Origin of the sequence: Glutamicibacter sp. MNS18, from assembly GCF_026107515.2 — a bacterium.
Classification (GTDB): Bacteria; Actinomycetota; Actinomycetes; order Actinomycetales; family Micrococcaceae; genus Glutamicibacter.
This window is the reverse complement of the sequence record NZ_JAPCHW010000001.1, coordinates 114,760-228,404: the sequence shown is the minus strand read 5'-3', so window position 1 is coordinate 228,404 and position 113,645 is coordinate 114,760. Positions and strand designations below refer to the sequence as shown.

Annotated in this window: 108 protein-coding genes and 4 tRNA genes (1 of these 112 running past the window's edge); 45 read left to right on the top strand and 67 right to left on the bottom strand. The window is 63.7% G+C overall.

Annotation, left to right across the window (positions count from 1 at the left end):
• Window positions 1-621: 621 nt before the first annotated feature.
• Together OK351_RS01075 and OK351_RS01070 are read right to left on the bottom strand one after the other, a co-directional pair.
• A tRNA-Met gene (locus OK351_RS01075) sits at window positions 622-695 on the bottom strand.
• Window positions 696-742: 47 nt separating this feature from the next.
• Window positions 743-814, bottom strand: a tRNA-Thr gene (locus OK351_RS01070).
• Between the two features lie 407 nt (window positions 815-1,221).
• Here OK351_RS01070 and OK351_RS01065 point away from each other — a divergent pair.
• Window positions 1,222-1,296 (top strand) — tRNA-Thr (locus OK351_RS01065).
• Window positions 1,297-1,959: 663 nt separating this feature from the next.
• Here the strand turns inward: OK351_RS01065 and OK351_RS01060 are convergent.
• Window positions 1,960-3,849: a DEAD/DEAH box helicase gene (locus OK351_RS01060; RefSeq protein WP_265155784.1), complete on the bottom strand. Its 1,890-nt coding sequence runs from the start codon at window positions 3,847-3,849 to the stop codon at window positions 1,960-1,962.
• 312 nt (window positions 3,850-4,161) lie between these two features.
• Here OK351_RS01060 and OK351_RS01055 point away from each other — a divergent pair, with 312 nt between their 5' ends.
• Entirely contained in the window at window positions 4,162-4,578 is a 417-nt protein-coding gene (locus OK351_RS01055) for a hypothetical protein (RefSeq protein WP_265155482.1), read from the top strand.
• Window positions 4,579-4,627: 49 nt separating this feature from the next.
• Window positions 4,628-5,128, top strand: coding sequence for a GrpB family protein (locus OK351_RS01050; protein ID WP_265155480.1), 501 nt, complete (start codon window positions 4,628-4,630; stop codon window positions 5,126-5,128).
• Between the two features lie 306 nt (window positions 5,129-5,434).
• Here OK351_RS01050 and OK351_RS01045 read toward each other — a convergent pair whose 3' ends face one another.
• Both OK351_RS01045 and OK351_RS01040 read right to left on the bottom strand, forming a co-directional pair.
• A complete protein-coding gene (locus OK351_RS01045) occupies window positions 5,435-6,592 on the bottom strand; it encodes a cystathionine gamma-synthase (RefSeq protein WP_265155479.1) in 1,158 nt (385 codons plus the stop codon).
• Between the two features lie 27 nt (window positions 6,593-6,619).
• A complete protein-coding gene (locus OK351_RS01040) occupies window positions 6,620-7,990 on the bottom strand; it encodes a pyridoxal-phosphate dependent enzyme (RefSeq protein ID WP_265155478.1) in 1,371 nt (456 codons plus the stop codon).
• 118 nt (window positions 7,991-8,108) lie between these two features.
• On the opposite strand from OK351_RS01040, the gene OK351_RS01035 reads away from it, so the two are divergent.
• On the top strand, window positions 8,109-9,086 hold the full coding sequence (locus OK351_RS01035) for a DNA-3-methyladenine glycosylase family protein (protein WP_265155477.1): 978 nt from the start codon (window positions 8,109-8,111) through the stop codon (window positions 9,084-9,086).
• A 13-nt stretch (window positions 9,087-9,099) separates the two neighbouring features.
• Here the strand turns inward: OK351_RS01035 and trxA are convergent, their stop codons facing one another.
• Together trxA and OK351_RS01025 are read right to left on the bottom strand one after the other, a co-directional pair.
• A complete protein-coding gene (trxA, locus tag OK351_RS01030; protein WP_265155476.1) occupies window positions 9,100-9,477 on the bottom strand; it encodes a thioredoxin in 378 nt (125 codons plus the stop codon).
• A 116-nt stretch (window positions 9,478-9,593) separates the two neighbouring features.
• Window positions 9,594-9,675: transfer RNA gene (locus OK351_RS01025), tRNA-Tyr, on the bottom strand.
• A 164-nt stretch (window positions 9,676-9,839) separates the two neighbouring features.
• Here OK351_RS01025 and OK351_RS01020 point away from each other — a divergent pair.
• A complete protein-coding gene (locus OK351_RS01020) occupies window positions 9,840-10,328 on the top strand; it encodes a YajQ family cyclic di-GMP-binding protein (RefSeq protein ID WP_265155475.1) in 489 nt (162 codons plus the stop codon).
• Window positions 10,329-10,416: 88 nt separating this feature from the next.
• Here OK351_RS01020 and htpX read toward each other — a convergent pair whose 3' ends face one another.
• Complete coding sequence (htpX, locus tag OK351_RS01015; RefSeq protein ID WP_265155474.1) at window positions 10,417-11,283, bottom strand: zinc metalloprotease HtpX; 867 nt, start codon at window positions 11,281-11,283, stop codon at window positions 10,417-10,419.
• Window positions 11,284-11,479: 196 nt separating this feature from the next.
• On the opposite strand from htpX, the gene OK351_RS01010 reads away from it, so the two are divergent.
• Together OK351_RS01010 and rarD are read left to right on the top strand one after the other, a co-directional pair.
• Entirely contained in the window at window positions 11,480-11,914 is a 435-nt protein-coding gene (locus OK351_RS01010; RefSeq protein WP_265155473.1) for a Fur family transcriptional regulator, read from the top strand.
• A gap of 115 nt (window positions 11,915-12,029) precedes the next feature.
• Window positions 12,030-12,968, top strand: a complete 939-nt coding sequence (gene rarD / locus OK351_RS01005; protein ID WP_265155472.1) for an EamA family transporter RarD — start codon at window positions 12,030-12,032, stop codon at window positions 12,966-12,968.
• Between the two features lie 102 nt (window positions 12,969-13,070).
• Here the strand turns inward: rarD and gabT are convergent, their stop codons facing one another.
• The 3 genes from gabT to OK351_RS00990 form a co-directional block, all read right to left on the bottom strand.
• The gene (gene gabT, locus OK351_RS01000) at window positions 13,071-14,411 is read right to left on the bottom strand and encodes a 4-aminobutyrate--2-oxoglutarate transaminase (protein ID WP_265155470.1); all 1,341 of its coding nucleotides are present in this window, start codon (window positions 14,409-14,411) and stop codon (window positions 13,071-13,073) included.
• Window positions 14,412-14,639: 228 nt separating this feature from the next.
• Window positions 14,640-14,786 carry a methionine/alanine import family NSS transporter small subunit gene (locus OK351_RS00995; RefSeq protein ID WP_265155469.1) on the bottom strand — a complete coding sequence of 49 codons (147 nt, stop codon included), beginning with the start codon at window positions 14,784-14,786 and terminating at the stop codon, window positions 14,640-14,642.
• Window positions 14,787-14,788: 2 nt separating this feature from the next.
• Window positions 14,789-16,387: a sodium-dependent transporter gene (locus OK351_RS00990; RefSeq protein WP_265155468.1), complete on the bottom strand. Its 1,599-nt coding sequence runs from the start codon at window positions 16,385-16,387 to the stop codon at window positions 14,789-14,791.
• Between the two features lie 113 nt (window positions 16,388-16,500).
• On the opposite strand from OK351_RS00990, the gene OK351_RS00985 reads away from it, so the two are divergent.
• From OK351_RS00985 to OK351_RS00975, 3 genes are read left to right on the top strand one after another with little or no spacing between them, the layout of a single operon-like run.
• A complete protein-coding gene (locus tag OK351_RS00985) occupies window positions 16,501-17,904 on the top strand; it encodes a PucR family transcriptional regulator (protein WP_265155467.1) in 1,404 nt (467 codons plus the stop codon).
• A 19-nt stretch (window positions 17,905-17,923) separates the two neighbouring features.
• Complete coding sequence (locus OK351_RS00980; protein WP_265155466.1) at window positions 17,924-18,358, top strand: hypothetical protein; 435 nt, start codon at window positions 17,924-17,926, stop codon at window positions 18,356-18,358.
• The gene (locus OK351_RS00975; protein ID WP_265155465.1) at window positions 18,358-18,870 is read left to right on the top strand and encodes an HIT family protein; all 513 of its coding nucleotides are present in this window, start codon (window positions 18,358-18,360) and stop codon (window positions 18,868-18,870) included. The genes OK351_RS00980 and OK351_RS00975 overlap by 1 nt, the downstream gene beginning before the upstream one ends.
• A 111-nt stretch (window positions 18,871-18,981) precedes the next feature.
• Here the strand turns inward: OK351_RS00975 and OK351_RS00970 are convergent, their stop codons facing one another.
• The gene (locus OK351_RS00970) at window positions 18,982-20,079 is read right to left on the bottom strand and encodes a polyprenyl synthetase family protein (RefSeq protein ID WP_265155464.1); all 1,098 of its coding nucleotides are present in this window, start codon (window positions 20,077-20,079) and stop codon (window positions 18,982-18,984) included.
• A 247-nt stretch (window positions 20,080-20,326) separates the two neighbouring features.
• Between OK351_RS00970 and OK351_RS00965 the strand changes: the two genes are divergently transcribed.
• From OK351_RS00965 to OK351_RS00950, 4 genes are all read left to right on the top strand, one after another.
• Window positions 20,327-21,667: an isochorismate synthase gene (locus OK351_RS00965; RefSeq protein WP_265155462.1), complete on the top strand. Its 1,341-nt coding sequence runs from the start codon at window positions 20,327-20,329 to the stop codon at window positions 21,665-21,667.
• A 413-nt stretch (window positions 21,668-22,080) separates the two neighbouring features.
• A complete protein-coding gene (locus OK351_RS00960; RefSeq protein ID WP_265155461.1) occupies window positions 22,081-22,875 on the top strand; it encodes an ABC transporter substrate-binding protein in 795 nt (264 codons plus the stop codon).
• A 111-nt stretch (window positions 22,876-22,986) separates the two neighbouring features.
• Window positions 22,987-23,781, top strand: a complete 795-nt coding sequence (locus OK351_RS00955; protein ID WP_265155459.1) for an amino acid ABC transporter permease — start codon at window positions 22,987-22,989, stop codon at window positions 23,779-23,781.
• Between the two features lie 11 nt (window positions 23,782-23,792).
• Window positions 23,793-24,575, top strand: a complete 783-nt coding sequence (locus OK351_RS00950) for an amino acid ABC transporter ATP-binding protein (RefSeq protein WP_265155458.1) — start codon at window positions 23,793-23,795, stop codon at window positions 24,573-24,575.
• 101 nt (window positions 24,576-24,676) lie between these two features.
• Here OK351_RS00950 and menD read toward each other — a convergent pair whose 3' ends face one another.
• From menD to OK351_RS00935, 3 genes are all read right to left on the bottom strand, one after another.
• A complete protein-coding gene (gene menD, locus OK351_RS00945) occupies window positions 24,677-26,422 on the bottom strand; it encodes a 2-succinyl-5-enolpyruvyl-6-hydroxy-3-cyclohexene-1-carboxylic-acid synthase (protein WP_265155457.1) in 1,746 nt (581 codons plus the stop codon).
• Window positions 26,423-26,501: 79 nt separating this feature from the next.
• The gene (locus OK351_RS00940) at window positions 26,502-28,577 is read right to left on the bottom strand and encodes a PhoX family protein (protein ID WP_265155456.1); all 2,076 of its coding nucleotides are present in this window, start codon (window positions 28,575-28,577) and stop codon (window positions 26,502-26,504) included.
• A 95-nt stretch (window positions 28,578-28,672) separates the two neighbouring features.
• On the bottom strand, window positions 28,673-29,698 hold the full coding sequence (locus tag OK351_RS00935) for an o-succinylbenzoate synthase (protein WP_265155455.1): 1,026 nt from the start codon (window positions 29,696-29,698) through the stop codon (window positions 28,673-28,675).
• An 80-nt stretch (window positions 29,699-29,778) separates the two neighbouring features.
• Here OK351_RS00935 and OK351_RS00930 point away from each other — a divergent pair, with 80 nt between their 5' ends.
• Window positions 29,779-30,648, top strand: a complete 870-nt coding sequence (locus OK351_RS00930; protein WP_265155454.1) for a phosphatase PAP2 family protein — start codon at window positions 29,779-29,781, stop codon at window positions 30,646-30,648.
• A 252-nt stretch (window positions 30,649-30,900) separates the two neighbouring features.
• On the opposite strand, the gene OK351_RS00925 is transcribed toward OK351_RS00930, so the two are convergent.
• On the bottom strand, window positions 30,901-31,674 hold the full coding sequence (locus OK351_RS00925) for an SDR family NAD(P)-dependent oxidoreductase (RefSeq protein ID WP_265155453.1): 774 nt from the start codon (window positions 31,672-31,674) through the stop codon (window positions 30,901-30,903).
• Between the two features lie 221 nt (window positions 31,675-31,895).
• Between OK351_RS00925 and OK351_RS00920 the strand changes: the two genes are divergently transcribed.
• From OK351_RS00920 to OK351_RS00905, 4 genes are all read left to right on the top strand, one after another.
• Window positions 31,896-33,242, top strand: a complete 1,347-nt coding sequence (locus tag OK351_RS00920; RefSeq protein WP_265155452.1) for an MFS transporter — start codon at window positions 31,896-31,898, stop codon at window positions 33,240-33,242.
• A gap of 41 nt (window positions 33,243-33,283) precedes the next feature.
• Window positions 33,284-34,168, top strand: a complete 885-nt coding sequence (locus tag OK351_RS00915; RefSeq protein WP_265155451.1) for a transketolase — start codon at window positions 33,284-33,286, stop codon at window positions 34,166-34,168.
• Window positions 34,169-34,170: 2 nt separating this feature from the next.
• A complete protein-coding gene (locus tag OK351_RS00910; protein ID WP_265155449.1) occupies window positions 34,171-35,163 on the top strand; it encodes a transketolase family protein in 993 nt (330 codons plus the stop codon).
• Window positions 35,164-35,269: 106 nt separating this feature from the next.
• Entirely contained in the window at window positions 35,270-35,932 is a 663-nt protein-coding gene (locus tag OK351_RS00905) for a GntR family transcriptional regulator (RefSeq protein ID WP_265155448.1), read from the top strand.
• Between the two features lie 242 nt (window positions 35,933-36,174).
• Here the strand turns inward: OK351_RS00905 and OK351_RS00900 are convergent, their stop codons facing one another.
• The 5 genes from OK351_RS00900 to pdhA all read right to left on the bottom strand — a co-directional run bounded on the left by OK351_RS00900 (window position 36,175) and on the right by pdhA (window position 42,266).
• The gene (locus OK351_RS00900; protein WP_265155447.1) at window positions 36,175-37,365 is read right to left on the bottom strand and encodes an MFS transporter; all 1,191 of its coding nucleotides are present in this window, start codon (window positions 37,363-37,365) and stop codon (window positions 36,175-36,177) included.
• Between the two features lie 60 nt (window positions 37,366-37,425).
• Window positions 37,426-38,445 carry a hypothetical protein gene (locus OK351_RS00895; protein ID WP_265155446.1) on the bottom strand — a complete coding sequence of 340 codons (1,020 nt, stop codon included), beginning with the start codon at window positions 38,443-38,445 and terminating at the stop codon, window positions 37,426-37,428.
• A 164-nt stretch (window positions 38,446-38,609) separates the two neighbouring features.
• Window positions 38,610-40,016 (bottom strand): dihydrolipoamide acetyltransferase family protein, encoded by a 1,407-nt coding sequence (locus OK351_RS00890; protein ID WP_265155445.1) that lies wholly within the window; start codon window positions 40,014-40,016, stop codon window positions 38,610-38,612.
• A gap of 2 nt (window positions 40,017-40,018) precedes the next feature.
• A complete protein-coding gene (locus tag OK351_RS00885; RefSeq protein WP_265155444.1) occupies window positions 40,019-41,101 on the bottom strand; it encodes an alpha-ketoacid dehydrogenase subunit beta in 1,083 nt (360 codons plus the stop codon).
• A gap of 1 nt (window position 41,102) precedes the next feature.
• A complete protein-coding gene (pdhA, locus tag OK351_RS00880; RefSeq protein WP_265155443.1) occupies window positions 41,103-42,266 on the bottom strand; it encodes a pyruvate dehydrogenase (acetyl-transferring) E1 component subunit alpha in 1,164 nt (387 codons plus the stop codon).
• A gap of 223 nt (window positions 42,267-42,489) precedes the next feature.
• On the opposite strand from pdhA, the gene OK351_RS00875 reads away from it, so the two are divergent.
• Window positions 42,490-42,942 carry an Lrp/AsnC family transcriptional regulator gene (locus OK351_RS00875; protein WP_265155442.1) on the top strand — a complete coding sequence of 151 codons (453 nt, stop codon included), beginning with the start codon at window positions 42,490-42,492 and terminating at the stop codon, window positions 42,940-42,942.
• Between the two features lie 240 nt (window positions 42,943-43,182).
• Window positions 43,183-44,076, top strand: coding sequence for a PhzF family phenazine biosynthesis protein (locus tag OK351_RS00870; RefSeq protein ID WP_265155441.1), 894 nt, complete (start codon window positions 43,183-43,185; stop codon window positions 44,074-44,076).
• Window positions 44,077-44,294: 218 nt separating this feature from the next.
• Here OK351_RS00870 and OK351_RS00865 read toward each other — a convergent pair whose 3' ends face one another.
• From OK351_RS00865 to OK351_RS00835, 7 genes are all read right to left on the bottom strand, one after another.
• On the bottom strand, window positions 44,295-45,080 hold the full coding sequence (locus OK351_RS00865; protein ID WP_265155440.1) for an enoyl-CoA hydratase/isomerase family protein: 786 nt from the start codon (window positions 45,078-45,080) through the stop codon (window positions 44,295-44,297).
• A 12-nt stretch (window positions 45,081-45,092) separates the two neighbouring features.
• Entirely contained in the window at window positions 45,093-46,253 is a 1,161-nt protein-coding gene (gene paaE, locus OK351_RS00860; RefSeq protein WP_265155439.1) for a 1,2-phenylacetyl-CoA epoxidase subunit PaaE, read from the bottom strand.
• Window positions 46,250-46,753 carry a 1,2-phenylacetyl-CoA epoxidase subunit PaaD gene (gene paaD, locus OK351_RS00855; RefSeq protein ID WP_265155438.1) on the bottom strand — a complete coding sequence of 168 codons (504 nt, stop codon included), beginning with the start codon at window positions 46,751-46,753 and terminating at the stop codon, window positions 46,250-46,252. The genes paaE and paaD overlap by 4 nt, the downstream gene beginning before the upstream one ends.
• A 32-nt stretch (window positions 46,754-46,785) precedes the next feature.
• The gene (paaC, locus tag OK351_RS00850; protein ID WP_265155437.1) at window positions 46,786-47,646 is read right to left on the bottom strand and encodes a 1,2-phenylacetyl-CoA epoxidase subunit PaaC; all 861 of its coding nucleotides are present in this window, start codon (window positions 47,644-47,646) and stop codon (window positions 46,786-46,788) included.
• Entirely contained in the window at window positions 47,643-47,933 is a 291-nt protein-coding gene (gene paaB, locus OK351_RS00845; RefSeq protein WP_265155435.1) for a 1,2-phenylacetyl-CoA epoxidase subunit PaaB, read from the bottom strand. Before paaB ends, paaC begins: the two co-directional genes overlap by 4 nt.
• Before the next feature lie 2 nt (window positions 47,934-47,935).
• Window positions 47,936-48,922: a 1,2-phenylacetyl-CoA epoxidase subunit PaaA gene (gene paaA, locus OK351_RS00840; RefSeq protein ID WP_265155434.1), complete on the bottom strand. Its 987-nt coding sequence runs from the start codon at window positions 48,920-48,922 to the stop codon at window positions 47,936-47,938.
• 185 nt (window positions 48,923-49,107) lie between these two features.
• A complete protein-coding gene (locus OK351_RS00835; RefSeq protein WP_265155433.1) occupies window positions 49,108-49,566 on the bottom strand; it encodes a DoxX family protein in 459 nt (152 codons plus the stop codon).
• A gap of 567 nt (window positions 49,567-50,133) precedes the next feature.
• Here OK351_RS00835 and OK351_RS00830 point away from each other — a divergent pair.
• Window positions 50,134-50,379 (top strand): hypothetical protein, encoded by a 246-nt coding sequence (locus OK351_RS00830; RefSeq protein ID WP_265155432.1) that lies wholly within the window; start codon window positions 50,134-50,136, stop codon window positions 50,377-50,379.
• Window positions 50,380-50,523: 144 nt separating this feature from the next.
• Here the strand turns inward: OK351_RS00830 and OK351_RS00825 are convergent, their stop codons facing one another.
• Window positions 50,524-51,282, bottom strand: a complete 759-nt coding sequence (locus tag OK351_RS00825) for an amino acid ABC transporter ATP-binding protein (RefSeq protein ID WP_306349461.1) — start codon at window positions 51,280-51,282, stop codon at window positions 50,524-50,526.
• Entirely contained in the window at window positions 51,279-52,676 is a 1,398-nt protein-coding gene (locus OK351_RS00820; protein WP_265155782.1) for an amino acid ABC transporter substrate-binding protein/permease, read from the bottom strand. The genes OK351_RS00825 and OK351_RS00820 overlap by 4 nt, the downstream gene beginning before the upstream one ends.
• Before the next feature lie 260 nt (window positions 52,677-52,936).
• Between OK351_RS00820 and OK351_RS00815 the strand changes: the two genes are divergently transcribed.
• From OK351_RS00815 to OK351_RS00795, 5 genes are all read left to right on the top strand, one after another.
• Complete coding sequence (locus OK351_RS00815; protein ID WP_265155431.1) at window positions 52,937-55,099, top strand: S9 family peptidase; 2,163 nt, start codon at window positions 52,937-52,939, stop codon at window positions 55,097-55,099.
• Window positions 55,100-55,403: 304 nt separating this feature from the next.
• Window positions 55,404-55,844: a hydroxyphenylacetyl-CoA thioesterase PaaI gene (gene paaI / locus OK351_RS00810; protein WP_265155430.1), complete on the top strand. Its 441-nt coding sequence runs from the start codon at window positions 55,404-55,406 to the stop codon at window positions 55,842-55,844.
• A gap of 38 nt (window positions 55,845-55,882) precedes the next feature.
• Window positions 55,883-57,202 carry a phenylacetate--CoA ligase family protein gene (locus OK351_RS00805; protein WP_265155429.1) on the top strand — a complete coding sequence of 440 codons (1,320 nt, stop codon included), beginning with the start codon at window positions 55,883-55,885 and terminating at the stop codon, window positions 57,200-57,202.
• A 107-nt stretch (window positions 57,203-57,309) separates the two neighbouring features.
• Window positions 57,310-57,909 (top strand): TetR/AcrR family transcriptional regulator, encoded by a 600-nt coding sequence (locus tag OK351_RS00800; protein ID WP_265155428.1) that lies wholly within the window; start codon window positions 57,310-57,312, stop codon window positions 57,907-57,909.
• Between the two features lie 85 nt (window positions 57,910-57,994).
• Window positions 57,995-58,678: a nicotinamide mononucleotide transporter gene (locus tag OK351_RS00795; protein ID WP_265155427.1), complete on the top strand. Its 684-nt coding sequence runs from the start codon at window positions 57,995-57,997 to the stop codon at window positions 58,676-58,678.
• Window positions 58,679-58,833: 155 nt separating this feature from the next.
• Here the strand turns inward: OK351_RS00795 and paaZ are convergent, their stop codons facing one another.
• Entirely contained in the window at window positions 58,834-60,957 is a 2,124-nt protein-coding gene (paaZ, locus tag OK351_RS00790) for a phenylacetic acid degradation bifunctional protein PaaZ (protein WP_265155425.1), read from the bottom strand.
• An 86-nt stretch (window positions 60,958-61,043) separates the two neighbouring features.
• Between paaZ and OK351_RS00785 the strand changes: the two genes are divergently transcribed.
• The gene (locus tag OK351_RS00785; RefSeq protein ID WP_265155424.1) at window positions 61,044-61,472 is read left to right on the top strand and encodes a hotdog fold thioesterase; all 429 of its coding nucleotides are present in this window, start codon (window positions 61,044-61,046) and stop codon (window positions 61,470-61,472) included.
• A gap of 13 nt (window positions 61,473-61,485) precedes the next feature.
• Here OK351_RS00785 and OK351_RS00780 read toward each other — a convergent pair whose 3' ends face one another.
• On the bottom strand, window positions 61,486-62,214 hold the full coding sequence (locus tag OK351_RS00780) for a tyrosine-protein phosphatase (protein ID WP_265155423.1): 729 nt from the start codon (window positions 62,212-62,214) through the stop codon (window positions 61,486-61,488).
• Window positions 62,215-62,353: 139 nt separating this feature from the next.
• On the opposite strand from OK351_RS00780, the gene OK351_RS00775 reads away from it, so the two are divergent.
• A complete protein-coding gene (locus OK351_RS00775; protein WP_265155422.1) occupies window positions 62,354-63,238 on the top strand; it encodes an RIO1 family regulatory kinase/ATPase domain-containing protein in 885 nt (294 codons plus the stop codon).
• A gap of 57 nt (window positions 63,239-63,295) precedes the next feature.
• Here OK351_RS00775 and OK351_RS00770 read toward each other — a convergent pair whose 3' ends face one another.
• From OK351_RS00770 to OK351_RS00760, 3 genes are read right to left on the bottom strand one after another with little or no spacing between them, the layout of a single operon-like run.
• Window positions 63,296-64,147 carry a 3-hydroxyacyl-CoA dehydrogenase family protein gene (locus OK351_RS00770; RefSeq protein ID WP_265155421.1) on the bottom strand — a complete coding sequence of 284 codons (852 nt, stop codon included), beginning with the start codon at window positions 64,145-64,147 and terminating at the stop codon, window positions 63,296-63,298.
• A gap of 5 nt (window positions 64,148-64,152) precedes the next feature.
• Window positions 64,153-64,947 (bottom strand): enoyl-CoA hydratase/isomerase family protein, encoded by a 795-nt coding sequence (locus tag OK351_RS00765; protein ID WP_265155420.1) that lies wholly within the window; start codon window positions 64,945-64,947, stop codon window positions 64,153-64,155.
• A gap of 3 nt (window positions 64,948-64,950) precedes the next feature.
• Window positions 64,951-66,174, bottom strand: a complete 1,224-nt coding sequence (locus tag OK351_RS00760; protein ID WP_265155419.1) for a thiolase family protein — start codon at window positions 66,172-66,174, stop codon at window positions 64,951-64,953.
• Between the two features lie 404 nt (window positions 66,175-66,578).
• Between OK351_RS00760 and OK351_RS00755 the strand changes: the two genes are divergently transcribed.
• From OK351_RS00755 to OK351_RS00740, 4 genes are all read left to right on the top strand, one after another.
• On the top strand, window positions 66,579-67,994 hold the full coding sequence (locus OK351_RS00755; RefSeq protein WP_265155418.1) for an MFS transporter: 1,416 nt from the start codon (window positions 66,579-66,581) through the stop codon (window positions 67,992-67,994).
• A gap of 157 nt (window positions 67,995-68,151) precedes the next feature.
• A complete protein-coding gene (locus tag OK351_RS00750) occupies window positions 68,152-69,123 on the top strand; it encodes a 1,4-dihydroxy-2-naphthoyl-CoA synthase (protein ID WP_265155417.1) in 972 nt (323 codons plus the stop codon).
• 14 nt (window positions 69,124-69,137) lie between these two features.
• The gene (locus OK351_RS00745; protein WP_265155416.1) at window positions 69,138-70,268 is read left to right on the top strand and encodes an AMP-binding protein; all 1,131 of its coding nucleotides are present in this window, start codon (window positions 69,138-69,140) and stop codon (window positions 70,266-70,268) included.
• A gap of 76 nt (window positions 70,269-70,344) precedes the next feature.
• Entirely contained in the window at window positions 70,345-71,229 is an 885-nt protein-coding gene (locus OK351_RS00740) for a 1,4-dihydroxy-2-naphthoate polyprenyltransferase (protein ID WP_265155414.1), read from the top strand.
• 6 nt (window positions 71,230-71,235) lie between these two features.
• On the opposite strand, the gene OK351_RS00735 is transcribed toward OK351_RS00740, so the two are convergent.
• Window positions 71,236-71,517, bottom strand: coding sequence for a DUF4229 domain-containing protein (locus OK351_RS00735; RefSeq protein ID WP_265155413.1), 282 nt, complete (start codon window positions 71,515-71,517; stop codon window positions 71,236-71,238).
• A 53-nt stretch (window positions 71,518-71,570) separates the two neighbouring features.
• Between OK351_RS00735 and OK351_RS00730 the strand changes: the two genes are divergently transcribed.
• A complete protein-coding gene (locus tag OK351_RS00730) occupies window positions 71,571-71,990 on the top strand; it encodes a PLDc N-terminal domain-containing protein (RefSeq protein ID WP_265155412.1) in 420 nt (139 codons plus the stop codon).
• Between the two features lie 150 nt (window positions 71,991-72,140).
• Here the strand turns inward: OK351_RS00730 and OK351_RS00725 are convergent, their stop codons facing one another.
• The 6 genes from OK351_RS00725 to OK351_RS00700 all read right to left on the bottom strand — a co-directional run bounded on the left by OK351_RS00725 (window position 72,141) and on the right by OK351_RS00700 (window position 77,505).
• A complete protein-coding gene (locus OK351_RS00725; RefSeq protein ID WP_265155411.1) occupies window positions 72,141-72,629 on the bottom strand; it encodes a hypothetical protein in 489 nt (162 codons plus the stop codon).
• Window positions 72,630-72,738: 109 nt separating this feature from the next.
• Window positions 72,739-73,776 carry a c-type cytochrome biogenesis protein CcsB gene (ccsB, locus tag OK351_RS00720; RefSeq protein ID WP_265155781.1) on the bottom strand — a complete coding sequence of 346 codons (1,038 nt, stop codon included), beginning with the start codon at window positions 73,774-73,776 and terminating at the stop codon, window positions 72,739-72,741.
• 25 nt (window positions 73,777-73,801) lie between these two features.
• Window positions 73,802-75,451, bottom strand: coding sequence for a cytochrome c biogenesis protein ResB (locus tag OK351_RS00715; protein ID WP_265155410.1), 1,650 nt, complete (start codon window positions 75,449-75,451; stop codon window positions 73,802-73,804).
• The gene (locus tag OK351_RS00710; RefSeq protein ID WP_265155409.1) at window positions 75,451-76,206 is read right to left on the bottom strand and encodes a cytochrome c biogenesis CcdA family protein; all 756 of its coding nucleotides are present in this window, start codon (window positions 76,204-76,206) and stop codon (window positions 75,451-75,453) included. Before OK351_RS00710 ends, OK351_RS00715 begins: the two co-directional genes overlap by 1 nt.
• A gap of 8 nt (window positions 76,207-76,214) precedes the next feature.
• A complete protein-coding gene (locus tag OK351_RS00705) occupies window positions 76,215-76,838 on the bottom strand; it encodes a TlpA family protein disulfide reductase (protein ID WP_265155408.1) in 624 nt (207 codons plus the stop codon).
• A 4-nt stretch (window positions 76,839-76,842) separates the two neighbouring features.
• Window positions 76,843-77,505 (bottom strand): histidine phosphatase family protein, encoded by a 663-nt coding sequence (locus tag OK351_RS00700; RefSeq protein ID WP_265155407.1) that lies wholly within the window; start codon window positions 77,503-77,505, stop codon window positions 76,843-76,845.
• A 177-nt stretch (window positions 77,506-77,682) separates the two neighbouring features.
• Between OK351_RS00700 and OK351_RS00695 the strand changes: the two genes are divergently transcribed.
• Window positions 77,683-78,444, top strand: coding sequence for a proline-rich domain-containing protein (locus tag OK351_RS00695; protein WP_265155405.1), 762 nt, complete (start codon window positions 77,683-77,685; stop codon window positions 78,442-78,444).
• A gap of 77 nt (window positions 78,445-78,521) precedes the next feature.
• On the opposite strand, the gene OK351_RS00690 is transcribed toward OK351_RS00695, so the two are convergent.
• Together OK351_RS00690 and OK351_RS00685 are read right to left on the bottom strand one after the other, a co-directional pair.
• Window positions 78,522-79,229, bottom strand: coding sequence for a redox-sensing transcriptional repressor Rex (locus OK351_RS00690; RefSeq protein ID WP_371931364.1), 708 nt, complete (start codon window positions 79,227-79,229; stop codon window positions 78,522-78,524).
• A 2-nt stretch (window positions 79,230-79,231) separates the two neighbouring features.
• Window positions 79,232-79,483, bottom strand: coding sequence for a glutaredoxin family protein (locus tag OK351_RS00685; protein ID WP_265155402.1), 252 nt, complete (start codon window positions 79,481-79,483; stop codon window positions 79,232-79,234).
• A 112-nt stretch (window positions 79,484-79,595) separates the two neighbouring features.
• Here OK351_RS00685 and OK351_RS00680 point away from each other — a divergent pair, with 112 nt between their 5' ends.
• A complete protein-coding gene (locus OK351_RS00680; protein WP_265155401.1) occupies window positions 79,596-80,414 on the top strand; it encodes an HAD family hydrolase in 819 nt (272 codons plus the stop codon).
• Window positions 80,415-80,492: 78 nt separating this feature from the next.
• On the opposite strand, the gene OK351_RS00675 is transcribed toward OK351_RS00680, so the two are convergent.
• The 5 genes from OK351_RS00675 to OK351_RS00655 all read right to left on the bottom strand — a co-directional run bounded on the left by OK351_RS00675 (window position 80,493) and on the right by OK351_RS00655 (window position 84,435).
• Window positions 80,493-80,591, bottom strand: coding sequence for a 30S ribosomal protein bS22 (locus OK351_RS00675; protein ID WP_019174583.1), 99 nt, complete (start codon window positions 80,589-80,591; stop codon window positions 80,493-80,495).
• Window positions 80,592-80,729: 138 nt separating this feature from the next.
• Window positions 80,730-80,954: a helix-turn-helix domain-containing protein gene (locus tag OK351_RS00670; protein WP_265155400.1), complete on the bottom strand. Its 225-nt coding sequence runs from the start codon at window positions 80,952-80,954 to the stop codon at window positions 80,730-80,732.
• Window positions 80,955-81,205: 251 nt separating this feature from the next.
• Window positions 81,206-82,549 (bottom strand): NADP-specific glutamate dehydrogenase, encoded by a 1,344-nt coding sequence (gdhA, locus tag OK351_RS00665; RefSeq protein ID WP_265155399.1) that lies wholly within the window; start codon window positions 82,547-82,549, stop codon window positions 81,206-81,208.
• Window positions 82,550-82,738: 189 nt separating this feature from the next.
• Window positions 82,739-83,203 carry an ArsR/SmtB family transcription factor gene (locus OK351_RS00660; RefSeq protein ID WP_371931358.1) on the bottom strand — a complete coding sequence of 155 codons (465 nt, stop codon included), beginning with the start codon at window positions 83,201-83,203 and terminating at the stop codon, window positions 82,739-82,741.
• 116 nt (window positions 83,204-83,319) lie between these two features.
• On the bottom strand, window positions 83,320-84,435 hold the full coding sequence (locus OK351_RS00655) for an acetoin utilization protein AcuC (RefSeq protein WP_265155780.1): 1,116 nt from the start codon (window positions 84,433-84,435) through the stop codon (window positions 83,320-83,322).
• Window positions 84,436-84,676: 241 nt separating this feature from the next.
• Here OK351_RS00655 and OK351_RS00650 point away from each other — a divergent pair, with 241 nt between their 5' ends.
• On the top strand, window positions 84,677-86,110 hold the full coding sequence (locus OK351_RS00650) for a TrkH family potassium uptake protein (RefSeq protein WP_265155397.1): 1,434 nt from the start codon (window positions 84,677-84,679) through the stop codon (window positions 86,108-86,110).
• Window positions 86,111-86,135: 25 nt separating this feature from the next.
• A complete protein-coding gene (locus OK351_RS00645) occupies window positions 86,136-86,774 on the top strand; it encodes a potassium channel family protein (protein WP_265155779.1) in 639 nt (212 codons plus the stop codon).
• 37 nt (window positions 86,775-86,811) lie between these two features.
• On the opposite strand, the gene OK351_RS00640 is transcribed toward OK351_RS00645, so the two are convergent.
• The 7 genes from OK351_RS00640 to OK351_RS00610 all read right to left on the bottom strand — a co-directional run bounded on the left by OK351_RS00640 (window position 86,812) and on the right by OK351_RS00610 (window position 96,550).
• Window positions 86,812-88,374: a GMC family oxidoreductase gene (locus OK351_RS00640; RefSeq protein ID WP_265155396.1), complete on the bottom strand. Its 1,563-nt coding sequence runs from the start codon at window positions 88,372-88,374 to the stop codon at window positions 86,812-86,814.
• A 239-nt stretch (window positions 88,375-88,613) separates the two neighbouring features.
• The gene (proC, locus tag OK351_RS00635) at window positions 88,614-89,456 is read right to left on the bottom strand and encodes a pyrroline-5-carboxylate reductase (protein ID WP_265155395.1); all 843 of its coding nucleotides are present in this window, start codon (window positions 89,454-89,456) and stop codon (window positions 88,614-88,616) included.
• 4 nt (window positions 89,457-89,460) lie between these two features.
• Window positions 89,461-90,282 carry a sugar phosphate isomerase/epimerase family protein gene (locus OK351_RS00630; protein WP_265155394.1) on the bottom strand — a complete coding sequence of 274 codons (822 nt, stop codon included), beginning with the start codon at window positions 90,280-90,282 and terminating at the stop codon, window positions 89,461-89,463.
• A gap of 51 nt (window positions 90,283-90,333) precedes the next feature.
• Window positions 90,334-91,356, bottom strand: a complete 1,023-nt coding sequence (locus OK351_RS00625; RefSeq protein WP_265155393.1) for a Ppx/GppA phosphatase family protein — start codon at window positions 91,354-91,356, stop codon at window positions 90,334-90,336.
• 30 nt (window positions 91,357-91,386) lie between these two features.
• The gene (gene topA / locus OK351_RS00620; RefSeq protein WP_265155392.1) at window positions 91,387-94,161 is read right to left on the bottom strand and encodes a type I DNA topoisomerase; all 2,775 of its coding nucleotides are present in this window, start codon (window positions 94,159-94,161) and stop codon (window positions 91,387-91,389) included.
• Between the two features lie 140 nt (window positions 94,162-94,301).
• Entirely contained in the window at window positions 94,302-94,883 is a 582-nt protein-coding gene (locus tag OK351_RS00615) for an ArsR/SmtB family transcription factor (protein WP_265155391.1), read from the bottom strand.
• A 92-nt stretch (window positions 94,884-94,975) separates the two neighbouring features.
• A complete protein-coding gene (locus tag OK351_RS00610; RefSeq protein ID WP_265155390.1) occupies window positions 94,976-96,550 on the bottom strand; it encodes a DUF7059 domain-containing protein in 1,575 nt (524 codons plus the stop codon).
• A 61-nt stretch (window positions 96,551-96,611) separates the two neighbouring features.
• Between OK351_RS00610 and OK351_RS00605 the strand changes: the two genes are divergently transcribed.
• Window positions 96,612-97,190 carry a GNAT family N-acetyltransferase gene (locus OK351_RS00605; protein WP_265155389.1) on the top strand — a complete coding sequence of 193 codons (579 nt, stop codon included), beginning with the start codon at window positions 96,612-96,614 and terminating at the stop codon, window positions 97,188-97,190.
• A 69-nt stretch (window positions 97,191-97,259) separates the two neighbouring features.
• Here OK351_RS00605 and OK351_RS00600 read toward each other — a convergent pair whose 3' ends face one another.
• The gene (locus OK351_RS00600; RefSeq protein ID WP_265155388.1) at window positions 97,260-98,165 is read right to left on the bottom strand and encodes an oxygen-dependent tRNA uridine(34) hydroxylase TrhO; all 906 of its coding nucleotides are present in this window, start codon (window positions 98,163-98,165) and stop codon (window positions 97,260-97,262) included.
• A 139-nt stretch (window positions 98,166-98,304) separates the two neighbouring features.
• Between OK351_RS00600 and OK351_RS00595 the strand changes: the two genes are divergently transcribed.
• Together OK351_RS00595 and OK351_RS00590 are read left to right on the top strand one after the other, a co-directional pair.
• Window positions 98,305-98,961 (top strand): GNAT family N-acetyltransferase, encoded by a 657-nt coding sequence (locus OK351_RS00595; protein ID WP_265155387.1) that lies wholly within the window; start codon window positions 98,305-98,307, stop codon window positions 98,959-98,961.
• Window positions 98,962-99,057: 96 nt separating this feature from the next.
• On the top strand, window positions 99,058-101,391 hold the full coding sequence (locus OK351_RS00590) for a Zn-binding domain-containing protein (protein WP_265155778.1): 2,334 nt from the start codon (window positions 99,058-99,060) through the stop codon (window positions 101,389-101,391).
• Here OK351_RS00590 and OK351_RS00585 read toward each other — a convergent pair.
• The 7 genes from OK351_RS00585 to OK351_RS00555 form a co-directional block, all read right to left on the bottom strand.
• Window positions 101,388-101,762, bottom strand: a complete 375-nt coding sequence (locus tag OK351_RS00585; RefSeq protein WP_265155386.1) for an Rv3654c family TadE-like protein — start codon at window positions 101,760-101,762, stop codon at window positions 101,388-101,390. The two genes, OK351_RS00590 and OK351_RS00585, sit on opposite strands and share 4 nt — an antisense overlap.
• Window positions 101,759-102,100 (bottom strand): TadE family type IV pilus minor pilin, encoded by a 342-nt coding sequence (locus OK351_RS00580; RefSeq protein ID WP_265155385.1) that lies wholly within the window; start codon window positions 102,098-102,100, stop codon window positions 101,759-101,761. Before OK351_RS00580 ends, OK351_RS00585 begins: the two co-directional genes overlap by 4 nt.
• 2 nt (window positions 102,101-102,102) lie before the next feature.
• Window positions 102,103-102,312, bottom strand: a complete 210-nt coding sequence (locus OK351_RS00575) for a DUF4244 domain-containing protein (RefSeq protein WP_265155384.1) — start codon at window positions 102,310-102,312, stop codon at window positions 102,103-102,105.
• Window positions 102,313-102,441: 129 nt separating this feature from the next.
• Window positions 102,442-102,969 (bottom strand): type II secretion system F family protein, encoded by a 528-nt coding sequence (locus tag OK351_RS00570; RefSeq protein ID WP_265155383.1) that lies wholly within the window; start codon window positions 102,967-102,969, stop codon window positions 102,442-102,444.
• Complete coding sequence (locus tag OK351_RS00565) at window positions 102,966-103,658, bottom strand: type II secretion system F family protein (RefSeq protein ID WP_265155382.1); 693 nt, start codon at window positions 103,656-103,658, stop codon at window positions 102,966-102,968. The genes OK351_RS00570 and OK351_RS00565 overlap by 4 nt, the downstream gene beginning before the upstream one ends.
• A gap of 2 nt (window positions 103,659-103,660) precedes the next feature.
• The gene (locus tag OK351_RS00560; protein WP_265155381.1) at window positions 103,661-104,899 is read right to left on the bottom strand and encodes a TadA family conjugal transfer-associated ATPase; all 1,239 of its coding nucleotides are present in this window, start codon (window positions 104,897-104,899) and stop codon (window positions 103,661-103,663) included.
• Window positions 104,896-106,062 (bottom strand): CpaE-like family protein, encoded by a 1,167-nt coding sequence (locus OK351_RS00555; RefSeq protein WP_265155380.1) that lies wholly within the window; start codon window positions 106,060-106,062, stop codon window positions 104,896-104,898. The genes OK351_RS00560 and OK351_RS00555 overlap by 4 nt, the downstream gene beginning before the upstream one ends.
• 87 nt (window positions 106,063-106,149) lie before the next feature.
• Here OK351_RS00555 and OK351_RS00550 point away from each other — a divergent pair, with 87 nt between their 5' ends.
• Complete coding sequence (locus tag OK351_RS00550) at window positions 106,150-107,805, top strand: bifunctional 3'-5' exonuclease/DNA polymerase (protein ID WP_265155379.1); 1,656 nt, start codon at window positions 106,150-106,152, stop codon at window positions 107,803-107,805.
• Window positions 107,806-107,821: 16 nt separating this feature from the next.
• Here OK351_RS00550 and OK351_RS00545 read toward each other — a convergent pair whose 3' ends face one another.
• On the bottom strand, window positions 107,822-108,499 hold the full coding sequence (locus OK351_RS00545; RefSeq protein WP_265155377.1) for an NUDIX hydrolase: 678 nt from the start codon (window positions 108,497-108,499) through the stop codon (window positions 107,822-107,824).
• Window positions 108,496-109,275, bottom strand: coding sequence for an endonuclease III (nth, locus tag OK351_RS00540; protein WP_265155777.1), 780 nt, complete (start codon window positions 109,273-109,275; stop codon window positions 108,496-108,498). The genes OK351_RS00545 and nth overlap by 4 nt, the downstream gene beginning before the upstream one ends.
• 206 nt (window positions 109,276-109,481) lie before the next feature.
• Between nth and acs the strand changes: the two genes are divergently transcribed.
• Window positions 109,482-111,461 (top strand): acetate--CoA ligase, encoded by a 1,980-nt coding sequence (gene acs / locus OK351_RS00535; protein ID WP_265155376.1) that lies wholly within the window; start codon window positions 109,482-109,484, stop codon window positions 111,459-111,461.
• 138 nt (window positions 111,462-111,599) lie between these two features.
• Entirely contained in the window at window positions 111,600-112,055 is a 456-nt protein-coding gene (gene aroQ / locus OK351_RS00530; RefSeq protein ID WP_265155375.1) for a type II 3-dehydroquinate dehydratase, read from the top strand.
• 88 nt (window positions 112,056-112,143) lie between these two features.
• On the opposite strand, the gene OK351_RS00525 is transcribed toward aroQ, so the two are convergent.
• A complete protein-coding gene (locus OK351_RS00525; RefSeq protein WP_265155374.1) occupies window positions 112,144-113,331 on the bottom strand; it encodes a MarP family serine protease in 1,188 nt (395 codons plus the stop codon).
• A gap of 206 nt (window positions 113,332-113,537) precedes the next feature.
• Here OK351_RS00525 and OK351_RS00520 point away from each other — a divergent pair, with 206 nt between their 5' ends.
• Window positions 113,538-113,645, top strand: the beginning of a protein-coding gene (locus OK351_RS00520; protein ID WP_265155373.1) for a Crp/Fnr family transcriptional regulator. It continues 570 nt past the right edge of the window; 108 of the gene's 678 nt are visible here — the first part of the coding sequence; it begins with the start codon at window positions 113,538-113,540; its stop codon lies beyond the right edge, outside the window.

Sequence of the window (113,645 nt, the reverse complement as noted above, 5' to 3'; positions counted from 1 at the left end):
AAAGATTCCATCGAGCACTCCTAAAGTTTTCTTCCCCCCCCACGAAAGGTGGGCGACTACGATTATCGTGATGAACACGAGTACCACTGCTTCAGATACTCGATTCCCAGCGTTCAGCCCTTCCCTACCCCCCCCCCGTCAACGACCCCCAAGGGTCTCAGGCTTGCCACAGGGCTCCTCACCCAAGGCGAATTCCCAGGCAGGTACTATGACCTCTGCTGACTTCTGCCCCATCAGTTGCTGACCTCACGGCCCCAACCGCTCCACAGACCTAAGCCCATGATGCACTGGGACAGACCTCCCCAGACAAGAACATCCACTTTCACCCTGCGCCTGCCACATATACACATCTGCCGTTTGTTGATGGAACAAAACTGGTGGAACGGGCTTCACCATCGCGTGCTGGCTCACCCCGGCAAACATGCCTCACATATGGTTCGTGTTCCTCGGTGCAAAGCTTCGCCTCCGGCTTCCTTCCCACCCCATCTCACGGTGACGCAGTTGCCTTCGGCTAGGAGTTAAACCACCTTCTCCTCCAAGGGACTTTCACCCTCAAGTGGACGCCCATGCTGGGCGTACACGAGAAAGACCCCCAGCATTTCGCTGAGGGTCTTGATTCGGTAGCGGTGCCGGGACTCGATCCCGGGACCTCACGATTATGAGTCGTGCGCTCTAACCAGCTGAGCTACACCGCCACAAGTGGGAAACCATCCAGTAGAAGCCAAGATGACTTCCCACTCAGAGCCCCCTGCCGGAATCGATCCGGCGACCTCGTTCTTACCAAGAACGCGCTCTACCACTGAGCTAAGGGGGCAACGAGTAAATACTCTACACGGATTCCGGCCCAAATAAAAATCGCAGTCCGGGTTGCGCGAAATCCCCTCGAAGGTAGGTAAACAATCACGTCAGACCGGGTTTTAACTGCCGGCCAGACGACCCTTCGGAACACCGTGCAACAAAGACTACTACAGTGACGATTCTCACCAGACCACCAGTGGGTTCCGAGCATCACACGGAACAGCATTCCCCCATGGATCCGCAAGCGCCGAAAAGCATGCCCGAGCACCACGACCCCCTGCCAGCGCTCGCTCCGGACAGCAGAACGCGGCCGACTATGTATACACGCAAAACCCTACGATGAGTAGGCTCGATGTGATACAGGGCACTCGGGCTAGCCGGATTTTGTAAACCTTGGAGATGTGTGTAAAGTATTTATCTGTTGCCCCCTTAGCTCAGTGGTAGAGCGCGTTCTTGGTAAGAACGAGGTCGCCGGATCGATTCCGGCAGGGGGCTCCATTCAACAGGGCCGATCTGCCAGTCAGATCGGCCCTGTTGCCGTAGCCAGTGTTTTCGGATTCCGACCCGTCTTCGGGCAGGCCCTTCAACCATTGTTCCGGTTCCACCATGCGCTCTCCCACGACCGGCATCCCTTCCGAATGCTGCCCCCTGGACGCGATGCGCCGTTCACAGTCCGGTCACGGCGCCGGTGCCGTCTCGGGGCCGGCTACCTCCCTGCAACACGGCCAGTGGGTAGGGATCCTCTCCCCCGTCCGGTGTTCTCCCCCGGGGCCTGAACCACGCAGCGGTAGCAACGGTGGCCGTACCGCTGGATGCCCACCGTCATGTGGTGATCAGCGATCCACCTCTTGCCCGGACCCGCATTCCCGTTGTCCTGGCCGGACGTTGTCCGCTGCCCTGAGAGCATGATCGTTCAGCTGGCAGGCCCTTACCCTCTTCTGGAGGCGGATTTCCGCCACCCTACACCCGGCCCAAGGGTCTGGCGGGATCTCAGCACCGCTTCCCGGTCAAAAGGCCAGTGCGCACTTCAACGGGTCGTACATCGTCCCACGGGTCTCACGGGTCTCATGGGTCTCACGGGTCTCACGGCCCACATAAACGAGTCGGCCCCACCCCCATGGAAGGGGATGGGGCCGACTCCTTGTCTTTTAGACGGTGATCCTAGTACTCGCGGCGAGCGCTACGACCGGCGTCGTTGAAGCGGGACTTGCTGCGACCGCCGAAACGCTTGTCGCCGCCACCACGACGCTCGTCACGGCCACCTTCGCGGGAACCACTCTGGCGCTTGCGGTCCTTGAAGCTGCCGCGGTCCGACCGGAAGCCGCCACGGTCATCATCGCGACGGCCGCGTGGGCCGCGGTCCAGTTCCAGGTTGATCGCTTCGCCACCGATACGGGTGTTGGACAGTGCACGCCACTGGTCCTTGCTCAGCTCGGCTGGCAGCTCGACCAGGGTGTGGTCCGAACGGATGTCAATGCCACCGATTTCCGAGGAGTTGAAACCACCTTCGTTGGCCAGTGCACCGACGATGGATCCGGGCTGGACACGGTTACGGCGTCCCACGGCCAGACGGTACATGGCGTTGCCCTCGGCAGCACTCTTGCCACGGCTGCGGGGACCTGACTCGCGGCCCTCACGGCCTTCACGGCCCATCCGGGCCTGCTTCGAGGCCGGAATGGACTGTTCGGTCAGCAGTAGCGGACGTCCGCCCTGGGCCATCAGGGCCAAGGCAGCGGCGATTTCCAGCTGATCCAGGTCCTCGTGCTCAGCGGCGAACTTCTCCACGATTTCACGGAAGATCGTCAGGTCCTGGCTGATGATGGTCTGGTCGATACGGTCGGTGAACTTCTGGATACGGCGGTTGTTCACCGACTCCACGGTCGGCAGCTGCATCAGAGTCACCGGCTGGCGGGTGGCCTTCTCGATTGCACGCAGCAGGTACTTCTCGCGTGGGGTCATGAACAGGATCGCGTCACCCGAACGACCGGCGCGGCCGGTACGGCCGATGCGGTGCACGTAGGACTCGGTGTCATGCGGGATGTCGTAGTTGATCACGTGGCTGATGCGTTCCACGTCCAGGCCACGTGCGGCCACATCGGTGGCGACCAGGATGTCGATCTTCCCCGAGCGCAGGTTCTCCACGGTGCGTTCACGCTGCTGCTGCGGGATGTCACCGTTGATGGCCGCAGCGGTGAATCCGCGGGCCTTGAGCTTGTCGGCCAGGTCCTCGGTGGCCATCTTGGTGCGCACGAAGGTGATCACACCGTCGAATTCCTCGGACTCCAGGATGCGGGTCATGGCGTCCAGCTTGTGGGCTCCCATGACCTGCAGGTAACGCTGGGTGATGTTGGTGCCGGTGGTCTGCTTGGACTTGACCGAAACCTCTTCGGGGTTACGCAGGTATTCGGCGGCGATGCGGCGAATGGTGCGTGGCATGGTGGCCGAGAACAGCGCCACCTGCTTGTCTTCAGGGGTTGCTTCCAGGATCTTGTCGACCTCTTCGGCGAAGCCCATGCGCAGCATTTCGTCGGCCTCGTCCAGTACCAGGTACTGCAGGTTGGACAGGTCCAGCGAGCCCTTGGAGATGTGGTCGATCACGCGACCTGGGGTTCCGACAACCACCTGGGCGCCGCGGCGCAGGCCGGCGAGCTGTGGACCGTATGGGGCGCCACCGTACACCGGAAGGACGGTGAAGTCATCCATGTGCTTTGCGTAGGAGGTGAAGGCCTCTGCGACCTGCAGGGCCAGTTCACGGGTTGGTGCCAGCACCAGGATCTGCGGGGTGCGTGCCGGACCGTTCAGGTCGGCAACCTCGGCCATGCGGGACAGGGCCGGCAGTGCGAAGGCTGCGGTCTTGCCGGTACCGGTCTGAGCCAGACCGACCACGTCGCGACCTTCGAGCAGCAGCGGGATGGTGGCTGCCTGGATCGGTGACGGCTTTTCGTAGCCGAGATCGGCCACGGCGGCCATGACGCGGGCATCAAGGCCCAGTTCGCTGAAGAGCACGGTCGGCTCTTCGGTGGTCTTTTCGTCGGTGGTGTTTGCGGGCATGTCAGTAGACACGAAGAATTACCTCAATCGTTGGGGAAGGCCTATACGTCCCCAAAACGACGAATAGGCAACACAGTCAAAAACAACTCACGCTCATCAAGCGTTCCCCTATGACATAAAGACCCGCACACACTTTGCGGATTCACAACACGAGATAAGGGCTCTGGCCTCAAAAATTGGGCAAGATGCGAGGGATGCCAGATGTTCGCGAACAATCCATTCTATCGCCCCTTCCTGGTAAAAAGCAGATCGAGGCCGTGTGAGTTCCGGCACCGCCCTGGTTGCACGCCGCGCTGGACTATGCTGATCGGTGTGAAGAACACTCCCCGCAGGACCAGCGACCACCACCTTCGTACGCCCGGTGAACTGCGTATCGCCCGGCTGTGCTGGGTCCTGGCTTCGGTGCTGTTCCTGGGATTCGCCGCCAACCTCTTCATCTCCGTAGCCCGTGCCGCCGAGCCATCCAGCGGGCCCTGGTTCCTGGGTAGCCTCCTGGCTGCCGCCGGGCTGCTGATCCTCTGGCTGTCTTTGCGTCTATGGCGTTCGGACCTGATGGCACGCACCCAGTTGACCTGGTTGGGGTTGATTACCGCGCTACCGCTCTTTCTGCGTTTCGGACGCTATTCGATCCTGGCCGGCATGGTGCTGGTGGCGGTGGCGCTGATGTGGACCCCTGCCAGTATCAAGTACTTCCGTACGCTGTACCCCAGGAAAACCCGGCGCAAATAGCCGGTGCCGCGTCACTGATAAGTCCCTTCGATCGCGGTAGATTACCTCCATGGCCTCTGATGACAAGGTGCAGCTGGTTGCCAGCAGGTACGACCAGTGGGCCGAGTTGGCTGCGGGGATGATCTCCCGGATCGGCGTAGCGCTCCCCCATTCCCGATGTGAGCACATCGGGTCGACCTCGGTCCCCGATCTTCCCGCGAAGGACGTGGTTGACATTCTGGTGGGTGTCAATGCCACGGAAATCCGTGATGCCGCCGCACGACTACGGTCCCTGGGTTTCGATCTGGAGGGGGACTTATCGCACCACTGCTGGCTGAGCTGGCCCTCTCGTAACGCACGCGACTATGTGATCCATGTCGTTGAGTCCGGCGGCCGGCCGTGGACCCGGCGGATCGTGTTCCGGGATCTGCTCCGCAGAGATCAGGACGCTCGCTCCGAGTACCTGGCGACCAAGATCAACTCGGCGGCAGTGTCCGGGAACTGGGATGACTACACGCAATCCAAGACCTCCGTGGTGGCCCGGCTGCTGGCCGGGATCGATGCCGGCTAATCCCGGAAAATCCGGAACGTCGCGGGTCTGGGATTCGCAGACAATTGCCCTGTTGGACCCGACGATCAGGGCGCGGAACACGTCGTTCGCATCCGCGGCTACACCACCGCTACAGCTCGCCTACTCCTGCTGGTTCCAGGGTGTCTGATTACCTCAGGGCTTAGTGGAAGTTCGGTGTTTTCTCCGCTGCCTGCCGTGGCTTTGCCGACCCGGGGCCCTGCCCTGTTCCGGGACAGGACCCCGGTTCAACAACAAATCCCCGCCTCACGACTCTTCATCGCGTGGCGGGGATAAGTTGACCGTGGTCTACAGCTTGGCGAAGGCTTGTTCCAGATCCCCGATCAGGTCCTGGACATCCTCGATGCCGACGGACAGGCGCAGCAAGTTGTCGGGAACCTCCAGTTCCGTGCCCTTCACCGAGGCGTGGGTCATTTCCGAGGGGTAGTTCATCAGCGACTCGATCCCGCCCAGGGATTCGGCCAGCTGGAACAACCTGGTGCTTTCGGCCACCTGGCGGGCGACTGCCGCTCCGCCGGTGAATTGCACCGAAACCATACCTCCGAATCCGCTCATCTGCTTCTTGGCGATCTCATGGCCCGGGTGGTCCTCGAAGCCCGGGTAGAGCACCGCGTCGACTTCCTTGCGCCCGCGCAACCACTGGGCCACCTGTGCGGCGTTCTCCTGGTGGGCACGCATTCGCACACCCAGGGTCTTCAGCCCGCGGGTGGTCAGGAAGGCATCCAACGGTCCGGAGACCGCGCCGACGGCAAACTGGAGAAAGCCGATCTTCTCGGCCAGGTCATCATCCTTGACGATGATCGCGCCACCGATCACATCCGAGTGCCCGCCGATGTACTTGGTGGTCGAGTGCACCACCACGTCGGCGCCGAGGGCCAGCGGCTGCTGCAGGAACGGGCTGGCGAAGGTGTTGTCCACCACCAGCAGTGCCCCGTGGGCATGGGTGAGCTCGGCTACCCGTGCGATATCCACGATCTTCATCAACGGGTTGGACGGGGTCTCTAGCCATACCATCTTGGCGTTGTTCTTCTCGATGGCTGCGGCCAGGGCCGTATCGTCGGACATGTCCACCGGGGTGTTGCCGATCCCCCAGGGGCCCAGCACCCGGTCGATCAGGCGGAAGGATCCGCCGTAGGCGTCATTGCCCAGCACGATGTGATCGCCAGGACGCAGCAGGGCGCGGATCATGGAGTCCTCACCGGCCAGTCCGGAGCTGAAGGAGAAGGCGTGGGTGCCGCCCTCGGCGGCGGCCAGCTGCACCTGGAGGGAATCACGGGTCGGGTTGGTGCCGCGGCCGTACTCGTAGCCGTTGCGCAGCTTGCCGATGCCCTCCTGGGCATAGGTGGTGGAGAAATGCACCGGAGGCACCACGGCACCGGTATGCGGTTCGAATTCCTGTCCGGCGTGGACAAATCGGGTGTTGAACCCGCTGGTGTTCTGGCTCATCGTAATCGTCCTTTGTGAGGGGAGGTCTTATTTGGTCAGGTAGGCGAGAAGTTCATCGTGGGTGAGCGGGCAGAGCACGTCACCATCCCGGGTCACCAGCAGTGCGTCCTGCTCGTCCAGCAGTGCGCGGGCACTGTCCAGTGATTGCCCAGCGCCTATCAGCGGGAGCTCAGCGGGCTGCAGATCAGCCAACCGGGTGTCGCGGGCCACGCCGTCGAGCAGGGCACGGGTCACCGACTGCTTGGTGAACACGCCGCGGATTTCACCGATCCGGGCCGGCAAGGGGGCGGTGGCTGACACCAGGGCCGAAGCACGGTTGGCTTCCAGCGCCGCCGCGGCTTCCCCGAGGGTGGCCTGCGGATCCAGGATTTCCAGGGTGGACGGATCCAGGCCCTCGACCAGGTCACCGACTACCGGGCCTTCCGCGGTCTGGGTGGTGAAGCCCTGGGTCTGCATCCACGAGTCGTTGAAGATCTTGGCCAGGTAGCCGCGTCCGCCATCGGGGGCGATCACCACCACGATGTCATCCTCGGACAGGTCCTTGGCTATACGCAGTGCCGCGGCCACGGCCATCCCGGAGGAACCGCCCAGCAGCAGCCCCTCCTCCAGTGCCAGGCGTCGGGTCATGGCGAAGGACTCTGCGTCGGTGACCGGTTCCACCTGGTCCGGCACCTGCGGATCGTAGTTGCCCGGCCACATGTCCTCGCCGACCCCCTCGACGAAGTAGGGGCGTCCGGTTCCACCGGAGTACACCGACCCGTCGGGGTCGGCGGCGACCACCCGGACCGGACCCGAGGAGCGATCCGCCGAAACCTGCTTGAGATAGCGTCCGGTGCCGGTGATGGTTCCACCGGTGCCGGCGCCGATGACCACATGGGTCAGTTTGCCTTCGGTGTCGTTCCAGATCTCCGGGCCAGTGCTTTCGAAGTGGCTGTCCGGGGCGCCCGGGTTGGAGAACTGGTCCGGTTTGTAGGCGCCCTCGACCTCGCGCACCAGCCGGTCGGAAACCCCGTAATAGGACTCCGGGGACTCGGGGGCCACCGCGGTCGGGGTCACCACGACCTGCGCACCGTAGGCGCGCAGCACGTCCCGCTTCTCCTCACCGACCTTGTCAGGGGTCACGAAAATGGTGTTGTATCCCTTGAGCTGACCGACCATCGCCAGACCCACACCGGTGTTTCCGCTGGTGGGCTCGACAATGGTGCCACCTGGCTTCAATTCACCGCTTTGTTCGGCACGCTCCACCATCTTCAGGGCGATACGGTCCTTGATGGAACCGCCCGGGTTCAGGTATTCGAGCTTGACCAATACGGTGGCCTTGATATCGTCGGTGACTCGGTTGAGTTTGACCAGTGGCGTGTTGCCAATCAGATCCAGGACTGTGGACGCATACTTCATGTCAAGAACTTTACCGTCGTCAGTCATACATGTCGTTCCGGGCCGTAGCTTATCGTCATCCACTTGACAGGCGGATCAGAGTCGCGGGATCCCGGACCCCGCTGGAGGAAAGGACACCGTGTCTCCCGAGGAACTTGAGCCAGGAATGCACCTGCAGTGGCGAGGGAGCGCACCGGTCAACCTGCGCCAGACCCTCTCGATCCTGCAGCGCGGGGTGGGTGATCCAACCATTCGCCTGCAACCTTCCGAGGCCTGGCTGGCATTTACCACCAGCCAGGGCGATGCCACCTTGCGTATTGTGCCAGCCGCGAACCGGCAGGATTTCCGGTTCTCAGCATGGGGCCCCGGCGCGGCCCGGGCCCTGCAGCACGGATCCGATCTGCTGGGGGCCAGGGATGACTGGACTGGTTTTGATGCCCCGGAGTTCGCCGGGACTCTGCCGGATCTGGTTAGGCGTTCGCGCGCCACCCACCGGCAGCTGCGTTTGCCGCGCACCGGCCGGGTATTCGATCATGCCGCCGGTGCCGTGTTGGAGCAGCGGGTCACCGGGATCGAGGCCAATTACGCCTGGCGCTGGCTGATCCGCTATTACGGGCGCCCGGCGCCGGGACCTGCCCCGGAAGGATTGCGGTTGTTCCCGTTGCCGGAGCACGTGGCGGGTATCCCGCGCTGGCAGTGGCAGCAGGCCCGGGTGGAACAGACCCGTGCCGCCACACTGATCAGGCTTTCCCAGGCCGCCAGCCGCCTGGAACGCTGGGCGGAACTGGAGTTGTCGCAGTCCCTGCCGGGTGTGGCGGCGCCCGGAACCCTTGAGGCGGCGCTGCTGTCCATCTCCGGCATCGGGCCCTGGACCGTTGCCGAGACCCTGCAACGGTCCCACGGCGCGACCGATCACGTGTCGGTCGGCGACTACCACCTGTCGGGGTTTGTGGGTCAGCTGCTGGTGGGACGGCGCATCGATGACGCGGACATGATACGTCTACTGGAACCCTATACCGGTCACAGGCAACGAGTGATCCGGTTATTACAGCTTTCCGGGCAGCGCAAACAGGCCTTTGGACCGCGCTACGCACCTGAAGATCACCGAAACCGATAGGCTCCGGTGAAGATCAGCCTTCCTTCTGCTGGGCGGCTTCCTCAGCGATCTGCGCATGGACCTCGGACATGTCGATCCCCTTGACCGCGGTCACCAGGTCCTCGAGCTGTGCGGCATTCAAGGCACCGGGCTGGGAAAAGACCAGTACCTTCTCGCGGAAAGCCATCAGCGTCGGGATCGAGGAAATATTCGCGGCACGGGCCAGACCCTGCTCCGCCTCGGTATCGACCTTGGCGAACACCACATCGGGGAACTTCGCCGAGATGTCCTCGTAGACCGGGCCGAATTGCTTGCACGGGCCGCACCATTCCGCCCAGAAGTCGACCAGAACAATGTTGTTCTCCTCGATTACCTGCGCGAACTCTGTTTCACTTACGTTTACTGTTGCCATAGCTCCACGTTAGCGGAATTCAATGACCAAAGCTCAGTTGACGCCCGCATACATAGACAGGAAGCACGTTGAAAACCAAAAAATCCTCCAGATCGCAATGATCTGGAGGATATTTGTGGCAGATACTGGATTCGAACCAGTGAAGGCGTTGCCAGCTGATTTACAGTCAGCCCCCTTTGGCCGCTCGGGTAATCTGCCCGGTTTGTTCCCGTGGGAACGAGAAATAACTCTACCGGAGATTCTCCCGGATGAAAAATCGGAAAGCGGATTTTTGCTGTAACGCTGATCACTTCAGGCTTTTGGCTGGGCAAACCGGTAGGCTATGAGTCAGATTTGACCCCGAACCACCAAGGAGAATATTCGTGGCCAGCGATTCATCGTTCGATGTCGTCAGCAAGGTTGACAGCCAGGAAGTGTCCAACGCACTGAACCAGGCAAGCAAGGAAATTGCCCAACGCTACGACTTCAAGGGTGTTGGTGCCGAGATCGATTTCAGTGGCGAGAAGATCCTGATGAAGGCGAATTCGGAAGAACGAGTCAACGCGGTACTGGACGTTTTCCAGTCCAAGCTAGTCAAGCGCAACATTTCCCTGAAGTCCCTGGATGCCGGGGAGCCTTTCGCCTCGGGCAAGGAATACCGTATCGAGGCCACCATCAAGGAGGGCATCGCCCAGGATGTGGCCAAGAAGATCAACAAGTTGATCCGTGACGAGGCACCCAAGGGCGTGAAGTCGGTGATCCAGGGTGACGAGTTGCGTGTGTCCTCGAAGTCCCGTGACGACCTGCAGGCAACCATGTCCCTGCTACGCGATTTCGAAGAGGTCGACCTCCAGTTCGTGAACCTGCGCTAGGCGCGCTGCCGGGCAATCCGTGTCCCGAAAAGCCTGTGGCCCCCACCAAGCTGGTGGGGGCCACAGGCGTTTTCAGGTTCCCGGTGTCCTAGTTGCCGCGGGCCATGGCTTCCAGGCGTGCCACGCGTTCATCCATCGGCGGGTGCGTGGAAAAGACCTTCTTGAGCCGTGATCCGAAGGGGTTGGCGATCATCAGATGCGAACTGTTGACCAGCTTCTGGTCTTGTTGGGCCAGTGGCGCCTGGTCGATCCCCTGTTCCAGACGGCGCAGGGCACTGGCCAACGCCAGCGGGTCGTTGGTCAGCCGTGCGCCGTCCTCATCGGCGTCGAACTCGCGGGTTCGGCTGACGGCCATCTGGATCACCGAGGCGGCCAGCGGTGCCAGCAGCGACAGGGCCAGGATCGCCAGCGGGTTCACGTTCCGGTTGTTGTTACCGGCGCCGAAGAACATCAGGAACTGGGCGATCGAGGTGATCACCCCGGCGATGGCGGCGGCGACCGAGGAGGTGAGGATGTCACGGTTGTACACGTGCATCAATTCGTGGCCCAGCACCCCACGCAATTCACGTTCGTTGAGCAGTTGCAGGATCCCCTCGGTACAGCACACCGCGGCGTTCTGCGGGTTGCGTCCGGTGGCGAACGCATTCGGCGAGGTTGTCGGGGAGACGTAGAGCCGCGGCATGGGCTGCTGCGCGGTCATCGACAGTTCCCGCACGATCCGGTACATTTCCGGCTGGTCCTGCTCGGTGACCGGATAGGCGTGCATGGAGCGCAGCGCGATCTTGTCGCTGTTCCAGTAGCCGTAGGCGGTGGTGGCCAAGCCGATCATCGCGAAGATCCAGATAAAGGAACCGTTCCCGGTTCCCGAGGCGATCAGTGAACCCAACGCCAGCAGCAGCGCAAACATCCCGCCCAGTAGCAGCGCGGTCTTCAAACCATTGTTATGTCCGTGCACCTTCGGTGATCACTTCCCATCATCGAGCCCAACCTGTTGTGGTTATTCTATTCAACGTGCGGCCGCACGCGGTTGTTCCGCCCCGCGGCTATCACCTGCATCACGACCCGCAAGGGCCCCGTGGGCGCCTCCGGCCTGTGCTCGGCGCCGTCACCGTGGTTGACATCGTGCCTGCGGACTACGTCCAATGGGAACCATGGACTTCGCCCAACTGTTGCACGACCACGAGCTCAAGGCCACCGGTGCGCGCGTCGCCCTGCTCCAGGCGCTGGCCCGTGAACCGCACCTGAGCGCCGAGCAACTCGAACAACAACTGGCCAGCCAGCAGACGAAGCTCAGTGGCCAGGCGGTGTACAACGCGCTCAACGAGCTGACCGAGCACGGGATCCTGCGCCGGTTCACGATCCCCTCCACCTCGGCGCGCTACGAGATCGACCCGAAGGACAACCACCACCATGCGGTGTGCAACCGCTGCGGCAGGATCGAGAACGTACCCTGCGCCCACGGTTCGGCCCCCTGTTTCCATCCCGGCGGGGCAACCAGCTTCAGCATCCACATTGCCGATGTGTTGTTCTACGGCCAGTGCAAGAACGGTTGTGGGCCCGGCAGCGCACCCGGCGGTATCCATTAGCCGGGAATATTTCGCTTTGACCACTGGTTATGGGCAGTGATGCGGTATCTGCCCGGGACAAGGGACGATAGCGCCTTGTCCCGTCACCGCGCACTTCGTAGAAATTGAGCCACCGATGAATCGAGCCGTCGCTGCGACGCCGCGTTCACCCCGCAGTATCGGGATCCTTCAAGGCACCTCGGCCTATCTCATTTGGGGACTGCTGCCGCTGTACTTCCTGCTGCTGCCGCAGATCTCGGCCTTCGAGTTCGTGGCCGTGCGGATCGTCTTCTCCCTGCTGTTCTGTTTCCTGTTACTGGCCCTGACCCGGCAAGTTCCGGCATTGATCGGAATCCTGCGTGATCGGCGGACCACCGGAAGGTTGGTGATCGCCAGTGTGCTGATCGCCGTGAACTGGACGCTGTACGCCTTTGCCGTACTGACTGGCCATGTTCTGGAGGCCTCCCTGGGGTATTTCATCAACCCGCTGGTCGCGATCGCACTGGGCGTGCTGGTGCTCAAGGAAAAACTGACAGGGCTGCAGTGGGTGGCCATCGGTTTCGCCCTGGTTGCCGTGGTGGTGCTTTCCCTCGGCTTGGGCCGGATGCCGTGGATCTCGCTGGGGTTGGCGTTTTCCTTCGGTTTGTACGGCCTGGTGAAGAACCAGGTGGGCCAGAAGGGCACGGCCCTGGCAACACTCAGCGTGGAAACCATCGCGCTCACCCCGCTGGCGTTGGTTTTTGTCCTGATCCTGGCCGGTCAGGGGCAGTCCGCCCTGGCCAATGGCAGCGCGGCGACCTTCTGGCTACTGACTACCAGTGGCGTTATCACCGCGGTTCCGTTGATCCTCTTTGGTGGTGCGGCGCGCCGGCTTCCGTTGAGCACCCTGGGGTCCCTGCAGTTCCTCGCCCCGATCGGGCAGTTCCTGTTGGGGTTGTTCGTCTTCCACGAGGTCATGCAGGTCGAACGCTGGGTGGGTTTCATCCTGGTCTGGATCGCGGTGGTGCTGATCATCATCGACATGGTCCGTGCCCCGGGGACCGGGAACCTGCCCGAACCGAAATCGCTGCCCTGAGCCGTGACGCCGGTCTAATCCAGGGAACATTGCAAGGGAAGCTGTCCGCCTCGCCCCGAGGGGCCAGGCGGACAGCTTCCTGTTCGTTTACGGCGGTGTCGCCTAGGAGTGCTTGCGGATCGCGGCTTCCAGCACGTCGAACCCGTCCGCGAGCAGCTCATCGCCGATGACCAGCGGCGGCAGCAAGCGGATGACATTGCCGTAGGTGCCACAGGTCAGGATCAGCACACCCTGTTCCAGGCACTCGGCGGCGATCTTCTTGGTCAGCTCGGCATCCGGTTCGATCCCGCCGGGCTTGACGAGTTCCAGTGCCAGCATGGCACCGCGGCCACGCACATCGCCCACGGATTTCACGTCCTTGGCCAGGGCGTTGAAGCGGGCGAAGAACTTGGCCTCGATCTGCAGGGCACGGCCAGCCAGGTCCTGCTCCTCCATGAACTTGATGCTTTCCAGGGCCGCAGCGACCGCCACCGGGTTGCCACCGTAGGTACCACCCAGGCCTCCCCCATGCACCGAGTCCAGCAGTTCGGCCCGTCCAATGAGCCCGGACAGCGGCATTCCGCCGGCGATGCCCTTGGCCACGGTCACCAGGTCCGGTTCGATGCCCTCGATGTCGGAGGCGAACCAGGCACCCGCGCGGGCGAAGCCCGCCTGGACCTCGTCCGCGATGAACACGATCCCGTTGTCCTTGGCCCACTCGGCCACCCGAGGCAGGAACCCGGCGGCCGGGACAATGAACCCGCCTTCACCCTGGATCGGCTCGATGATGATCGCGGCGATCTGGTCCCCGCCGATCTGCTTCTCCATGGCCAGGATGGCGCGCTCGGCCGCTTCCTTGCCCGAGATGTTCGGGTTCTCCTCACGGAACGGGTAGCTCATCGGCATCCGGTAGATTTCCGGGGCCAGGGGGCCGAATCCGCGCTTGTACGGGGCCGCCTTGGAGGTCAGGCCCATGGTGAGGTTGGTGCGGCCGTGGTAGGCGTGGTCGAAGGCCACCACTGCCTGTCGTCCGGTGGCGACACGGGCGACCTTAACGGCATTCTCCACCGCCTCGGCGCCGGAGTTGAAGAACACCGCGCGCTTCTCGAAGCTACCGGGGGTGATCGCCGCCAGCTTCTCGGCCAGCTCGATGTAGTTCTCGTACGGTGCGACCATGAAGCAGGTGTGGGTGAAGCGGGCGGCCTGGGCAGCCACGGCCCGGGCGACGGCCGGGTTGGAGGCGCCCACGGTGGTCACGGCGATACCGGAGCCCAGGTCGATCAGCTGGTTGCCGTCGACATCGACAATGATGCCGCCATCCACGTCCGCTGCGTATACCGGCAGTGACGAAGCCACACCGGCGGCCACGGCCTTCTTCCTGCGAGCGGTGAGCTCCTGGGACTTGGGTCCTGGGAACGGTCCGGAAATAGTGCGCTTCTGCTCGATACGGTAGGTAACGTCCACAGCGAGCTCCTTTCTGTCTGTTTGCTTCTGCCGAAGGGGCGTATTCGGCAGATCGGAAGGCCAGCGTTGATGGCCGTTGTCACGAGTACTGCTTGAAGATTATTGCTTCGCTGGTGGTGTGCCAAACCATGAAGCACAGCGGCCAAAAGCAGCTTTTGTGCAGTTGCACAGAAAGAGCCCCGGCCGGCACCTTTCGCGGGGTGCCGGCCGGGGCTCCTCAACCGTTTTCTAGAGGCTGGTTGGCGCGTCGATCAGGTCGTCTTCCGGGTCATCCGGGACATCCGGATGCCGGTTCAGGTTGATCAAGGCCAGGACAAGTCCGCCCCAGATAGTGAGCATTGCCACGATCATCAGGGTGATGGAAATCGCGCTCATGGCTAGTACTCCTTTCCGGCAGGCTCAGGCAATTCTTCGCCTTCGACCTTACCCTTGTGTTCAGCGAATTCGGGATCGGCCAGCTTGGACTTCTTGCTCCACGGAACCAACGAGAGCAGGACAGCGCCGACAATCAAGGCGCCGGCCATGCCCCACCCGAAGATCCCGTTGAACCATGCCGGGTATCCCGAGTACGATTCGGAGATCTTCGTCTGGAACTCGTTGATCAGCATGTAGCCCAGGACGGCCGGACCCACACCGCCCACCAGGACCATCCATCCGGTGCCCAGCTTGATGGAGCTATGGCGGCTCAGGTGCTTGGCCAGCTTCGGCAGGGCGCCCAGTCCGGCACCGATGACAATCACCGCGACCAGGGCACAGGCCAGGATGCCGAACTGGTTCACGAAGGCATCGAGGGTGTCGAGCAGGTACAGCGACGTGGTGGTGGAGAACAACGCGATCGAGATGAGCGCGATCGGCAAGGTGACGATCAGCGTGGCAGCCTTGCGGTTCCAGCCCAGTTTGTCCTGGAACGCCGCCACAATGACTTCGAGGATCGAAATCAGCGAGGTCAATCCGGCAAAGACCAGGGACCCGAAGAAGAGCACCCCGAGCAATGACCCGAACGGCGCCTCCGAAACGATGGTCGGGAAGGCGATGAATGCCAACCCGATACCGCCGGAAACCACCTCGTCAACAGCGGCACTCGCGTTGTAGGCCATGAAGCCCAGGGCGGCGAAAACACCGATACCGGCCAGGATCTCGAAGCCGGAGTTGGCGAACGCGACCACGTAGCCCGAACCGGTCAGGTCGGTCTTGCGGCGCAGGTACGAGGAGTAGGTCACCATGATGCCGAAGGCCACCGACAGCGAGAAGAAGATGTGACCGAAGGCCGCAGCCCACACCCCGGGGTTCATCAGGGCTTCCCAGTTCGGTGTGAAGAAGGCGTTCAGACCGTCAATGGCACCGGGCAGGAATACCGACTGGACCACCAACAGCACGAACATGACCACCAGCAGTGGCATGAAGATGACATTGGCCCGGGCAATGCCCTTGTTCACGCCGGCCACCATGATGATCACGGTAATCGCCCAGACAGCCAGGATCGGGAAGAAGACCGCCGAGACGATATCGAAGGATACGGTGACTTCACCGGCAACCTGCAGGAACTCGCCCATGAAGAAGCCCTCGGCATCATCCCCCCAGGCCTTGGTGACGGAGAACCAGGCGTACATGGCCGCCCAGGCGATGATGGCCGCGTAGTAGATGGCGATGACGAAGCAAATAAGCACCTGCCACCAGCCGAGGACCTCGGTCTTGCGGTTGAGTCGGCGGTAGGCCAGCGGAGCGGAACCGCGGTAGCGGTGCCCCACCGAGTAGTCAAGGAACAGCAGTGGGATACCGGCGCACAGGATCGCCACCAGGTACGGGATAAGGAATGCGCCACCACCGTTTTCATAGGCAACGTAGGGGAAACGCCAGATGTTCCCCAAGCCGGCGGCGGAACCAATGGCCGAAAGGATGAACAGCTTGCGGGAGGAGAAAACCTCCCGCTTTGCACCGGCCACGGGTGCGCCTTGGGTAGAAGATGGAGTGTTCATGTGATTAACGTAACCCACTTGCGTCACGCTGTGTGCATTTTTTGGCAACGATCTGCGATCAACATCCTTGTCCGCCAGCGAAACGCGCACAATCCAAGGCCTAAACTTGATGCATGGCAATCACCCTCGCGAACTTGTTTGAGCATGAAGAGCTGGCATTGCGCCCATTGAATGACTTTTCGACCACGTCGGAGACATCCATCACGTGGGGTGCGGTCACCGAGCTGCTGGACCCTTCGGAGTTCCTCACGGGTGAGGAAATCGTGTTGACCACCGGTGTTAGGCAGAAGACCACAGCCAGCCAACGGGAATTCGTGCACCGGCTGGCCAGAAACGGCGTCATCGCCCTGGGGTTCGGCACCGGGCTGGGGCACCGGAACGTACCGCAAACAGTGGTCAAGACCGCACAGGAAGTAGGCCTTCCCGTGTTCGAGGTGCCCTACGAAACCCCCTTCGCGGCCATTACCAAGCTCATCGCCGAGGAACAACACCGTTTGCATGTCCGGCAATTGCAGCAGTTGCTGCGCTCCCACCAGCAACTGACCCGGACCCTGCTGTCGGCCAACCTGTCCAGCATGTTGGCCGAGTTGTCCAAGATGCTCGGAACTGCGGTCGCCGTGTCCCTGTACGGGACACAAATCCACGGGCCCGATCTGTCCACAGGACGTTGGCACGAGGTTCCGGTGGCCACGGGCATGCGCGACAAGTGCACCTTGTACCTGGCCGAACCCTACCGGCATCACGGGTTGGTCGAGTACGCCCAGTCACTCATCGGCTTGGAGATGGCCAATAAATCACGGCTACGCGAATCGCAACGCGCCGCCAACGGCCAGATCCTCGAGGACCTGGTGGCAGGCACCGTGGAAGGCCCCGAGGGCACCGCCCGGTTGCGGTCCCTGGGGCTGGACACCCGGCAAAACCATGTGGTGATCCTCATCCAGGCCGGTTCCCCGGGCTCGCTCTTGCACCGCCTTCCGCTGCCACCCTTGCTCGATGGACAGGTGGTGTGCAGCATCGAGGACAAACTGGGGCTGCTGGTTCCCACCGACCTGAGCCGGCAGGCTGTGGAGCTGCTGGACAAGTACCTGCAAACAGCGGAAGTTTCCGCCCAGATCGGGTTCGGTGGCAGCTATGCCCATGTCAATGGGGTGCGCTGGAGCTACTATGAGGCGTTGGAGGCCCTGCGCCATGGGGAACGGGTCAACACACCGGCCAAGTTGTCCCTCACCTCGCTGCTGCTCACCGCCCGTGACGTGCCGATCCAGGATCTGGCGCAGGAGGCCCTGGGACCCCTGCAGAAGTTCGACACCGCGAACAAGGGTGAACTGCTCAAGACCCTGCGTGAGTACTTCAAATTGGACGGGTCGGTCGGCGCGGTAGCCGAGTCCTTGGGCCTGCACCGCAACACCGTTCGCTACCGCATGCAACAGATCACCGACCTGTCCGGTTACGATCCCACGGTCACTGGTGACCGTGTGCAACTGTGGATTGCCCTCAGTGCACTGGAACTGGCCTGATTCTCGATAGGATAAAGACATGGCTGACATGTTCCTTGAGAAGTTCCGTTCCCTCGTTCCCAAATACCTCGATGACGCATGGAATGAGGCCGATGGGCTCAGTCGTGAGGAACTGGCCGAAGCGCTGGAGGAATCGCGGGTGCAGATCCCCCTGGTGTTGGAGGAGTTCTACCGTTCGCTGGGTAACTGCGATGACTTCATGGAGGCCTACCATTACTTCTTCGACCCCGAGGAGTTGGAGGTCGAAGACGGGTACCTGCTGTTCCTGGAGGACGAGGAGGAAAAGTTCGTCTGGGGTTTCAAGGCCAGCCAGACGGATGTTCCCGACCCGATCGTCTACCGTCGCAATAACTCCCGCGGGAGCTGGACCAGCGAGGAAGGCACCTTCAGCGAGTTCACCCTGGACATGTTCAGCTGGGTTTTCGAGGAGCTCAGCGCAGAGCTGGAGAATTAGTGCAGATCCCCTCCCACGCCCCGGAAGACTACCAGTGCCCGTTTTGCGAACTGCTTGGGGAACGGGAATTCAGTGCCGGGAACCTGTGCGCTCCCACGGATCTGATCTACCGCACCGAGCATGCGGCGGCGATCATGGCCTGCGACGGTTTCGGGACCTACGGCGGTCACGTGATGATCATCCCGATCCGGCATCTGGAGACCCTGTACGACCTGGATGACGTGGTCGGCGGCGCGCTGATGCGCGAAACCCGGCGCATTGCCCTGGCCATGAAACTGGCGTGGAACCCGGAGGGGACCAGCACCAGACAGCACAACGAGCCTGCCGGGAACCAGCACGTCTGGCACTATCACCAGCACGTGTTCCCGCGCTACACCGACGACATGCTCTACCGGCAGCTACGCCACCGGGTTCCGGTGCAGGTCCGCGCGGAGAAAGCCGACCAGCTGAGGGTCGCGGTGTTCTCGAACCAGCACCCGATGAGGCTGCTTGATAACCAGGCCATATTCTAGTCGCCGGATAGCCGGTGTTCCCATCTTGCATCCGGTTGCCGGATCCGTTTAACCGCAAAATGGCAGCCCGGCCGGGCTGCCATTTGCATTGCATGTCGTTGGGGGTGCTGTTCAGCTTTCCCTGGTGACCACCGCATCGGCGAAGGCGACCAGCGCACTTTTCACCGTGCCCGTCGGCAACGGATCCAGCACCTTGATGGCGTCGTCGGCCCACTGCCGGGCGACCTCCCACGCCTGCTGGGTGGCCGGGTGGGAACTGACCGCGGCAACCGCCTCGGCCAAGGCCTGGTCACTGGTCAGGTCCCCATCCACGAGTTCCAAGGCGGCAATCGCGGCCTGGTCGCCGGCGTCGGCGGCCTCACGCAATTTGAGTACCGGCAGGGTCGGGACCTCTTCGCGCAGGTCCGTGCCCGGGGTCTTGCCCGAATCGGTACCGGTAGCGACCAGGTCGATCACGTCATCGGCCACCTGGAAGGCCACACCGATCTTCTCACCGTATTCGCGCAGGATCTCAATGTACTCGGGGCGCTGGCCGAAACGGGCGCCAAAGGCCCCCGAGGTAGCCAACAGCGAAGCGGTCTTGTCGCTGATCACCTGCAGGTGGTGCTTGATGGGGTCGTCCGATTCCCGTGGGCCGATCCATTCATGCAGCTGCCCCAGGCAGAGCCGTTCGAAGGTGCGCGACTGCCAGCTCACCGCTTCCGGACCCAGTTCCGCACCCAGCACCGAGGCGCGGGCGAAGATCAGGTCCCCGGCCAGGATGGCCACGGAGTTGCCCCACACCTCGTGGGCGGTCGGGGCCCCGCGTCGCATCGGGGCAGAATCCATCACGTCATCGTGGTACAGGGTGGCCAGATGGGTCAGTTCCACCACTGCGGCGGCCTTGATGACCTCGTCATTGATTCCCTCACCCAACAAGGAGGTGAGCAGAACCAGCAGTGGACGTACCCGCTTGCCGCCGGCTTCCACCAGGTGGCGGGACGAGGCGTCAATGAGCGGGTCGGAATTGGCGATCGCATCACGCAACAGCTTTTCGACCTTGGCCAGCCCGGTGGAGACCGCGGGACCGAATTCCGGGTCCTCGGCAATGGGCGCGAAACCAGCTGGAAGATTAAAGGACGCGGCCAAAACCGCGGTTTCGGGATTCAGCTCTATCGAGTCCGGTACCTGGTGTCCGGCTGCAGTCCAGTTGCTTTTCGAATCAGTCACTGTTTTACGGCTTACTTATCTTTCAACGGGTTCGGTTATCGTCCGATGCGGACTGCTCGGCAGCTCACCGCTTCCGAAACTCCTATCACTCTAGCCGATGAACCCCTCGCCATGCTCTTTGGCTCACGTATTGCCCGGCATTTGTCCGGCCTCCACCCCCAGGACGTGAGCGGGGACTCGGTCCCGGGTGAGTCCCGACACGGCCACTGACCGGAGGATCCTGTTCGGCGGTAGGCTTAGCCCTATCATGTCTGCAGATTTGCCCGTCTTTTCCCCTGCCCCGGTACGGGACGAACTTCCCGTCCTGTCGAGCGTGACCTTCAGCTTCGAACGCACCGGCCAAGCCTTCATCATCGATGCCCTGCGTCACCGGGCCATGGTCTGGACCCGCCAGGGCAACGGGCTGGTGGGACTTGGTTCCGTCGCCAGGATCACCACCGGTGGCCCGCAGCGCTTCGCCCAGGCACGGGCCTGGCTCACCGACGTGCTCGCCCGGGCTACCGTCATCGATCCGATCAACCGGCCAGGCAGCGGCCCGGTGGCCTTCGGGGCCTTCGCCTTCTCCTACACCAGCACCTACGCCTCGCGTCTGGTCATCCCCGAGGTCATTTTCGGCAAGGACGGGAACCTGTCATGGATCACCCTGACCAGTGACACCATGCCGGTCTCGGAATTAAGCTATGAATACGCCGTCCGACGCGCCGAGGAGCTGCTGGAGCAGGCCGCGTTTACCGGTGCCCCGCACGGATCCATCAGCCTGCTGCCGGGGCAACTGACCGCCGGCTCCTACCTGGAAGCGGTCACCCGGGCCCTGGAGGTGCTGGAAGGCGATGAGATCTCCAAACTGGTGCTCTCCCGGGATGTGATTGCCCGTAGCACCGGGGGCATCAACCTGGCGGATGTGATCCTCGAGCTGATCAAGGGCTACGACAACTGCTGGACCTATGCGGTGGATGGGTTGGTCGGGGCAACCCCGGAAATGCTGGTCCGGGTCACCAATGGCAGGGCCGAGGCGCGGGTCCTGGCCGGCACACTGGATCGGGCCACCGCGCCGGTGGGCGACCAGAGCTATCCGCACCGCGAACTGTTCCAGGATCCCAAGCAACGAGTGGAACACCAGCTGGCCATCGATTCGCTGACCCTGGCGCTGGACCCCATTTCCCATGGCATGTGTGCCCCCGGGGAACCCTTCATCCTGGAACTGCCCAATGTGTGGCATCTGGCCAGTGACGTTAATGCCCAGTTGCGTCCGGGAAGCAACGGGCGGTTCCCCACCGCACTGGATATCGCGGAGATCTTCCATCCCACCGCAGCGGTCTGCGGTACCCCGACCAAGCAAGCGGGCGCCGTCCTGCGCCGGCTTGAAGGATTGGACCGCGGGCCGTACGCCGGGCCGGTCGGCTGGATCGATTCCCGCGGCGATGGCGAATTCGGCATTGCGTTACGCGGAGGGGTGCTGGAGGACGAGCACAGTATGCGCTTGTACGCCGGATGCGGCATCGTCCAGGGCTCGGATCCGGAATCCGAATTGGCCGAGTCCTGGGCCAAGATGCGCCCCATGCTCCAGGCCCTGCACGCCGAACGCTGAGCCTCGGACACCGCGGCCCGCCACTGCAGCCCACGCTGCGGGGTGCAGTGGCTTGCGGGCATGAACCGGCCTTGCCCGCGTTGGCACGGCCCCAGGGGCCTCCCGTCGTGTGGACATTCTTCATGGAAATCGGGCGTACGGGCCCCTTGGGTCTTGCCATGAACCCCTCACAGCGCGCTTTGTGCGGGAATTGCCCGGTGGCCGACCACACCTGTTCTTTTGGCCCTAAGCTGGGCAGATGACACCGATGGGCCATCAAACATGATGAAACTCACCGGAAGTTACCCCATGAGGCCAAGCATTGCTAATGCTGGCACGACACTCTGTGATGAGAGTCTCACCCTTGTCGTGCCATGGTTATGATTATGACGACGCCTTGTCACTCGCATTACCTGAAAGTAGGTTCCGCCCTTATGCGTCCCTTCAAGAAGAACGTATTGTCCGGTCTCGCCGTTGGATCCGTCGCGCTGATCGCGCTGACCGCCTGCGGCGGCTCGGCCTCGAATGAAAACACCGATGAAGGCACGGCCGACGGTTTCACCCCGCGCGAAGCCGGCAAGCTGACCATGTGCTCGGACATCCCCTACGAGCCCTTCGAATTCAACCGTGACGGCGAAGTCGTTGGCCTGGATGTGGATATTGCCAAGGAGATCGCCAGCGATCTGGACCTGGAACTGAATATCATCGCTTCGAGCTTCGACTCGATCGAATCCGGCCTGTTCAGCACCCAGTGTGATCTGGCGATCTCCTCGATCTCCATCACCGAACCCCGCCAGGCCAATATGGACTTCTCGGATCCCTACCTGGATGACGACCTGATGCTGGTGGCGCGCAAGGACTCTGGAATCACCGATCTGGAATCGGCCAAGGGCAAGAGGGTCGGCGTGCAGCAGGCCACCACCGGTGAGAAGTTCGCCCGCGAAGAGGGCCTGGATACCACCGGGTACGAGGACAGCGGTTTGCAGCTGCAGGCCCTGGATACCAACCAGGTCGATGCGGCGTTGGGCAACCAGTCGGTGCTGCGCTACGCGATTGCGGATAACGACAACTTCGAGATCGTCGAGGAAATCACCACCGGCGAGAAGCTGGGTGTGGCGGTTCCGAAGGACAGCGCCGATTTGCTGGCCAGCGTGAACTCCACCCTGGAACGCCTGAGCACCTCGGGCGACCTGGACGCCATGATCGACGAATGGCTCGGCCAGAAGTAGCCAGGCGTCCCGGCGGTTGAAGCAACCGCCGACCGTTCGCTTCGAAGAACCCCGCGCGGCGGTGTCCGACCCGTTGACACCGCCGCGCCACTATTTCCGTGAGGTTTACCCATGGCCATGACCACAAGTCAACGGGCCCGGATCAGCAAGATCGTCCAGGCCATCATCTTTGTCGCCGTCATCACGACCCTCGTCATCGTGGCCGACTGGCCCAAGATCCGCACCTCCTTCTTCGCCTTCGAGAAGCTCGGGCCGATGTTCCCGGACCTGCTGCTGGTCGGCTTGAAGAACACCATCTTCTACACCGTCATCTCCTTCGCCTTCGGCCTGTCCCTGGGCCTGGTGCTGGCGCTGATGAAAATGGCCAGCTTCGCCCCCTACCGATGGCTGGCTACCGGCTTCATCGAGTTCTTCCGCGGCGTGCCGGCCATCCTGGTGCTGTTGGCCTTCGGCTTCGGTGTCCCGGCCGCGTTCCCTGAAGCCAAATGGCCCTTCGCCGTGACGGTGATGCTCTCCCTGGGCCTGGTGGCCGCAGCCTACATTGCAGAGACCCTGCGGGCGGGCCTGCAGGCAGTGCCGCGGGGCCAGACCGAAGCGGCCCGGTCCCTGGGTATGCCAGCCTGGCGTGCCATGGTCACCATCGTGATCCCGCAGGCCTTCAAAATTGTGCTGCCGCCATTGACCAACGAAATGATCCTGCTGACCAAGGACTCCTCGTTGGCCTTCATCCTGGGCATGACCGCGGCCCAGTACGAAATGACCAAATTCGGTCGTGAGGGCATTACCTCGCTGGGTGCGGGGATCACCCCGCTGATTGTGGCCGGTGCGCTCTACCTGGTCATTACCATTCCGTTGAGCCTGATCACCCGCCGTTTCGAGAACTCCTCGGCACGGACCAAGCGCTAGGAGCACAGAGCATGAGCAAGATCGAGAAAAATCCCGTGTTCCAGGCCGCCGGCGCCACCATCAGCGACCTGCGCAAGTCCTATGGCAATAACGAGGTACTCAAGGGCATCAGCCTGGAGGTCAAGCCCGGCGAGGTGGTCTGCCTGATCGGCCCCTCGGGCTCAGGGAAGTCCACCCTGCTGCGCTGCGTGAACCTGCTGGAGAAGCCCAACGGCGGCACCATCCACGTAGGCGGATTCGAGGCCACCGACCCGGAAGTCGACCTGGACCGCATGCGGCAGAACGTGGGCATGGTCTTCCAGCAGTTCAACCTGTTCCCGCACCTGACCGTGCTGCAGAATTGCACCGTGGCCCAGCTCAAGGTGCTCAAGCGCTCATCGTCCGAGGCGAAGAAGATCGCCGCCGAGAACCTGGAGCGGGTGGGATTGGGTGACTTTGGTGCCCGCTACCCCGACCAGCTCTCCGGCGGCCAGCAGCAGCGTGTGGCCATTGCCCGCGCACTGTCGATGAATCCGACCCTGATGCTCTTCGACGAGCCGACCAGCGCCCTGGACCCGGAAACCGTCGGCGAGGTGCTGGCCATCATGAAGACCCTGGCCAAGGCCGGGATGACCATGCTCGTGGTGACCCACGAGATGGCCTTCGCCAAGGAAGTCGCCGACCGTGTGGTGTTCATGGACGGCGGCGTCGTGGTGGAGGAGGGTCCGGCCGCGGAGGTTATCGGCAACCCTCAGCAGCCGCGGACCCAGGATTTCCTGCGCCGTGTCCTGGATCCGACCCACGTGGATATCTGATCCCCGCCCCTGCTCCGGCACCGTGTGCCGGAACCGGCAAAGGCCGTAACCCCCACCGGGGTTGCGGCCTTTGCCGTCCCTGTGGCCCAGCGACTTCCCGCTCAGGTCATCAGGTGCCCGGGCCAGGACAGACCGGCGATGTGCCGGCCCAGGTCCAGGGTGTGCCGGCGGCGGTTCTCACGTCCGGCGCGGACCTCGATGATCCGCACCCCGGCCGGTTGCCCCGCAGCGAGCAGTTCGTTGAAGTCCCCGGGGCCGGCCGGGGCCCGGTACTCCCACCCGTAGGCGGCGGCCAGCGCATCGATCCGGGCCCGGTGCGGCGTGGCGAACAGCCGTTCCACGGTCTGGCCGTAGTGACCGGAGTCGTGCACGGCCCCGTGTTCCAGGGTGGAGAAAATCGCCCCGCCGGCGTCGTTGTAGACCACCAGGTCCAGCGACGGAACGGGTTCCCCGGGAGCCAGCAGCAGGGAGCCGGCATCATGCAGGAAGGTGATGTCCCCCAGTACCACCCGGGTCGCCTCCCCGCTACCCCGGGCAATTCCCAGGGCGGTGGCGATGCTGCCATCGATCCCGGCCAGCCCCCGGTTGGCGTACACCCGGGGCCCGGGCAGTTCCTCGGGTCGGGCGGCCAGGTCGAAGTCGCGGATGATGTTCGAGGAACCGATGAACAGCGGACCCTGGCGGTGCTTCCACAGGTCCCGGGCCACCTGGTAGCCGCTGAAGCAGTCACCGGTTTCCCGGCGGCCGGCGATTGCCTCGGCCTGGTACTCCAACTCCTGCCACGCTTCCAACCACCCCGGCGGGGCGCTTCCGGCGAAATCCGCCAGCTCACCGGCATCGGTGATGACCCGTTCCCGGCGCCGTCCCGGTTCGTACCAGGAGACCGGACCGGGCTGCCAGCTGGCACTGGTGATGTCCCGGTCAGCCAGCAGCCGGGCCACCGGGCGGCTGAGCGTGGGCCGGCCAAAGAGCACCACCCGTTCAATGTGTTCGGCGGCCACGGCCAGCAGCAGCCGGTAATGGCCCAATGCGTGGGCCGAAAACCGGGCGTTGGAGGAGGGCTCGGCCAGCAACGGAAGTCCCAGTGTCCGTGCGAAGTGCTGGGCCTGGATCCCGGCACCGTGTCCCGCCAGAACCACCGTGCGCCGTGGGGAACCGGCTGCGGCACCCCACCGGGTCGGATTCCCGGTCGCCGGGGCCGACCAGTTCCCGGGAACCAACTGCCTGGTCCAGGCTTGTGCACCGATCAGGGAATCCGCTTCAGGGACCAGTGGATCCCGGAATTGCAGGTTCAGCTGGGCCGGACCTGCAGGGTGCTCGCGGTCCCCGGCGAGCGCGGCCAGCGCCTGCTCCACGGCGTGCCGGGGCCGGTGACCGGCCGGGACGTTGAGGCTGGCGCGGGTGTGCCGGGCGAACAGATCGCGTTGATCGGTGGTCTGGCTGGCTCCGGTCCCCTGGAGTTCCGCTGGGCGATCCGCGCTGAGTACCAGTAACGGGGTGCCGCTGTGGTGGGCTTCCATGATGGCTGGCAGCAGTTCACCTACCGCGGTCCCGGAGGTGACGATGATCCCCACAGGTCGTCCGCTGGCCTGGGCCAGTCCCAGGGCCATGAATCCGGCGGAGCGTTCGTCGATGCGCACATGTACGCTCAGCAGACCCGCGGCTTCGGCTTCGGCGGCCGCGTACGCCAGCGGGGCGCTGCGCGATCCCGGGGAAAGCAGCAGATCCCTCAGCCCGGCAGTGCTGAGCCCGGCCAGGACCTGACGGGCCGTGGACACCGCGGATAGTTCCCCGGCCGGTTCAGCGGTCAGTGGCGGGGCGGCGGCTGGATTTTGCTGTGTGCACACAGCATCCAGTCTAGGCGTTCGGCCACGGGTCCGGACCCCGCCTTGATCTGCGTCACTGCGGGGTCCGGGCCGGGACGGACTAGTTGCTGCGCGGGAAGTTCCATCCCCTGCGGTAGACCTGGACCACGCTGGGACGTGGCCCGTGGAATTCACCGCGTTTGGCCCGCACCGGTGAGGCCACGAAGTCAGGGAACAGGGATTGCGGTTCGGCATAGGTGCCGCCCTCCCCCGGGTGCTGCACCGCCACGAACACCGAACGTTCTTCATCGCGCACCACAGGTCCGCAGGTTTCCGCACCGGTGGGCACGGCCAGGAACTGCTCGACGCGGCCGCGCTGTTCACCTTCCAGCGTGACCTTGTGCAGCGCATCGGAGTACCCGATGGTGCTCGGGGCCCCATCGGTGGAGATCCACAGGTTGCCCAGCGAATCAAAGGCCAGGTTGTCCGGGCAGGAGATCGGGGAGACCTTCTCGGCCGGATAACCGGAGAAGTAGGTGGAGGAGTCGAATCTCGGGTCACCGGCCACCAACAGGATATTCCACACGAAGTCGGTGGCGGTGGCGTCCTGCGGGTTTTCGCCCAGTTCCAGTACGTGCCCGTCCCGGTTGCGCAGCCGCGGGCTGACCTCGGTGGCGCCCTCGGTACCCGTTTCCCCGCGATCGGTGTTGTTGGTCAACGCCACGTACACCTTGCCGGTGACCGGACTGGGTTCCACGTCCTCGGGACGATCGAGTTTGGTGGCCCCGGCCCGGTCCGCGGCCAGCCGGGTGAAGACCAGCACTTCGTCCACGCTCATGCCCTCCACCTTGGAAACACCGTCCTGGACCAGGGGCACCCAGCGTCCGGTCCCGTCGAAGGAGCCATCGGCCGGTACGGCCCCGCTGCCGTCGATTTGTTCGGCCGGGGAATTGCCGGCGAAGGTCGCCACGTACAGGTCCCCTGCCGAGAGCAGACGCATGTTGTGGGCGCGGTCCCCTTCACGGTAGGTCTCATGGGAAACGAACTTGTACAGGTACTCGAACCGGGAATCATCCCCGGAATAGGCGATGACCTTCCCGTTCTCGGCGATGCGGACGTTGGCACCCTCGTGCTTGAAGCGGCCCAGGCTGGTGTGTTTCACCGGGATCGATTCCGGGTCCTGCGGGTCGATTTCCACGATCCAGCCGAAGCGGTGCGCCTCGTTCTCGTAGCCCTCATGGTGCAGGCCGAACCGTGGCTCGGTATGCTCCCAGCCACGTTCGGTCTCCTCGGGTTTGATCCCGTAGCGCGCCTCCTGTTCGGTGCCGCGTCCGCGGAAGTACTGGTCGAAGTTCTCCTCCCCGGTCAGCACGGTCCCCCATGGGGTGGTGCCGCCGGCGCAGTTGTTCAAGGTCCCCGAGATCCGCAGGCCCTGCGGATCGTCCTTGGTGCGCAGCAGGGCGCTGCCGGCGGCCGGGCCGTCCACGGTGAATTCACTGTCCAGGGTCAGCCGGCGGTTGCGTCCGTTGCCGCGCACATAGCTCCAACGCCGGTCATTCCAGCGCCGGGTGATCTCCACGACGCTGAACCCGTGGGCGGCCATCGCGGTGCGCCGGGCCTCATCGGGGTGGCCAGCGAGCCATTGCGGGTCGAACATCATCTCTTCATTGGTGTATTCGTGGTTGGCCACCAGCACCCCGGTGTTACCGTTCTCCCCGTCCGGCAGGATGTCCAGGTAATCGCAGTTGTAGCCGAACTGCTGGGATTGGGCCCGCGCCGACTGGTTTGCGGCATCGAAGTTCGGGCTGTGGCCGAACAGGGGGTCTCCCCAACGGATGATGGCCCTCCAGTCGTACCCCTCGGGCACGCTCATGGTATCCACCGACCGGGACACCGGGCCGATGGCGGTGAACGGCAGCTTCCCGCTGCCCGGCGTGACCGGGGCGGTGCCAGCCTGGGCAGCCGGGGCGGACAGCCGCTGGGGTCCCACCACCAGTGCGGCGGCGCCCAGGGCTCCGAGCCCCAGGACCTTCCGGCGGCTGAGCGCGGCATCGGCGATGTCCTTGAAGTAGGCGTTCTCCGAGGTGTTCGAGTACGGCTGTGCGCATGCGTCACCGCATTTGTAGTGGCAGGTCGCAGCCGACCGGTTACCCCGGGTGTGGCCTTGCATCGGCAGGAGCCGGCGGGAAGATTCCATGATGGTTCACTTTCATTGGTGGTACTCGCATCGCCCGGTGTGGTGCGGGCGAATCGAGCGTCGCAGGGGAAAGTGACCAGGTCAGATCGGGAAGGTTAACTCCCGGCAAACGAGGAGTCGGCCTGCGGCCGGGTGGAGAGGTGCGCATAGCTCTGCTCCAGGCGTTGCATCCACCAGGTGAAGGAATCCGGTTCCACGCTGTAATGGCGGATCTTCGCCCGGCTGACGGCAGGGCGCCGTACGTCCAGGTACCCGCCGTGCGCGATCAGCGGCTGTTCGGTGACATCGTCCTTGAACAGTGTGCCGGTGGATAACCCGCAGGCGTATTTCAGTTCGGGCAGGCTGGCGGCCAGCGCGGCCGCCTGCCCCAAACCGATGGAGGTGTCCAGCGCGCTGGAGACCACGGCATCAAGACCGGCCTGTTCCACGATCCGCAACGCCTCGGCGATCCCGCCCAGCGGCTGCGTCTTGATCACCATCAGGTCCGCGGCGCCCATACGTGCCACTTCCACGGGATCGGTGTGTTTGCGGACCGACTCGTCCGCGGCGATCTTCAGTTCGACTCCGCGCGCTGCCAGGCGTTCGCGCAGGCGCGCCAGGTCGGCGATGCCAGGGACCGGTTGCTCGGCGTATTCCAGGCCGTATTCGCTCAACCGGGCCAGGGCCGGGACCGCCTGGTCCAGGGTCCATCCGGCGTTGGCATCCACCCGCAATTTGGCGTCGGGGTACAGCCGCCGGGTCTCGGCCACCCGGGCAATGTCGTCCTGCAGGATCTGCCCGGACTCGGCAACCTTGATCTTGATGGTGTGCGGGGCATCGTATTGCCCCAGGACCCGGGACACCTGTTCGGTGGTCACGGCCGGGAGCGTGGCGTTGACCGGAATCCGCTCGATGGTGGTTTCCGGATAGGGCTGGTACGCCGATTCGATTCCGGCGGCCAGCCAGCGTGAGGCCTCGGCCGGGCCGTATTCCAGGAACGGGGAGAACTCCCCCCAACCGGCGGGACCCTGGATCAGCAGGGCTTCTCGTTGCACGACGCCACGGAACATGACCCGCAGGGGCAGGCGCACAACGAATGAGTTTTCCCGCAGCTCTTCGAGGCTGGGCAGTTGGTAATCCATACCGTCCAGCCTAATCAATGTGTTCCGAATCGCGTACTGCCTCCCGGGTGGGTGACATGGATCTGTGGCACTCTGGAAACATGCGCGCAACCTCCGTCGTCTCCCGACCCCGGCATCTGGTGTGGTGGTGGGCTGCGCTCCTGCTGGCGGTGATGGGTGTGATCGAGTATTGGTTCTTCGTCACCCAACGTCCCGGCCAGTGGGCGGATCAGGTGGCCTTTGCCGCGTGGACCCGGTGGTGGCCACGCACCGGGCTGGACAGCCCGGTACGTGATTTCCTTGACCTGTTGCCGACGTTGTGCGCGGCGATCGCCACGGTCTTTTTGATCTACCGGGTGATCCGGGACCGCCGTTTTTCCCGCGCCATGCTGGCCTCGGTCGCAGTGGTTGCCGCCGTGGGGTCCACCCAGCTGCTCAAGCACGTACTGCTGGTGCGCCCGGACTACAATTTCGGGACCACCATGAATTCCTTCCCCTCCGGGCATACCACCACCGCGGCGGCCGCCATGGCGCTGATGTACGTGGTGTCCCCACCCAAACTGCGCCCGGTGATCGGCCCCGTGGCGTGGGGTTTTGCCACCATCACGGGCTTGGCGACATTGATTTCCGGGTGGCACCGCCCCTCGGATATCGCTGCCGGGTTCATGGTGGCCGGCTTCTGGATGGTCGCTGCCTGTGCCGTTCTGCAGGTCGGCCAGCCGCTGTCGGCCAGGGTACGCCCCAGCCGCTGGTCCCGACGTGTCGGGATCGCCTCCCTGGTGTGCTGGGCGCTGGTCATTATGCTGTCCTGGGTGTTGCCTCACCCGCATATCCAGCAGGTCCCGAGCTGGTTGCTTGCCTTATATGCCGCGTTGGGCGTGGTGCATATCATCGCCACCGCCCTCGTGGTGGGACTATGCCTGCGCTCGGTGGTGCTGGGGCCAAGCCGCCGTAAGGCGCGTCACCGGTAGATCCGGGGGCTGCGGTCCCGTTCCCTCCGGCGCTACCGGCCCGGCGCTCGTTCTTCACCGAATAATCCCCGTCATGCCCGCTTCGCTCCGGCGCATGTTTCGGACCCCTCGCGCCGTCGCCGGGCTTTCCCGAAGTGGGACGCCGGGCCCCGCGTCGCGACATGCCAGATGCCCGGATACGGGACATCTGGCTACCGGCGGCAACATCGTGGCAATCCCCTTGCCAACCGGGAAACCGGGAAACCGTCGAGATCAATGCATATGGCTACCGCCGTTGATGTCAATGGTCGTCCCGGTGAGATAGGAAGCGTCTTCCGAGGCCAGGAAGGAAATCACCGAGGCGACTTCGTCGGTTGTGGCAGTGCGTCCGATCGGAATTCCGGCGGCGATCGCCGCCTCCTGCTCGTCGGTACTCCCCACCCGGATATTGGTGTCCACTGCGCCCGGGGTAATGGCGTTGACGGTCACCCCTCCATCGGAGATCTCCCGGGCCAGGGCCTTCGTAAAGCCGAGGATGGCAGCTTTCGCCGAGGAATAGGGAACCTTTCCGAATACCCCACCCCCGCGTTGCGCGGAAACCGAAGACATATTGATGACCCGACCCCATTTGTTCTCCAGCATCCCCGGCAGGAAGGCCTTGGTCATCAGGTATGTCCCCGTCGCGTTCACGTTCATGACCTCGTGCCATAGCTCCACCGTGGTATCCAGGAAGCCCACTGGGGAGGTGATGCCCGCGATGTTGGCCAACGCGCCCACCGGGGGGAGCTTGAGGTCGGCAACTTGCCGGGCGACAGCTTCCTGGGCAAGGGTCACGGATTGCTCGCGGGCAACATCCACCGCGTGACCGAAAGCGGGAACACCGAATTCCCTGGCAATCTGCGCCGCCACCGCTTCAGACTTCTGCTGATCCAAGTCGAGTACGACTACTCCCCAGCCCTGCCGTGCAAGGCGACGGGCAGCGGCCAGGCCGATGCCCTGTTCCGAAGTGGCGCCGGTCAGTACCGCGGTACGTTGTGAGTTTTCCATTTGGTCCTTCTTTCGCGTGATCCGTGCCGGGAAGCAGCTGCAACCGAAAGGTGATGCTCCCACCAGCTGTAATGCAGACCACTATATTTGGGTTAACTGTCAACAGTCAACCAAAACAATTCAACTGTTGACATAGCAGGTGCCCTCGGTCACACTTCTTATTATGTTGACTGTCAACAATGACGGATCATACGCTAGGAGAAACTCCGAGGAGGAACCTCATGAGCAGTGAAAGCTTGAAAATGCGAGGACCGGTGCATGGCACCAAGGATGTACGGCGTGTCGCGGTGGGTTCCGGGGTCGGAGCCACCATTGAAACCTACGATTTCATCGGCTTCGGCACAGCCGCCGCCCTGTATTTCGGGCACGTATTCTTCCCGGGTGCCGACCCGCTCACCGGCACCTTGGCATCATTCGCCACCCTGGGAGTCGGCTTCGCCGCGCGTCCCCTGGGCGGCATCATCGGCGGACATCTGGGAGACAAGATCGGGCGAAAGCCCGTGTTGGTGGCCTCGCTGATCATCATGGGACTGGCCACCTTCGTCATTGGCCTGCTCCCGACTTACGAACAAGCCGGGCTCCTTGCGCCGATCCTGCTGGTGATCGTGCGGATCGTGCAGGGTCTGGCCTTCGGCGCCGAATGGGGCGGGGCCATCCTGATGACCTACGAGCATTCCCCATGGAAACACAAAGGCAAGTTCACCGGTATCGTCCAGTCCGGATTCCCCTTGGGCCTGCTATTGGCCAACCTGGTGTTCTTGTTCAGTGTCCAGTTGCCCGGCGACTGGGGCTGGCGCCTACCGTTCCTCTTCAGCATCCTCCTGGTCATCGTCGGGCTGGTCATCCGTTCGAAGGTTCCCGAATCACCGGTCTTCGAAAACGTGAAAAGCTCCGGGAACATCGTCAAGTCACCCATCGTGGAAGTCATCCGCACCGACTGGCGCAATATCGTGCGTGGGATCGCCCTACGTGTAGCCGAAACGGCCGGCTATGCGGTGTCGGTGACCTTTATGCTTTCCTACCTCCACACCGCCGAGCTTGCCGAGACCTGGCAGACGCTTACCGCACTGTGCCTGGCCTCCGCCATCGGCATCTACGCAACATTCTCGTGGGCAAAACTCACCGACCGTGTGGGGCGTCGTAGTGTCTATATCGCTTCCTGCGCCTTCGCCATGCTGTTCGGTATCCCCATGTTCTTGATGGTCAACACGGGCTCCTTCCTCTTGATCATCGTCACCGTCGTGATCTCCTACGCCGTGTGCCAGAATTCCCTTGCTGGTGCCCAAGGAGCGTGGTTCCCCGAGCTGTTCCAGGCCAATACCCGTTCCTCCGGCGCCTCACTGGCCTACCAGATCTCAGCCATGGTCTCCGGCTTCACCCCATTTATCACGACCCTGCTCTACATGCAGTTCGGGTGGATGGGCCCGGCCCTGTTGTTCAGCATTTTCGCCGCCATCGGCTTGCTGGCCGCACTGATAACCAAGGAGACCTGGGGGCCTCGCGAACGGCAGGCGGCCGACGAAGCCGCAAACGCCGCCACCCCTGATCGCCAGGGCGCCCGGCCATAGGCCTACCCCACCAGAACCAGATTCATCACGAAAGGATAGTCATGACAACCTACACCGCCTCAGGCCGTTCGCCCTTGCGAGTGGATCAGCGGATCGAGGAAATCAGCGACGCTGCCTACCGGATTCGCCACCATGCCCTGAACATGGGCGAGGTGCAAGGACAGGGCTACGTCGGCCAGGCACTGGGTGCCGCCGACATGCTGGCCACCGTGTACTGCGACCAACTCACGTACCAGCCCGGGAATCCCGGGTGGGAGGAACGTGACCGTTTCCTGTTGTCAACGGGGCACTACGCCATTGGGCACTACGCAGCCCTGGCCGAAGCCGGGATCATTCCCATAGAGGAACTGGAAACCTACGGCTCGGATGATTCCCGGCTTCCGATGTCGGGGATGTCGACGTATACGCCCGGTATGGAGATCTCCGGTGGATCCCTGGGCCACGGTTTGACAATCGCGGTGGGCATGGCGCTTAGTTTGCGACACCAGGGAAGGGCACAGCGTGTATTCAATTTCCTTTCCGATGGTGAACTGGACGAAGGTTCCACCTGGGAAGCCGCCATGGGTGCCGCGCACCATCAGCTGGGCCATCTCACGGCACTGGTGGATATCAATGCCCTGCAGGCCGACGGGCCCACTGCCGGGGTACTGCGTACCGAGCCGGTGACCGAGAAGTGGGAAGCCTTTGGCTGGTATGCCCAACGCGTGGACGGCAATGATGTCGGTGCCCTCGTCGAGGCGTTCGACAGCATCAGCGAGCAGGCGCAAGCCGTGGGCCGTCCTTCCGTGGTGCTCTGCGATACCAAGGTCGGCCGCGGTGTCCCCCTGTTGGAAAACCGAGAGAAGGCGCACTTCATGCGCATCGAGGACAACGAATGGCAGATCTGCCGCGACCAACTGAGCGCAGGCTCCCAGGGAAGGAAATAACCATGAGCACCACGAAACCACGCCTGAAGACATCGGCGATGATCGCTTCGTTTGCTGATCCGGGACAGAAAACCTCCTCCGCACCATTCGGGCATGCCCTGGCACGCCTCGCGGATGAAGACCCGCGGATCGTCGGGCTGACCGCGGATCTGGGTAAGTACACCGATATGCACATCTTTGCGCAGCAGCATCCGGAGCGGTTTTTCCAGATGGGCATGGCCGAGCAGCTATTGTTCGGCGCGGCCGCAGGCTTCGCGGAAACCGGGCTCATTCCCTTCGCTTCGACCTACTCGGTCTTCGCGGCCCGCCGGGCTTACGACTTCCTTTGCCTGGACATCGCGGAGCCGAACCTCAACGTGAATGTCATCGGGGGCCTGCCTGGCCTGACCACCGGGTATGGCCCCAGCCACCAGGCCACCGAGGACATCGCCATCTTCCGCGGCATGCCGAACCTGACCATCGTGGATCCCTGCGATTCCCTCGACATCGAGCAGGCGGTACCGCAGCTTGCCGCGTCGGAGGGCCCGACCTACCTGCGACTTCTGCGCGGCAAGGTGCCCACGGTGCTGGACGAATACGACTACTCCTTTGAACTTGGCAAGGCGAAGGTACTGCGTACCGGACGGGACGTAGTGTTCGTATCCAGTGGGTTGATGACCATGAGGGCGCTGGAAGCGGCAAAGTCGCTGGCCGAACACCACGTGAATGTCGCCGTCGTACATTCGCCCACCATCAAGCCGTTCGATGCCGAGACGGTGGTGAACGAGGTCGATTCCAACCGCCTTGTGGTGACCTTGGAGAACCATTCAGTCGTCGGAGGGTTGTACGAGACGCTCGCCGCAGCGATGGTTGCGCGTCAGGTCTCGGCCAAGGTGATCCCGATCGGCCTGCCGGACCAGTTCCTGGACGCGGGTGCGTTGCCTACCCTCCATGACCGCTACGGCCTCTCGGTGGATGCCATCACGGCAACGGTACTGGCTGGACTCGAGAACTAGCGACGCTATCAGCAACAGCCGTGGTGGGCGTGGAAAGCACGCCCACCACAAGCGGTAGGATTAACAGTTAACAGTTATCCTTGGAAGATACCGGTGGAGGAATGACATGACATTGACAGAATCATCGCTGGTGGGGCTGAGAAAAAAGAGCCTGCGCGAACAAGCGCTGATTGCCCTGCGTCGTGCCATCACCACCGGCGAGCTGGAGCAAGGCGCCCATCTGGTGGAAACCGAATTGTCTACCTCCATGCAAATCAGTCGCGGCACCCTGCGGGAAGCCCTTCGACAGCTGGAACAGGAAGGACTGGTGTCCGCCGGGCCGCGGGGCCGTTTGTCGGTGCGCCACCTGGACGACAAGGAAATCAAGGATATCTTTGCAGTGCGCGCCTCACTGGAAACCCTGGCGGCGCACACCTTACTGACGCTCGATGGCCAGGACCTGGCCATCGCGAAGCTGCGCGAGGCCGTCACCGCGATGGATCAACTGGCCACCGCCGGACTGGAGGAACGCATCGAAGCGGACCTCGAATTCCACCGCACGCTCTGCCGACTGTCCGGCAACGAAACCCTGTTGCATACCTGGGAACAGCTGGAGGGATCCATCAGGATGTCCATCATGTTCGCCGGACAGGAACGCGGTGTGCGGAACATGGATGTCGCCCGGCACTTCAAGCTCGTGGACTCGATAGAGCAAGGAGACCCCGGAATTGTCGCGCAGGAAATCGCAGAACATATGGATATCGCGGCCTCGACCCTAGTCGGCGACTAGGATCCCCTCCGTTCGCAGAACTGCACGCGAGGATGTGCGGGCCGGCTACGCACGGATGATATCCGGCCATGAGCTTTCCCGGCCAACGCCCGTTTCCAAGTTTCCGCATGGCGATTCAGGGCGTCATTCCAGGTTGAAGGTGAATGCCCGGCCGGATTCAGCACACGGAAGGTGGCACGGCAGATGGCTGTCGAAGCCTTGGCGCGAGGCCCAGCGGAGCACTCCCGCCGAAGCGCCGGCGGCTATCCCCGCGGCCGGGGCGTGCGCGGAATGAAGTAGCCGAAGATCCCCGCGCCGAGCACTGACACCACCGCGATGGCCAGGACCCCGCTGGCCAGTGTTCCCACCGCAACCAGGCTGGAGAGCAGCACCGGCCCGCCCATGGCTCCCAGATCCGACATCAGGCGCCACAAGCCCAGGAACTTGGCCCGCCCCTGGGCCGGGGAATAGTAGGCCCCCAGGGTCATGACGATGCCTGAGCCGATGCCGTTGCCGAATCCCAGCAGCATGGCCACGGCCAGCATGGTCGGCATACTGCCGGTCAAGGGCAGCAGGAACAAGGCCAGGGCCATGATCCCCAGGCACGGAACCGCGACCCAGACCCGGCCACGGCGGTCAATGACCTTGCCTGCCGGGTAGAAGATGAGCATGTCAATGGCCCCGGAAATCCCGTACACCAGGGAAATGGTGGCCGCATCCAGCCCGATGTTCTCGCCCCAGAGCGGCAAGACGACCTGGCGGGTGGAACGGACCGCGGCAATGCACACCACGCCCAGGCCCACACCGGCCAGGCTTCGCCACTGGGCCCTGGCAATGCGCATCATGGACAGACCGTTAGGCGAGCCAACGGTGGTGGTCGCGGTGCGGGATTCCAGATCCGGGATCCACAGGCTCACCACCATGGCGCCGAGCATGGCGGCAAGCCCGACCCAGAATGCCCCGGTGAGCCCCAGCCAGTGCATGGCAGCGGTCGCGGCGAAGGGTCCGATGAACACCCCGATGCGCATTACTCCGCCCAGGGTCGACATGGCCCGCGCCCTGAATTCCAGGGGCACCGCCTCGGCCAGGTAGCTCTGCCGGGCCAGGTTGAAGACCGCACCGGCCATCCCCAGCATGGCCACGCCCACAGCGAAGAGCCACAGGTTCGAGGGAACGATCCCCAGGACCATGCCCAGCGCGGCCCACAGCGCCGCCAGCACCATGGAGAAACGCTCACCGATCCGCGAGGTCAGCAGCGCCGCAGGCACATTGGCCAGCAACGACCCGACCCCTACCAGGGTGACAATCAGGGCCGCAGTGGCCAGGTCCGCACCCCGGTCCAAGGCGGAGAGGGTGATAATCGGGGTGACCGCGCCCATGCCCACGCCGTAGAGCAGGGACGGCGAATACACCTTGAGCGCGATTCGTCGCAGGCTGAAGGGTTGTTCGCTCATTCTCCCGATCCTACGCGCAGCCCGGCCCGGTGCACGCCGAGCATGACGCAGTACCCGTTGTCAGGACATCCGCCCGCCGCGCAGCTGCGCCAGCAGCTGGTCGCGCACCTGCTCGGATCCTTCCATGGTCACCGCGAACCGTTTGCCGGAGACGGTGTGTACCACCAGTCCGTCCATGGCCTTGAAGACGATCGCCGAACCACCGGGGAAGAACCGCCAACCCCAGCCGCCCCACTGCCCCGGATTGATGTGCTCGGTTTCCACGTCCTTGATCTCGTCCAGGGCGATCCTGCGCAGCGGGAATCCCAGGATGGCGGATGAAATCCGCAGCCCGTGACCATCGACCTGCACCGTCAGCCGGCATAGTCCCAGCACCAGCGGCAGGGTCAACAACATGACCAACGGGCCGATCAACAGTGCCACGATCCCCTCCTCTGCCATATCGGGCAGTGAAATCCAGAAGAGAACGAGCATCAGCAACAGGATGCCAACCGCCATGAGCCACAGCCAGGCCGGTGCGTTGACGGCCTGGCGGAACACGGCTTCCGGGGCCGGCAGGGGTTCAGGCAATGGCCGCCCCTGCGCCTGGGCGATACGCAGCTTGCGCTGGTAGTCCATGGTCCTATTCAGTTCCCGGGAGGAACCGCTGAGCCACGCCGGGGCGATACCCAATAGGCTGCCAAGGATCAGGATGGCCAGCCATCCACCGAGCACCGCCTGTTGCGGATCTCCGGCTGTGGCCGTGGTACTGGCACTGACCAACCAGCTACTGGCGGCGCACCACGCGGCCAGTCCCCCGGTGAACAGAAGCCCGGCCTGCCATCCGGGCTTGCGCAAGCCGAACGCCACCAGCCCAAGGACCGCTCCAGCCACGCTGATCCCCAAACAGGTCATCAAGGTGGCCTGGGTGGAGCTGAACCCATCGGGCAGACTGCTGCCACTCCAGTGGGTGGCCAGTGTCTCGGGAAGGTCCTCTCGCAACAGAATCCAGCTGAGCACGACCATCGGGACTGGCAACAGCAACAGGGCCAGGACAAGTCCCTTGCGTTGGATTCCCCGGGATGCGACTGCCGTGCCCATGTACCGACTCCTTCGATATTTTGTCCGTCGATTATCTGCAAAACAGCGCAGATGAAACACGGATCCTGGTTACCCAGTCTCCCCCGGGCGGCAGCTAAGTGGCAAATTCCTTGCGCTTTAAACGACTTTCGCCCGGCCAATGGCCGGGCGAAAGAATCACCCCCTTAGAGGGAGACGATGACCTGTTTGGGATCGGTCATGGCATCGGCCACGAAACGCAGGAATCCCGCTGCGGTGCCGCCGTCACAGACCCGATGGTCGAAGCTGAGTGTCAGTTCACAGATCGAACGTACCTTGATCTTGCCCTTGACCACCCACGGGCGCTCGACCACGCGGCCGATCCCGAGGATCGCCGCCTCGGGGTAGTTGATGATCGCGGCCGAACCGTCGACGTTGAACACCCCGTAGTTATTGATGGTGAAGGTACTTCCGGACAAGTCGGCGACCTGCGCCTTGCCTTCGCGGGCCAAGCCGGCCAGACGGGCGAACTCCGCGGACAGCTCTTCGGCGTTCAACCCGTGCGCACCCCGGACGTTGGGAACCACCAACCCGCGATCGGTCTGGGCGGCGAAGCCCAGGTTGACCCCATCGAATCGGGTTTGGGTCAACTGCCCGTCGGCCCCCACCTCGATCCGGCTGTTCAGTTCAGGGAACTTCTTCAGACCCAGCACCGCGAAACGGGAGATCAACGCAAGCATGCTCGGGGCACTACCGGCCGATTCCTTGAGCTTGGCCCGCAGCTTCAACAGCTTGGTGACATCCACATCAACCCAGACCGTGGCTTCGGGGATTTCCCGACGCGAGGTCGTCATGGCATTGGCAATGGTGCGTCGCACACCCGTCAGTACCGTGGACTCGGCAACCGGCAGGCCGGTGCGCGAGTCGGTTTCACCACTTGCGGCAGCGGCTACAGCTGAGGGCGAGGTGACCGCCGGGGTGGCCACGGGGGCTACCGGCGCAGCCGTAGCCGGGGCGGATATCAGTGCCTGGATGTCGCTGCGCAGCACCATGCCTCCTTCCCCGCTGCCATTCACCGAGGCGATGTCGATCCCGTGGTCGCGGGCCAGCTTGCGCACGATCGGGTTGATCACCAGCGGGGCGCTGCTGGTTCCGGTTGAAGTGCTGGCGGCGGCCCCGGTGGCCCGGGCCCGGCGGCGGCGTGACCCGCTGGACTTGGCTGCTCCGGTACCGTAGCCGATCAGCACGTTACCGCTGCCCTCATCCGCAGCGTCCGGTGCCTGGGTTCCGGCCATTTCCTCCTCGCGGTAGGACAGGGCACCTTCAACCGTCGGGGCGGAGTCGGCTGGTTCAGCCGGTTCCCCCTCCACCGGCCCGGTAGCCACGGAGATGAACGGCTCGTCAACCAGCATCATCTGGCCGGCGTCCCCGTGCAGGGTGTGCACCACGCCTTCGAAGGGGCACGGGATCTCCACCAGCGACTTGGCGGTTTCCACTTCGGCGATCGGCTGGTCGATGGCCACCGGATCCCCGGTGGTCACCATCCAACGCACCAGTTCCGCTTCGGTCAGCCCCTCCCCCAGGTCGGGGAGCAGGAAAGTCTTGATGCTCATGTCTAGGCCTCCCATTGCAATTGGTCAACGGCGTCGAGGATGCGCTCGGCGCTGGGCAGGTGGTGCTTTTCCAATGTCGGGGCCGGGAACGGGATATCGAACCCGGTGACGCGCAGCACCGGTGCGGCCAACGAATGGAAGCAGCGTTCCTGGATGCGCGCGGTGATCTCACTGGCCACCGAGACGAACCCCTGGGCCTCGCCGATCACCACGGCACGTCCGGTCTTGCGGACCGAGGCGCTGACCGTCTCGTCATCGAACGGGACGATGGTGCGGATATCGATAACCTCGAGATTCCGGCCTTCCTCGGCGGCGATCTTGGCCGCTTCCAGGGCCACCGACACGCTCGGACCGTAGGTCACCAGCGTGGCATCGGTGCCCGGGCGCGCGATCCGCGCCTTGCCTTCGGCCTTGGCGGCCCGTTGTGATTCGTACTGTTCGGCCAGTTCCTCCAGATCCACCTGGTCCTTGGACCAGTACAGCTTCTTCGGCTCGAAGAAGACCACCGGGTCCGGGGAGTCGATGGCCTCACGCAACATCAGGTAGGCGTCGCTGACGGTGGAGGGGGTGAAGACCTTCAGCCCCGGGGTGTGCGCGTAGTAGGCCTCGGAGGAATCGCAGTGGTGCTCCACACCGCCCACGCCGCCGGCGTAGGGGATGCGGATGACCATCGGCAACGGCAGGCGTCCCCGGGTGCGGTTGCGCATCTTGGCCACATGGGAGGCGATCTGCTCGAAAGCGGGGTAGGCGAAGGCGTCGAACTGCATTTCGATCACCGGTCGCATATCGTTCATTGCCATGCCCACGGCCATACCCACGATGCCGGATTCTGCCAACGGGGTATCGAAGCAGCGGGTATTGCCGAAGCGTGCGGTCAACCCGTCGGTGATGCGGAACACGCCGCCGAGCACTCCCACGTCCTCACCGAAGATGACCACCGATTCGTCCGCGGTCAAGGCGTCGGCCAGGGCGGTATTCAGGGCCTTGCCGAAGGTCACCGGCTGGTTGGCTGCGGCCTTGGCGGCGGCAGCCTGGGCGGTTTCGGCACTGACGTTGCCGTTCACGGCTGATGCTGTTGCAGTCATGCTAGGCCTCCTCACGGGCTAGTTCGTCGGCCAGCAGGGCGGCCTGTTCCTTCAGCTGGGCAGTGGGTTGGGAGTACACGTGGTTGAACAGTTCGGCCGGATCGGTGTCCGCTTCCTGGTTCATCCCGTCGCGCAGCGTCTTGGCCACCTGTTCGGCATGGGCGCTGATGCGTTCGCTGACTTCATCCCCGAGCAGGCCGGAGTCGGCCAGATACGATTCCATCCGCTTGACCGGGTCCTTGGCCACCCATTCGGCGACCTCGGCGTCCTCACGGTAGCGCTTGTCGTCATCGGCGTTGGTGTGCGCCTGCATCCGGTAGGTGTGGGCCTCGATCAGCAGTGGTCCACCGCCTTCCCGGGCCAACCGGACCGCACGGCCCATGATGGCCATCAACGCGATCAGGTCGTTGCCGTCCACACGTTCACCGGCCATGCCATACCCCACGGCCTTGTGGGCCAATGACGGGGCGGCGGATTGCGAGGAGAGCGGTACGGAGATGGCGTACTTGTTGTTCTGCACAAAGAAGATCACCGGCAGGTGGAACACCGCCGCGAAGTTCAGCGCCTCATGGAAGTCGCCTTCGCTGGTGGCGCCATCCCCGCACATGGCCACGACTACGGTGTTCTCGCCGCGCAGCTTGGCCGCATGGGCCACACCAACCGCGTGCAGCAACTGGGTGGTCAGCGGGGTGGCCATGGGTGCGACCTTGTACTGCTTGGTGTCGTACCCGCAGTGCCATTCACCGCGGAAACTGGTCATGACCTCCATCGGGGCCACGCCCTTGGTCATCACCGCCACCGAGTCGCGGTAGGTGGGGAACAACCAGTCCCCGTCCTGAAGGCACAGGGCCGCGGCGACCTGGCAGGCTTCCTGGCCGTGGCTGGAAGGGTAGACGGCCATCCGGCCCTGGCGGACCAGTGCGGAGTTCTGGTCGTTGACGCGGCGTCCCACAACCAGTGCCTCGTAGGCCCGGATCAGCTCCGCCGGGCTGGGCAGCGGGTACTCATGCCCGGGCTCGGTGCCCTGCTCCTCGTGGGAGCGCAGCGATCCGTCCGGGTTCAACAGGTTGATCATGTGCCGTGCCGGCAGCATGTAGTCCTCGGGGGAAATGCCGAATTTGCGGCTGACTTCAGCAATGAGGTCCTCGCGTGTTTCCGAGCTCATGGCCACCCACCTTTCCTTGCCTTTGCGTGAACACACACGGAAGCCCGTGTGAGATCACTCACCAAAACATCGTTTGATTCCAATTATGCTGAACGTTGACGTTTTGTCGCCAGTCGGTCGATCAATTGGAGAAAGTTGTGGGAATTTTCCCTATACTTGTAGACGAATAGTTGTTCGATTACAGGTTTGGCGGGTTCCCGTCCGACCGCCCAAAGGAGCTTTCGTGGCCAAGGAAACCGAGACCAAACTCGATGATGTGGATCAGGCGATCCTGGCCGAACTGACGCGTGATGGCCGCCAGTCGGTCACCACCGTGGCCCAGCGCGTCCATATCTCCCGGGCGCACGCATACTCGCGGATTTCCCGGCTGCAGGAGGCCGGGGTGATCACCCGGTATACGGCGGTGATCGATCCGGTCAAGGCCGGTTTGAAGGCCAGCGCCTACGTCACCTTGAAGCTTCGCCAGCACTCCTGGCGGGAACTGCGTGACCACCTGGCCTCGATCCCCGAGGTGCACCATGTGGGGCTGGTCGGCGGGAACTTCGATGTGCTGCTGCTGGTGCGGGCCAAGGACAACCTGGATCTGCGCCGCGTGGTCTTCGAACGCCTGCAGTCGTTGCCCACGGTGCTGGACACGCAGACCCTGCTGATCTTCGAGGACGCCGATACCCGGTAGCCAGGGCCGTTGCCCCGGCATTCGGAATTCGTACCGTGGCCACACTGCGCGGGTACGACACCACTCCCAGCCTGGATTGCCACTGCGGTGCTTGCCGGCAATATTCATCGCCGAAGGGCGCCCCATCATAGGATTGGCATACCTCGACGCAGGTCCCACCGGTGTCCCGCTGCGGCCCATGGCGGAGCAGTTGCCGCGACACCCGGATGACCCCAATGGCCGGGATGAAAGAAGGAAGCAATGCAAAGCCGAACGGCACCAACCAGCTCCGGTGATACCGCAGCACCCGCGAACCGCTGCCTGAAGGTTCCCATGGTGCAGATCGATGCCTTTGCCGATGCCTTGTTCGAAGGAAACCCGGCAGCTGTCATGCTCCTACCGCAGTGGTTGCCGGACGGGATACTGCAGCACGTTGCCCAGGAGAACAACCTCTCCGAGACCGCCTTCCTGGTGAAGGACCTTCCCAGCGGCGTTCTTGCCCCGGATCCTGCCCACCCGGCCTACCATTTGCGTTGGTTCACCCCAGCCGTTGAAGTGGACCTGTGCGGGCACGCGACCATGGCAGCGGCCTCATACCTGTTCGACGATGCCCATCCGGAGGCCGGGGTCCTGCAGCTCTACACCCGCAGCGGCTGGCTCAGCGTGACCCGATCGATCGAAGGCCGGTATTGTCTCGACTTTCCCACCGAGAGACCCCGGCCGGTGTCGATCGACCCGCAGGTTGCCGCGGCGTTGGGTGTCCAGGTGACCGAGGCCTTCCAGGCCACGGATCTGATGTACATGGTTGAAGACCCTCAAACTGTCATCGACCTTGCCCCGGACCTCACCTTCCTGGCCACCCTTCCAGTTCGGGGCGTGATCGTCACTGCTCCCGGCACCGGGACCGATTACGATTTCGTCTCCAGGTGGTTCGGTGCCCAGGCCGGTGTTTCCGAGGACCCGGTGACCGGCTCTGCGCACTGCCAACTCGCCCCGCTCTGGGCCGAACGGCTCGGCAAGAATGAGCTACTGGCCCGGCAGGTCTCGGCACGTGGGGGAACTGTACGGATCGAGTACGCCGGTTCGCGAACCCTGCTGACAGGACGCTGTGTCCGCTTCGTGGAAGGCACAGCGCTCCTTCCCCGCCATAACTAGGCGTTCGGGCGGGAGAGCATACTTCTATCGGCCCGCCCTGCAAGGGCGCAGCGGGAGACTGCCAGGCATCGCGATGTCTCCGGTGCGCCGACAAATCGTTATGCCGTGGTTTCCCGCGGGAACATGTTGATGGCTTGCGGAATGACAGCCAACCCGCAAAGTGATCCCCGGGGCGCTGTCTGTTGACAGCGCCCCGGGGATCACGTGTTATGAAATGGCTAGCGGCGGCCGGTGAATTCCGGGGCGCGCTTGTCCTGGAACGCCTTGAAGCCCTCGGCGTAGTCCGCGGTGTCGCACAGGGCGGCCTGCGCCTTGTTCTCCGCACGCATCGATTGCCACAGCCCCACCCGCTGATCGCGGATCTGGGCCACCAGCTCCTTGGAGGCGACAAAGGCCTGGGTGGCCCCGGTCGCCACCTTGGCCACGATCTGCTCGGTCTGCTCCAGGAGCTCCTCGGCGGCGAAGCTGCGGGAGAAGAGTCCGGAACTGACCGCTTCGGCCCCGGAGATCAGTTCGGCGGTGTAGATCAGATCCAGGGTACGGTGCGCACCGAGCCGTTCGGTGAACAGCCAGTGGCCACCGGAGTCCAGGGTCGCGCCCAGGTTCGCGAACGGGGAGCCGATCTTGGCGTTCTGCGCCACGTACACCACATCTGTGGCCACGGCCAGTCCCAGGCCCACCCCGAGGCAGGCGCCGTGCACCGCAGCGAAGGTCGGTGCCGGGAAGGCCGACATCTTCTCCAACAGGGGCTGCACCTTGCCATCCAGGTAGCCCATCACGTCGTCCTGGGCCGGGTCCACCGCCGAGATGTCGCGCCCGGCACAGAAGCCGCGGCCTTCACCGCGCAGCAGCAGGGCCCGCACCTCGCCGGCGGCCACGGCGTCCGCCGCCTTGTCATAGGCCTCGGACAGCTCGGCCAGGGCCGCCTCGTCCAGCGCATTCATCTTCTGCGGGGCGTTGAGCACCACGTGGGCGATGCCTTCGCGTATCGATAATTCAATCATTGCGCTGCGTTCCTAGGCGTCGAAGTCGACAGCGACCTTGTCGCTGGTCGGGTGGGACTGGCAGGTCAGCACATAGCCGGCTTCGATCTCATCCGGTTCCAGGGCGTAGTTCTCCGCCATCTGCACGCTGCCGCTGGTGACCTTGGCCCGGCAGGTTCCGCAGACCCCGCCGGCGCAGGCGAAGGGCACATCTGGGCGGACACGCAGGGCTGCGTTCAGCACGGTTTCGTTGGTGCGTACCGGGGACTTGACTTCACCCTGCAGCCCATCGAGCTTGAAGGTGATCTCGTAGCTCTTTTCGTTTTCGTCCACGATGACCGGGCGGCCGACCTGGCCCTGTGGCCGGTTCGGCTCGCCGGTGGTGAACAATTCGAAGCGGACCTTCTCGGCCGACACCTCAAGCTCGCCGAGCTGGTCACGCACCAGCTGGACCAGTTCGAAGGGCCCGCACAGGAACCATTCGTCCACGGTCTCGTGGCGGATCACGGAGTTCAGCAGTGCGGTGAGTTTCTCTGCATCAATGCGCCCGGAGAGCAGCGGGGAGATCCGCTGTTCTCGGCTGAGCACATGGTGCAGGGCCAGCCGGGAAGGATAGCGGTCCTTCAAATCGGCCAGTTCCTCCAGGAACATCACGTCCATGGCGGCCTTGTTCGCGTAGATCAGGTCGAAACGGGTGTGGTCGTTCGCTTCGAGGATGGTGCGGGCAATCGCCAGCACCGGGGTGATGCCGCTGCCCGCGGCCACGGCCACGAAGTGATCCTGGGTGACGGTATCCACGCTCTTCGGGTCGTTCATCCCGGTGAGCTTGTGCTTCGAGATGAAGGCCCCGGCAGGGCTCATCACGTCGATCTGTTCACCTGCGGCCAGTTCCTCATTGGCCCAGGTGGAGAACAGGCCGCCCAGGTCGCGCTTGATGGCCACCTTGATCTCGCTGCCGGTGGGGGCGGCGCAGATCGAGTAGGAGCGGCGCACTTCCTGCAGCTGCCCGTCGGCGTTGGGCAGCTCCTTGCGCAACGCCACATACTGTCCGGCGACATAGTCGTATTCGTCCGAGAGTTCTTCGGGAATCGCGAAGCTGACTTCGATCGAGTCCTTGGTCAATCGCCGGACCTCGGAGACGGTGAGCCGGTGGAAGGTAGCACGCCGGCGCGTAGGTGTGGTTTGTTCACTCATGAAAGCACCTTGAAGTAGTCGAAGGGTTCTAAACAGTCGTTACAGGAATACAGTGCCTTGCAGGCGGTGGAACCAAAGCGGGAGAGCTCCCTGGTGTTCAGCGAATGGCAGCGCGGACATTTCACACTCATCCCCAGGGTGACCCGGCCGCGGTGGCCGGTTCCCGTCGGTGGTGCGATGCCGTACTGGTCGAGTTTCCGCTTGCCTTCTTCGCTCATCCAGTCGGTGGACCAGGCAGGCGAGAGCACCAGTTTCACATCGACCTTCGGATAACCGGCGGCGGCGAAGACCTGGTACAGGTCCTGGGTGATCACGTCCATGGCCGGGCAGCCGGAGTAGGTCGGTGTGATGGTCACCTGCACGGTGCCATCATCCAGCTGCTCGGTTCCGCGCAGGATCCCCAGATCCGCGATCGTTAGTACCGGGATCTCGGGGTCGGTGACCTGTGCGGCCAGCGCATTGAGATGCTCGTGGTCGGCCGAAATGATCTGCTCACTCATTGTTGTTCACCCGCTTGGTTCGATCGGTTCCGTTACCAGGTTGCCCCGGGGTGCTTTCGCGCCAGGACCTGCATTTCGGCAAGGATGTATCCCATGTACTCGGAATGCTCGCCCTGTCGGCCCTTGCACATGGCCTGTGGCACGTTGGGCACTTCCAGCCCTGCCTCGTCCAGGACCCCGGCGATTTCCTGATCCCACGCCGCGCGCAAGGTCGAGGGACGCACAGCGACCCCTTCCAGCTGGTCATGCAGCGGCTCATCGGTAAACATCTCATCGATGTAGGGCCACAGGATTTCCAGGGCATGGCGCATCTTCTCCGCCGATTCCTCGGTCCCCAGGCCCAGCCGGATAGTCCACTGGATCGCGTGGTCGCGGTGGTAGTCCACTTCCTTGACCGACTTGGCGGCGATGGCGGACAGGGTCTCGTCCGCCGATTCCATCAATGCGGTGTACAGCAGGTGCTGGTAGGTCGCGACCAGCAGCATCCGGATGATGGTGACACCGAAGTGGCCGTTGTCCTGCTCCACGATATGCAGCGAGGTGAACTCTTCTTCCTCGCGGAAGTAGGCCAGGTCGTCCTCGGTCTTGTCCCACGCCAGTCCGGCATAGGTCAAAAAGGAGCGGGCATGGCCCAACAGGTCCAGGGTGATGTTACCCAGGGCCACGTCCTCTTCCAGCTCAGGGGCCCGGGAGACCCAGTGCGACATCCGCTGGGAAAGGATCAATGAGTCATCCCCCAGCCGCAGGGCGTACTGTGCGATCTGCTCGCTGGGCTTCACGCCGTCCTTGGCGATGTCCTCCGGGCGCAAGGCGTTGCCCGGGGTGACGCGGGTGGCCGAGGCCAGCGCATCGCCGAAGCTGTCCAGGGTGGCGTCCAATTCATCGGATTTCACAGGTGCTTCACTCCCTCACTGGCCTTGTAATAGGTGGCGTGGCGGTAGTCCTTGCCCTTGGGGGACTCGAAGAACTGGTCCTTGGAATCCGGGTCGGAGGAAATGATGTCCTCGGACTTCACAACCCACAGGGACACCCCTTCGTTGCGGCGCGTGTACAGGTCACGGGCGTTGCGTACGGCCATCTCGGCGTCCGGCGCATGCAGCGAACCGGCATGCACGTGCGACAGGCCACGGGAGGAACGCACGAATACTTCCCACAATGGCCAGATGTTCTTTTCGCTCATTGTTAGGCAACCTCACTTTGTGCTTGCTTGTTTGCGTATGCGGCGGCGGCTTCGCGCACCCAGGCACCCTCGCGGTGGGCGGCACGGCGCCGTTCCATGCGCTGGGAATTCATCGGCCCGCCACCCTTGATCACTGCCATGAATTCGTCCCAATTCAGGTCCTTGTGCAGCCACTTGCCCGTTTCCTCGTCGAAACGCAGCTCGGGGTCCGGCAGGGTGAGCCCCAGGACCTTGACCTGCTCGGCAATCATGCCCACGAAACGCTGGCGCAGGTCATCGTTGGAGAACCGCTTGATCTTCCAGGCCATGGACTGCTTCGAGTTCGGCGACTGGTCATCCGGCGGACCGAACATCATCAGGGAAGGCTCGTAGAAGCGGTTGATGGCGTCCTGAGCCATCTTCTTCTGCGCCTCGGTGCCGCGCGAGAGGGACAGCAGGATCTCGAAACCCTGACGCTGGTGGAAGGACTCCTCCTTGCAGATGCGCACCATGGCCCGTCCGTACGGGCCATAGGAGGCACGGCACAGCGGAACCTGGTTGGCGATGGCGGCACCATCCACGAGCCAGCCGATGGCCCCCATGTCGGCCCAGGTCCGTGCCGGGTAATTGAAGATCGAGGAGTACTTGGCCCGTCCAGTGAGCAGCTGGTCGTTCAGCTCATCACGTGAAGTGCCCAGGGTCTCGGCGGCCGAGTACAGGTACAGCCCGTGCCCCGCCTCGTCCTGCACCTTGGCGATCAGGATGGCCTTGCGCTTCAGGGAAGGCGCACGGGTAATCCAGTTGGCTTCGGGCTGCATGCCGATGATCTCCGAATGCGCATGCTGCGAAACCTGACGGGTCAAGGTCTTGCGGTATGGCTCGGGCATCCAGTCGCGCGGTTCAATACGCGAATCGTCGCCGATAATGGCGTCGAAACGGGCTTGCGCCTGTTCCTGCTCGTAACTGGGAACGGCACTCAACTGCGAATCGTTCTGTGTGGTTGCGGCCATGGTTCACCTCACTGATGTCAAAGATATTTACCGACCGTTCGTTCAGTATATGGTCGTGCCGCGCATCACGTCAACACGAAACGGGGCAACGGCAAGATCTACCGGCATTCCTTCGGCCAAACCCGCCCTTAAACAACAGGATTCCCCGGGAATCCAACGATTCCCGGGGAATGCCATGGGTCGGGCTAGGCGTTCGACATCTCGGTTCGATTCGCCCTGGAGGCACGGATATCGGCGATCAAGCGATCCACCGACAGCCGCCCGGCACCGAGCAGCGCAAGGGCCAAGGCACCTGCACCCAGTGCCGCCACCAACTCAAAGCCCCCATCCTCGACGAAGATCCCGGCAGGGGCGTGCACCATGAACAGCGCGCCAACCATGCCCAGCGCCAGCAATCCAGCAAAGACGCGAGTGAACAGCCCCAGCACGATCGCAATCCCGCCGACAAGCTCCAGGGTTGCCATAACCGGGGCCACCAGGCCCGCTGCGGGCACGCCCATCTGCCCGAAGGCCGCAATGGTGCCATCGATGGTGAATTGCGTGTATTTCTGCCAGCCGTGCGCGGCGAACAGGAAGCCGATGACAACCCGCAGGATCATGCGTGCCGCGGTAGTGGAGGCCGAAGTCGGGATGCTGGTATTCATATGCCTTTTCCTCTGGAGGTAGATAGTGCGCCCGCCGGATCGCGGGCACCTTACCTGCCCTCAAGGTTATCGTGATTTAATTGAAGCTTCAATGAATATGTCATATCTCTCGTTTCCGGAGGGACCATTCAAAGCGGCGGACCGCACCCTGCGCGAGGCGCTGGCCAATCACGGCGAAGCCCCACGGAAACGGCTCTGAACCGGAACGGGGCCGCCTACTGGTCACGGGATAAGAGTGCCGGCATGTTTCCGGATAGGGGAAGGGTAGCGAACCGGGCGGGATGTCCCCGTCCGGCCTGGATTTCCTGGCCCATCTGCCCTGCCGGCATCGGGCAGAGCCGCTCAGTGGCGAAGGGTTCACCGGCCACGTCCGGTAGTTCCGAGGAGGCGGATCGATATCGAGCACCACGCAGTCAGTCCCGCGTGGCGAGCCTGTCCACCAACCGCGCGTAGACGTGCCAATCCACTCCGGCCGGTCCGCGGACCAGATGTGTCCTACCGCCCCGGGTCCCGGGTCAGCCGTAGAATCGCGAGGGAAACCGTTCTTCTTTCTCCTGGAGGAAATACATGCGAATCCGTCCCGCAGCGCTCACCGCTTGCCTCCTGCTCACCGGAACAGCCCTCGCCGCCGTACCCGCATCGGCATCACCACAAACCAGCGACACCCGGGTCATCTGGGAATCCGTTATCACCGTGGAAGTCGAGACCGGCAAGATCCTGCACGTGGACACGACGAATCCCACCGTGCGCGACAAGCCGTGGTCCACCCCGGCTTCCCCGCTCCCGACGTTCCATAGTGCGTTCATCGGGTAGCCGGGAAGCGCACGGCTATCCGATCAACCCGGTATTTTCAGTCCTGGCGCACCGTGCCCGGGACAAGCAGACGCCCGGCGCCGGGCTCCCACCCCGCTTCATGCGGAGGGAGCCCGGTGCCGGGCGTTTGCGTCTGTTACCCGCCTAGAGCACCTTGGACAGGAAGTCCTGGGTCCGTGGCTGCTGCGGATTGCCGAACAGGTCGGCCGGTGGTCCCGATTCGCAGACCACACCGTCGGCCATGAAGACCACACGGTCCGCCACTTCCCGGGCGAATCCCATCTCGTGGGTCACCAGCACCATGGTCATGCCCTCATCGGCCAACTCCTTGATGACCTGCAACACTTCGCCGACCATTTCCGGGTCCAGCGCACTGGTGGCCTCGTCGAAGAGCATAATGCCGGGGCTCATGGCCAGCGAGCGGGCGATCGCCACACGCTGCTTCTGCCCGCCGGACAGGGAGGCAGGGCGCGCGTCGGCCTTTTCCTTCAAACCCACCCGGTCAAGCAGTTCCAGGGCACGGGTACGGGCCTGCGCCTTGGACAGCTTCTTCAGCTCCACCGGGGCCAGCATGATGTTCTCTGCCACCGACATGTGCGGGAACAGGTTGAAGTGCTGGAACACCATACCCACATGGCGGCGCACCTCGTTGATATCCACCTTCGGGTCGGTCACGTCGAACCCGTCGACGACCACGGTGCCGCCGGTGATGTCCTCCAGCTTGTTCAGGCAACGCAGCAAGGTGGACTTGCCCGAGCCCGAGGGGCCGATGACACATACCACTTCACCTTCGGCAACCTCCATGTCGATCCCCTGCAGCACCTCGTTGCTGCCGAAGGACTTGCGCAGCCCCTTGACCGTGATCTTGGGTGCGCCCTTGCCGTTTGCGCTCACGTCACTCACTTGTTAAACCTCCGATCGGCGAAGTTCGCCAGCTTGGTCAGGGCCATGATGGCCACGAAGTAGATGATGCCCACGATCAGCAGGGTCTCGGTGACCCGGAAGTTCGCCGCGTAGATTTGCTGGCCCTGGTAGAGCAGTTCGGCAAAGCCGATGGCCAGCAGCAACGAGGAGTCCTTGAGCATGATGATCAGCTGGTTGATCAGCGACGGGGTCATGATCTTGAAGGCCTGCGGAATAACCACCTTCTGCATCGACCTGCCGTACCCGAGCCCCAGGGAACGCGAGGCCTCCAGCTGGCCGGGATCCACCGACTGGATGCCACCACGGACGATTTCGGCGATGTAGGCCGCACCGTTCAGCGACAGTGTCAGCACACCGGCAACCCAGATGTTCACGGTCTGGCCGATCAGCTGGGCCAAACCGAAGTAGAAGAAGAACGCCCAGACCAGGATCGGGGTGCCACGGAACAGGTTGATGAAGCTGGTCGCCACCCCGCGCAACACGATGTTGTTCGAGATCTTCAGGAAGCCGAAGGCCAGACCCAGGATCATGGCCACGGCGAAGGAGACGCCGGTGACGATCAGGGTGTTGGACAGGCCCTTCATCAGTGCCGGCAGGGACTGGGTCAGCAGATCCCAGAAGGTGCTCGGGGCCGCTTCGGTGGGATCGGCCAGGTATTCGTCCACGATCTGCTGGTACTCGCCGCTGGCCTGCAATTCGGCCAGGCCGTCGTTGAAGGCCGCGAGCAGGGCGGTGTTCTGCCCCTTGTTGACCGCGAACCCGTAGGATCCTCCGGGTACCTTCTCGGTGACGGTCTTCAGCCCGTTGCCCTGGGCGATGCCATAGGCCAGGACCGGGTAGTCGTCAACCACTGCCACCGCCGTGCCGGCCTTGACCGACTCGTACATGGTGGCCGACTGGTCCAGCGAGGTGACCCGGAAGCCGTATTCGTCGGCGATCGACTTGGCATAGGACTCGCCCTCGGAACCGGTCTTGGCAACGACGGTCTTGCCTTCCAAGTCCTCGTAGCCCTGGATGTCATCGTTGTTGCGGTCGATGGCCATTTGGACACCGGACTCGAAGTAGGGCTCGGAGAAGTCGTAGACTTCCTTGCGCTCATCGGTGATCGACATGCCTGCGATCACCCCGTCCACCTGGTTCGAGCTCAAAGCCTGCAGGGCCGCATTGAAGCCCAGGGAACGGATCTCGACGTTGAATCCCTGCTTGTCGGCGATGGCCCGCAGCAGATCCATGTCGATGCCGACCAGTTCACCGCCCTGCCGGAACTCGAACGGTGCGAAAGTGGTATCGGTACCGATAACGAAGGTCTTGCCTTCGACGCTGTCATCGCTGGGCTGCGCTACGGCGCCCGGAATCCCGACCACCATGGCCATCATGGCCAACACTGCGGTGGCAATCCAGCGGCTCCAGCGTGTGGGCCTCAGACTGCTGTATGAATTCTTCACCTAGTTTCACTCTTTCTCTCAAGGTGGTTATGATCTGTGCTTTCCAATCCTCCTGGGATTCAGCCTAGAGCCATATTCTCATCGAAGGTACTGTCAACACCGATCAACCGGGCAGAAATGGTCCCGGCTTTTGTCAGCGCTAGGCATAGTTGCCGCCCCGGAGCCCCATCGTGGGTTTAGATGGACACATGAATCATGAGTTGAAAACCCTTCAGCCACCAGTGGCACCCAAGGTTCCCACCACCCGTAGCCATCACGGGGATGAGGTGGCCGACCCCTACGAGTGGCTGCGTGAAAAGCAGAACCCGGAGGTCATCGCACACCTCGAGGCTGAAAACCGATACACGGAGTCGATCACCGCGGACCAGGAGCAGCTGCGCCAGGCGATTTTCGACGAGATCAAGACCCGGACCGTGGAAACCGACCTTTCGGTTCCCACCCGGCGTCGCGGTTGGTGGTACTTCACCCGTTCCGTGGAGGGCAAGCCGTACACCATCCACAGCCGGGTCAAGGCCGATACCACCGGTCACCAGGACACCGACTGGACCCCGCCGTTGGTCGATGCGCAAGCGGACCTGCCCGGCGAGCAGATCCTGGTCGACGGGAACCTGTTGGCCGAATCGCATTCCTTCTTCGCCCTGGGAGGCATGTGCATCAACGAGCCGAGCAACCTGTTGGCCTACTGCGTCGACACCACCGGGGACGAGCGCTTCACCCTCTACGTGAAGGACCTGGACAGCGGGGAACTGTTGCCCGATGTCATTGAGGGGGTGTTCTACGGTCTGGCCTTCTCCCCCGATTCAACCCGGGTGTTCTACACCGTGGTGGATGAGACCTGGCGTCCCCACCAGATCAAGGCCCACGTGCTGGGAACCGATCCCTCCACGGACCAGGTGGTCTTCCAGGAAGACGATCCGGGCATGTGGCTGGGCTTCGAGCTCAGCGCCGACCACGATACGCTGCTGATCTCCAGCGGCAATTCCGAATACGCCGAAACCAGCATGCTGGATTTGACCGATCCCGCGGCCACCATCCAGCTGCTGGTGCCCCGTTCCCTGAGGCTGCTGCACGGGGTGGACCTGCTGCCCGGCACCGACACCCGGGCCCTGATCACCCATGACCACCAGGCCCCGAACAACATGGTCGCCCTGGCCGATCTGGAACAACTGGGCGCGGACGCGGACCCCTCACAGTGGAAGACCGTGGTGGCCCACGAAACCACGGTCAAGGTCGAGGGCACCATCCTGACCTCGACGCACCTGGTACTCTCGGTCCGCCGCGACACCTGCGAGCGGGTGCAACTGATCCCCCTGGAGGGATTGGGGACCGGTGAGCAGCAACCGGTCATCGAACCGGAATTCGATGAGGAGCTGTTCACCGCCTTCCCCACCTCGGCGAACCTGGAATCTCCCATGGTGCGCCTGTCCTACACCTCGGATTTCACCCCGGCGCGGATCTACGACCTGGACCTGGCCAACAACCAGCTGATCCTGCGCAAGCAAACCCCGGTCAACAACTATGATCCGCAAAACTACCGGGCGACCCGGCAGTGGGCCACCGCCGGTGACGGGACCCGCATCCCGTTGACGGTCATGCACCGTACCGACCTGGATCTGAGCCACCCCCAACCGATGCTGGTCTACGGCTACGGGTCCTATGAGGTATCAATGGATCCGGGGTTCGGCATCCCCCGGCTGAGCCTGCTGGACCGCGGCGTGGTATTCGTGATCGCCCACGTGCGCGGCGGCGGCGAGCTGGGACGCGACTGGTACCTGAACGGCAAGAAACTGCACAAGAAGAACAGCTTCACCGATTTCGTGGATGCCACCCGGTACCTGGTGGAGACCAAACTGGCAGATCCGCAGCGGATTGTCGCCATGGGCGGATCCGCGGGTGGATTGCTGATGGGAGCGGTCGCCAATCTCGCCCCGGAACTGTATACCGGGATCGTTGCCCAGGTCCCGTTCGTGGATGCGCTGACCTCGATCCTCGACCCTGAGCTGCCGCTCTCGGCCCTGGAGTGGGAGGAATGGGGCAACCCGATCGAGGATGCCGACGTTTACCAGTACATGAAGTCCTACTCCCCCTATGAGAACATCCGACCGGTCCCCTACCCCCGGATCGCGGCGGTCACCTCGTTGCATGACACCCGGGTCCTCTACGTGGAACCGGCCAAATGGGTGGCGAAACTGCGTGATGTCACCACCGGTTCGGCGCCGATCGTGCTGAAAACCGAAATGGATGGAGGCCATGGCGGCGCCTCCGGACGCTATGAGGGCTGGAAGAACCGGGCCTGGGACTACGCCTTCGCCTTGGACGCACTCGGATTGAATCCGCAGACCCGGTCCTGACTCCTCGGCTCTGCACCGCCCCGCCGGGGCCCACCTCGATGACGGTTGGGCTCCGGCGGCGGCCGTTAACCGCTCGATGGCCCTGCCGACCGGCAGCCGGCGGATCATGGCCGGAGTCTTCCTACAGCGCTGGCCCGATGCTCACGGCCCCTGGCCTTTCCCGGAAATCCGTGGTTTTCCGTTCTTCCCGACCGGTTCCTCCCACATCGTTCACGGAGGAAACACTGGACAGCCCGGCTTGACTTGAGCCACAATTCATTATTACCTAATGATCGTTCGGTAAATAATTCACGCAGGGGTGTCCATGAGCGAAACTCAAGTCAACCAAAGCCTTTCCCACGCCATCTTGACCGACGACTACGCCACCCAGTGGATGGGGATCGAGCTGTTGGCCGTCGGCGAGGGGACCGCAACGATCAGCATGCAACTACGCCAGGAAATGCTCAACGGCTTCGGGATCGCCCATGGCGGGATGGTCTTCGCCCTGGCGGACACGGCCTTTGCCCTGAGCTGCAACCCGGCGGAAGGGTCCGACGAGACGATCACCGTCGCCTCCGGGGTCGATATCAATTTCCTGAAACCCGGGATTCCCGGACGCACACTCACCGCACACGGGCAACGCGTGGCCCAGCAGGGGCGTAGCGGCGTCTACGACATCAAGGTCACCCAGACCACCCCGCACGGCGAGGATGAGCTACTCGCCGTCTTCCGTGGCCGGTCACGCACCATCCCCAAACCCGCCTAGACTTCCTGTCCAGCATCACACGAGCGAAAGATTCGAGCATGTCCCAGAACACCGAAAGAGCAGAGCTGCCCAACCCGTTGGATCCGGAAGAGACCATGAGCCGCGACCAGATCGAGTCGATCCAGCTCACCCGGCTGCAGGAAATCATCGCCTACGCCTACGACCGCGTGCCGTATTACAAGGAGAAGTACGACGCCGCGGGGGTCCATCCCGGTGACCTGAAGGAGCTGGCCGACCTGGCCAAGTTCCCGTTCACGGAGAAGGAGGACCTGCGCAAGTCCTACCCCTTCGGAATGTTCGCCGTTCCGCAGCATGAGGTGGCCCGCATCCACGCCTCATCCGGTACCACCGGGCGGGCCACGGTCGTGGGATACACCCAGCAGGACCTGGATGACTGGGCCAAGCTCGGTGCACGCTGCCTGCGCCTGTCGGGGGTCAAACCCGGTTGGAAGGTGCACAACGCCTACGGCTACGGCCTGTTCACCGGCGGCCTGGGCGCCCACGGCGCCGCCGAACGCCTGGGTACCACGGTGATCCCGATGTCCGGCGGGCAAACCGAAAAGCAGATCACCCTGCTCAACGACTTCCAGCCGGATGCGATCCTGTGCACCCCCTCCTACCTGCTGACCATCGGCGATGCCATGCAGCGCATGGGACTGGATCCGCGGGCCACCTCCCTGAAGGTCGCGGTCCTCGGAGCGGAGCCGTGGACCGAGGAGATGCGCCATGAGCTGGAAGAGATGTTCGCGCTGGATGCCTGTGACATCTACGGATTGAGCGAGGTCATGGGCCCGGGTGTGGCCGGCGAATCCAACGAGCTGAAGGACGGCAGCCACATCTGGGAGGACCATTTCCGCCCGGAGATCCTCGATGCCTACGATTCATCCAAGGTCCTGTCCGACGGGGAACACGGGGAACTGGTTTTCACCTCGCTGACCAAGCAGGCCCTGCCGATCATCCGCTACCGCACCCACGACCTGACCCGCCTGCTTCCGGGCACCGCACGCCCGGGGCACCGTCGGATGGGGCGGATCACCGGACGCAGTGACGACATGATCATCCTGCGCGGGGTGAACCTGTTCCCCAGCCAGATCGAGGAACTGATCCTGAAGGTCCCGGCTCTTTCCCCGCACTTCCAGTTGGTACTGACCCGTCCGGGGCGCATGGACCAACTGGCGGTCAAGGTGGAGCGCCGGCCGGATGCCACGACCCACGAAGTCTCCACCGCCGGCAAGGAGCTCGCGGCACTGATCAAGATCCATGTCGGCTCCAGCTGCGCCGTCGAGGTCCTAGAACCGGAGACCCTGGAACGCTCCATGGGCAAGCTCAAGCGCATCTACGACATGCGCAACGAATAAGGGGTGGGTCAGCGGTGGAGTGTGCGGGCATGTGTCCTTGCTTTCACACTCCACTGTTTTAACCCATCCCATGGGATAATCGAGACACCATGCCTGCAATCGAAACAATGAACACCGCCGCAAAACGTGGCCGTCCCGGTTACGACCAGGATTCGGTCCTGACCATTGCGGTTGAACTCTTTAACCAGCATGGCTATGAAGCCACCAGCATGGGCAAGCTTGCCGATCGACTGGGTATCAGCAAATCCGCGATCTACCACCACGTGCCTTCGAAGGAAGACCTCCTGCGACTGGCATTGGATGAGGCGTTGATCCCCTTGGAAGCGGTGGTCCAGGATGAGCACACACACCAGCGCAGCGCCGACGAACGGTTGGAACTGTTCCTGCGCGAGACCTTCCGGATCCTGATCGCCAAGCGCCCCTGTGTCACCTTGTTATTGCGCCTTCGCGGCAACACCGAGCTGGAGCGTACCGCGCTGGCCCGCCGCCGCGAACTGGATCGCAAGCTTGCCGAGCTGGTCACCCTGGCCCAATCGGAAGGATCGCTGCGCGTGGATCTGGAACCCCGGGCCACGGCCCGGCTGTTGTTCGGCATGATCAACTCCGTGGTCGACTGGTACCGTGAAGATGGTCCGCTGAATGCCTCGGCGCTGGAGCAGGATGCCATCTCCATGGTTTTCGAGGGCCTGCACGCCCACAAGAAGTAGCTTCACAGGTTCTGGTTGTAGCATCGTGGGGGCAGGTGGGTGACCTCTGCCCAGTCAGCAACACCCGTTCAAGCTAAGTAGTGTCGTGGAAGAAATATTCTTTAACCTTTTCTCGCAGCTGCCGGGCACCGAGTCCGGCACCCAGGTCGCCTTGTTCTCGCTCAGCGCCTTGCTCTCGGTGGTCGCAGCCCTGCTGCTGGCACACCGCAATGACCTGGGCTGGTGGGCGCAAATGCTCGCGGTCTTCGCCGGCCCCTTGGTCATCGCCCTGCAGTATGACCTGACGCTGCTCAGCTATGCGTTGCCCTACTTCGCGCTGGCTGCCTTCGGCCTATGGCGCTTCTCTCGCTTTGAATTCCAGGGCAAATTCACCCGCAAGGTCACCTTGGGACGTTTCGGACTGATGCCGATCATCCTGACCGTGCTTGGTGTGCTCGGGTTGACCGCCCTGCATCTGGGTGAGATGTTGACGACCGGTTTCGCGTTCACGGCAGGGACCTCGGTTATCTGGCTGTCCTTCGTATCAGAGGCCCTGGTCGTCACCTCCTTCGCCCTGATTGCCTGTGGCCTGCGCCCGGGGTGGCTATTGATGGCCCTGGCCTCGCTGGTTTACGTGGTCACCATCTTCAACAGCAATCCTGCCCTGGCGTTGCTGGGCACTTGGGTCTTCATGGTGTTGGCCTCGGTCTACGGCTGGTTCGCCTGGCGTGGCCTGCCCACCCGTGGTGAGTCTGCCGCCGATGCCGCAACCACCCTGGAAACGAATTAGGAGCCCTGGCTTCCGTCCCCTGCAGGGACAAGTGATCCCCGCCCGGAAACGACCCGGACGGGGATTTTTGCCTTGGTAGCTGTAGCCAGCGGGCCCATGGCCAAGGCCCCGTCCCGGAGTCCCGGGACGGGGCCTTGGCCGGTGGCATCAGCTGCCTACCGGTCCCAGTTGGCGTAGGTGGAGTCGGTTTTCTCCACCAGGGTCAGAACATCGTAGGTGGCCACGATCTCGTCATCCTGGTTGTGCAGTACCGCATCCCAGGCAACCTCACCGTATTCGTCGGTGACGCGCGGGGTGATCTTCTTGGCGGTCAGGGTGACCCGGATCGAGTCCCCCGCACCCACCGGGGTGATGAAACGCAGGCTTTCCAGGCCGTAGTTCGCCAGCACCGGTCCCGGCGCCGGTTCCACGAACAACCCGGCAGCCCAGGAGACCAGCAGGTATCCGTGGGCGACAATGCCCGGGAAGAAGGGGTTCGCCTCGGCGGCGGCCTGGTCGGTATGCGCGTAGAAGGTGTCTCCGGTTTCCTGGGCGAATGCGGTGATCTCCTCCAGGCTCACCTTGCGCAGGTCAGAAGCGAAGGCGTCGCCGATCCGCAGCTCGGCCAGCGATTTGCGGAAGGGATGGACGTTACCCGGCTGGGCACCGTACTTCTCGCTACCGGCGATCCGCTGAGCGGAGCCGGTGTGCCAGATACCGGTCAGCGCGCTGAGCATATTCGGGGAGCCCTGCACCGCTGTGCGCTGCATATGGTGCTTGACCGAACGGATACCGCCCAGTTCCTCGCCACCACCGGCACGTCCCGGCCCGCCATGGACCAGGTGCGGAACCGGGGAGCCATGCCCGGTGGTCGAACGCGCCGTTTCCCGGTTCAGGATGTGCACCCGACCATGGTGTGCCGCAATACCGACCGTCAGCCGGGTCATGGCATCGGGATCATTGGTGCACACGGTGGCCACCAGCGAACCGGCGCCCTTGGCTGCCAGCTCCACTGCGTGCTCCAGGTCCCGGTAGCCCACTACCGAGGAGACCGGGCCGAAAGCCTCACGTGAATGGAGGGCGGAGTTCCCCGCATCCTGCCAGCGCAGGACCAGCGGAGACATGAAGGCTCCGTTCTCGACCACCGCGGTTTCCTGCTCGGAGATGCGCACCCGCGGGGCATCCAGCGTCCCGTAGGCCAGCTCGCCACCGGCATCGACCAGGTCCTGCACCGCCTGTCGCACATCACGCAGCTGATCCAGCGAAGCCAGTGCACCCATGGTGACACCGTCCACACGTGGATCGCCGATCACGGTTCGCGCATCGATCCTCTCGCCCACCGCCTTGATGACCGCATCCACGAGCGCCTCGGGCACGATACTACGGCGGATCGCGGTGCACTTCTGCCCGGCCTTGCTGGTCATCTCGCTGACGACCGCCTTGACGAAGGCCTCGAACTCCGGCGTTCCTTCCGTGGCATCAGGACCCAGGATAGCCGCGTTCAGCGAGTCGGTTTCGGCGGTGAACTTCACTCCGCCGTCCAAGACGTTCTTGTGGGCTTTCAAGCGGTTGGCGGTAGCCGCCGAACCGGTGAAGGCGACCATATCCCGGTAATCCATGTGGTCCAGGACGTCACGGGCGGATCCCGAGAGCAGTTGCAGTGAACCCTCGGGCAGCAGCCCGGATTCAAGCATCATGCGCACCACGGCCTCGGAGAGGTAACCGGTAGGTGTGGCGGGCTTGACGATCGTGGGCACGCCGGCCACGAAGGCCGGGGCGAACTTCTCCAGCATGCCCCACACCGGGAAGTTGAAGGCGTTGATCTGCACCGTCACACCGGCCATGGCGGTGTAGATATGGGTTCCGATAAAGGACCCGTCCTTGCTCAACGGCTCGGTTGGACCGTCCAGGATCACGTTCGAGTTGGGAAGCTCGCGCCGCCCCTTGGAGGAGAAGGTGAACAGCACCCCGATCCCGCCGTCGATATCGACCATCGAGTCGATCTTGGTGGCACCGGTGCGGAACGAGATCTCGTAGAGCTCCTTGCGGCGATCATTGAGGTACATCGCCAGTTCCTTGAGCTTCAGGGCTCGCTCGTGAAGCGAGAGCTTGGCCAGCTCGCGGTGTCCGACGGTGCGCCCATACTCCAGGGCTGCAGCCACATCAAGGCGCTCGGCACTCACCGTGGCAACCAGCTCACCGGTATTGGCGTCAAGGACGCTGGTTCCCCCTTCCCCTTCTGGGCTGAGCCACTGGCCGGCAATGAAACTGGGAACCACTGTGGTTTGGGCAGTCGACATCGACACAATTCCTTCCTGAACGATCGGTCAGTATTAGAATCTACAGTAACAGCATTGAGTGATCGGCAACACCTCAGGAGGACACTATGTCGCGCACCGAGAAACAGGAAACCACGTTGGAACCCTGGACGATCGAATTGGGCGAGCTGGACCGCAAGATGGGGGTGCGCATCATCGAGGAATCGGTGGACAAGGTGGTGGCCCGCATGCCGGTAGCCGGCAATACGCAGTCCTTCGGCCTGCTGCATGGCGGGGCTTCGTTGGCCGTCGGAGAAGCCGTGGGCTCCTGGGCGGCCGTGAAGTACGCCTCGACGTTCGGCAAGGTGGTTGTCGGGGTTGATGTCAGTGCCACCCACCACCGCTCGGCCACCTCCGGGGAAGTCACCATCACCGCAACCCCGATCAAACTGGGACGCCGGATCACCAGCCATGACGTGGTGCTGACCGACGACCAGGACCGGCGCCTGTGCACCTTGCGGATCACCAACCTGGTGATCGACAAGCCGGCGCACTAGATCCTGGTGGCGCTCAGCGCCCGACCGCCAGCACGGTGCCGCGCAATGCGTGCAGCTCGTCGGCCGATACGCCGATCCCTTGCAGGAAACCCCGAGCTCCGCCAAGCCATCCCATGAATTCTTCCAGCGCCCGGGCACGATCGGCAATCACCGGCTCCAGCTCCCCGGGCGTCTGGTAGCTTTCGTGGGGGTGGCGGTATCCACTGACCCGATGCCATTCATTGATCCCCCGGGTGGCGGCCTCATCCTGGGGCAGAATCTGCTCGCTGTACCCCGACAGGTCCAGCAACAGGCTCGCCACCAGCCCCGACCGGTCCCGTCCGGCGGAGCAATGCACCACCACGCCGCCGGTGCTTGCGGATAGCTCGGCAAACACCTCCCGCATCAGGTCGGGGAATTCCTCACAGACCAACCGGTACATCGCGGGGTGGTTCATATAAGGTACCGCGACCTTCTCGAACCGCCGGTTTCCCGCACGCTCCAACGGCAGATTCAGCACCTCGATTCCCGCGGTCGCACCCTCGGGAAGCCTGGGGTCCGCCGGGCGGGAGCGGTTCTCCCCGGGATTGCGCAGGTCCAGCACCCGCCTCACACCGGCCCGGCGCATCTGTTCCCACCCCTGCGCGGTCACCCATTCCCGGCGCCCCATGCGGTAGGTCGCACCGATAATACGCCGCGCGTTGACCGCGCCATCCCAGCCCACATCCTCTGCCGCGGCCCGGTATTGTGCAGAATCCACCATGAATCCATTGCATCACATGTTCGTCGTGCTGTAGAGTCTTACCGATTGAGTTTTATCAACCAGTCCTGGCCGAAGGAGGGATCCCGATGATTGTCCATATCGCAATGCACCGACCATCCCAACTTTCCGAGGACCTGCTTTGTCTTTTTCCATCCATGAAAACCAGTTAGCCGGCACACCGGACACCTTCCAGCGCAGCCGGCGCCCGAACCGGCGCTGGGATCAAACCTCCCTGGACCAGTTAGCCGAGAACCAACGTCATTCCACCTGGCCGACTATTGAAAAGGGGCTCCGCGGGCCCGAACCCTATCCTTCCTGGCTCATCGAGGATGCGGCCGCGGTCGATACAACCGAGGGCACCATCAAGACCGGCAAGGAGGGTGATGTTTTCCTCCTGGAGCGGGCCACCGCGACCCGCTCGGTGCTGTTGGCGGCCAAACGATACCGGAGCCCGGAGAACCGGCAGTTCACCCGTTCGGAGTCCTACAGCGAGGGCCGCAGCGTACGCCGCTCACGCGATGATCGCGCCATCAAGAATTCGAGCACCTACGGCCGGAAGATCGCGGCCCTGCAATGGGCCAGTGCCGAGTTCGGTTACCTGGTGCGTTGCCACCAGGCGGGGATTGCGGTCCCCTACCCGGTGCAGATCGACGGCACGGAAATCCTGATGGAATTCATCAGCGATCCGCAGAGCCCGCGCATCGCGGCTCCCCGGTTGCATCAGCTTTCGCGTGGTGACCAGCGGCTGCCAGATCTGTGGGAGCAAGCTGTGGGGATCCTGGAGGGGTTCGCTGCCGCAGGACTCGCCCATGGGGACCTATCGGCCTACAACCTGTTGGTGGCCGGCGAGCGCCTGGTAGTGATCGACATCCCGCAATGCGTGGATTTGGCCGGGAACGTGAACGGCCTGGATTTCCTGCTCCGTGATTGCCGCAACCTATGCCAATGGTTTGCTTCCAAGGGTCTGGAGCGCGACCCGGAAGCCCTGTTCACCTCGTTATTGGCCGAACTGTTCAGCGCATGAAAATGCCGGCGGCACCACCCGCGCTGGGTGGTGCCGCCGGCATCGTCGTGTGTTGCCCTACCAGGTGTAGAATCCCTGCCCGGTCTTGCGACCCAGCTTGCCCTGGGCCACCAGGTCCTTCAGGATCTGCGGCGGGGCGAACCGCTCGCCCAGTTCCTCATGCAGGTACTCGGCGATCCCCAGGCGCACATCCAACCCCACGATATCGGTGGTCTTCAACGGACCGGTGGGATGCTTGTACCCCAACACCATGGCATTGTCGATATCCTCGGCGCTGGCCACGCCTTCCTCGACCATCCGCATGGCCTCCAACGCGATCGCCACTCCCAACCGGGAGGAGGCGAACCCCGGGGCATCGTTGACCACCACAGCCGTCTTGCCCAGATGCCTCACCCAGGCGCGGGCAGCGTCCACCAGCACCGTATCGGTCTGCTGGCCGATCACCACCTCGATCAGCGTGGAGGCTGGCACCGGGTTGAAGAAGTGCAGTCCCAGGAACCGTTCGGGCCGCACCAGTTCCCCGGCCAGCCCGGAGACCGACAGGCTGGAGGTATTCGAGGCCAGCACCGCCTGGGCGCCGAGCACCTTTTCCACCGCCTGCAACGAGGAGACCTTCAGGTCCCAGATTTCCGGGACCGCCTCGATGACCAGTTGGCAGGCGGCAAAGTGCTGGTAGTCGGTCCCCACGCTGAAGCGCTCCAGCAACTGCTCGCGGGTCTCGGTGATTCCACCGCGGGCCAGGGACTTGTCCACCGAGGCCACCACCCGTTCGCGGGCTGCGGCCGCCGATGAATCATCACGTTCGATCACCCGGACGGTGGCACCGCTGATCAAGAACGCGTGCGCGATCCCGGCGCCCATGCGCCCACCACCGAGCACACCGACATTCTCTGGAAAAGACTGGGTCATGGTCGTTACTTCTTCTTTCGGTCCAAGAACGCTTGCATACGGTCAAATTTGGCCGGGGACTCAAAAAGCATCCCCTGGGCGAGGGTGTCGATCACCGGATGCGCCTCGCGCGGGGTGTGGAACACGCTCTTGGTGATCCGCACCGCCAACGGGTCCTGCGCCGCGATCCGGTCGGCCAGCGCCTCGGCCGCGGCATCCAGTTCGGCCGGGGCATGCAGTTCGCTGACCAGCCCCACGGCCAGGCATTCGGCCCCGGTGAGCACCTTGCCGGCCAACAGGATCTGCTTGGCCATCGGCTCGCCCACCAGTTCCTTCAGCCGCCAGGTCGCCCCGGCCGCGGCCATGATGCCCAGGCCGGTCTCCGGGTTGCCCATCCGCAACGCCTCGGTGCCGATCCGGAAATCGGCGGCATATGCCAGCTCGGCGCCGCCACCCAGGGCGAACCCGTCCAACGCGGCGATCACCGGCATCGGCAGTTTGGCGATGCGGTCGAAAATCCCGGAGTTGATCCCGGCCAGCGCGTCATCACGCCGGCGTTCGCGCAATTGGGCGATATCGGCGCCGGAGGCGAAAACCCCCTTGGCGCCCTTGGGATTCTGTTCATCCGGCTCCCGCCCAGGGGTGCCGGAGAGGATCAGGATCTTGGGGAATCGCTCCAGATGGGCGCATACGGCGTGCAACTCATCAACCATCGTCTGGTCGATCGCATTGCGCACCTCCGGCCGGTGCAAGCGCACCCGTACCCGGTCCTGCTCCTCGACGACCTGCAAGGTGGTGAAATTCGTGGAATCCAGGTTCACCGCTTAGACCCCTTCCACAAGCAAGGCGGTGCCTTGGCCTACACCCACACACATGGTCGCGACACCCAGCTTGCGTTCCTGGCCACCGAGTTCGCGTTCCATGCGCCCCAGCAGGGAAATCACGATCCGTGAACCGCTGGAACCCAGCGGGTGACCCAGTGCGATCGCACCACCATCATTGTTCACGATGCCCGGATCCACTCCGAGTTCGCGGACGGTGGCCAGTGACTGCGAGGCGAAGGCCTCGTTGATTTCCATGGCGCCGATCTGACCGATGTCCAGTGCTGCGCGCTCCAGCACCTTGCGGGTTGCCGGTACCGGACCCATACCCATGATCTCCGGGGCCAGGCCTGCGGCCTGGCCCTCGATAATGCGGGCCCGCGGGGTCAATCCGAAGCGCTCGATGGCGCGTTCGGAGACCACCAGGATCGCCGAGGCCCCGTCGTTCAAGGACGAGGCGTTGCCTGCGGTGACCACGCTGCCGCCGCGGACCACCGGCCGCAGTCCGGCGAGTACCTCGGGGGTGGTTTCCGGACGTGGCCCTTCATCGGTATCCACCACGGTCTCGGCCTTGCGTCCCTTGACGGTCACCGGGACGATTTCGTCCTTGAAGCGACCGGCCGCAATGGCGGCGATGGCCTTCTGGTGCGACTGGTAGGCGAAGGCGTCGCAGTCCTCGCGGGACACGTTGTAGACCCGGGCGACCTCCTCGGCGGTTTCGGGCATGGAGAAGGTGGCCTTGCCCTCGCGCGAAAGCTCCCCGGAGAGGAACTGCGGATTGGTAAAACGCCAGCCGATCGAGGTGTCGAATACCGCCCCGGGCTTCGCGAACGCCTTCGCTGGCTTTTCCATGACCCACGGGGCCCGTGACATGGATTCCACCCCGCCGGCCACCACGATATCGGCCGCGCCGGCCTTGACCATGTGGCTGGCCATGGTGATCGCGCTCATCCCCGAGGCGCACAACCGGTTCACGGTGATCCCTGGTACCGAATCCGGGAATCCGGCCAGCAACCAGCCCATCCGTGCCACGTTCCGGTTCTCCTCGCCGGCACCGTTGGCGTTGCCGAAGATCACCTCGTCCACCAGGGATGGATCGATCCCGGCGGCCTCGATGACGCTGCGGATGGTCAACGCGGCCAGATCGTCGGGACGGACCGAGCTCAGGGCACCGCCGTACCGGCCCACCGGGGTGCGGGCGCCTCCCACCAAGAATGCTTCGCTCATGAATACTCCTTTGTCTGCTGGCCAGATTCCATCCGCGCTAGGCAGCGGCGGGATCACTCAGGTCGACCGGTGAAGTCCTGGGGCGCCCACTGCGGACGCGCCCGATATACTTACCGACCATTCGTTCACTTACAGAATCCCATTCTGCCTGCCGCGGGTCAAGAACACGACTATGAGCCATTCCACAAATACCTGCCTTCATCATAGGTCAGCCGGAGTTTTATCCGATTTCGGACGCAAAGATTTCCATGTCAACGCTTGATCGCCGAGAATCATCGGAGTAGGCTCAACTGCTTGACCGACTCCGGGCACAGTCCCGGATCGTGGACCGTTACCAAGTACGGACGAAACCGGCCGTATTTGGGCATCCGGTCGACGGAAAGCTGAGAGACGACGGAGCAGTAATGCCACCGGTAAACAGCCAACCTAACAATCAGATATCCGAATCCACCTTCACCCCCGATCTGTCACAGGAGATCGGCCCCGACGAGTCAACCTCGGCAGGGCGCAGTGAGATCCGCAAGGCCACCGCCGCCTCCGCCATTGGCAACCTCACCGAATGGTTCGATTACGGCGTCTATGCCGTAGCCGTCACCTACATCACCGCCCATTTCTTCCCGTCCGAAGGCGGCAGGCTGCTGGCCTTGGCCACCTTCGCCATTTCCTTCCTGGTTCGCCCCCTCGGTGGTGCGGTCTGGGGTCCCCTGGGTGACAAGCTCGGACGCAAACGGGTCCTGGCTCTGACCATCCTGATCATGTCCGGGGCCACCTTCCTGATCGGCACCCTACCCACCTTCGAACAGATCGGCGTGCTGGCCCCGGTGCTGTTGATCGTGCTGCGCATGGTGCAGGGTTTCTCCACCGGTGGAGAGTACGGTGGCGCCGCAACCTTCATGGCCGAATACGCTCCCGACCGCAAACGCGGTTTCTTCGGTTCATTCCTCGAATTCGGCACCCTGGGCGGTTTCGCGCTGGGTACCGCGGTCATGCTGGGGCTGCAGCTGCTGTTGCCGGAACAGGCCATGATGGACTGGGGTTGGCGTATTCCGTTTTTCCTGGCCCTGCCCATGGGCCTCATCGGCCTGTACCTGCGCAACAAGATCGAGGACACCCCGGTCTTCCAGGAACTGGAGGCCGCCGGCGAGGTCGAACAGGCCAGCCCGCTCAAGGACCTGTTCAAGGACTACTGGCGCCCGATGCTGGTGATGACCGGCCTGGTCATTGCCCTGAACGTGGTCAACTACACGCTGCTCAGCTACATGCCGACCTACCTGGAAACCCAGCTGGGACTGGATCCCAATGCCTCGCTGGCCACCATCCTGATCGGCGAGGTCGCCATGATGGTGCTGATCCCCTTCGCGGGGTCGCTCTCGGACAGGATCGGACGCAAGCCGCTCTGGTACTTCTCGGTGATCGGGCTGTTCATCTTCGCCCTGCCAATGTTCTGGCTGATGGGCCGGAGCTTCGTGTGGGCGATCGTGGCCTTCGCCGTGCTCGGCCTGCTCTACATCCCGCAGCTGGCCACGATCACCGCCACCTTCCCCGCCATGTTCCCCTCCCAGGTCCGTTTCGCCGGATTCGCCGTCACCTACAACGTGGCGACCGCAGTATTCGGTGGTACGGCCGCCATGGCCAACGAGGCGCTGATCAACTCCACCGGTTTCCTGCTGGTCCCGGCCATCTACATGATGGTCGCCTGCGTCATCGGAGTGGTGGCCATCCGCTTCATGCCCGAGACGGCCGGCGCGTCCCTGCGCGGGACCGGGATCCCCGACGCCCACGACACCGGAATCCTGGCCCAGGTACCAGCCAAGGTGTGACCGGCAACACCACCTGCACCACACGGCGCCGGTGCACCATGAAGCTCAAGGCGGTTTCGTGGTGCACCGGCGCCGTGGCTGTAGCTGGGAGGCCGGAAACGGTACCGTGTCGCCCGTTACGCGGGGCAACATGCCCAGCACCGCAGAACGTACTAGCATGCATAGGGTGAGTAGCCAGAATATTTCCACCCTGCCCGAGAAGGTCTCCGACATCTTCGACCCCACCCAATGGCGGGTTGTCGAGGGCTTCGATTTCACCGACATCACCTACCACCGCCAAGTGGCCCGTGATCCGCAGGCCGGGACCGAAAACGATCTGCCGACCGTGCGGATCGCCTTCCACCGCCCCGAAGTGCGCAATGCATTCCGGCCGCATACCGTTGACGAGCTTTACCGGGCCATGGACCATGCCCGGATGACCAGCGATGTGGCCACGGTCCTGCTCACCGGCAACGGCCCCTCCCCCAAGGACGGTGGCCACTCCTTCTGCTCCGGTGGCGACCAGCGCATCCGTGGCAGGGACGGGTACCGGTATGCCGAGGGTGAGACCCGCGAGTCCATCGACCCGGCCCGGGCCGGACGGTTGCACATCCTTGAGGTGCAACGCCTGATCCGCACCATGCCCAAGGTGGTCATCAGCGTGGTCAATGGGTGGGCCGCCGGCGGCGGACACTCCCTGCATGTGGTCTCGGACTTGACTATCGCTTCGAAGCAGCACGGCAGGTTCAAGCAGACCGACGCCACCGTGGGGTCCTTCGACGCCGGCTACGGCTCGGCGCTGCTCGCCCGCCAGGTCGGCCAGAAGACCGCCCGCGAAATCTTCTTCCTCGCCCGTGAATACTCCGCCGAGGACATGGTGCGAAAGGGTGCAGTCAATGAGGCGGTGGAGCACGAACGACTCGAAGAGGTGGCACTGGAGTATGCCGCTGATATCGCACGCCAGTCCCCGCAGGCGATCCGGATGCTGAAGTTCGCCTTCAACCTGGCCGACGACGGCCTGGCAGGGCAACAGGTCTTCGCCGGCGAGGCAACCCGCATGGCCTACATGACCGACGAGGCCGTCGAGGGCCGCGACGCGTTCCTGGGCAAGCGCGATCCGAACTGGTCCGACTACCCCTACTACTTCTAAGAGCCCGGCAGCCGATGAGACCCAATTCCCTGCACGCCCGGCTGCATACCGCGCTGGCCGAGGCGATCAACGAGGGTGGCCCGGCGATCGAGGTCATCGTTGACCCCGGCAACCCGTACGGTGCGCGCATCGAGTACCTTAGCAACGAGCAACTGCCCGGATTCACCGATCCGCTGGTGGTGGTGCGCACCTCCGGTTCCACCGGGCGTGCCAAGCGCACGGTGTTGTCCACCGCCGCGATGGCTGCCAGCGCCGAAGCCACCGCCGAGTTCCTGGGCCTGCAGGGGCAGTGGCTACTGGCCCTGCCGGTGCACTATATCGCCGGGCTCAGTGTGCTGACCCGTTCGCTGTTCGCCGGCACCCAACCGGTGGTGATGGACCTGGCCGACGGTTTCAGCGCGCAGAAGTTCGTGGAGGCCGCCGAGGAACTGACCGATACCAACAAGCTCACCTCACTGGTACCCACCCAGCTGGCCCGGTTGCTGGATTCCCCTGAACCGCGCACCATTGCCGCGCTGAAGAGTTTTGACGCCATCCTGCTCGGTGGGGCCAGGGCCAGTCGCGACCTGTTGACCGCGGCCCGTCATCTGGGGCTGAAGATCTTCCAGACCTACGGTTCCAGTGAGACCGCCGGCGGCCTGGTCTACAACGGCACCCCGCTACCCGGTGTGCGGCTGCGGGAAGAGGACGGCAGGATCCTGGTCGCCGGCCCGATGCTGGCCGACGGATATGCGCAGGACCCGCAGGCGACCGCGGAGCACTTCGTGCACCGTGAAGGGCTGCGCTGGTACCTGACCGATGATGTGGGCTCCGTGGACAACGGCAAGCTGCGCATCGAGGGACGGGTGGATGACGTCATCAACACCGGTGGAATCAAGCTCTCGGCAGGACAGGTCGAGGGGTTGCTGGATGAGTTCTTCACCCACTGCCTGGTGGTTCCGGTACCGGACGCCCAGTGGGGGCAGGCCGTGGGGTTGGCCTACAGCGGACCCACCGACACCCAGGACGCCTTCGAGGCGGTGCGCCGGACCATCGGCGCCGCAGCGGTACCCAAACGGGTCCTGCACTATCCGCAGGGGTTGCCGTTGTTGCCCAATGGCAAGGTCAACCGCCGTCTGGTCATCGAACAGCTCAGTGGGATCTGACCCTACCGATTAGCCCCCTCGGCCTTTTCAGGCGAAAATGGAGGGTCGAAGATTTTTTCCCGAAAGGACTACTTCCGTGGCCACCATTTCCCAGTGGGTTGCCGGTGCGCGCTTGCGCACCTTGCCGATCGTCATCGCCCCGGTGGTGATCGGTACCGCGGCGGCGATCGGTCCCGATGGCCGGATCCACTGGGTTCGTGCCCTGCTGGCCTTGGCCGTCGGCCTGCTGCTGCAGATCGGCGTGAACTATTCCAACGACTATTCGGACGGGATCCGCGGCACCGATGAGGACCGGGTCGGTCCGATGCGCTTAACCGGATCCGGAGCCGCCGCCCCGAAACACGTCCGCAACGCCGCATTCACCTGCTTCGGGCTGGCCGCCGTGTTCGGCCTGCTGTTGGTGGTCCTGTCCTCGGCCTGGCCGTTGTTGCTGGTCGGAGTGGCCGCGATCTTTGCCGCCTGGGGATATACCGGGGGCAAGAACCCCTACGGTTACCGCGGCTGGGGGGATGTCTATGTGTTCATCTTCTTCGGACTGGTCGCCACCATGGGCACCACCTACACCCAGATCAACCGGATCACCGAGGCCTCGCTGATCGGGGCCATCGGCACCGGACTGATCGGCACCGCACTGCTGATGGCCAATAACGTCCGGGATATTCCCACCGACAAGCCGGTGGGAAAGATGACCCTGGCGGTGCGCCTGGGCGACCGGCTGGCCCGTATCAGCTATGTGGTGATGGTTGCCGTGTCCATCGTCCTGCCGGTGTTGCTGACCAATGACTACCCCTGGATGTGGCTGGTCTTGGCGGCCTTCCTGGTGGCCATCCGCCCCTGCTGGCTGATGTTGCGCGAGGCGGACCTGGCCCGGCTGGTGCCGGTCCTGAAGCAGACCGGCATCCTGAACATGGTCTACGCCCTGCTCTTCAGCGTGGCCGTGGCACTGCAGTACCTGGTGTAGCGGCGGCTACTGCCCGTTCTTGCGCTGTTCCTCGTCGAAGGAATCCTCGATCTCCTCGTCCGCCAGCTGCTTGGCCGACTTGGGGCTATTGGTCCGGGCGAACAGCTTCTGCACATCCTGGCCCGCGGCCAGGCGCAACTTGTTGAAGAACAGGTAGGACACAGCGAAGGCCACGACCAAGCCAATCAGCCCGGCCAGGAAAATGGGCCAGGCCATCAGCTGCCACAGGCAGAAGAAAACGATCAGGAAGATACCGAGACGGATTACCGTATATTTGAGAAACTGCACATAGGACAGTCTACCGAGCATTACGGTCAACGGATCTTTACTAGAATGGATACATGGTCCGCTTTATTGTTTTCGCTTCGCTGGTCGCGGTAGCACTGACGATCTATTCCATGATCGACTGTGCCCGTACCGAGCGCCATCAGGTTCGTTCGCTGCCCAAGACCGCTTGGCTGCTGGTGATCCTGCTGTTGCCGTTGGTAGGTGCTGGCCTTTGGTACTTGTTGGGGCGGCCCAACACCGCACACCCCGGCGGCCCGGCTCCCCGCAGCCAGGCCCCCGACGATGACGAGGACTTCCTGCGCCAGTTGGAGATCTGGCGCCGCCAGCAGCAACGCGAAACCGAGCTGAACCAACGTGAATCCGAAATCAAGCGGCTGGAAGAAGAGAAAAAGAAGAAAAAGAAGGGACCGGATGAGGACTCCACCGGTGAGTCCACCGATAACGCACCGGATCCGAATTCCAAGGACAGCTGAAAAAGGACCAGGGGCCCACGGGCCCCTGGTCCTTTTTCCTGTCCTGCCCAAGGCCCCGGCAAGCCCGTCCAGGGGCGGCGACGCGCCCGAACCCGCTGGCTACTTGTCCGGTGGGATTCACGGACGGTGCAAGCCGCACCAGCAGTCATTTCAGCTGACCGGTCGCTCCGTGCCCCGCCAGGTGTTCACCGCCGCCCACCCCAGGGCAAGCAACATGAGCAGTCCCGCCATGCCGCTTAGCAGGTACACGGGCAATTCCCAGGCCCACGCGGCTTCGGCGTTCCAATCAGCGTAGGTGTCCCCCACCGAGTTCAGGTTTCCGAAGGAGGCGAGGAAGTAGGCCGGCGCGCCCAAGGCCATGAACGCACCCCACACTGCGGCGAGCATCCACCCGGACATTTCGCGTCCGGGACCAACTGCCAGGATCAACCACGCCACCGCGAGCACGCACCCCACTGCGGCGAACACCAGTCCCGGTATCGTGCTGTAGCCCTGGCCGGCGGCCACCATATCGGCCACGGCGGTATCCAGTGGCACGCCGCTAGCCGCGGCCACCGCCAGATCGTTCATGGCGATGGCGCCATAGACCGAGTGGGCCACAACCAGCAGGAAGCCGCAGAGGATCATCAACGGGCGCATGGACCCACCCTAGCAACTTCCGCCCCGGCCGGGTGTCCCGGTGCCTTTAACCCCGTGAAGGGCGCTGCCTGATGGCAGCGCCCTTCACTTTTCGAAGGTGGTCTCGGGTCTACACCCCGGCGTAGGAGTGCAAGCCGTTGAAGTAGATGTTCACCACGGTGAAGTTGAAGATCAGGCAACCGTAGCCGATGATCGACAGCCAGGCCGAACGTGGCCCGGTCCAGCCACCGGTCGCCCGGGCATGCAGGTATCCGGCGTACACCACCCAGATCACGAAGGTCCAGACTTCCTTCGGGTCCCATCCCCAGTAGCGGCCCCAGGCTGCTTCGGCCCAGATCGCACCGGCGATCAGGGTGAAGGTCCACATCACGAACGCAATGGTGTTGATCCGGTAGGCGAAGTTCTCCAGTGCCCCGGCGCCAGGCACCAGGCGCATGAAAGGGAGCTTGTCCGGTTTGCCGGCGGCCAAGCGGTTCATCCGCGAATGCTGCAGCAACTGCAGCACGTTCATGGCGAAGCTGATCGAGAACAGTGCCGAGGCCAACACCGCGATCGAAACGTGGATGACGATCCACGGGCTCTGCAGTGCCGGCACCAGATGCCCGACCGGGGTCGGGAAACCGATGGTCGCGGCGCACAGCATCAAGGTGACCAGGCCGATGATAAAGGAGCCCATGAACCGCAGGTCCTTGACCAGCAGCGCGATCATGTACACCACGGCCACCACCAATGCGCCGGTGGTCAGGAACTCGTACATATTGCCCCAGGGCACACGGTTGGCGGCGACGGCCCGGGAGACCACAGCGGAGCCGTGCACGGCCACACCCAGCCAGCTGAGCACCACCGCGATCCGGGCCATATTGCGCCGAACCGTCCGGGAGGTGTATTCCATCTTGTCGGTGACCACGTGCTCACCGATATTGTCGGCCCTGGAGCCCTTCCTCCGCATCACGGGGCGGGCCGTGGCCGAAGCAGTGGCCAGGACCTTGTGGTCGTTCTCCAAGGCGGCCGCATCCATGGCCGCGATGGTCTTGTTGGTCTGGGCCAGATCCAGTGCGTAGAAGATGAAGGCCACCATGTACACCATGGCCGCCAGCAGCATGAACAGCTGGCTGTAGACGCCCAACGTCTCGTTGATGGGCGCCAACGAAGTGTTGTACCCGCTCAGGCTACTAATTCCCACGGACTTCTCCTTGCTCGTTATCGTCCTGGGCTACCGGCCAGGTCCTCTCGAAGATGGCACGCAGTTCGCGCGCTTCATTTTCCAATCGCGGATCTTCCCCACGTGCCAACAGCGCGAACTCGATGCCGCCGGTTCCACCGCCGTTGGTGAGCTTGACCCACACCCGGCGTCGTGGAGTGAACAACGAAACCCCCAGTCCCAGCAGGGCCAGTCCCGAGAAGATCGCGATCGGCAGCTTCCCGGGATCCGAGTTGATGTCCACCGCGATATAGCGCTTCAGGTCGTCAAAGGTGATGCTACCCAGCCCGTCGGGCAACTCATAGGTCTGTCCGGCTTCCAGGATAATGCCGCCGGCATCCAAGGACCGCGAATTGATCTCGGTCATGTTCTCGGTGTCCAGCACATAGACGTTCTGCGGTACCCCGTTATCGATCCCCAGATCCCCGGCATAGGCGTTCAGGTGCAGCTGGGGGTTGATCGCATTCGGGTCCCCGGAAATGCCGAAGTTGTTCTCATCAAGCATCGCCGTGGGCAGCAGGAAACCCTGGAAGCCGAGCTGATCCGGGGTCGCGTCGGGCACCTTGGCCACCATCATCGAGGTGTAGACCGAATCCTGCGGTACCGAGACCACCGGTCCGGAGAAGGCCACGTTCCCCTCTCCGTCGCGCACCGTGATCACCGGGGCATAGCCGTTGCCCACCAGGTACACATCCGCACCATTGATCCGCAGGGGGTGGTTCACCTTGATTTCCTCGGCCTGCGGTTCGGCCTGCGGCCCGCGCCGGGTGGTCACATGGGCGGTGAAGTCCAACGGCTGGCCGAAGTGGGTCTCGGATTCACGGTCGAAGAGGATCTCGAACTTGTCCAGGGTCACCGAATAGGGTTCAAGGTTCTCCGGGTTGAAATTCGTGCCCGGGGAGAACGCGTCGTAGGACACCAGCGAGTTCACGAAGGTCTCCCCTTCGACGATCACGCGCTGCCCGCCATAGCCGAAGGCGCCGCCCAGCCCCATGGAGGCCAGCACCCCCACCAGGGAGATATGGAAGACCAGGTTGCCGATTTCGCGGGTGTAGCCCCGCTCCGCGGCCACCGAAGGGTCGGCGCCATCAGGGCGCATCTGGACCCGGTAGCCGCGGCGTTTGAGCAGCTTTGCTGTGCCCTGAAGGACCTCCTGCGGTGCGGGAACCGTTCCCTGGGCGTCGTCGAACTCCAGCTTCGTGTACTGCGGCAACCGATCCAGGCGTGCCGGGGTACGCGGTGGCGGGGTACGCAACGACTTGGCGTGCTTCCTGATCCGCGGGATGATACAGCCGATCAGGGAGATGAACAGCAGGATGTAGATCGCCGAGAACCAGGCGGAGGAATAGACATCGAAGAGTTGGAAGCGGTCCAGCCACGGGCCGCTGGCCGGGTTGCGTTCCAGGTACTCGGTGACCATTTCGGGATTGACCCGCCGCTGCGGGAAGATCGACCCGGGCACCGCGGCGATCGCCAGCAGCAGCAACAGGAACAGCGCGGTGGACATGGACGTCAGTTGTGTCCAGATCCACCGCAGCATGCCCACCGGTCCCAGCACCGGCGCGTCACTGCGCTTGACCTGTTTCTTGGGTTTCGTTGCGGTTTTTTCCGTCCGTGCCATTAGATTGGCATCCTCACTTCATTGGCAAACCAGTTCTGCAGTTCAGCCACCCAGGTTCCCCAGAGCCCGGTTGCCATCACCACACCCAGCAGGATCAGCATCCCGCCGCCAAAACGCATGATCGCCAGTTGGTGGGTGCGGAAGAAGCCCATGGACCCCATGCCGCGACGCATGCCCAAGGCGATCAGGATAAACGGTACGCCCAGGCCGATGCAGTAGAACAGGGTGAGCAGCCCGCCACGGGCCGCATTCGCATCGGTGCCGGTACTCATGATCAGCACGGCGCTGAGGGTCGGGCCGATACACGGTGCCCAGCCCAATCCGAAGGTGAATCCCAGCACCGGTGCACCCCAGAGCCCGGCCTTGGGTTTGCGGTGGATTTTCCGATCGCGCTGCATGAAGCCGATCCCGCCCATGAACACCACGCCCATCAGGATCACCACCAGCCCCAGCAACTGGGTCACCCAGGCCCCGTTGAAGTGCAGCCAGGCGGTCACCTGGCTGAAGAGCACCCCGGCGGAGATGAAGACCGCGGAGAATCCGGCAATGAACAGCAAGACCCCGCTGAGCACCCGTCCACGACGGTGCTCGGACAGATCGGCACCGGTCAGCCCGGTGACATACCCCAGGTACCCGGGCACCAGTGGCAGCACGCATGGGGAGAGGAAGGAGACCAGTCCGGCGAGGATGGCCACCGGCGCAGCCAACAGCAGGGAGCCATCCAGCACGATCTCCGCAAACGGATTGGCAGTCAAGGGAAGCGTCACAGCTCCTCGTCGAGCGCGGTCTGGATCAGGGAACGCAAGGTGCTTTCCTCGACCGCACCGATCACCCTGGCGCGGACCCGTCCCTTACGGTCCAGGACCAGGGTGGTGGGCACTGCCTGCAGGGGTACGTACTGGGTCATGGCCAGTTGGATCGCCCCGGAGGTGTCCTGTACCGACTCGTAGGGAATCTCGAAGCTGCGTTCAAAGGCCAGCGCCGCGTCCTTCTCATCACGCACATTAACGCCCAAGAAGTTCACCTTTCCCGCGAACTGCTCATTGAGCTTGCGCAGGTGCGGGGCCTCGATCCGGCACGGGGCGCAAGCGGCGTACCAGAAGTTCATGACCACCGGGGAGCCGAGATAGTCGGCAAAATCGACGTCGCTGCCCTGGTAGGTTTCCGCGGTGATCTGCACCGGATCGGTGCGTTGCTCCACCGCGTATTCCTCCACCGCGCCGTCCCCGGCGATGTAGTTCTTGTTGTCCCCGGCTCGCGCCTGCTGTGCCAGCGGGTCGTCCTTGACCGTGCAAGCGGCCAGCGGCAGGGCAACGGCGGCAAGCAGCATCGAGCGCATCAGGGTTCGCCGACCCACCCGGGGTGTTGAATTCGACGCATCGGTCATGGTCTCAGGCTCCAGGGATGTTCGCTGCGCCGGCCAACAGGTCGGCGTTTGGTTCGTTATATACCAGGTTGACCAGTTGGTCGCCCTCGAATTCGAAGCTGGTGATGCTGGTCAGCGTGCACTCGCGCTGCCGTGGATCATGCCACAGCGGCTGGCGTTGGGAGGCGCGGCGGGTGACCCAGATGGGCAGCTGGTGGCTGACGATCACCACCTGTGCACCGTCCCCGGCCTCGGCCAGCGCGGCCTTGCGGTGTTCGTCCATGGCGGCGCGCATCCGGGATACCTGCTCACGGTACGGTTCACCCCAGGACGGCTTGAAGGGGTTCACGACATAGGACCAGTACCTGGGTTCCCGTAGCTTGCTGGCTACCCGGGACAGGCCCTCGAAACGGTTTCCCGCCTCGATAACCCGCTCATCGGTGTGGATCGGCAGATCCAGCGCCTGGCTGGTCGGCTCAGCGGTCTGCTGTGCGCGCAGCAACGGGGAGGCAACCAGACGGACCAGTTTTGCTCCCGATTCGCGTTGCGCAGTGAAGTGTTCCCCGGCACGCTGGGCCATGTCGAAACCCAGTTCGGACAGCCCGTAGCCCGGGATCCGCCCGTAGAGGATGCGATCGGGGTTATGGACTTCTCCGTGGCGCAGCAAATGGACGGTCGTTTTAGGCATAGCTCCAGTCTCTCAAATATTTTCGGCAATGTAGAAGAATTGTGGCTACACTCGCCTTTTCACAGCTGGTGCATGGGATTCCCATAACTAAAAACCATCCTTTTGGAGGTACCGGTCACAATTGGGCGTCCACTAGGCTTGGAGTAGGAAAACAATTGCCGTCATTGAGGAATGAAAATGAGTAGCAACGACCCGAATCAGCCCGATGACCAGTCAACTCCCGGTCAACCATACAACCCCTACGGCGGTGTCCCACCCCAGCCACCGGCCCAGGGTGGTAATCCCTACGGGCAACCCGACCCGACCCAACCTGCTCCCTATGGACAACCCCAGCAGTTCGGCTATCCTCCCGCAGGTGGATACGCCCCGGTCCAGCCGCCCACCGAACGACCACAGAGCCTGAAGTTGGCCTTCTGGCTGATCCTGGCCGCCGGTGTGGTCTCGGCCATCAGCGCCTGGCTGTTCGAGCGCACCCAGTTCCTGACCAATGTCATCCGTTCGGAATGGAGCCTGTTCGAGTCGGAGTTCCGTTCACAGGTGGAATCCGACCCATCCATGGCCAACAATCCCGAGATCCAGCGCCTGCTGGATAACCCGGACCTGTTCATCGACACCATTGCCGCGACCATCACCGGATTCGTGGTGGTGAGCACGATCGTGTCGCTGGTGTTGTATTTCCTGGTCGGGTTCTTCGTGGGCCGCGGGGTGAACCCCATGCGCATCATCGCCACCATCCTGGCCGGCTTCTCGTTGGTCGGCATGTTGGCCACGATCCCGAGTGTCGCCCTGTACGCCAATGCAGCCGATACCTCGATGCTGGTGCTCACCTATGTGGCCAGCGTGTTGCTGGGCGTGGCCGGTGTGGTCTTCTCCTGGCTGCGCCCCTCGAGCCAGTACATCGCCCAGCGCAAGGCCGCCCGCATGGCCGGCTACCGTTAGGCCTTCACACCCTGATCCGGCCCTGGCCCGGGACTGTGGCGTACCGCTGCTGGTTCCCGGGGCGGGGCCGGCGGGCTTTAAGCCCCTTGTGCCTGCCCGGGCTGCCCGTCCGAGCGCACCGCATGGTAGGTCAGGATCTGCAGTTCGGTGGACAGGTCCACCCTGCGCAGTTCAACACCCTCGGGGACGCGGATCACCTGCGGGGCGAAGCTGAGGATACTGCGCACCCCCAGCAGGGCCAATTCATCAACCAGTCCCTGGGCCGCCTCGCCGGGCACGGCCAGCACGGCGATGTTGATCTCGAACTCCTGGACCACCTCGGCCAGTTGCGCCGAATCACGGACCGTCAGTTCCCCGACGGCCGCGCCGATCAGCGCCGGGGAACTGTCCAGGATCGCCTTGACGTGGAACCCGCGCGAACGGAAGCCGGCATAGCCACTCAGCGCGCGGCCCAGGTTGCCGGCGCCGAGGATGGCGACCCGCCAGTCCTGGTTCAACCCCAGCGTACGGTTGATGTGGTTGGCCAGATCCTGTACGACATAGCCCACCCCGCGGGTGCCATAGGAACCCAGCAACGACAGGTCCTTGCGCAGGATCGCCGGATTCACCCCCGCGGCATCGGCCAGCACCCCTGAACTGGTGCGTTCCAGGCCCTGGTTGGCCAGCGTGTTCAATGCCCGAAGATACTGCGTCAGGCGCATCAAGGTGGCCTCGGGCAGGACTCGTGGTTCGGGCACTGGAACCCCTTCGGTGGTTTGGCTCGGTTGGTTACCGAGGGCTGGCAGGCTTAGCGTTGGCTGCTGAGCAGCCGGTGCAGCCGGTGTGGGTCGATCCGCCAGAAATCGCGAACGGCGCCGTCGATGAGCAGCACCGGGACCTCTTCATGGTGGCGTTCGCGTAGCACCGGATCCGTGTCGATATCGATCTCACCGAAGTCCAGCCCCAGCTGCGAGGTCACCTCCTGCACTGTCTGGCGGGCTGCTGCGCACAGATGGCAGTCCTTACGGACCAGTAACTGGATCTCTGGTGTTCGGCTCACCCTCCCATATTCTCATGATGCGGCCACGGGCAGGTGTGCGTGACCCAATTGAGACTCTCCGGATGGTTCGGTACCCGGCCTCCGGCCCGGCTCTGAGGATAAAATAGATCAAATGCGCGCCAACGAACCAGATCACAGTCCAGGGCACGAATCCGCCGGCGAAAGCGTGGTTGCCGCGTTCTTTGACGTGGACAACACCCTTGTCCGGGGTGCCTCGTTGTATGCGGTGGCCCGCAAGATGCACCAGCGCAAGCTCTTCCAGCTGCGCGAGGTGCTCTTTTTCGCCCTGAAGCAGCTGCGTTTCCTGATGCGCGGTGAACATCTCGGGGATATCAATGTCATCCGCGATCGGGCGCTGAAACTCGTTGAGGGCACCAGCGTGGCCCAGATGGAACAGCTGGGTGACGAAATCTATGACGAGTTCATCCACCCCAAGCTCTGGGCCGGCACCGTATCCATCGCCCGCCAGCATCTGAATGTGGGGCGTGAAGTGTGGCTGGTTACCGCCACACCGACCGAGGTGGCCGGTGTGATCGCCCGCCGCCTGGAACTGACCGGGGCCTTGGGCACCAAGGTCGAAAGCAGGAACGGGCACTATACCGGCAAGCTGATCGGGTCGATCCTGCACGGGGAACAGAAGGCCGAGGCGATGCGGCAGCTGGCGCAGGAGAAGAACATCCGGTTGGAGGACTCCTGGGCCTATTCGGATTCCTTCAACGATGTGCCCCTGCTCGAAGCCGTGGGGCATCCGGTGGCCATTAACCCCGATGCGCGCTTACGTGCCTACGCCAGGACCCAGGGATGGCAGGTGTACGACTTCCGGACGGGGCAACGCGCCGCGAAACTGAGCCTGAAGCTGGCCGGGGTCATCACCGCGGTCTGGGCCGCCCAGCGCAGCCTGCAGCGTGTGCGGAACCGGCTCCGGGGTTAAAACAACAATCGCCACCGCCCGGGTAAACCCTCATGGCGATGGCGATCATCTACACCGAAGTGTTTCGAGAACTCGAAACTACTTCTTGTTGCGACGCTGGTGGCGGGTCTTGCGAAGCAGCTTGCGGTGCTTCTTCTTCGACATACGCTTGCGGCGCTTCTTAACAACTGAGCCCATAGTGGTTCCTCACAGACTAAATAAATGCATCAGCCGTGTCACCGCCAAGCCAATGAGGTCTTGACGCACGGCTGACCGGACGTTAAACGTTCCTTAACAGATTACCCGCTCTTCGGCCAAGTTCTGACCATCGTGAAGCTAACTACCGTATGATCCCGTACCCCTGTGAGGATCAACACCTGCAGCTTGCAGGTAGGCTTCGACGGCGTTTTCCGGAACGCGGTAGGAGCGGCCGAACTGCACGGCGGGTAAATCACCGGCGTGGATCAGACGATAAACGGTCATCTTTGAAACACGCATCATCTGGGCCACTTCGGCCACAGTCATGAACCGTGCTCCAGCAAAATTCTGTTTATCCGCCATAGGGGAATTTCTCCTGACGCTGATCTCTATTTCGTCGCGCTGAAAAGCAATACGTCAACTTCAACGACTTGTGATCAACATCGGCAATCATAGTTGGGTACGCTTCATCCCATAGTCTAATGGTTCGGCCCGTGCTTTACGAAGCAGGAACACACGAGTGACCGAAGAAGTTTGCGCGATTACCCACTAAAACACCACACCGCTGCCGCCGGCAGCATGCCCGGCAACAGCGGTGTGTTTTCGACGGTTCCCTAGATCAGGCCCTGGGCCAGCATCGCGTCGGCAACCTTGACGAACCCGGCGATATTGGCGCCGGCCACATAGTTGCCGGGGACACCGTATTCCTCGGCGGTCTCGGCACAGCGGTCATGGATACCCACCATGATCTCGCTCAGGCGGCGCTCAGTGTGGGCGAAGGACCACGAGTCACGACTGGCGTTCTGCTGCATTTCCAGGGCGGAGGTGGCCACGCCGCCGGCGTTGGCGGCCTTGCCCGGCCCGAAGAGGATCCCGGCATCCTGGAACAGCGAGGTTGCTTGGGCGGTGCACGGCATATTGGCGCCTTCGGCCACGGCCATCAGGCCGCTGTTGATCAGCTTCTTCGCCGAGGCGGCGCCCAGTTCGTTCTGGGTGGCGCAGGGAAGTGCGACAGTGCAGCTCTCATCCCAGACGTTCCCACCCTCAACGTAGCGGACCTTCTTCGAACCGCGACGCTCGGCATAGTCGCTGATGCGCCCGCGCTCGACTTCCTTGATCTGGCGCAGCAACGGCACATCGATGCCGTTCTCGTCCAGGATATAGCCGCCCGAGTCCGAGGCCGCCACCACGTGGGCGCCGAACTGCTGGGCCTTTTCGATCGCGTGGATCGCCACGTTACCCGACCCGGAAACCACCACACGCTGGCCTTCGAAGCTGGTGTTGCGGGTGGCGAGCATTTCCTGGGTGAACAGGACCGCACCGTAGCCGGTGGCTTCCGGGCGTACCAGCGAGCCGCCCCAGCTCAGGCCCTTGCCGGTCAGCACACCGGACTCGTAGCGGTTGGTGATGCGCTTGTACTGGCCGAACAGGTAGCCGATTTCGCGGCCGCCCACGCCGATGTCACCGGCTGGCACGTCGGTGTACTCCCCGATGTGGCGGTACAACTCGGTCATGAAGGACTGGCAGAAACGCATGACTTCGGCATCGGACTTGCCGCGCGGGTCGAAGTCCGAGCCGCCCTTGCCGCCGCCGATCGGCATGCCGGTCAGGGAGTTCTTGAAGATCTGTTCGAAGCCCAGGAACTTGACGGTCCCCAGGTAGACCGAGGGGTGGAAGCGCAGCCCGCCCTTGTAGGGACCCAGGGCCGAGTTGAATTCAACGCGGAAACCGCGGTTAATCTGGACACGTCCCTCGTCGTCCGTCCACGGGACACGGAAGATGATCTGCCGTTCGGGTTCGCACATACGCTGCAGGATCGCGGCTTCGGCGTATTCCGGATGCTTTTGGGAGACTGCTTCGAGGCTTTCGAAGACCTCCGTCACAGCCTGGTGGAATTCGGCTTCACCGGGATTCCTGCGGAATACCTCGTCACGGATGGTCGCTAGATGCTTGTCCAAGTTACTCTCCTCAATCACTTGGGGCAGGCGCTAGGGCATACTTCTACCGCAGAACCGGCGTCAATGCCCCACCGACGAGAATGCCACGAACACCGTGTTCCATGGAAATTCTTCGTCAATTTTTTTAAGCTCTACGTAACGTAGAGCCTCGCTGCCCTCTTCCTTAGCCCAGGGGGTTTCGTGCTCAACTCACTCTTGGCGTTTACGCCCGAATCGTGGGAAACGCTCAATGATTTCGTGGGCCCGCCCGGTCACATGCTCCAGGCGGCGTCCCACGGTACGACCCAGTTGCTGTGCCGCTGCGGGAATCCCGGCAGGGTTTGCCGTATCCAGCTCGGCCACGTGGCTACCTGTTTGGATCTGTTCCGGTTCGGCCACGGGTGCAGGCTCCGGAAGGAAACCGGCACACCATTGCCCCAGTTCCTCGATGGCCGACACACTCAGGGTGTAAATGCGTCGCTGGCCCTGTGCGCTCATGGTCACCAGGGACGCCTCGCGCAACACCTTGAGATGCTTGGACACCGTGGGCTGGGAGATTTCCAACCGTTCGACCAACATCCCCACCGCCAACGCCTCGTCCTTGAGTTCTTCCAGGATCCGACGTCGGGTCGGCTCCGCCAATGCAGAGAACAATTCATCAATAGCCACAGGCATAACCCTAGCGGCATATACGGGTATTCGTCCGGACTTTGCCCAATGTCCTATTCACACAAGGTCCCACCAGGGCCGGTCCCGGGCCCCGCGACCGGTGCAAAACAAGCCCGATTGCGCTAGTCGAACCAGGGATCCAGGCCATATAGCGGGAACACTTCCTTGCGTGTGGCGATAATGGAACGGTCCACCGGATCTGCCGGATCATAGCCCACCTCCCAGTTACGCCACCACAGTTGCGCGTCATCGCCCATCAGGTAGGGAACCGCCTTGCCGTAGGTTTCCAGGACATAGCGGCGGAATTCCTCGGGCACATAGGTGCGCAGCGGGACCGGCGTACCGGCCGCGATGGCGATCAGGTGGCTCCAGGACCGCGGCACGACCCCGGTCACGTTATAGCCGCCACCGCCGGTGGCCAGCCACCGGCCCTCGCACACCTCGTCGGCCAGCTGCGAAATGTCCAGGGCCACCTGCCGTTGGGCATCGACCGACAGCTTCAGGTTCGTTAGGTCGTCGTCGCGATGGGCATCGCAGCCGTGCTGCGAGACGATCACCTCCGGGGCGAAGGCCCGCACCAGTGGGGGTACCACCGCATGGAATGCCCGCATCCATCCGGCGTCCCCGGTCATGGCCGGCAGGGCCAGGTTCACCGCGCTGCCCTGGGCCCTGGCACCGCCGATTTCGTTGGCGAACCCGGTGCCCGGGAACAGGCTCATCCCCGACTCGTGGATGGAAACGGTCAGCACCCGCTCCTCATCCCAGAACAGGGATTCGGTCCCGTCTCCGTGATGGGCATCCACGTCGATATAGCACACGCGTTGCACACCGCTATCCAGCAGGTGCTGGATGGCAGCGGCCGCATCGTTGTAGATGCAGAATCCACTGGCCTTGTCCTTCGCCGCGTGGTGCATGCCGCCGGCGAAGTTCACCGCCCTTACCGCCGTCTGTTGCACAATGGCCTCGGCGGCAACCAGGGACCCGCCGAAGATCCTGGCACTGGCCTCATGCATCCCGGCGAAGGCCGGGTCGTCTTCGGTTCCCAGCCCGAAATCCGGTGCCGGATCGCTCGGATCCTGGCTGACCCGGCGCACCTGCTTCACATACTCGGCGCCGTGCACCTTGAGCAGTTCGGCATCCGAGGCCACCACCGGGGTATCGCGGGAGAGGTTCTTTCCCTCCAGTATCCCCAGCTGCTCGCTCAATCGCATGGTCAGTTCCAGGCGGCAGGGGTGCATGGGATGGTAGTCGCTGAACTTGTATTGCAGGTACTGCTCATCCCAGACAACGAGGGTGGGGCGTGGAGGATGTTGAGGTTCTAGCACATTCTCAGGCTACCGGACTGTGACGCATCTCAATGCTTCGTCTCACATTTGTGTAGCCGCCGCGCGTCATTCCCCGCGCTAGGCCCTCCCGGCCGCCGCGCGGCGTAGATTATCTTTGAGTCAGGACGTCTTTCGACCGGAGAATGAGGCATGGATGAGCGAGTCTTCGCGGCAGCGTCGTGTTGAACACGCTGAACGGCTGCGGGTACGGCACCGCCGCAAGCTGCTGCGCCTGAAGACCGCACTCGCGGATTTCACGGTTCGCTCCCCGGCACGATTGGCCCTGGGCGCGTTCCTGTTGGTCATTACGGTCTTCACCTCGCTGCTGGCCGCACCCTTCGCGGCGGCGGATGGGCAGCCCACGGCACTGCACGATGCCCTGTTCACGGCGGTCTCCGCGGTGTGCGTTACCGGCCTGACCACCGTGAGCACTGCCGTGCATTGGTCCTTCTTCGGCCAGTTGCTGATCCTGATCGCCATGTTCGTCGGCGGACTGGGGATCCTGACGATCGCCTCGCTGCTCTCGCTGGCGGTGTCCAAGCGCCTGGGGGTGCGCGGCAAGCTGGTGGCGCAAAGCTCGATGAACACCGCCGGCACCTCGGCCCTGGGCGAGGTGCGTTCGCTGCTGCGGATCGTCATCCTGACCGCGGTCAGCCTGCAGCTGGTGATCTCGCTCTTGCTGGTTCCCCGGTTCATGGTGCTGGGCGAATCCTTCTCCTCGGCGATCTGGCACGGGGTGTTCTACGCGGTGTCGGCCTTCAACAATGCCGGGTTCACACCGCATTCGGATGGGCTGGTCCCCTATCATATGGATGGCTGGATCCTCGGACCGCTGATGCTCGGGGTCTTCCTGGGGTCACTGGGTTTCCCGGTGATCATGGTGCTGCTGGCCCACCGGTTGAATCACCGCAAGTGGAACCTGCATACCAAGCTCACCTTGCTGGTGACCATGATCCTGCTGGTGGTGGGCACCGTGCTGTGGCTGGCCGCGGAATGGAACAACGCAGGGACCATTGCCGGGCTGGGACCGGGCGAGAAATTCACCAATGCCCTGTTCGCCTCGGTGATGACCCGCTCCGGTGGCTTCAACCTGGTGGATCCCAACCAGCTTGAACCGGTCAGTGTGCTGCTGACCAACGCGCTGATGTTTGCCGGTGGCGGGTCCGCCTCCACTGCCGGGGGTATCAAGGTCACCACCATCGCGGTGATGTTCCTTGCCATTGCCGCGGAGGTGCGCGGCGACTCCGAGGTGCGGGCCTTCGGCCGCCGGCTGCCCGAATCCACCATGCGCGTGGCGATCTCGGTGATCGTGCTGGGTGCCACCCTGGTCGCCGTGGCCACCGCGGCACTGCTGGTGATCGACTCCCGGCTGTCCTTCGACCGTGCCCTGTTCGAGTCGATTTCGGCCTTCGGCACGGTGGGGTTGAGCATGAATGTCTCGGCCGAGCTTCCCCCCGAGGGCAAGTACGTGCTCTCGGCGCTGATGTTTGCCGGACGTATCGGTAGCATTACCTTGGCAAGCGCGCTGACCATGCGCCACCGCGACACCCTGTACCAGTATCCGGAAGAGAGGCCGATCATTGGCTGAAAGATCCATTGACCACAATGCACCGGTGCTGGTGATCGGGTTGGGCCGTTTCGGGATCGCGGTGGCCGAACAGCTGGTCAGGCAGGGACGCGAGGTGCTGGCCATCGAGCGCAACCCCGAGCTGGTGCAGAAATGGGCGAGCACGCTGACCCATGTGGTGGCCGCCGACGCCACCAATATCGACGCGTTGCGCCAGCTCGGCGCCCAGGAGTTCTCCTCGGCGGTGGTAGGGGTGGGAACCTCCATCGAATCCAGCGTGCTGATCACCGTGAACCTGGTGGATCTGGGAATCGAGCACCTGTGGGTCAAGGCGATCACCCCCGCCCACGGCAAGATCCTGACCCGGATCGGCGCGAACCACGTCATCTACCCCGAGGCGGATGCCGGGGTGCGCGCCGCGCACCTGGTTGGCGGTCGGATGCTGGACTTCATCGAATTCGATGACGGTTTCGCCATCGTGAAGATGTACCCGCCGAAGGAAACCCAGGGATTCACCCTGGCCCAGTCCAATGTGCGTTCCAAGTACGGGGTGACGATTGTGGGGGTGAAGTCCCCGGGCGAGGACTTCACCTATGCGGTACCCGACACCATGGTCACCCGCCGGGACGTGCTGATCGTCTCGGGCCATGTGGACCTGCTCGAACGCTTCGCCTCACGCCCGTAACCACGGCCCGGGCACCGCGGCAGGTGCAGGAGTACCGCTAGCTGCCCACCACGGCATCCGCCGTCTCCAGCGTGCTGCCACCGCGCAGGTCCTCAATGAGGAACCGTGCCCCGAGCTCACCGATCAGGATCGATGGCGCATTGGTGTTTCCGGTGGTGATCGTGGGCATCACCGAGGCATCCACCACCCGCAACCCGGTCAGCCCGTTGAGTCTCAGCCACGGGTCCACGACGGCCTGCTTGTCGCTTCCCATGCGGCATGTACCGACCTGGTGGTGGTAGGTGACCACATTCTCGCGGATGTAGGTTTCCAGTTGCTCGTCGGTCTGCACATCCGGGCCCGGGTAGACTTCCACGGCACCCCAGCCTTCGGCCAGCGCCTGCTGTTTGAGGATCTCGCGGCATTGCTTGATCGAGAACAGGAAGGAAGCCATATCCTTCGGGTCATCCAGGGCGTTCAGGTCGATGCGCACCGGGTCGTCAAGGCCCGGGCCATTCAGGGTCAGCTCCCCGCGGCTGGCCGGGGAAATGATCCCCGAATGCAAGGTGAAGGCCGTACCGTCCACCGGCTCCATCCCCGGGGAGAGCATCGGCACGGCGAAGAAGATCGGCTGGGTGTCGGGCACCGGCAGCTCCTCGCGGGATTTGGCGAACAAGTGGGTCTGCGAGACCGAGACACCGGCACGGGGCGGGTCGATCTCGCGTGTCGTGGTCTTGGCGATCACCGGCGCCAACAGGTGGTCGTGCAGGTTCTTGCCCACCTGCGGGGAATCGAGCACCGGTTCGACACCAACGGCGGCCAGCTCCGCGGCCGGGCCGATCCCCGAACGTAACAGGATCTGCGGCGAGCCCAGGGCCCCGGCGCTGAGGACGACCTCGTCCGCGCGCAGCTCCCGGTCCTGGCCGTCCAGCCGGTACCTCACCCCGTGCACCGCACCGTCATCCACGATCACCGAATGGACTTCGGCGCCGGTGATGATCCGCAGCTTCTCACGCACCGGTTTCAGGTAGCACTTCCAGGTGTTGATCCGTTGCCCCTCGACGATGTTGACCTGCTCCTGGGAGACGCCTTCAAGATTCTGGCCGTTGTAGTCAGGGTTGTACGGAACGCCGGCCTGGATGGCCGCGTCCATGATGGAGCGGTGGATCGGATCGAGCTCATAGCCATTAACGACCGGAACCGGTCCCCCGCTTCCGCGCAATTCGCTGGGACCACCGGAGTAGTCCTCCATGGCCTTGTAGACCGGTAGCACGTTCTTCCAAGCCCAATGCTCACCGCACTGCTCGGCCCACCCGTTGAAATCGTGGGGTGAGCAACGCACCCAGATGGTGGCGTTTAACGCATGGGATCCGCCAAGCACCTTGCCCCTTGGCAGGTGCATGGGCTTGTTCGCGGTGCCTTTCATCGGGGCGGTGAAGTAGTCCCAGTCATCGGCGCTGTGCCACAGCTCGCCCAGTCGGGACAGGTCATGGATCGCCGGATTGGTGTCTTCCCCACCGGCCTCGAACAGCGTGACCCGCGCCCCGGCATCCACCAGGCGGCGGGCGACCACCGCCCCGGCCGAACCGGCTCCGACAACAATGACAGATTTGGCATCCATGATTCCCCTATTCCCTTCCCGGCCCCGCAGCGCGCGCCGGGTTGATCTCGGCTTTCGACCTCGGTGAAAAGCAACTTCCCCCATTGTGTCCCGGGACACAGTGGGGGAATTGATTCCGGGTGCACGTCATTTGGCACTGCGTGCACGCCTGGACAGCCGGATAGGACAAGGGCCGGACTACCGCAGTCGGTAGTCCGGCCCTGAAGTGGTTGCCCCGGCGGGTGCTCTGTCCTGGCCGGTTAGCCCAATTCAGCGCTCAGCTGTGCAGCGCGCGCCGCCGCGGCCCGGGCACCGGCTTCGATGGTTGCAGGGACACCGTGTTCGTCAAAGGTGGCGATGGCACGTTCGGTGGTGCCCTTGGGGCTGGTCACCGATTTGCGCAGGGCCGAAGGGTCCGCATCGGGCTCGGCCAGCATCTTGCCGGCCCCGGCCACCGTGGCACGGGCCAGGCTGATCGCCAACTGTTCTTCCAGGCCCATGGCGACCCCGGCCTTGGCCATCGCCTCGGCCAGGTAGAAGGCGTAGGCCGGACCCGATCCCGAGATCGCCGACAAGGCATCCTGTTGTGACTCGTCAATCACGTGCACGTCCCCCGAACCGGAGAACAGTTCCGCCACCTGGTCCAGCTGCGCCGGATCCATCCCGGCCACCGGGCTCAGGCCCACTACCCCCGCCCCGACCTGCAAGGGCGTATTGGGCATGGCGCGCACCAGCGGCTGGTCCACCGGCAACCTGGCCGCCATGGATTCCAAGGTGATCGCCGCGGCTACCGAGACGATCACGGTGGATGGCTGCAGTTGTGCGGCGATGGCGGTGCACAGCTCGGTGATACCCACCGGCTTCACCCCCAGGAAGACCACGTCTGCTTCGGCGGCCACCCGCGCATTGGCGTCGAGGTCCTCACCGACGACCACGACATTGATGCCCAGCTGTTCAAGTTCTTGTTCCCGGTTCCGGCTGCGGATGGTGGCGGTGACCAGTTTCGGGTCATGCCCGGAGGCCAGGATCCCGCGCAGGATCGCCCCGTTCATCGAACCGGTTCCCAGGAATGCCAATTTCAGTGATGCGGTGAGTTCACTCATGGTGTTAGTTTGCTGTCCGTTCCTTGCTGTCCTGTACGGCCAAGTGCTTGCGGGCGAAGTCCAGGGTCTGGGCCAGCCATTCCTCCTTCTGCCCCGCCCCCTTGGCCTTGCGGGTGGAGACTTCCACGGCAATGACCCCGTCGAAGTCGCTGTCACGCAGGTAGTGCATGGTCTCGGTGACCGGTTGGGTTCCGCGTCCGGGTACCAGATGCTCGTCCTTGCCGTTGTTCAACCCGTCGCACAGGTGCACGTGGGCCAGCCGGTCGCCAAGCTGCTCCACCGCTTTCAGCGAATCCATTTCGGCGATCGCCGCATGCGAGAAGTCCCAGGTGACATGCGGGTAGGCCTGCGGCACCGGGTCCCAGTGCGGCAGGTACATCTTGGCCTCACGACCCCGGGCACGCCATGGGTACATGTTCTCCACCGCGATCTTCATCCCGGTGGATTCGGTCAGGCGTTGCACGCCACCGGCGAATTCCAGGGCATAGTTGCCCTGCCAGCGGAACGGCGGATGGGCCACCACCACATCGGCGCCCACCGCTTGGGCCAGGATCACCGATCTTTCGATCTTGGCCCAGGCCGAACCCCAAACCTGTTGGGTCAGCAGCAGGGTCGGTGCGTGGATGGCCATGATCGGCAGCTGGTACTTGTCCATCAGTGCCAGCAAAGCGGTGGCCGACTGCGTGGCCTGGTTGCCGGTGATCAGTACCTCGATTCCGTCATAGCCCACGTCCTTGGCCACGGCGAAGGCATCGTGCACCGTCATCGGGTACACCGAGGCGCTGGATAGCGTAACCGGAATCGGTGTCCTAGCAGGCTCTTGCATCTCTCGCCCTTCCTCCAAGCATCGGTGCGTTGGAACCTCCCCTGATGGGGTCTAGCTTGATTCCACCGGAGCGGGAACCTGCCCCATTCCGGCACCGAGAGCTACCTCTCCTACCCCCACGCTACTACTTAGCGGAGTCGATGAGTCAAACAAGACATGATCAAATCGTCGCAACATCAAACCTTCACGCAACGCCCAGGGACAAATCCGGACCTGTTTGATTTTCAGGGCCTTCATCGCCTCGATCGCCACCAGGGCCCCGGCCAGCATCTGCGGGGCACGCACATGGGAAACCCCGGGCAGCTCCGCCCGCTCATCCCAGGTCATGGCCACCAGCCGGTTGGTCCACAGTTTGAGGCTGTCGCGTTCAAGTACCCGCTTGACGTAGATACCCTCGGCGCTGGGAGCCGCACCGGTGATCCTCGCCAGGGAGCGGAAGGTCTTGGAAGTGGCGGTGGCAATGGACGGTTTGCCGTACTGGTTCAGTTCGGTGGCCGGATCGGCGAGCACGTCGCGCACATAGGTGCGAAGCTCCTTGACCTGTTTCATGGTCGGCGGGTCATCGGGTAGCCACTCGCGGGTCAGCCGGCCGGCACCCAAGGGTACCGAGTAGGCCACCTGCGGGAACTCGTCATTGCCGCGGGCCAGTTCCAGCGAGCCACCGCCCATATCCAGGTTCAGGATCGAATCGTGGGACCAGCCGTACCAGCGCCGCACCGCGTGGAAGGTCATCCCTGCTTCCTGCTCACCGGACAGTTCCAGCAGCGTGACCCCGGTTTCGGTTTCCACCCGTTCCAGCACCTGCTGGCCGTTGGAGGATTCGCGGATCGCCGAGGTGCAGAAGGCCATGAAGTCCTCGACCCGGTGGTTATTGGCGAAGTTCGAGGCCTCCTTGATGAAGCCGATCAGCTCGTTCTGGCCCTCCATGGTGATAGCACCGTACTCGTTCAGGTACTGCACCAGCGACAGCGGACGCTTGTGCGAGGCATAGGGCGTGGGGCGGGCGCCCGGATACGCGTCAACCAGCAGAAGATGCACGGTATTCGAACCGATATCCAGTACGCCCAGCCTCATGGTCTTTCCTTCACATCAGGAGAAAGGTTGCTATTTCTCACTCGTCTTGGCCGTGGTCTTCTTGGCGGTGGCCTTCTTGGCTGGTGTTTTCTTGGCCGCCGGCTTCGCGGCGCTGCTCTTGCGCTTGACCGGGCCCTTGGCCCGTTTCTCGGCCAGCAGTTCAATGGCCTTTTCACGCGTGAGCTCCTCGATCGGCAGACCCCGAGGGACGGTGATGTTGGTTTCCCCGTCGGTGATATAGGGGCCGAAGCGTCCGTCCTTGACCACGATATTCTTTTCGCTGGTCGGGTCGGTACCGAATTCCGCCAGCGGCGGCACCGCGGCACGTCGTCCACGCTGCTTGGGCTGGGCGTAGATCGCCAGTGCCTCGTCCAGGGTGATCGTGAAGATCTGCTCTTCGGACTCGATCGAGCGCGAGTCGGTGCCCTTCTTCAGGTACGGGCCGAAGCGGCCGTTCTGCACGGTGATCTCCACGCCCTCGGCATCGGTGCCGACCACCCGCGGCAGGCTCAACAGCTTCAGGGCCTCTTCCAGGGTCACCGTCTCGACGCTCATCGACTTGAACAGCGAACCGGTCCGCGGCTTGATTTTCGCCGGCTTCTTGGGCGGCTTCGGCTTGCCGTTCTTGTAGTATTCCACCGGCAGGGCGGCGATCTGCTCATCGGTCAGTTCCGGGATCACCTCGGTGACGTAGGCACCGTAGCGGCCGTCCTTGGCCATGATGGTCCGGCCGGTCTGGGGATCCACGCCCAATTCCCGCTCCGAGACCTGCGCATTGGCGAACAGTTCCTCGGCCTTGGCCGCGGTGAGCTCATCCGGTGCCAGTTCTTCCGGGACGTTGGCGCGTTGCGGGTCGGTGCCCTCCGGTGCATCGGCCGGCAGGGTGCGCTCCAGGTAGGGGCCGAACTTGCCCACACGCAGCACGATATCCTCGGTGATGGCGATGGAGTTGATGGCCCGGGCGTCGATGTCCCCGAGGTTGTCCACCACGTGCTTCAGGCCCTGGCTGTCGTCCTTGCCGAAGTAGAAGAGGTTCAGCCAGTCGCTGCGGGCCCGCTCGCCCTTGGCGATCTCATCCAGATCGTCTTCCAGCCGTGCGGTGAAGTCGTAGTCGACGTAGCGGGCGAAGTGCTCCTCGAGCAGGCGGATCACCGAGAAGGCGATCCAGCTGGGCACCAGGGCACCGCCGCGTTTGGTCACGTAGCCGCGGTCCATGATGGTGGAAATCGTCGGTGCGTAGGTCGAGGGGCGCCCGATCTCGCGCTTTTCCAGTTCAGCGACGATCGATGCTTCGGTGTACCGGGCCGGCGGGGTGGTTTCGTGTCCCAGTGCTTCCAGGTCCGAGCCGTTCAGCCCGTCGCCGACCTTCAGCTGCGGCAGGCGTGCCTCGGACTGGTCCGCGCCTTCGGCCTCGGAGGTGGTGTCCTTGCCTTCCTCGTAGGCGGAGAGGAAGCCGCGGAAGGTGATCACGGTTCCGGACGCCGAGAACTCGGCCACCCGGGAGTCGCTGGCCGTGCCGGCCAGCTTGATGGTGGCGGTGAAGCCCTTCGCATCGGCCATCTGGGATGCGACGGTACGCTTCCAGATCAGCTCATACAGCGTGAATTCGTCCTTGGTCAGCGAGCTGCGCACATCCTTGGGGCGGCGGAACATGTCACCTGCCGGGCGGATCGCCTCATGGGCTTCCTGCGCGGCATCGCTCTTGGCCTTGTACACGCGGGGGCGTTCGGGCACCGAATCGGCGCCGTACAATTCGGTGGCCTGCTTGCGCGCTGCGGTGACAGCCTCGTTGGAGAGGAATACCGAGTCGGTACGCATATAGGTGATGTACCCGTTTTCGTACAGCCGCTGGGCCACCTGCATGGTGATACGCGAACTCCAGCGCAGCTTGCGGCTGGCTTCCTGCTGCAGGGTGGAGGTGGTGAACGGGGCGGCCGGACGGCGGGTGTAGGGCTTGTCCTCAACCGAGGTGACCGCGAAGTCGGACTCGGCCAGGTTGTCCACCAGGGAGCGGGCCTGCTCCTCATTCAGGTGGGTGATGGTGCTGCGTCCGGTCTTCAGCTGGCCCCGGTCATCGAAGTCGCGTCCGGAGGCCACGCGTGCCCCGTCCACGGAAGAGAGCTTGGCGCCGAATCCCTCACCGGCACCGTTATCGAACCGGCCCTTGATATCCCAGTAGCCGGCGCTGATGAAGGCCATGCGTTCGCGTTCGCGCTCCACCACCAGGCGGGTGGCCACCGACTGCACACGACCGGCAGACAGGCCGCGGGCGACCTTGCGCCAGAGCACGGGGGAAATCTCGTAGCCGTACAGGCGGTCGAGCACACGGCGGGTTTCCTGGGCGTCCACCAGATCGGTATCCAGTTCACGCATGTTCCCCAACGCGCGCTCGATACCTTCCTTGGTGATTTCGGTGAAGGCCAGGCGGCGTACCGGAACCTTGGGCTTGAGCACCTGCAACAGGTGCCACGCGATGGCCTCGCCCTCGCGGTCCGCATCTGTTGCCAGATAGAGTTCGTCGGCGTCCTTGAGCTTGGCTTTCAGTTCGGAGACACGTTTTTTCTTATCCGGGTAGACCACGTAGTAGGGCTCGAAGTCGTTGTCCAGATCCACCGCGAATTTGCCAACCGAGGTTTTTTTCAGCTCGGTCGGTAGTTCCGAGGGCTGCGGAAGATCACGGATATGCCCCACGGAAGCATCCACGTCGAAGCCGTCGCCGAGGTATTTGGCGATCGACTTCACTTTGGCAGGGGACTCGACGATCACGAGTTTCTTACCGGTTGTTTCCTTGGCCTTCGGGGGCACGGCTCTCCTTTATACAGTGTCGGCAACAATTGGGCCCCGAACCTATCAGGGCCGCGGTCGTTGTCGCCAAAGTGTATTCACGGCTCCGTATTTGAGCCACGATTCCCGATGATCATACATCGAAGAGCTACCCGTTCCGTCTACGCCTTGTGCTCCACGGGGGGCGGGTACTCGGGCAACAACGATACCAAGTAGAACATTTTGGTGGAGTCGATGGCGCGTTCCTCGGCTGTGGCCATGGCCTCATACTCGTAGATCAGGTCCATTAACCGGCGGTTGAATTCCTTTTGCTTCTCCTCGGGCAGGAACACCAGCCCGCTGCTGAGCAACGGAGGCCGGTCATCCGGGGGGATGATTCCGGCTTTCGCTTCGGCCTGCCGGCGCTCCACCTCGGCGTTCAGCCGGGTGCGGAACTGGTTCAGCTGCACATTCAGGTAGGCGGTTTTGGCGTTCGACGACCCGTCGTGGGTATTCAGCTCCAGCCGCTCGCCGGCCGCGCGCCAGCGGCGTTCACGTGCATCGCCCTCGCTGGCCGCCCTGGTCACATAACCGTATTTCTCCAACGCACGCAGGTGATAGCTCATCGCACTGGGGGTCAATGAACACAGCGAGGCCAGCTCCGTGGCTGTCCGCGTGGCCTGTGAGGCGAAGAGCTCGTCAAGCACAATCAGGCGCGCATCATGGGCCAGCGCACGGATCGCCTGGGGGTCGGTGATGGACACCAAAGTCGGTTCCTTCACACCCCCGCCCGGCGACTGTACAGCGCGCCGGTCAGATGTGTTGTGTGTCATAAGAAAAAACTTTAGCCCTTGTTTCACACTTTGCGAAGAAAGCCATGCCGAATTAAGCGTTCAACCCCGCTTAAGAGGGTCGGCATGAAGTCCTCCTCACCCTCACCTATCAGCGCATCAAGGGCATTGGCCAGCTGGTTAATGCTCAATTCCCCGTCACAGGCGGAAATGAAACCAGCTTGCGCCGTATCGAGGATCTCACTGCGGCGCAGCCCCGCCCCCTGGCGCAGGAGTATCACCCCGGGGTGCTCTGCCCCGGGACGCTGGTGGCGTTCCTCGGTAACGTCCTCGGCGACCTCCAGGTGCCAGTGGATCCAGCTTTCGCCCGCCGCACGCAGTTGCTCCAGCGTTTCCAGGTCACGTTGCAGGTATGGTGCCAGGGGCTGCTCCACCGGATGCCCGATGGCCTCGAAGTTGCGGTGGGTGCTGCGCGGGCTGCCGGGCTTGGCCAGGTACACGTAGCCGAATCCCACAGATCCCACAGCACGTGTGGCGAAGTCATTGAGATAAGCCTCATATTCCTGCTGGTACCCGGTCAGGTCCTCGGTCTGCGAGGAATCACGCAACCAGGTCTCCGCGTACACGCTCGGCGAGGACTGCTCACGTTGGATCACCCAGACATCCAGCTCAGCGGCGAACCAGTCGCCGATGCGTGCGTGCCAGGGTTGCTCCCCGGACGGGATTTCCCAGTTGGCCAGCATCTGGGCACTGCCACCGGGGTTCAGGTAGGCGGGCAGCTGCTCGATCAGGGTCCGCACCAGGCGGTCCCCGGCCATTCCGCCGTCCCGGTAGGTGAACATCTCCTGGTGCCCTTCCTGCCGCGGGGTGATCACGAATGGCGGATTGGAGGCGATCAGGTCGAACAGTTCCCCACGGACCGGTTCGAAGAGGTTTCCGGCACGCAGCGAAACCCGCCGGCCCAGGTCCGCGGGGTCCAGGCGCAACTGGCGGTGGTTCAGCAGCAGGTTGAACCGGGCGAAGCCCAGGGCCCGCTCCGACAGGTCCGTCGCGGTGACATGGTCGGCGTGGGCAAGCAGGTGGAAGAGCTGGATGCCGCATCCGGTGCCCAGATCCAGGGCTCGCCGGACCCGCGGCCGCAAGGTGATCTGGGCCAGGGTCGTTGAGGCATGCCCAATCCCCAAGACATGGTCGGTGCGCAGCACCCCGGGACGTTGGTGGGCGCCCAGGTCATGGGCCACCCACAATTCACCGGAGGTATCCGAGGCGTGCGGGGTCAGGGCCACCGCGGCCCGATAACCGTCCTGGTGCTCCTCAAGCAGACCCAGTTCCAGCAGTCCGGGGCAACCGGTGCGCTCGAATACGGCGTCCAGGTCCTGGCGCCCCACGCTCTGGCCCAGCTGGAATAACCGGATCACCGTGGCCAGGGACTGGTCCTGGCCAGCGGTGTGCGCCAACCGCCATAGGGCCGGGGTGATCTGGTCCCGGGCAAAGGCATCCATCGCCTCGGATCCCAGCAGCTCGGCGATCGGGTCCAGCCGAAAACCAGCGGCGTCCAGGTCCTGATGGAGGGCGTCCAGCAGCTGCTGGTTGGCGCTAGACGGGGTATCGATCACGGAGGCAAAGTCTGTGGAAGTCACACAAGCGATTCTAGCCAGTTCCCGGAGCATGTGCCCGGCCGCGGGAACGTACGATACTTCCATGGCACTTGTTACCGTCACCTATCTGGAACTACTCGATCCCACCGAGCTGATCCCGTCCTCCAAGCCCCTGCCCGCCGATGCCCGGATTGAACGCGTTGACCAGATCACGCCCGAGTTCTCCCGCTTCCTGTACCTGGGGGTGGGCAGCGAGCTGAACTGGGCGGACCGCCTGGTGCTGACCCGGGCCCAGTGGGATGAGCAGTTGCAGCGGCCCGGGTCCGAAACCCATGTGCTGTACCGCAATGGTGCCCCGCAGGGCTATATCGAACTGGCTTCCTCGCGTGGTGCGGCGGGCACCGACGTGGAGGTCTTCTACTTCGGGTTGTTCCCCCAAGCCACCGGGCAGGGCCTGGGTGGGGCGCTGCTCACCGAGGGCATCCTCCGGGCCTGGTCGCTGCATGAGCGGGAACCGGCACTGGCCCCGGTGTCACGCATTTGGCTGCACACCTGCTCGTTGGACGGGCCCGCGGCCTTGCCCAATTACCTGGCCCGGGGTTTCCGGGTGTACCGGTCCGAGGAAGAACAGACCCAGGTACTGGACCCGTCGATGGATCTCTGGCCTGCCGGGGCGAATTAGCCCCCGGCCCGGTACGCGAAGGGCCCGGTTCTCCGCTGAGGGGAACCAGGCCCTTCGCCCCGGCAACGGCTAGGATTCGACCGCGGCGCGTTGGCAGTCCGGGCAGCGGCGCAGCTTCTCGTCCTGGGCGCAGTCGGCGCAGAACAGGCGCAGATTGCGGCAGGAGAGATCGGAGCAATTCTCGAACTTGTTGGTCGGGGCCGCACAGCCCACGCAACGGCCGATGGTTTCGGCTTCCTCGCTGAATTCCATATGCATCCGCTTGTCGAAGACGTACAGGGAACCTTCCCACAGGCCCTTGTCACCGTATTTTTCGCCGTAGCGCACGATGCCACCCTGCATCTGGTAGACCTGTTGGAAACCGCGGTTGATCATCAGTGCGGAGAGTACCTCGCAACGGATTCCGCCGGTGCAGTAGGTGACCACCGGCTGGTCCTTGAGGTGGTCGTATTTTCCCGATTCGATCTCGTCGAGGAATTCGCGCGTGGTTTCCACATCGGGGACGATCGCGTTCCTGAAACGTCCGATCTGCGCCTCGAAGGCGTTGCGTCCGTCGAAGAAGGAAACCTCGGTTCCCTCCTTGGCCTTGGTCTCAACCAGTTCATGCAGTTCTTCGGGGCGCAGGTGGGTACCGCCGCCGACCACACCGTTTTCATCGACCTTGAGTTCCCCGGGGGCACCGAAGGTGACTATCTCGTCGCGAACCTTGACGGAGATGCGGGGAAAATCCTCCGCCGAACCCTCGGACCATTTGATGTCCATCTTGCTGAAGGGCCCGTACTCACGGGTAGCCTTGACATATTGCTTCACGGCGGAGATTTCGCCACCAACGGTACCGTTGATACCGTCCTTGGAGATGATGATGCGTCCGCGCAACCCCCAGCGCTCCAGCAGGGACCGCTGCCAAAGGCGTATCGCCTCCGGGTCGCTTAACGGTGTAAATGCGTAATACAAGACAATGCGATGAATGGCCACAAGGTAAAAGGATAGTGGCTTTAAGGCCGGTTCTGTGGATACATGGAGCAACGTCACACTGATTTGTTTATGATTTCAAGTAGGCAACGATTGGCCTGTTGTCAGCGTTTTACTAGGAAAGACAGGGTAGGGTCAAAGCATGGCATCGAACGCAAGTGATGAACTGATTGGCACCTGGGTCGCAGGCTGGGCTGGTGCGCGAGGATACGAGGCCCGTCATGAGGGCCGTGTGCACGCCGCGTTGCGGCATGACACCACCGAGGATTGGGAATACGTCATCTTCGACCCGTCCAAGGAAGAGCTGTTGGCGGTTTCCGAGACCTTGAAGAAGCATCCCTCCCGTCGCCTGACCGCATTTTCCGAGGACATCGCCGGACTGGTCAACCTTGCCGGTGAGACCGGTCTTCAGGTCGCGGCCGACGATGAGGTACTCATGGTCACCGAACTGGCCAGCCACGATGTCGAGGTTCCCCTGCCACCGGATGGGTTCATCTTCCAGATCGAACGCGACGGCACGCACGCCTATGTGTCCCTGCATCCCGAGGACTCGCAGGATATTGTGGCCGCCTCCGGCCACGTCTCCGCGGTCAGCGGTTACGCCATTTTCGACCGGATCATTACCGCACCTGATTTCCGGCGGCGCGGCCTGGGGTCGCTGACCATGCGCGCCCTGGCCTCGCTGGCGCAGGAACACGACGTTGATGAGGGTCTGCTCATCGCCTCGGTTGACGGCCAGAAGCTCTACGCGTCATTGGGCTGGACCAACCTGGGAAGCGTTGTTGCCTTCAAGGCCTGAGATCCACCGTTTCGACCACTCGCCGCCGTCCTGCCAGGGATGGGCGGCGAGTAGCATTTAACACCAGTTAGCCATCCTTTAGTGCGAAAGTCGGTTATGGCCAAGACTGTCAGTGCGCTGCTCGACCCGTTCGAGCGCCAGAATGATCCGGACGCGATCATTCATCGTCGCAGCGTGCCGGCGAAGGACGAGATCACCGCCGATTGGCCGGCATGGCTGGACCCGGAGGTCCGCTCCGTTTTCCAGTCGGTCGGCATCGACCGTCCGTGGCTCCATCAGGTCCAGGCCGCCGAACTGGTCCACGACCGAGTCCATACCATCGTTTCGACCGGCACCGCCTCGGGCAAGTCGCTGACCTACCTGATGCCGGGCCTGGATGCCCTCTACCGCAGCCGCGACTCGGCGTTCAACGACGCCGAGGCCCAGGCGACCATCCTGTACCTGTGTCCGACCAAGGCGCTGGCAGCCGACCAGTTGGCCTCTGTCACTGCGTTGGATGTTCCCGGGGTCAGGGCCGCGGCCTACGACGGGGACACGGATCCGGCCAGCAGGGCCTGGATCCGCCAGCATGCCAACTTCATCTTCACCAACCCCGATATGCTCCACCGCGGGATACTCCCCAACCACCCCGGCTGGGACCGCTTTTTCAAGCGGCTGCGGTATGTGGTCATCGACGAGGCCCACTCCTATCGCGGGGTGTTCGGCTCGCATGTGGCCAACCTGTTGCGACGGCTGCGTCGTATCTGCGCCCACTACCGGGCAACACCGGTTTTCATCGGGGCCTCGGCAACCAGTGCGGCCCCCGCGGAATCCTTCTCCCGGCTCATCGGCGCCCCGGCCCAGGCGGTCACCCACGATTTCTCGGCGGCCGGCGAACTGGTGATCGGGTTATGGGAGCCTCCGCTAACCGATCGGCATGGGGAGAACGGTGCGCCGGTGCGCCGCACCGCGATCGCCGAAAGCGCCTCCATCCTCACCGACCTGATGGCCGACCACATACGCAGCATTGTTTTCATCAAATCCCGACGCGGCGCCGAAACCATTGCCACACTCACCCGCAAGCACCTGGAACAGTTCGCCCCGGACCTCAGCGTCCGGTTGGCCGCCTACCGCTCGGGCTACCTTCCCAGCGAACGGCGGCAGATCGAAAGCCAACTGCGTAGCGGGCAGCTGCTGGCGGTCACCTCCACCTCCGCCCTGGAGCTGGGCATCGACATCGCCGGGTTGGACGCGGTGGTCGTGGCCGGCTGGCCGGGGACCCGGGCCTCGTTCTTCCAACAGATCGGACGGGCAGGCCGGGCCGGGCAGGGATCGCTGGCGATCTTCGTGGCCAGCGAGGATCCGTTGGACACCTACCTGGTGCATCATCCCGAGGCCATCTTCGACATCGGGGTGGAAGCCACGGTCTTCGACCCGCAGAACAAGTACGTGCTCTCCGGGCATCTGTGCACCGCCGCCCAGGAATTGCCGTTGCGCGCCGAGGAACTGGAAATCTTCGGGGACACTGCGGAGATGCTCCTGGATTCGTTGGTGTCCCGCGGCTACCTGCGCCGCCGACCAGCCGGCTGGTTCTGGACCCATGCGCAGCATGCCGCAGCCATGTTCTCGATCCGTGCGGATGGTGGCGGTCCGGTCAATATCATCGACAGCGACTCCGGGGCGATCCTTGGCACCATGGATTCCCCGCAAACCCACTACCAGGCCCATCCCGGGGCCATCTACGTGCACCAGGGGTCGAGCTATTTCGTGGAGGAGCTCGACGAACAGAACCACACCGTGCTGGTCACCCAGGTGAATCCGGACTACTACACCACGGCGCGCGATATCACCACAGTCGGTGTTGAAAGCACCGAGCGCCGGAGCGAGCACCGGAATCTGGCGATCCATTTCGGCGAAGTGGTAGTCACCACCCAGGTGGTGTCGTTCCAGCGCAAGTCCATTTCATCAAACGAGGTACTCTCCGAGGAACCCCTGGAGCTGGAAGCCCGCGACCTGCACACCAAGTCCATCTGGTTCACCCTGACCGAGCAACGACTGGTCAATGCCGGAATCACCCCGGAGTTCTTCCCCGGGGCGCTGCACGCGGCCGAACACGCCATGATCGGCCTGCTGCCGTTGGTCGCCACCAGCGATCGCTGGGATATCGGTGGCGTTTCCACGGCACTGCATGCGGATACCGGTGAACCGACGATCTTCGTCTATGACGCCCAACCCGGTGGGGCAGGCTTCGCCGAACGGGGGTTCGAGCAATTCATGCCCTGGGTCAGGGCAACCCGTGATGCGATCGAAAGCTGCGAATGCAGCAACGGGTGTCCCAGTTGTGTGCAATCCCCCAAATGCGGCAACCGCAACAACCCGCTGAACAAGCCCGGGGCGGTGCTGCTGCTCAGCGCGATCCTGGAGGATATCGAGCCACGGCACCACCGTTAGTTCAGTTGCGGCGGACCCGCCCTGGCCGAGGCCGCGGCCTGGTACAACGTCATGCCCGCAAAAGAAAACCGGACATCGACACCCACGACGAGTCGTACGGTATCCCCCGTTGGTTCGACGGTGCATTCCCGCAGTACCGCCCCGTTCGCCTGGCTGATCTCGGCCGCTACAGCGCAGGCGCTGCCGCTGCGCAGCCCCCGCGCGGTATCCGCGGCAGCCAGCGCCGCCAGGTCGGCTGCGGTACCGGCCCGTGTGGCAGCCTGGCCGGCCGCCAGGAAGAGCAGGACGCAGCCCGCGGCCAGCAGTGCCACCGCCACCAGCAGCAGACCCGTCACGGTCCCGTTGCCCTCCTCCCGGCGCCACCGGCTCATGGCTGCTCCACCGCCACCCGGGCTTCGCCGTGCACCACGACCGTTCCCACCAAGGGCAGCTGCACATTGCGTGTGACCCGTACCGTGGCCACCTCCGACGTGCCGCCCATGTGGTAGGTCGCCTCGCGGCCGGCCAACCTGATGCCGCTGCTCTCGGCCTGGGCAGGGCTCTGGCCCCGGGCCAGCTCGCGGGCAACGGCCGACGCGGCCTGTTGCACCCTGATCTGGTGGGATCCCAGGACTCCCAGGCCCAGGACCAGGGACAGGAACAGTGCCATCACCGGCAGCAGCATTGCCAGTTCAGCGGTGCTGCTGCCCCGGTCGTCACCCGCTTTCATGGCTACAGGCTCAGGGCCCGGCTGATCAGGCCCATCAGCATGCCGCGGACATCCCCGCTGGAGAGGATGCCGATCAGCAGCCCCGCAAACGCCACGGCTGCCAGCGTCACCATCGCGAACTCTGCCGTGGTGCTGCCCTCGTCATCGGTCCAGTGTGGTGTGCCCGCGGTAGTCGCGGGATGCGCGCGGTGCGGGAATCGACTCGAAATCATGATCGGTGTCCTTTCATCGGGTTCCACCGTCGTGTGGCGGTGGTGAGGGATCGGCAGAATGCGTTCCTGCCTGTTTCCAGCATGTGTCCCTGACCGCCGCAGGTATGCGCCGGGTTGACGGTCTGGGGATTACCATTCGGGAAGCAGGGCAAGAATGATCGGCACCACGCCCAAGGCGATGAAGGAGGGCAAAGCACACAACCCCAGGGGAAGTACCAGCTTGGTCCCAAATTGCGCCCCGATCTCCTGTGCCTTCTTGGTTCGTTCACGCCGTTGCAGCTGCGCGAAACTGCGCAGCAGCTGCGCCGATCCGGCACCGGAGCTCTGGGTGAAGTGCAGCGCCCGTTGCAATGGGTCAAGCCACGACGGGCAGTGCTGCCAGGCCTGTTCCCACTCCATGTTCAATTCCAGGCATCTGGCCACCGTCCTCAGATGCGCGCAGTGCCCGATCCTGCTGCCCAGGATCTCCAGCACCCGCCCGATGGGGAGCCCGGACTCCAGCAGGCTGGCAGCCAGGTCCAGAACCAGTTCCACCGGGGGTTGCTCCTCCGGCCCGCCATACCCCTTGCGCCGCGGCCGGGGCCGGCTGGCGCGGAGCGGAGCCGAGGCCAGCAGTATGGCGATGCAACACAGCATCACCCCAAGCACAAGCATCATCCCACCGCCTTCCGGGTACACCGATCGAGCAGCCAGCGGCACCACCATCTGTTGGCCAGCCACAACAGCACCCCAAGCACCAGTGCGACCTGGCCGACGGGGGTCGTGGAGAACGTCGGGAGGATGTCGATTCCGAACAATGCCGCACCAAGCAGCCCCAACACCGGCAACCAGGTCAGGAGCCTGGTGGTGGCCCGCGGGCCGGCCATGGCCACATCGAAGGTGCGTCGGGTCTCCAGCGTGGCTTCGAGGTCATCGGCCAGATGGTCAAGCACCTGGGCCAACGGCGCCCCGCTTTCCGCGCTGATCTGCACGCACCATTCCAGGCGGGTCAGCAGCCATCGCTGGTGCCGGTCCGTTGCACCTGCGGGATCCTGTTCGACAACCCAGGTCGCTCCTCGCCGCAACCGCAAGCTGGTCAGTGCCTGGAGCGCCGACCCGGCATTCCGTTCGATCAGCACCAGATGTTCCAATGCCGTATCCAGGTTCTGCCCGCTTCGCAGCAGGCTGGCCAGTTCCCGGACTACCCGTGCGCTTTCCCGCAGTTCCGCGGCCTGCAAGTCCGGCTGTTTCCGGGGTAACACCCAGCGCGGTAACCAGCGGCGGGCAGCTTTCCCGCCGGGCCTTGACGCGCACGGCGCGGCCCACCACAGATACACTGCCAGCGCCACCAGCACGATCCCGAGCATGATCACCCGCTCCCCCGGTGTCGCCCCAGCAGGCGGCGCATGTCGTTGATGGTCTGCGGCGGGAAACGGGTACCGATCCATTCGGCGCTCGCTTCGGGCAGCGGTTCCCGCGCCGTGGCGTCGATGAGCCCGACGACCCTGATCCTGTCCTTGTCATCAAGCACCAGCCGGCTGAGCTTCACCGGGCCACGCCGCCCCTGCCCGTCACGATCCACATGGAGCAACAAGTCCAGTGCGCTGTTGGCCTGCAAGGCGGTGGCCTGGGTGTCCCAACCGGCCAAGGCACCCAGGGCGGCGAGCCGCGCCGGGATCGCGGCCGGATCGTTCGCGTGGATGGTTCCGGCCGCTCCCTGGTGTCCGGTGTTCATCGCAGCCAGAAAATCCCTGATCTCGGCCCCGCGGCATTCGCCCACGATCAAGCGGTCCGGCCTCATCCGCAGCGCCTGGACCACCAGGTCGCTCAAGGTCACCGCTCCGCTGGATTCCACATTGGCGGCCCTGGTCTGCAGCGAGATCACATGCTCGTGGGTTATGGACAGTTCCTTGGAGTCCTCGATCACCACGATCCGCTGGTTCTCCGGCACCAGGGCCAGCATGGCCTGCAACAAGGTGGTTTTCCCCGCCCCGGTGCCCCCGGAGATCAGGAAGTTCAGCCGGTGGCACATGATCTGCCGCAGCAACGGGCCCCACCAGCTGTTGCGGTCTCCCAGCAACTGTTCCAGGTTGATGCCCTTCGGCCCCTTGACCCTGATGGAAATGACCGGACCATCGGCTGCGATGGGTGGCAGCACGGCATGGATCCGGTAGTTGCGCACCGTGACATCCACGTACGGGCTGGCCTCATCCAGCCGCTTGCCGGCCATGGCCGCGAAGTGCGCGGCCAGCCGCCGCACCTGTTGCGGTGAATTGAACGCGTAGCCGGTGCGTTCAAGCCCCTTGGACGAATCCGTCCAGACCGCTCCGCGGTGATCAACCAGCACGTCGCTGACTCCGGGAGCGGAAGCGAACTGTTCCAGGACCGATAACCCCTGGACCTCATCACGCAATTTCTGCAGGGTCTGCGCCGCCCCGGTGGAGCCCCAGGAGGTTCCTGCCTCGGTCACCGCCTCGGCGAGCGCGATCGGGTCCAGGCTGCCACCGTTTTCCAGTGCCTTGCGGCGCACCGAGGCCAGCAGGCCGGGGTCAAGTTCCGGCTCGGGGGTCGTGCCCAGGGGCTGTCTTACCCTTCTGCCGGTGCTCATGGGTGTCCCGTCCCGGTGGTGGGCAACAGGTCATAGTCGGCGATGCGTTGCCGCAGCCTGCCCGAACGCAGCGAGTCGAATAATTCGGCCCGTTCGATACTTCGCGCGATCCGGGAGGTCGGCGGAAAGCAGCCAAGCAGCTGTTGCCGCAGCTCCCCCGGTACCTCCACTTTCTGCGAGGTGGTGCAGGCAATGAACGGGTGTCCCAGTTCAGCGAGCCGCGCGTCCTGCTCCGGTTGGCAGGTGAGCACCTGCTGGTTGGCGAATTGGGCGATCACACCCGACAACGGGTGGAGATATCGACCAGTGTCAATCACTACCAGGTCAAAGGCCTGGCGTGCGGCGGCCAGCACCCGCACCGCCAGCGATTCGTCGATGTCGTAGCTGGAGGGCTCCTGTTGCCAGGTCAGCACCGCGGTGTCCTGCACCCGGGCCAACACCTCACGGAACTGGTGGGCGGCCAGGGTTCCCCCCGAGCCGCGCAGGTGTTCCCATCCGATGCCATTGGCTGGCTGCCAGTTGAGCATTGGCCACAGGGAACCGGAGTACGGATCCAGGTCGACCACCACGGACCGCAGCCCGCTCAACGTCCCGGCGTGGGCCAGCAGGCCGGATAGGGCACTGGTTCCGATGCCCCCGGCCAGGCCGGAGAACACGATGGTGTGCCCATGGCCGCTGTGCAGGGCCCACTGGCCCAGGTATTCACCCAGCCAGCCGGCGGCCAGCGGCAGCACCGCCACCCGGGCCTGGGGCCTGGTACTGGCCGTCAACCAGAGCTGTTCGTTGTCCGTCTCGGTCCCCAGCAGCACATCGCATCTCCACCTGCGAGCACCGTTGAGGTGGCACAGGGCGTCGGCTCCCCAGAGTACGGGACCCTCCGGCAGCTGTTCCTCGAAGCGTTCGGGCGAAGCGCAGTGGTTGATGCGTACCGCCGCACCCAACGCGATCCCCGCCAATTGGTCGATCAGGTGCCGATCCTCGGTTACCAGGGTGCAACTCAACTGCTCCTGTTCGATCGCGGCCATGGACATCCCGGGGACCGCCGCCCGGGTAGCAGCCTGTCGGGCGGCTGTATGCGGGCGCCGCGGTGGCTCCTGGGCCACGAACCTGGTGTCCACCGGTCCCTGCGGAATTTGACGGTTGAGGTGTGCTAGCCATTTCATCTGCCCACCATGGGCCACCCGGGGCCGCCATTCGGTCCGTGGTGGGCGGAATGGGGATAACCGGCGGGCAAAAGGCACAATGGTGACATGTCGTTTCTCGCCTTCCTTGCCCCAGCCCCCGATCAGGACTTCGCCGTCCTCAACGTGCGCGAGCAGGACTCCGGGAACCTGGTGGTCGACCAGCTGGCGGTATCCCGGGCGGATTTCACCGCCACGGTTGCCAGGATCGAGCAGCGCTACGCCCCACGCTGGGTAATGACCCGGACGGCACCGTGGCTTCCGCTCTTGCTGGAGGCGGATATCCACCTGGGCAAGGCCCACATGCTGGATCTGGCCCAGAGGATCCTACACCGGTCCCCCTTCGTCTCGATGCGGCTTGGGGATGTGGATCTGGAGCCTCGCCCGGCCCGGATGCCCGCCCCGAACCAGGACGCCCTGTTCGCCGAGCCAGCCGAAGCCTCCGCCGATCTGGCGGCGATGGAGGAACGCTACCTGCAACAGCGCCGGGCATTGCCCGAGGACGCAGGTCAGCGGCGGCGGATCGAACTGCTGCTGCATGCTGAAAGCATCGGCGCGGTCATCGCCGCCGAGATGGAACACCACGGATTGGCCTGGGATGAAAGGGCCCATCGTGCGTTGTTGCGCGAACAGCTTGGTCCGCGGGTGCCCGAGGGACAACGTGAACCGCGGCTGGCGGCACTGGCAGACGAACTCGCCCACACCCTGAATACCCCGGGGCTGAACCCGGATTCACCCCAGGAACTGCTGCGTGCCCTGCAACGCGCCGGGTACGGTCTCTCCTCGGTCCGTGCCTGGGAGCTGGAGGCCCACAAGGACCCGGTCATCGAGTTGGTCCTGCATTACAAGCAGCTATCCAGGCTGGCCAGCGCCCACGGGGATGCCTGGCTGGACCAATGGATCCGTGATTCGCGGTTCCACCCGCACTATGTGCTGGGCACCGTCGCCTCCGGGCGCTGGGCCGCCACCGGCGGCGGGGCCTTGCAGCTGCCGCACGCCATCCGCCAGGTGATCACCGCCCCGGAGGGCAAGGTCTTCGTGGTGGCCGACGGCAGCCAACTGGAGCCGCGAATCCTGGGCGCCATCTCCCAGGACTCCGCACTGCAGCAGGCAGGGCAGGGCCAGGACCTGTACCAGGGGCTGATCGACTCACAGGTGGCCAAGGACCGCGACGAGGCGAAGCTGGGCATGCTCTCGGCGATCTACGGCGGAACCTCGTCCGGGGCGGGGGCGGTGGTCTCCGCACTGGAACGCGGGTTTCCCCGGGCCATGTCCTATGTGGCCCGGGCCGCCCAGGCCGGGGAACGCGGGGAGGGGGTGCACAGCTGGCTGGGCCGGGGTTGCCCGCCGGCCGATGAGTCCTGGCTGCATGCCCAACGCAATACCGCCGATGCCACCGCGCAGAGTGCCGCCGACATGGCGGCACGTTCCCGGGGGCGGTTCACCCGGAACTTCGTGGTCCAGGCGACCGCGGCCGAATGGGCGCTGGTCTGGATGGCGCAGACCCGCCACCTGGTGTTCTCCGCCGGGTTGCACACCCGGTGCCGGCAGGTGTTCTTCGTCCATGACGAGCTGGTGTTCGAAACCGAGCCGGAACTCGCCGAGGGCCTGGCCCGGGCGATCCGGCTGGGCGCCCACCGGGCCGGGCAGAGCTTGTTCGGCCCGCAGTCCCCCGATTTCCCGGTCAGCATCGCCACGGTCCGCAGCTACGCCGAGGCCAAATAGCTGGCCCGCGGCCCGTCTAGCCCATCTTGATTTCGCGTTTGGCGTTCCACTGCCGGGTCCAGCCCAGTTCGTTGAACAGCCGATCCAGCACAATGGCGGTGAACCCCCAGATGATCCGGCCCTCGTAGTCGAAGGCCGGGCCCTTGAACTGGCGGTTGCCGCGTTCGACCACGGCGTTCAGCCGGTTGTGCGGATCCAGCAGTCGGGCCACCGGCGCCCGGAAGACATCCTGGGATTCGCCCGGATCCACCGGGTACACCTCGCATTCCTCACGCCACCATCCGATCACCGGGGTGACCAGGAAGTTGGTCACCGGAAGTTCGGCATCGGAGAGTTGCCCCAGGATTTCGATCCCGGAGGTCCGCACCCCTGTCTCCTCGTTGGCCTCGCGCAGGGCCGCGGCCGCGGGCGAGGGATCCTCGGGGTCGATCCCGCCGCCGGGGAACGCGATCTGCCCGGCATGGTCGCGCAGGGTGGCCGCACGCGTCACGAACAGCAAATCCAGCTCCTCTGCCGGGCTGTGCTCATCCAACGCGGTATCCCCGTGCGAGCCGAAGAGCATCAGCACCGCCGCGCGGCGGACGCTGTGCTGGTCCATCGCCTTGGCCACCCACTGGCCGGGCATCCGTTGGGTGGCCCCGACCTTGGCCCGGTGCTGCCGAATGACATGGTCCAACTCGCTACGTGCGCTCATGCTTCCAATCCGTATCCCTGGGCCCGAAGTTCCCTTCGGGTGGCCCCGGCACGCATTTTCTCCAGTAGGTCCTCACGGCCGGGAGCCAGCTCGTACTTAAGTAACCGTCGGGCCTTGGCAGGTATTTCCTCGCCGATCCCGGCCGAGGGGCACAGCCTGGCCAAGGGGCAGACTCCGCAGGCAGGGGTCCGGGCATGGCAGACCCGGCGCCCGTGGAATACCACGTGGTGGCTGAGCATGGTCCAGTCGCGTTTTTCGAATAATTCACCCACCGCATGCTCCACCTTGACCGGATCGGTTTCGGTGGTCCAGCCGAACCGGTTGGCCAGCCGCCCGAAATGGGTATCCACGGTGATTCCCGGGACGCCGAAGGCGTTGCCCAACACCACGTTGGCGGTCTTGCGTCCCACTCCGGGAAGCTTGACCAGCGCCTCGAGCGTGCCCGGCACCTGCCCGTCATGGTGATCAACCAATGCGGTGGCCAAACCCAGCAGGGACTCGGTCTTGGCCCGGAAGAAACCGGTGGGCCGGATCAGCGTTTCGAGTTCCTCGCGGTCCGCCTGGCTCATGGCCAGCGCGTCGGGATACCTGGCGAACAGCGCCGGGGTGATCGAGTTGACGCGAATATCGGTGGTCTGTGCCGAGAGCACCGTGGCCACCAGCAGCTCGAACGGGTTGTCGAAATCCAGTTCCGGCACCGCGTACGGGTAGGTTTCGGCCAGGATCCGGTTCATCTTGCGCGCCCGGCGTTTCAAACCCAAAGCGGATTCGGTCATAGTTTTCTGTGCCACCTTCCGATCGTGTCATGCAGTGGGCCGTTTCGCAGCCCCGGGACGCAGTTCGCCGCAGCGGGACGACCGCTCGGCGCACAATCCTAACCTCTGGCACATAAAAACGTGACACATTTCACGGGGTGGACGTTCTTGGGGGTAATTTGGATCACAGGATATATTTGCAGCCAACCCGGAAGGGAACCACACCGATGAGTGAAGTGAAGACCTTGGATAACTTGTCGCACGAAACCCGTTCGTTCGCCCCGAGCGTCGAATTCGCCGCCAATGCCATTGGAAGCGCCGAGCAGTATTCCGCCGCCCAGGAGGACCGCCTGGGGTACTGGGCCGACCAGGCCCGGAAGGTGATCACCTGGGATACTGATTTCACCGACACTCTGGACTGGTCCCAGGCCCCGGTGGCCAAGTGGTTTGTGGGCGGCAAGCTCAATGCCGCCTACAACGCGCTGGACCGCCATGTGGAAAACGGTCTGGGCGACCGGGTGGCCATCTACTTCGAAGGCGAACCGGGCGACACCCGATCCTACACCTATGCCGAGTTGACCGAAGAGGTCAAAAAGGCCGCGAACGCGTTCGAATCCCTGGGTGTGGCCAAGGGCGACCGGGTCGCGGTCTACCTGCCGATGATTCCCGAAGCCGTGATCACCATGCTGGCCTGCGCCCGTATCGGCGCGATCCATTCGGTGGTCTTCGGCGGTTTCTCCGCCGACGCCCTGCGCAGCCGCGTCGATGATGCCGAAGCCAAACTGGTGGTCACCGCGGACGGCACCTGGCGCCGCGGCAAGCCGTCCCCGCTGAAGCCTGCCGTGGACGAGGCGCTGGCAGCCCCGGGTCACACCGTGCAGAACGTACTGGTGGTCAAGCGCAACGGCCAGGACGTGGCCTTCAACGATATCGACAAGTGGTGGGATGACGTGGTGGGTTCCGCCAGCACCGAGCACACGGCGGTGGCCCATGATTCCGAGCACCCGCTGTTCGTGCTCTACACCTCCGGCACCACCGGCAAGCCCAAGGGCATCGTGCATACCACCGGTGGCTACCTGGTGCAGGGTGCGGTCACCCACCGTGACACCTTCGACCTGCACCCGGAGTCCGATGTCTTCTGGTGCACCGCCGATATCGGCTGGGTCACCGGCCACTCGTATGTCACCTATGCACCGCTGGTCAATGGCGCCACCCAGGTGATCTACGAAGGAACCCCGGATACCCCGCACCAGGGACGCTGGTGGGAACTGGTCCAGAAGTACGGGGTCACCATCCTGTACACCGCCCCCACCGCGATCCGCACCTTCATGAAGTGGGGACGGCAAATTCCCGATAGCTACGACCTGTCCAGCCTGCGCCTGCTCGGCTCGGTGGGTGAACCGATCAACCCCGAGGCGTGGATGTGGTACCGCGAGGTCATCGGTTCGAACAACGGCAAGAATGGCGAAAAGAAGGAGCACCCGACCCCGATCGTGGACACCTGGTGGCAGACCGAGACCGGGGCGCACATGATTGCCCCGCTGCCCGGGGTCACCTCCACCAAGCCGGGATCGGCCCAGGTCGGCGTCCCGGGAATCACCGTGGATGTGGTGGACGAGGAAGGCAACTCGGTCGGCAACGGCGAGGGCGGCTTCCTGGTCATCCGCGACCCGTGGCCGGCCATGCTGCGCGGCATCTGGGGCGACATGGAACGCTACAAGGACACCTACTGGTCCCGTTTCCAGGACATGTACTTCGCCGGGGACGGGGCGAAAAAGGACGAGGATGGGGATATCTGGTTGCTGGGACGCGTCGATGACGTGATGAACGTGTCCGGCCACCGGTTGTCCACCACCGAGATCGAGTCCTCACTGGTGGCCCACCCGTACGTGGCCGAGGCCGCCGTGGTCGGCGCCAAGGACGACACCACCGGCGAGGCAGTGGTCGCCTTCGTGATCCTGCAGATCGAGCCGGAGCAGGGCGAGGACGTGGTCGCCACCTTGCGCAACCACGTGGGCAAGGATATCGGCCCGATCGCCAAGCCGAAGCACGTGCTGGTGGTGCCGGAACTGCCCAAGACCCGTTCGGGCAAGATCATGCGCCGGCTGCTCAAGGACGTGGCCGAGGGCCGCGAGGTCGGGGACGCCACCACGCTCTCCGACGCCACGGTGATGACACAGATCGCCGATTCCATGCGCCAGGGCTAACACCCCCCGGCGAGGGACAACTGTTCCACGGGCCGCCGTTGCTGCAGGAAACTGCCGCAGCGGCGGCCCGTGTTGTGTTGCGGCAGCTACCGGCGCAATGCTGGGAAACATGCCGGTCACTGCAGTAGATTTAGCATCATGACCCCTACCGCACCACGTAGCATCCTGTTGCTCAACGGCCCGAACCTGAACCTGCTCGGCACCCGGGAACCGGAAATCTATGGCTCCGATACCCTGGCCGATGTCGAGGCGTTGGCCCGTACCACCGCCGCAGCCCACCAGTTGGAGTTGCAGGCGCTGCAGTCCAACCATGAGGGGGTGCTCATCGATGCGATCCATGCCGCTCGTGGCACCGCCGCGGGCATCGTCATCAACCCGGGGGCCTTCACCCACACCTCGGTGGCTATCGCCGATGCCCTGGCCGGGGTGGCCCTGCCGGTGATTGAGGTGCACATTTCCAATGTGCACAAGCGCGAGGCCTTCCGCCACCACTCGTATGTCTCCCCGGTCGCCGCCTCGATCGTCATCGGGGCCGGGATCAATGGCTACCGGTTGGCCATCGAGCAGCTGGCCTGGTTGTTACCCGAGGCCTGATTCCCGCGACAAGCACCTGCGCCGTGGCCCGCCACCCTTCACGGGTGGCTGGCCACGGCGCTGTTTTACTTGCCCTGACTGGCAGCGGCTAGTCGATGCACTCGCCGGTCTTAATCGAGGTGGTTCGGCCATCTGCCTGGTCCATGGCCCGTTCCACCTCGTCCAAGCTCAACGCGAATCCGATTTCCTCGTCGCTGCGCGACTTGGCGAAAATCATTCCGACGGCTTGGCCGGCGTCATCGAGCAGCGGCCCGCCGGAGTTGCCCTGCATGACCTCGGCGGTGAGCTGGTAGACGGACAGCGATCCGGGATCCTCGCCGTAGATGTTGGCGATCGAGACCGTCGCCTGGGAAGCGACCACCGCACCCCGGGTCTGCAACGGCCCACCGGACGGGTGCCCGCTGAACGCTGCGGCGTCCCCGCGTTCCAGGTCCTGCGGGGCCAGGGACAGGCTCGGTGTCTGCATGCCTTCGACATAAAGCACAGCGATATCGGCAGCTGGGTCGAAGTACACGACCTTGCCCCGCAACAGCCCTTCCTCGGGCAATTCCACGGTCGCGGCGCTCAGGCCGGCGACCACGTGCGCGTTGGTCATTACCATCTGGTCGGCCACCACGAATCCGGAGCCTGAGAGGTTCACGCCGCATTGCACGGCCGTGCCCGAGATTTTGGCAACCGAGCGCTCGGAGGCCAGTTGCGCCTCGGTGGGTTCCCAGTCGCCTTCCTCCACCGGTTCAACCGTGGGGGCGAATGGTTCAAGGATCGCCGGCAGGGTCTGGGCCATCACCGCCGAACGGGCCGAGGAGATCGCGGATGTGACGAATTGTGGCGTCGCTCCACGGATCGCCTCGATCATCTTGGAGTTGGCGATCTCCGTGGAGAGCCGTGGGATACCCATCGACGAGGTGGAAAACGCCAGGGCCCCGATCACGGTGGCGGTGATCAGTACCGAGAGGGCACCGCCCATGAGCCGGTCGAAGACACGGACCACGTCGAAGTTCAGGCGGCGTTTGATCCAGGTGGCGATCACCCGGCCCAGGGCCTGGCCCAGCAGGATCAGTACTGCCGCCACCCCGACCATCAGCCCGACCCGACCCCAGGGGTTGGAAACCCATGTGGAGACCAGGGGAATGGCGAAGAACGCCGCTATGCCACCGGCAATCAGGCCGAGCATGTCGCCGACCGTCAGCAGGAAACCACGCCGGATACCGGCGATAAAGAAGGAAAGCAGAGCAATGCAGATGGCAATGTCCAGCCAATTAAACGCTCCGAGCACCGATACTCCACTTCGTTCTATGATTGTCGGCTAATTCCAAGGTACCTTCGTTACCTGATGGATTTCTGTCAGTTACCCCGAGCTTCAGCGGCCGTTCAGCGTGATTTATAACATTTTTCCAGCGAAAACACGTGTGGAAACTGTCACATTGTTACCGGATGCGGCACAATGAAGGAAGCGCTCACTACATGTTGACAGGAGATTTAATGGATATCGAGGTTCTGCGCCGCGCGCCGCTTTTCGCATCGCTGGGTGATGAAGTATTCACTACCTTGACCGAAGAGCTGACCGAAGTTGACCTGTCCCGCGGTGCT

Bases quoted from the DNA above. Each gene is read 5' to 3' on its own strand.
- OK351_RS01060 (WP_265155784.1), bottom strand. From the start codon at position 3,849: ATGCCCGCAAACACCACCGACGAAAAGACCACCGAAGAGCCGACCGTG.
- OK351_RS01050 (WP_265155480.1), top strand. From the start codon at position 4,628: ATGGCCTCTGATGACAAGGTGCAGCTGGTTGCCAGCAGGTACGACCAG.
- OK351_RS01045 (WP_265155479.1), bottom strand. From the start codon at position 6,592: ATGAGCCAGAACACCAGCGGGTTCAACACCCGATTTGTCCACGCCGGA.
- OK351_RS01040 (WP_265155478.1), bottom strand. From the start codon at position 7,990: ATGAAGTATGCGTCCACAGTCCTGGATCTGATTGGCAACACGCCACTG.
- trxA (WP_265155476.1), bottom strand. From the start codon at position 9,477: ATGGCAACAGTAAACGTAAGTGAAACAGAGTTCGCGCAGGTAATCGAG.
- OK351_RS01010 (WP_265155473.1), top strand. From the start codon at position 11,480: ATGGACTTCGCCCAACTGTTGCACGACCACGAGCTCAAGGCCACCGGT.
- rarD (WP_265155472.1), top strand. From the start codon at position 12,030: ATGAATCGAGCCGTCGCTGCGACGCCGCGTTCACCCCGCAGTATCGGG.
- OK351_RS00995 (WP_265155469.1), bottom strand. From the start codon at position 14,786: ATGAGCGCGATTTCCATCACCCTGATGATCGTGGCAATGCTCACTATC.
- OK351_RS00990 (WP_265155468.1), bottom strand. From the start codon at position 16,387: ATGAACACTCCATCTTCTACCCAAGGCGCACCCGTGGCCGGTGCAAAG.
- OK351_RS00985 (WP_265155467.1), top strand. From the start codon at position 16,501: ATGGCAATCACCCTCGCGAACTTGTTTGAGCATGAAGAGCTGGCATTG.
- OK351_RS00980 (WP_265155466.1), top strand. From the start codon at position 17,924: ATGGCTGACATGTTCCTTGAGAAGTTCCGTTCCCTCGTTCCCAAATAC.
- OK351_RS00965 (WP_265155462.1), top strand. From the start codon at position 20,327: ATGTCTGCAGATTTGCCCGTCTTTTCCCCTGCCCCGGTACGGGACGAA.
- OK351_RS00960 (WP_265155461.1), top strand. From the start codon at position 22,081: ATGCGTCCCTTCAAGAAGAACGTATTGTCCGGTCTCGCCGTTGGATCC.
- OK351_RS00955 (WP_265155459.1), top strand. From the start codon at position 22,987: ATGGCCATGACCACAAGTCAACGGGCCCGGATCAGCAAGATCGTCCAG.
- OK351_RS00950 (WP_265155458.1), top strand. From the start codon at position 23,793: ATGAGCAAGATCGAGAAAAATCCCGTGTTCCAGGCCGCCGGCGCCACC.
- OK351_RS00940 (WP_265155456.1), bottom strand. From the start codon at position 28,577: ATGGAATCTTCCCGCCGGCTCCTGCCGATGCAAGGCCACACCCGGGGT.
- OK351_RS00935 (WP_265155455.1), bottom strand. From the start codon at position 29,698: ATGGATTACCAACTGCCCAGCCTCGAAGAGCTGCGGGAAAACTCATTC.
- OK351_RS00930 (WP_265155454.1), top strand. From the start codon at position 29,779: ATGCGCGCAACCTCCGTCGTCTCCCGACCCCGGCATCTGGTGTGGTGG.
- OK351_RS00925 (WP_265155453.1), bottom strand. From the start codon at position 31,674: ATGGAAAACTCACAACGTACCGCGGTACTGACCGGCGCCACTTCGGAA.
- OK351_RS00920 (WP_265155452.1), top strand. From the start codon at position 31,896: ATGAGCAGTGAAAGCTTGAAAATGCGAGGACCGGTGCATGGCACCAAG.
- OK351_RS00915 (WP_265155451.1), top strand. From the start codon at position 33,284: ATGACAACCTACACCGCCTCAGGCCGTTCGCCCTTGCGAGTGGATCAG.
- OK351_RS00910 (WP_265155449.1), top strand. From the start codon at position 34,171: ATGAGCACCACGAAACCACGCCTGAAGACATCGGCGATGATCGCTTCG.
- OK351_RS00905 (WP_265155448.1), top strand. From the start codon at position 35,270: ATGACATTGACAGAATCATCGCTGGTGGGGCTGAGAAAAAAGAGCCTG.
- OK351_RS00900 (WP_265155447.1), bottom strand. From the start codon at position 37,365: ATGAGCGAACAACCCTTCAGCCTGCGACGAATCGCGCTCAAGGTGTAT.
- OK351_RS00895 (WP_265155446.1), bottom strand. From the start codon at position 38,445: ATGGGCACGGCAGTCGCATCCCGGGGAATCCAACGCAAGGGACTTGTC.
- OK351_RS00890 (WP_265155445.1), bottom strand. From the start codon at position 40,016: ATGAGCATCAAGACTTTCCTGCTCCCCGACCTGGGGGAGGGGCTGACC.
- OK351_RS00885 (WP_265155444.1), bottom strand. From the start codon at position 41,101: ATGACTGCAACAGCATCAGCCGTGAACGGCAACGTCAGTGCCGAAACC.
- pdhA (WP_265155443.1), bottom strand. From the start codon at position 42,266: ATGAGCTCGGAAACACGCGAGGACCTCATTGCTGAAGTCAGCCGCAAA.
- OK351_RS00870 (WP_265155441.1), top strand. From the start codon at position 43,183: ATGCAAAGCCGAACGGCACCAACCAGCTCCGGTGATACCGCAGCACCC.
- OK351_RS00865 (WP_265155440.1), bottom strand. From the start codon at position 45,080: ATGATTGAATTATCGATACGCGAAGGCATCGCCCACGTGGTGCTCAAC.
- paaE (WP_265155439.1), bottom strand. From the start codon at position 46,253: ATGAGTGAACAAACCACACCTACGCGCCGGCGTGCTACCTTCCACCGG.
- paaD (WP_265155438.1), bottom strand. From the start codon at position 46,753: ATGAGTGAGCAGATCATTTCGGCCGACCACGAGCATCTCAATGCGCTG.
- paaB (WP_265155435.1), bottom strand. From the start codon at position 47,933: ATGAGCGAAAAGAACATCTGGCCATTGTGGGAAGTATTCGTGCGTTCC.
- paaA (WP_265155434.1), bottom strand. From the start codon at position 48,922: ATGGCCGCAACCACACAGAACGATTCGCAGTTGAGTGCCGTTCCCAGT.
- OK351_RS00835 (WP_265155433.1), bottom strand. From the start codon at position 49,566: ATGAATACCAGCATCCCGACTTCGGCCTCCACTACCGCGGCACGCATG.
- OK351_RS00830 (WP_265155432.1), top strand. From the start codon at position 50,134: ATGCGAATCCGTCCCGCAGCGCTCACCGCTTGCCTCCTGCTCACCGGA.
- OK351_RS00820 (WP_265155782.1), bottom strand. From the start codon at position 52,676: ATGGCCATGGTGGTCGGGATTCCGGGCGCCGTAGCGCAGCCCAGCGAT.
- OK351_RS00815 (WP_265155431.1), top strand. From the start codon at position 52,937: ATGAATCATGAGTTGAAAACCCTTCAGCCACCAGTGGCACCCAAGGTT.
- paaI (WP_265155430.1), top strand. From the start codon at position 55,404: ATGAGCGAAACTCAAGTCAACCAAAGCCTTTCCCACGCCATCTTGACC.
- OK351_RS00805 (WP_265155429.1), top strand. From the start codon at position 55,883: ATGTCCCAGAACACCGAAAGAGCAGAGCTGCCCAACCCGTTGGATCCG.
- OK351_RS00800 (WP_265155428.1), top strand. From the start codon at position 57,310: ATGAACACCGCCGCAAAACGTGGCCGTCCCGGTTACGACCAGGATTCG.
- paaZ (WP_265155425.1), bottom strand. From the start codon at position 60,957: ATGTCGACTGCCCAAACCACAGTGGTTCCCAGTTTCATTGCCGGCCAG.
- OK351_RS00785 (WP_265155424.1), top strand. From the start codon at position 61,044: ATGTCGCGCACCGAGAAACAGGAAACCACGTTGGAACCCTGGACGATC.
- OK351_RS00780 (WP_265155423.1), bottom strand. From the start codon at position 62,214: ATGGTGGATTCTGCACAATACCGGGCCGCGGCAGAGGATGTGGGCTGG.
- OK351_RS00770 (WP_265155421.1), bottom strand. From the start codon at position 64,147: ATGACCCAGTCTTTTCCAGAGAATGTCGGTGTGCTCGGTGGTGGGCGC.
- OK351_RS00760 (WP_265155419.1), bottom strand. From the start codon at position 66,174: ATGAGCGAAGCATTCTTGGTGGGAGGCGCCCGCACCCCGGTGGGCCGG.
- OK351_RS00755 (WP_265155418.1), top strand. From the start codon at position 66,579: ATGCCACCGGTAAACAGCCAACCTAACAATCAGATATCCGAATCCACC.
- OK351_RS00750 (WP_265155417.1), top strand. From the start codon at position 68,152: ATGCATAGGGTGAGTAGCCAGAATATTTCCACCCTGCCCGAGAAGGTC.
- OK351_RS00745 (WP_265155416.1), top strand. From the start codon at position 69,138: ATGAGACCCAATTCCCTGCACGCCCGGCTGCATACCGCGCTGGCCGAG.
- OK351_RS00730 (WP_265155412.1), top strand. From the start codon at position 71,571: ATGGTCCGCTTTATTGTTTTCGCTTCGCTGGTCGCGGTAGCACTGACG.
- OK351_RS00725 (WP_265155411.1), bottom strand. From the start codon at position 72,629: ATGCGCCCGTTGATGATCCTCTGCGGCTTCCTGCTGGTTGTGGCCCAC.
- OK351_RS00715 (WP_265155410.1), bottom strand. From the start codon at position 75,451: ATGGCACGGACGGAAAAAACCGCAACGAAACCCAAGAAACAGGTCAAG.
- OK351_RS00705 (WP_265155408.1), bottom strand. From the start codon at position 76,838: ATGACCGATGCGTCGAATTCAACACCCCGGGTGGGTCGGCGAACCCTG.
- OK351_RS00700 (WP_265155407.1), bottom strand. From the start codon at position 77,505: ATGCCTAAAACGACCGTCCATTTGCTGCGCCACGGAGAAGTCCATAAC.
- OK351_RS00695 (WP_265155405.1), top strand. From the start codon at position 77,683: ATGAGTAGCAACGACCCGAATCAGCCCGATGACCAGTCAACTCCCGGT.
- OK351_RS00680 (WP_265155401.1), top strand. From the start codon at position 79,596: ATGCGCGCCAACGAACCAGATCACAGTCCAGGGCACGAATCCGCCGGC.
- OK351_RS00675 (WP_019174583.1), bottom strand. From the start codon at position 80,591: ATGGGCTCAGTTGTTAAGAAGCGCCGCAAGCGTATGTCGAAGAAGAAG.
- OK351_RS00670 (WP_265155400.1), bottom strand. From the start codon at position 80,954: ATGGCGGATAAACAGAATTTTGCTGGAGCACGGTTCATGACTGTGGCC.
- OK351_RS00660 (WP_371931358.1), bottom strand. From the start codon at position 83,203: ATGCCTGTGGCTATTGATGAATTGTTCTCTGCATTGGCGGAGCCGACC.
- OK351_RS00655 (WP_265155780.1), bottom strand. From the start codon at position 84,435: ATGCACCCCTGCCGCCTGGAACTGACCATGCGATTGAGCGAGCAGCTG.
- OK351_RS00650 (WP_265155397.1), top strand. From the start codon at position 84,677: ATGAGCGAGTCTTCGCGGCAGCGTCGTGTTGAACACGCTGAACGGCTG.
- OK351_RS00640 (WP_265155396.1), bottom strand. From the start codon at position 88,374: ATGGATGCCAAATCTGTCATTGTTGTCGGAGCCGGTTCGGCCGGGGCG.
- proC (WP_265155395.1), bottom strand. From the start codon at position 89,456: ATGAGTGAACTCACCGCATCACTGAAATTGGCATTCCTGGGAACCGGT.
- OK351_RS00630 (WP_265155394.1), bottom strand. From the start codon at position 90,282: ATGCAAGAGCCTGCTAGGACACCGATTCCGGTTACGCTATCCAGCGCC.
- OK351_RS00625 (WP_265155393.1), bottom strand. From the start codon at position 91,356: ATGAGGCTGGGCGTACTGGATATCGGTTCGAATACCGTGCATCTTCTG.
- OK351_RS00605 (WP_265155389.1), top strand. From the start codon at position 96,612: ATGGCACTTGTTACCGTCACCTATCTGGAACTACTCGATCCCACCGAG.
- OK351_RS00595 (WP_265155387.1), top strand. From the start codon at position 98,305: ATGGCATCGAACGCAAGTGATGAACTGATTGGCACCTGGGTCGCAGGC.
- OK351_RS00590 (WP_265155778.1), top strand. From the start codon at position 99,058: ATGGCCAAGACTGTCAGTGCGCTGCTCGACCCGTTCGAGCGCCAGAAT.
- OK351_RS00585 (WP_265155386.1), bottom strand. From the start codon at position 101,762: ATGAGCCGGTGGCGCCGGGAGGAGGGCAACGGGACCGTGACGGGTCTG.
- OK351_RS00580 (WP_265155385.1), bottom strand. From the start codon at position 102,100: ATGAAAGCGGGTGACGACCGGGGCAGCAGCACCGCTGAACTGGCAATG.
- OK351_RS00575 (WP_265155384.1), bottom strand. From the start codon at position 102,312: ATGATTTCGAGTCGATTCCCGCACCGCGCGCATCCCGCGACTACCGCG.
- OK351_RS00570 (WP_265155383.1), bottom strand. From the start codon at position 102,969: ATGATGCTTGTGCTTGGGGTGATGCTGTGTTGCATCGCCATACTGCTG.
- OK351_RS00565 (WP_265155382.1), bottom strand. From the start codon at position 103,658: ATGCTCGGGATCGTGCTGGTGGCGCTGGCAGTGTATCTGTGGTGGGCC.
- OK351_RS00560 (WP_265155381.1), bottom strand. From the start codon at position 104,899: ATGAGCACCGGCAGAAGGGTAAGACAGCCCCTGGGCACGACCCCCGAG.
- OK351_RS00555 (WP_265155380.1), bottom strand. From the start codon at position 106,062: ATGAAATGGCTAGCACACCTCAACCGTCAAATTCCGCAGGGACCGGTG.
- OK351_RS00550 (WP_265155379.1), top strand. From the start codon at position 106,150: ATGTCGTTTCTCGCCTTCCTTGCCCCAGCCCCCGATCAGGACTTCGCC.
- OK351_RS00545 (WP_265155377.1), bottom strand. From the start codon at position 108,499: ATGAGCGCACGTAGCGAGTTGGACCATGTCATTCGGCAGCACCGGGCC.
- nth (WP_265155777.1), bottom strand. From the start codon at position 109,275: ATGACCGAATCCGCTTTGGGTTTGAAACGCCGGGCGCGCAAGATGAAC.
- acs (WP_265155376.1), top strand. From the start codon at position 109,482: ATGAGTGAAGTGAAGACCTTGGATAACTTGTCGCACGAAACCCGTTCG.
- aroQ (WP_265155375.1), top strand. From the start codon at position 111,600: ATGACCCCTACCGCACCACGTAGCATCCTGTTGCTCAACGGCCCGAAC.